At 72.7% G+C, this 115,343-nt stretch carries 101 protein-coding genes (2 of these 101 running past the window's edge); 36 read left to right on the forward strand and 65 right to left on the reverse strand.

Annotated features, from left to right (window positions below):
- The 3 genes in view from BJ981_RS00530 to BJ981_RS00540 are tightly spaced (at most 55 nt apart) and all read right to left on the reverse strand, a layout consistent with a single transcriptional unit that may run on beyond the window.
- On the reverse strand, positions 1-133 hold the 5' end (the start) of the coding sequence (locus tag BJ981_RS00530; protein ID WP_184607782.1) for an alpha/beta hydrolase. Its footprint begins 572 nt before the window's first position; 133 of the gene's 705 nt are visible here — the first part of the coding sequence; its start codon is at positions 131-133; its stop codon lies off the left edge, out of view.
- A 55-nt stretch (positions 134-188) separates the two neighbouring features.
- The gene (locus BJ981_RS00535; protein WP_184607783.1) at positions 189-509 is read right to left on the reverse strand and encodes an Rv1322 family protein; all 321 of its coding nucleotides are present in this window, start codon (positions 507-509) and stop codon (positions 189-191) included.
- A 36-nt stretch (positions 510-545) separates the two neighbouring features.
- The gene (locus BJ981_RS00540; protein ID WP_184607784.1) at positions 546-2,021 is read right to left on the reverse strand and encodes a 3-hydroxyacyl-CoA dehydrogenase family protein; all 1,476 of its coding nucleotides are present in this window, start codon (positions 2,019-2,021) and stop codon (positions 546-548) included.
- 231 nt (positions 2,022-2,252) lie between these two features.
- Here BJ981_RS00540 and nucS point away from each other — a divergent pair, with 231 nt between their 5' ends.
- The 8 genes from nucS (at position 2,253) to BJ981_RS00580 (ending at position 10,662) form a co-directional block, all read left to right on the forward strand.
- Positions 2,253-2,912 (forward strand): endonuclease NucS, encoded by a 660-nt coding sequence (gene nucS / locus BJ981_RS00545; RefSeq protein WP_184607785.1) that lies wholly within the window; start codon positions 2,253-2,255, stop codon positions 2,910-2,912.
- A 397-nt stretch (positions 2,913-3,309) separates the two neighbouring features.
- Positions 3,310-4,665, forward strand: a complete 1,356-nt coding sequence (locus tag BJ981_RS00550) for a glycosyltransferase family 4 protein (protein ID WP_239139174.1) — start codon at positions 3,310-3,312, stop codon at positions 4,663-4,665.
- Between the two features lie 94 nt (positions 4,666-4,759).
- The gene (locus tag BJ981_RS00555; protein ID WP_184607786.1) at positions 4,760-5,602 is read left to right on the forward strand and encodes an ABC transporter ATP-binding protein; all 843 of its coding nucleotides are present in this window, start codon (positions 4,760-4,762) and stop codon (positions 5,600-5,602) included.
- A 55-nt stretch (positions 5,603-5,657) separates the two neighbouring features.
- Positions 5,658-6,503: an ABC transporter permease gene (locus BJ981_RS00560; protein ID WP_184607787.1), complete on the forward strand. Its 846-nt coding sequence runs from the start codon at positions 5,658-5,660 to the stop codon at positions 6,501-6,503.
- The gene (locus tag BJ981_RS38940; protein WP_184607788.1) at positions 6,461-7,747 is read left to right on the forward strand and encodes a sensor histidine kinase; all 1,287 of its coding nucleotides are present in this window, start codon (positions 6,461-6,463) and stop codon (positions 7,745-7,747) included. Before BJ981_RS00560 ends, BJ981_RS38940 begins: the two co-directional genes overlap by 43 nt.
- Positions 7,744-8,361: a response regulator gene (locus BJ981_RS00570; RefSeq protein ID WP_184607789.1), complete on the forward strand. Its 618-nt coding sequence runs from the start codon at positions 7,744-7,746 to the stop codon at positions 8,359-8,361. Before BJ981_RS38940 ends, BJ981_RS00570 begins: the two co-directional genes overlap by 4 nt.
- A gap of 128 nt (positions 8,362-8,489) precedes the next feature.
- Complete coding sequence (locus tag BJ981_RS00575; protein ID WP_184607790.1) at positions 8,490-9,977, forward strand: aldehyde dehydrogenase family protein; 1,488 nt, start codon at positions 8,490-8,492, stop codon at positions 9,975-9,977.
- Positions 9,978-10,125: 148 nt separating this feature from the next.
- Positions 10,126-10,662 (forward strand): TetR/AcrR family transcriptional regulator, encoded by a 537-nt coding sequence (locus BJ981_RS00580; protein WP_239139173.1) that lies wholly within the window; start codon positions 10,126-10,128, stop codon positions 10,660-10,662.
- A 30-nt stretch (positions 10,663-10,692) separates the two neighbouring features.
- Here the strand turns inward: BJ981_RS00580 and BJ981_RS00585 are convergent, their stop codons facing one another.
- The gene (locus BJ981_RS00585; RefSeq protein WP_184607791.1) at positions 10,693-11,010 is read right to left on the reverse strand and encodes an STAS domain-containing protein; all 318 of its coding nucleotides are present in this window, start codon (positions 11,008-11,010) and stop codon (positions 10,693-10,695) included.
- A 163-nt stretch (positions 11,011-11,173) separates the two neighbouring features.
- Here BJ981_RS00585 and BJ981_RS00590 point away from each other — a divergent pair, with 163 nt between their 5' ends.
- On the forward strand, positions 11,174-11,764 hold the full coding sequence (locus tag BJ981_RS00590) for a cob(I)yrinic acid a,c-diamide adenosyltransferase (protein ID WP_184607792.1): 591 nt from the start codon (positions 11,174-11,176) through the stop codon (positions 11,762-11,764).
- Here BJ981_RS00590 and BJ981_RS00595 read toward each other — a convergent pair.
- From BJ981_RS00595 to thrC, 23 genes are all read right to left on the reverse strand, one after another.
- Positions 11,761-12,147: a DUF2550 domain-containing protein gene (locus tag BJ981_RS00595; protein ID WP_184607793.1), complete on the reverse strand. Its 387-nt coding sequence runs from the start codon at positions 12,145-12,147 to the stop codon at positions 11,761-11,763. The two genes, BJ981_RS00590 and BJ981_RS00595, sit on opposite strands and share 4 nt — an antisense overlap.
- Positions 12,148-12,180: 33 nt before the next feature.
- Complete coding sequence (locus BJ981_RS00600; RefSeq protein ID WP_184607794.1) at positions 12,181-12,582, reverse strand: F0F1 ATP synthase subunit epsilon; 402 nt, start codon at positions 12,580-12,582, stop codon at positions 12,181-12,183.
- Between the two features lie 52 nt (positions 12,583-12,634).
- On the reverse strand, positions 12,635-14,062 hold the full coding sequence (gene atpD / locus BJ981_RS00605) for a F0F1 ATP synthase subunit beta (protein WP_184607795.1): 1,428 nt from the start codon (positions 14,060-14,062) through the stop codon (positions 12,635-12,637).
- 9 nt (positions 14,063-14,071) lie between these two features.
- On the reverse strand, positions 14,072-14,974 hold the full coding sequence (locus BJ981_RS00610) for a F0F1 ATP synthase subunit gamma (protein ID WP_184607796.1): 903 nt from the start codon (positions 14,972-14,974) through the stop codon (positions 14,072-14,074).
- A gap of 3 nt (positions 14,975-14,977) precedes the next feature.
- Positions 14,978-16,630: a F0F1 ATP synthase subunit alpha gene (atpA, locus tag BJ981_RS00615; protein ID WP_184607797.1), complete on the reverse strand. Its 1,653-nt coding sequence runs from the start codon at positions 16,628-16,630 to the stop codon at positions 14,978-14,980.
- Between the two features lie 40 nt (positions 16,631-16,670).
- Entirely contained in the window at positions 16,671-17,480 is an 810-nt protein-coding gene (locus BJ981_RS00620) for a F0F1 ATP synthase subunit delta (RefSeq protein ID WP_184607798.1), read from the reverse strand.
- Complete coding sequence (locus BJ981_RS00625) at positions 17,480-18,019, reverse strand: F0F1 ATP synthase subunit B (RefSeq protein ID WP_204070187.1); 540 nt, start codon at positions 18,017-18,019, stop codon at positions 17,480-17,482. The genes BJ981_RS00620 and BJ981_RS00625 overlap by 1 nt, the downstream gene beginning before the upstream one ends.
- A 30-nt stretch (positions 18,020-18,049) precedes the next feature.
- Positions 18,050-18,277, reverse strand: a complete 228-nt coding sequence (gene atpE, locus BJ981_RS00630; protein WP_184607800.1) for an ATP synthase F0 subunit C — start codon at positions 18,275-18,277, stop codon at positions 18,050-18,052.
- A gap of 64 nt (positions 18,278-18,341) precedes the next feature.
- A complete protein-coding gene (gene atpB, locus BJ981_RS00635; RefSeq protein ID WP_184607801.1) occupies positions 18,342-19,133 on the reverse strand; it encodes a F0F1 ATP synthase subunit A in 792 nt (263 codons plus the stop codon).
- Between the two features lie 283 nt (positions 19,134-19,416).
- A complete protein-coding gene (locus BJ981_RS00640; protein ID WP_184607802.1) occupies positions 19,417-19,848 on the reverse strand; it encodes a Cg1360 family ATP-synthase-associated protein in 432 nt (143 codons plus the stop codon).
- 138 nt (positions 19,849-19,986) lie between these two features.
- Entirely contained in the window at positions 19,987-21,213 is a 1,227-nt protein-coding gene (locus tag BJ981_RS00645; protein WP_184607803.1) for a glycosyltransferase family 4 protein, read from the reverse strand.
- Between the two features lie 60 nt (positions 21,214-21,273).
- Complete coding sequence (gene glyA / locus BJ981_RS00650; protein WP_184607804.1) at positions 21,274-22,590, reverse strand: serine hydroxymethyltransferase; 1,317 nt, start codon at positions 22,588-22,590, stop codon at positions 21,274-21,276.
- A 102-nt stretch (positions 22,591-22,692) separates the two neighbouring features.
- Positions 22,693-23,073 (reverse strand): hypothetical protein, encoded by a 381-nt coding sequence (locus BJ981_RS00655; RefSeq protein ID WP_184607805.1) that lies wholly within the window; start codon positions 23,071-23,073, stop codon positions 22,693-22,695.
- Between the two features lie 15 nt (positions 23,074-23,088).
- Positions 23,089-24,585, reverse strand: a complete 1,497-nt coding sequence (locus tag BJ981_RS00660) for a chromosomal replication initiator protein DnaA (RefSeq protein ID WP_184607806.1) — start codon at positions 24,583-24,585, stop codon at positions 23,089-23,091.
- A 147-nt stretch (positions 24,586-24,732) separates the two neighbouring features.
- Positions 24,733-25,527, reverse strand: coding sequence for an L-threonylcarbamoyladenylate synthase (locus tag BJ981_RS00665; RefSeq protein WP_184607807.1), 795 nt, complete (start codon positions 25,525-25,527; stop codon positions 24,733-24,735).
- A gap of 78 nt (positions 25,528-25,605) precedes the next feature.
- The gene (gene prmC, locus BJ981_RS00670) at positions 25,606-26,460 is read right to left on the reverse strand and encodes a peptide chain release factor N(5)-glutamine methyltransferase (RefSeq protein ID WP_184607808.1); all 855 of its coding nucleotides are present in this window, start codon (positions 26,458-26,460) and stop codon (positions 25,606-25,608) included.
- 64 nt (positions 26,461-26,524) lie between these two features.
- A complete protein-coding gene (prfA, locus tag BJ981_RS00675) occupies positions 26,525-27,577 on the reverse strand; it encodes a peptide chain release factor 1 (protein WP_184607809.1) in 1,053 nt (350 codons plus the stop codon).
- 123 nt (positions 27,578-27,700) lie between these two features.
- The gene (gene rpmE / locus BJ981_RS00680) at positions 27,701-27,919 is read right to left on the reverse strand and encodes a 50S ribosomal protein L31 (protein WP_184607810.1); all 219 of its coding nucleotides are present in this window, start codon (positions 27,917-27,919) and stop codon (positions 27,701-27,703) included.
- Between the two features lie 304 nt (positions 27,920-28,223).
- Positions 28,224-28,865, reverse strand: a complete 642-nt coding sequence (locus BJ981_RS00685) for a response regulator transcription factor (protein WP_184615419.1) — start codon at positions 28,863-28,865, stop codon at positions 28,224-28,226.
- A gap of 14 nt (positions 28,866-28,879) precedes the next feature.
- Positions 28,880-30,172, reverse strand: coding sequence for a sensor histidine kinase (locus BJ981_RS00690; RefSeq protein WP_204070186.1), 1,293 nt, complete (start codon positions 30,170-30,172; stop codon positions 28,880-28,882).
- Between the two features lie 278 nt (positions 30,173-30,450).
- Positions 30,451-32,475: a transcription termination factor Rho gene (gene rho, locus BJ981_RS00695; RefSeq protein WP_184607811.1), complete on the reverse strand. Its 2,025-nt coding sequence runs from the start codon at positions 32,473-32,475 to the stop codon at positions 30,451-30,453.
- A 451-nt stretch (positions 32,476-32,926) separates the two neighbouring features.
- A complete protein-coding gene (gene thrB, locus BJ981_RS00700; RefSeq protein WP_184607812.1) occupies positions 32,927-33,859 on the reverse strand; it encodes a homoserine kinase in 933 nt (310 codons plus the stop codon).
- Between the two features lie 402 nt (positions 33,860-34,261).
- On the reverse strand, positions 34,262-35,320 hold the full coding sequence (gene thrC, locus BJ981_RS00705; protein ID WP_184607813.1) for a threonine synthase: 1,059 nt from the start codon (positions 35,318-35,320) through the stop codon (positions 34,262-34,264).
- A 388-nt stretch (positions 35,321-35,708) separates the two neighbouring features.
- On the opposite strand from thrC, the gene BJ981_RS00710 reads away from it, so the two are divergent.
- Entirely contained in the window at positions 35,709-37,301 is a 1,593-nt protein-coding gene (locus tag BJ981_RS00710; RefSeq protein ID WP_184607814.1) for a glycosyltransferase family 2 protein, read from the forward strand.
- A 115-nt stretch (positions 37,302-37,416) separates the two neighbouring features.
- On the opposite strand, the gene BJ981_RS00715 is transcribed toward BJ981_RS00710, so the two are convergent.
- From BJ981_RS00715 to BJ981_RS00750, 7 genes are all read right to left on the reverse strand, one after another.
- A complete protein-coding gene (locus BJ981_RS00715) occupies positions 37,417-39,168 on the reverse strand; it encodes a glycosyltransferase family 2 protein (RefSeq protein WP_239139171.1) in 1,752 nt (583 codons plus the stop codon).
- Entirely contained in the window at positions 39,165-40,295 is a 1,131-nt protein-coding gene (locus BJ981_RS00720; protein ID WP_239139170.1) for a glycosyltransferase family 2 protein, read from the reverse strand. Before BJ981_RS00720 ends, BJ981_RS00715 begins: the two co-directional genes overlap by 4 nt.
- Positions 40,296-40,365: 70 nt before the next feature.
- A complete protein-coding gene (locus BJ981_RS00725; protein WP_184615425.1) occupies positions 40,366-41,652 on the reverse strand; it encodes a homoserine dehydrogenase in 1,287 nt (428 codons plus the stop codon).
- Between the two features lie 77 nt (positions 41,653-41,729).
- Complete coding sequence (gene lysA, locus BJ981_RS00730; RefSeq protein WP_184607816.1) at positions 41,730-43,112, reverse strand: diaminopimelate decarboxylase; 1,383 nt, start codon at positions 43,110-43,112, stop codon at positions 41,730-41,732.
- A 127-nt stretch (positions 43,113-43,239) separates the two neighbouring features.
- Complete coding sequence (locus BJ981_RS00735) at positions 43,240-44,010, reverse strand: DALR anticodon-binding domain-containing protein (RefSeq protein WP_184607817.1); 771 nt, start codon at positions 44,008-44,010, stop codon at positions 43,240-43,242.
- Positions 44,011-44,593: 583 nt separating this feature from the next.
- Complete coding sequence (locus BJ981_RS00745) at positions 44,594-45,502, reverse strand: helix-turn-helix domain-containing protein (protein WP_184607818.1); 909 nt, start codon at positions 45,500-45,502, stop codon at positions 44,594-44,596.
- Positions 45,503-45,531: 29 nt separating this feature from the next.
- A complete protein-coding gene (locus BJ981_RS00750) occupies positions 45,532-46,488 on the reverse strand; it encodes a GlxA family transcriptional regulator (protein ID WP_184607819.1) in 957 nt (318 codons plus the stop codon).
- 70 nt (positions 46,489-46,558) lie between these two features.
- On the opposite strand from BJ981_RS00750, the gene BJ981_RS00755 reads away from it, so the two are divergent.
- Positions 46,559-46,891, forward strand: coding sequence for a cupin domain-containing protein (locus BJ981_RS00755; protein WP_204070185.1), 333 nt, complete (start codon positions 46,559-46,561; stop codon positions 46,889-46,891).
- A 27-nt stretch (positions 46,892-46,918) separates the two neighbouring features.
- Here the strand turns inward: BJ981_RS00755 and BJ981_RS00760 are convergent, their stop codons facing one another.
- Both BJ981_RS00760 and BJ981_RS00765 read right to left on the reverse strand, forming a co-directional pair.
- Positions 46,919-47,455 carry an AAA family ATPase gene (locus BJ981_RS00760; protein ID WP_204070184.1) on the reverse strand — a complete coding sequence of 179 codons (537 nt, stop codon included), beginning with the start codon at positions 47,453-47,455 and terminating at the stop codon, positions 46,919-46,921.
- A 5-nt stretch (positions 47,456-47,460) separates the two neighbouring features.
- On the reverse strand, positions 47,461-49,467 hold the full coding sequence (locus tag BJ981_RS00765; RefSeq protein ID WP_184607821.1) for a glycosyltransferase family protein: 2,007 nt from the start codon (positions 49,465-49,467) through the stop codon (positions 47,461-47,463).
- A 236-nt stretch (positions 49,468-49,703) separates the two neighbouring features.
- Between BJ981_RS00765 and BJ981_RS00770 the strand changes: the two genes are divergently transcribed.
- The gene (locus BJ981_RS00770; protein WP_184607822.1) at positions 49,704-51,554 is read left to right on the forward strand and encodes an asparagine synthetase B family protein; all 1,851 of its coding nucleotides are present in this window, start codon (positions 49,704-49,706) and stop codon (positions 51,552-51,554) included.
- Positions 51,555-51,892: 338 nt separating this feature from the next.
- Positions 51,893-53,581 (forward strand): maltose alpha-D-glucosyltransferase, encoded by a 1,689-nt coding sequence (treS, locus tag BJ981_RS00775; protein WP_184607823.1) that lies wholly within the window; start codon positions 51,893-51,895, stop codon positions 53,579-53,581.
- 56 nt (positions 53,582-53,637) lie between these two features.
- Here treS and BJ981_RS00780 read toward each other — a convergent pair whose 3' ends face one another.
- From BJ981_RS00780 to BJ981_RS00790, 3 genes are all read right to left on the reverse strand, one after another.
- The gene (locus BJ981_RS00780) at positions 53,638-55,896 is read right to left on the reverse strand and encodes an FtsX-like permease family protein (RefSeq protein WP_184607824.1); all 2,259 of its coding nucleotides are present in this window, start codon (positions 55,894-55,896) and stop codon (positions 53,638-53,640) included.
- 71 nt (positions 55,897-55,967) lie between these two features.
- The gene (locus tag BJ981_RS00785; RefSeq protein WP_239139169.1) at positions 55,968-56,756 is read right to left on the reverse strand and encodes an ABC transporter ATP-binding protein; all 789 of its coding nucleotides are present in this window, start codon (positions 56,754-56,756) and stop codon (positions 55,968-55,970) included.
- Between the two features lie 14 nt (positions 56,757-56,770).
- Complete coding sequence (locus BJ981_RS00790; RefSeq protein WP_184607825.1) at positions 56,771-57,277, reverse strand: PadR family transcriptional regulator; 507 nt, start codon at positions 57,275-57,277, stop codon at positions 56,771-56,773.
- A 132-nt stretch (positions 57,278-57,409) separates the two neighbouring features.
- On the opposite strand from BJ981_RS00790, the gene BJ981_RS00795 reads away from it, so the two are divergent.
- From BJ981_RS00795 to BJ981_RS00815, 5 genes are all read left to right on the forward strand, one after another.
- Positions 57,410-58,669 carry an ABC transporter substrate-binding protein gene (locus BJ981_RS00795; RefSeq protein WP_184607826.1) on the forward strand — a complete coding sequence of 420 codons (1,260 nt, stop codon included), beginning with the start codon at positions 57,410-57,412 and terminating at the stop codon, positions 58,667-58,669.
- A gap of 99 nt (positions 58,670-58,768) precedes the next feature.
- Complete coding sequence (locus tag BJ981_RS00800) at positions 58,769-60,100, forward strand: ABC transporter substrate-binding protein (protein WP_184607827.1); 1,332 nt, start codon at positions 58,769-58,771, stop codon at positions 60,098-60,100.
- Between the two features lie 11 nt (positions 60,101-60,111).
- Positions 60,112-61,620, forward strand: a complete 1,509-nt coding sequence (locus BJ981_RS00805) for a carbohydrate ABC transporter permease (protein WP_184607828.1) — start codon at positions 60,112-60,114, stop codon at positions 61,618-61,620.
- Complete coding sequence (locus tag BJ981_RS00810) at positions 61,617-62,522, forward strand: carbohydrate ABC transporter permease (RefSeq protein ID WP_184607829.1); 906 nt, start codon at positions 61,617-61,619, stop codon at positions 62,520-62,522. Before BJ981_RS00805 ends, BJ981_RS00810 begins: the two co-directional genes overlap by 4 nt.
- A gap of 122 nt (positions 62,523-62,644) precedes the next feature.
- On the forward strand, positions 62,645-63,322 hold the full coding sequence (locus BJ981_RS00815; RefSeq protein ID WP_184607830.1) for a uracil-DNA glycosylase: 678 nt from the start codon (positions 62,645-62,647) through the stop codon (positions 63,320-63,322).
- Positions 63,323-63,373: 51 nt separating this feature from the next.
- Here the strand turns inward: BJ981_RS00815 and pgm are convergent, their stop codons facing one another.
- A complete protein-coding gene (pgm, locus tag BJ981_RS00820; protein WP_184607831.1) occupies positions 63,374-65,023 on the reverse strand; it encodes a phosphoglucomutase (alpha-D-glucose-1,6-bisphosphate-dependent) in 1,650 nt (549 codons plus the stop codon).
- A 230-nt stretch (positions 65,024-65,253) separates the two neighbouring features.
- Here pgm and BJ981_RS00825 point away from each other — a divergent pair, with 230 nt between their 5' ends.
- A complete protein-coding gene (locus BJ981_RS00825; RefSeq protein WP_260324596.1) occupies positions 65,254-66,027 on the forward strand; it encodes an SAM-dependent methyltransferase in 774 nt (257 codons plus the stop codon).
- A 36-nt stretch (positions 66,028-66,063) separates the two neighbouring features.
- Here the strand turns inward: BJ981_RS00825 and BJ981_RS00830 are convergent, their stop codons facing one another.
- A complete protein-coding gene (locus BJ981_RS00830) occupies positions 66,064-66,357 on the reverse strand; it encodes an MTH1187 family thiamine-binding protein (RefSeq protein ID WP_184607833.1) in 294 nt (97 codons plus the stop codon).
- Entirely contained in the window at positions 66,358-67,656 is a 1,299-nt protein-coding gene (locus tag BJ981_RS00835; protein ID WP_184607834.1) for a cryptochrome/photolyase family protein, read from the reverse strand. It abuts the gene before it with no gap.
- A 201-nt stretch (positions 67,657-67,857) separates the two neighbouring features.
- On the opposite strand from BJ981_RS00835, the gene BJ981_RS00840 reads away from it, so the two are divergent.
- Entirely contained in the window at positions 67,858-68,817 is a 960-nt protein-coding gene (locus BJ981_RS00840; RefSeq protein ID WP_260324597.1) for a MerR family transcriptional regulator, read from the forward strand.
- Positions 68,818-68,872: 55 nt separating this feature from the next.
- Here the strand turns inward: BJ981_RS00840 and BJ981_RS00845 are convergent, their stop codons facing one another.
- The 6 genes from BJ981_RS00845 to BJ981_RS00870 form a co-directional block, all read right to left on the reverse strand.
- Complete coding sequence (locus BJ981_RS00845; protein WP_184607836.1) at positions 68,873-69,397, reverse strand: RNA polymerase sigma factor; 525 nt, start codon at positions 69,395-69,397, stop codon at positions 68,873-68,875.
- A 217-nt stretch (positions 69,398-69,614) separates the two neighbouring features.
- Positions 69,615-71,348, reverse strand: a complete 1,734-nt coding sequence (gene treZ, locus BJ981_RS00850) for a malto-oligosyltrehalose trehalohydrolase (protein WP_184607837.1) — start codon at positions 71,346-71,348, stop codon at positions 69,615-69,617.
- Between the two features lie 54 nt (positions 71,349-71,402).
- Positions 71,403-73,628 (reverse strand): malto-oligosyltrehalose synthase, encoded by a 2,226-nt coding sequence (treY, locus tag BJ981_RS00855; protein WP_239139165.1) that lies wholly within the window; start codon positions 73,626-73,628, stop codon positions 71,403-71,405.
- Positions 73,629-73,707: 79 nt separating this feature from the next.
- Positions 73,708-75,813 carry a glycogen debranching protein GlgX gene (glgX, locus tag BJ981_RS00860; protein ID WP_184607838.1) on the reverse strand — a complete coding sequence of 702 codons (2,106 nt, stop codon included), beginning with the start codon at positions 75,811-75,813 and terminating at the stop codon, positions 73,708-73,710.
- A 133-nt stretch (positions 75,814-75,946) separates the two neighbouring features.
- Positions 75,947-77,254, reverse strand: a complete 1,308-nt coding sequence (locus tag BJ981_RS00865; RefSeq protein WP_239139164.1) for a family 8 glycosyl hydrolase — start codon at positions 77,252-77,254, stop codon at positions 75,947-75,949.
- 239 nt (positions 77,255-77,493) lie between these two features.
- Complete coding sequence (locus BJ981_RS00870) at positions 77,494-77,802, reverse strand: hypothetical protein (protein WP_184607840.1); 309 nt, start codon at positions 77,800-77,802, stop codon at positions 77,494-77,496.
- A 392-nt stretch (positions 77,803-78,194) separates the two neighbouring features.
- On the opposite strand from BJ981_RS00870, the gene BJ981_RS00875 reads away from it, so the two are divergent.
- The 7 genes from BJ981_RS00875 (at position 78,195) to BJ981_RS00905 (ending at position 86,206) form a co-directional block, all read left to right on the forward strand.
- Positions 78,195-79,037 carry a helix-turn-helix domain-containing protein gene (locus BJ981_RS00875; protein WP_184607841.1) on the forward strand — a complete coding sequence of 281 codons (843 nt, stop codon included), beginning with the start codon at positions 78,195-78,197 and terminating at the stop codon, positions 79,035-79,037.
- Positions 79,038-79,178: 141 nt separating this feature from the next.
- A complete protein-coding gene (locus tag BJ981_RS00880) occupies positions 79,179-79,418 on the forward strand; it encodes a DUF397 domain-containing protein (RefSeq protein WP_184607842.1) in 240 nt (79 codons plus the stop codon).
- Positions 79,419-79,621: 203 nt separating this feature from the next.
- Complete coding sequence (gene mscL, locus BJ981_RS00885) at positions 79,622-80,053, forward strand: large conductance mechanosensitive channel protein MscL (protein WP_184607843.1); 432 nt, start codon at positions 79,622-79,624, stop codon at positions 80,051-80,053.
- Positions 80,054-80,314: 261 nt separating this feature from the next.
- Positions 80,315-82,357, forward strand: a complete 2,043-nt coding sequence (locus tag BJ981_RS00890) for a PQQ-dependent sugar dehydrogenase (protein ID WP_184607844.1) — start codon at positions 80,315-80,317, stop codon at positions 82,355-82,357.
- Positions 82,358-82,435: 78 nt separating this feature from the next.
- Positions 82,436-83,500 (forward strand): LLM class flavin-dependent oxidoreductase, encoded by a 1,065-nt coding sequence (locus BJ981_RS00895; RefSeq protein ID WP_184607845.1) that lies wholly within the window; start codon positions 82,436-82,438, stop codon positions 83,498-83,500.
- Positions 83,501-83,661: 161 nt separating this feature from the next.
- A complete protein-coding gene (locus tag BJ981_RS00900) occupies positions 83,662-84,531 on the forward strand; it encodes a serine/threonine-protein kinase (RefSeq protein ID WP_184607846.1) in 870 nt (289 codons plus the stop codon).
- Positions 84,532-84,841: 310 nt separating this feature from the next.
- Entirely contained in the window at positions 84,842-86,206 is a 1,365-nt protein-coding gene (locus tag BJ981_RS00905) for an ice-binding family protein (RefSeq protein ID WP_184607847.1), read from the forward strand.
- 123 nt (positions 86,207-86,329) lie between these two features.
- On the opposite strand, the gene BJ981_RS00910 is transcribed toward BJ981_RS00905, so the two are convergent.
- Both BJ981_RS00910 and BJ981_RS00915 read right to left on the reverse strand, forming a co-directional pair.
- Complete coding sequence (locus BJ981_RS00910; RefSeq protein WP_184607848.1) at positions 86,330-86,611, reverse strand: DUF6158 family protein; 282 nt, start codon at positions 86,609-86,611, stop codon at positions 86,330-86,332.
- A gap of 80 nt (positions 86,612-86,691) precedes the next feature.
- Positions 86,692-88,176: a hypothetical protein gene (locus BJ981_RS00915; protein WP_184607849.1), complete on the reverse strand. Its 1,485-nt coding sequence runs from the start codon at positions 88,174-88,176 to the stop codon at positions 86,692-86,694.
- Between the two features lie 239 nt (positions 88,177-88,415).
- Here BJ981_RS00915 and BJ981_RS00920 point away from each other — a divergent pair, with 239 nt between their 5' ends.
- On the forward strand, positions 88,416-88,982 hold the full coding sequence (locus tag BJ981_RS00920; RefSeq protein ID WP_184607850.1) for a C40 family peptidase: 567 nt from the start codon (positions 88,416-88,418) through the stop codon (positions 88,980-88,982).
- A 6-nt stretch (positions 88,983-88,988) separates the two neighbouring features.
- Here the strand turns inward: BJ981_RS00920 and BJ981_RS00925 are convergent, their stop codons facing one another.
- Complete coding sequence (locus BJ981_RS00925) at positions 88,989-93,347, reverse strand: HAD-IC family P-type ATPase (protein WP_184607851.1); 4,359 nt, start codon at positions 93,345-93,347, stop codon at positions 88,989-88,991.
- Between the two features lie 317 nt (positions 93,348-93,664).
- Between BJ981_RS00925 and BJ981_RS00930 the strand changes: the two genes are divergently transcribed.
- Positions 93,665-95,338, forward strand: a complete 1,674-nt coding sequence (locus BJ981_RS00930) for a RecQ family ATP-dependent DNA helicase (RefSeq protein WP_184607852.1) — start codon at positions 93,665-93,667, stop codon at positions 95,336-95,338.
- Between the two features lie 42 nt (positions 95,339-95,380).
- On the opposite strand, the gene BJ981_RS00935 is transcribed toward BJ981_RS00930, so the two are convergent.
- From BJ981_RS00935 to BJ981_RS00955, 5 genes are all read right to left on the reverse strand, one after another.
- Positions 95,381-96,049 carry a response regulator gene (locus tag BJ981_RS00935; protein WP_184607853.1) on the reverse strand — a complete coding sequence of 223 codons (669 nt, stop codon included), beginning with the start codon at positions 96,047-96,049 and terminating at the stop codon, positions 95,381-95,383.
- Between the two features lie 144 nt (positions 96,050-96,193).
- A complete protein-coding gene (locus BJ981_RS00940) occupies positions 96,194-96,922 on the reverse strand; it encodes a phosphatase PAP2 family protein (RefSeq protein ID WP_184607854.1) in 729 nt (242 codons plus the stop codon).
- Positions 96,906-97,811, reverse strand: coding sequence for a phosphatase PAP2 family protein (locus tag BJ981_RS00945; RefSeq protein ID WP_184607855.1), 906 nt, complete (start codon positions 97,809-97,811; stop codon positions 96,906-96,908). Before BJ981_RS00945 ends, BJ981_RS00940 begins: the two co-directional genes overlap by 17 nt.
- Positions 97,812-97,814: 3 nt before the next feature.
- The gene (locus BJ981_RS00950; RefSeq protein WP_184607856.1) at positions 97,815-98,846 is read right to left on the reverse strand and encodes a YihY/virulence factor BrkB family protein; all 1,032 of its coding nucleotides are present in this window, start codon (positions 98,844-98,846) and stop codon (positions 97,815-97,817) included.
- A gap of 142 nt (positions 98,847-98,988) precedes the next feature.
- Complete coding sequence (locus BJ981_RS00955; protein ID WP_184607857.1) at positions 98,989-99,726, reverse strand: PP2C family protein-serine/threonine phosphatase; 738 nt, start codon at positions 99,724-99,726, stop codon at positions 98,989-98,991.
- Positions 99,727-99,854: 128 nt separating this feature from the next.
- Here BJ981_RS00955 and BJ981_RS00960 point away from each other — a divergent pair, with 128 nt between their 5' ends.
- The 3 genes from BJ981_RS00960 to BJ981_RS00970 all read left to right on the forward strand — a co-directional run bounded on the left by BJ981_RS00960 (position 99,855) and on the right by BJ981_RS00970 (position 103,497).
- Positions 99,855-101,969: an HsdM family class I SAM-dependent methyltransferase gene (locus tag BJ981_RS00960; RefSeq protein ID WP_239139162.1), complete on the forward strand. Its 2,115-nt coding sequence runs from the start codon at positions 99,855-99,857 to the stop codon at positions 101,967-101,969.
- Between the two features lie 39 nt (positions 101,970-102,008).
- Positions 102,009-102,902 (forward strand): serine/threonine-protein kinase, encoded by an 894-nt coding sequence (locus BJ981_RS00965; RefSeq protein WP_184607858.1) that lies wholly within the window; start codon positions 102,009-102,011, stop codon positions 102,900-102,902.
- 178 nt (positions 102,903-103,080) lie between these two features.
- Positions 103,081-103,497, forward strand: coding sequence for a hypothetical protein (locus tag BJ981_RS00970; protein ID WP_204070177.1), 417 nt, complete (start codon positions 103,081-103,083; stop codon positions 103,495-103,497).
- Between the two features lie 9 nt (positions 103,498-103,506).
- Here BJ981_RS00970 and BJ981_RS00975 read toward each other — a convergent pair whose 3' ends face one another.
- Together BJ981_RS00975 and BJ981_RS00980 are read right to left on the reverse strand one after the other, a co-directional pair.
- Positions 103,507-103,995 (reverse strand): MarR family winged helix-turn-helix transcriptional regulator, encoded by a 489-nt coding sequence (locus BJ981_RS00975; RefSeq protein ID WP_184607860.1) that lies wholly within the window; start codon positions 103,993-103,995, stop codon positions 103,507-103,509.
- A gap of 29 nt (positions 103,996-104,024) precedes the next feature.
- Positions 104,025-104,606, reverse strand: a complete 582-nt coding sequence (locus BJ981_RS00980; protein ID WP_184607861.1) for an NADPH-dependent FMN reductase — start codon at positions 104,604-104,606, stop codon at positions 104,025-104,027.
- Between the two features lie 237 nt (positions 104,607-104,843).
- On the opposite strand from BJ981_RS00980, the gene BJ981_RS00985 reads away from it, so the two are divergent.
- Complete coding sequence (locus tag BJ981_RS00985; RefSeq protein ID WP_239139161.1) at positions 104,844-105,926, forward strand: FUSC family protein; 1,083 nt, start codon at positions 104,844-104,846, stop codon at positions 105,924-105,926.
- 13 nt (positions 105,927-105,939) lie between these two features.
- Here the strand turns inward: BJ981_RS00985 and BJ981_RS00990 are convergent, their stop codons facing one another.
- Together BJ981_RS00990 and BJ981_RS00995 are read right to left on the reverse strand one after the other, a co-directional pair.
- Entirely contained in the window at positions 105,940-107,526 is a 1,587-nt protein-coding gene (locus BJ981_RS00990; RefSeq protein ID WP_184615437.1) for an N-acyl-D-amino-acid deacylase family protein, read from the reverse strand.
- Between the two features lie 90 nt (positions 107,527-107,616).
- Positions 107,617-108,879: an alanine racemase gene (locus tag BJ981_RS00995; RefSeq protein ID WP_184607863.1), complete on the reverse strand. Its 1,263-nt coding sequence runs from the start codon at positions 108,877-108,879 to the stop codon at positions 107,617-107,619.
- A 115-nt stretch (positions 108,880-108,994) separates the two neighbouring features.
- Here BJ981_RS00995 and BJ981_RS01000 point away from each other — a divergent pair, with 115 nt between their 5' ends.
- Entirely contained in the window at positions 108,995-109,396 is a 402-nt protein-coding gene (locus tag BJ981_RS01000) for a RidA family protein (RefSeq protein ID WP_184607864.1), read from the forward strand.
- A 79-nt stretch (positions 109,397-109,475) separates the two neighbouring features.
- Positions 109,476-110,429 (forward strand): LLM class F420-dependent oxidoreductase, encoded by a 954-nt coding sequence (locus BJ981_RS01005; protein ID WP_184607865.1) that lies wholly within the window; start codon positions 109,476-109,478, stop codon positions 110,427-110,429.
- A 233-nt stretch (positions 110,430-110,662) separates the two neighbouring features.
- Here the strand turns inward: BJ981_RS01005 and BJ981_RS01010 are convergent, their stop codons facing one another.
- From BJ981_RS01010 to BJ981_RS01030, 5 genes are all read right to left on the reverse strand, one after another.
- Entirely contained in the window at positions 110,663-111,178 is a 516-nt protein-coding gene (locus tag BJ981_RS01010; RefSeq protein WP_184607866.1) for a GNAT family N-acetyltransferase, read from the reverse strand.
- A 45-nt stretch (positions 111,179-111,223) separates the two neighbouring features.
- The gene (locus BJ981_RS01015; protein ID WP_204070176.1) at positions 111,224-112,285 is read right to left on the reverse strand and encodes a hypothetical protein; all 1,062 of its coding nucleotides are present in this window, start codon (positions 112,283-112,285) and stop codon (positions 111,224-111,226) included.
- A gap of 58 nt (positions 112,286-112,343) precedes the next feature.
- A complete protein-coding gene (locus tag BJ981_RS01020; protein WP_184607867.1) occupies positions 112,344-113,000 on the reverse strand; it encodes a response regulator in 657 nt (218 codons plus the stop codon).
- The gene (locus tag BJ981_RS01025) at positions 112,988-114,250 is read right to left on the reverse strand and encodes a sensor histidine kinase (RefSeq protein ID WP_184607868.1); all 1,263 of its coding nucleotides are present in this window, start codon (positions 114,248-114,250) and stop codon (positions 112,988-112,990) included. Before BJ981_RS01025 ends, BJ981_RS01020 begins: the two co-directional genes overlap by 13 nt.
- Before the next feature lie 64 nt (positions 114,251-114,314).
- Positions 114,315-114,920 carry a helix-turn-helix domain-containing protein gene (locus BJ981_RS01030; RefSeq protein ID WP_184607869.1) on the reverse strand — a complete coding sequence of 202 codons (606 nt, stop codon included), beginning with the start codon at positions 114,918-114,920 and terminating at the stop codon, positions 114,315-114,317.
- An 80-nt stretch (positions 114,921-115,000) separates the two neighbouring features.
- Here BJ981_RS01030 and BJ981_RS01035 point away from each other — a divergent pair, with 80 nt between their 5' ends.
- Positions 115,001-115,343, forward strand: partial view of an NAD(P)/FAD-dependent oxidoreductase gene (locus BJ981_RS01035; RefSeq protein WP_184607870.1) — the 5' portion only. It continues 632 nt past the right edge of the window; the window shows 343 of its 975 coding nt (coding positions 1-343); its start codon is at positions 115,001-115,003; its stop codon lies off the right edge, out of view.

Consider the following 115,343-nt stretch of genomic DNA (forward strand, 5'->3'; position numbering starts at 1 on the left):
GGCAGATCAGCGTGGCGGCGGGACGGCCCTCGGGCGGCGTGGCCAGCTCGCCCACCAGCGTGAGCCCGTCGGCCGTGTGCAGTTCGATGTCCTCCCGTACGGCGGGCAGGACCGTCGACGCGCGAATGTCCAAGACGACTACTCCTCGTAGAACCCCGGCGGGCGCCGGGCGTGCGTGCGGGCGGGGCTCAGTACCGCGTGCGCCCGGGGCCGCGGTCGGCGCGCTTGTGCCAGCAGCCGGTGTGCCAGTGACGCCGCTCCCCCTCGCCGCCCGTCCAGTTGGGCCAGCTCACGATGTGCGGGAGACCCGGCCTGATCTCCTGGTCGCACCCCGGGCAGCGGTAGGTCTTGTCCGAGCCGGCGCCGGAGACCAGGCGGACCTTCCACTCTCCGTCCGGCCCCTCCTCCACCCGGTCCATGCCGCGCAGAGCGCCGTCCAGAGGCCGCGCGGGCGCGGCACGGCCACCCCTGTCCCAGGGGTCCATGCGGCGGGCGCGCCGGGGGCTCATATCGACACGAACGCCGAATCGCCGGATCTTCTTCCGTCACCTGTCCTCGACACGGGAGATCCCGGCGGTGACGAGCCGGTCCAGTAGCGGCGCGGGGGCGAACGAGGGCTCGCGGTACTCGGCGTACAGGGCGCGCAGGCCGTCGCGCACGGCCGCCGGGCCGATCGCGGCGAGCGTCTCGAAGGGCCCGGCGGGATAGCCGCAGCCGAGCCGCATCGCGGTGTCGATGTCGGCGGCCGAGGCGTAGCCGGAGTCGTACATGCGGACGGCGTCGTTCAGGTACGGGTACAGCAGCGCGTCGACCACGAATCCGGCGCGGTCGGCGGTGGCGACCGGGGCGCGGCCGAGCGCGCGGACCAGGCGGGCCGCCGCCTCGGCCGCCGCGGGCGCGGTGAGCACGGTGGAGACGACCTCGGCGACCCGCTCGCCCACCAGGTGCAGGCCCACCAGGCGCTCGGGGTGGGACAGCCGGGCGGCGTGCTCGACGACCGGAGTGCTGGACAGGGCGAGCACCAGGTCGGCGTGCCCGGCCTCCGCGGTCTTGTACCCGGCCGCCGACACCTCCGCGGCCAGCGCGCCGGCGTCGTCGCCGATCACGGCCACCGTGACCTCGCCGGGCGCCGGCTCGGCCCGCTCGGACGGGCTCTCGCCGCCGCCGTCGTGGGTGTGGAAGCCGCGTCCGCTCTTGCGGCCGAGCAGCCCGGCGGTCACCAGCTCGCGCAGGATCGGCGCGGGCGCGTGCACGCGGTCGCGGCTCTCCTGGAAGAGCACCTCGCAGACCTCGTGCGAGACGTCCAGGCCGATCAGGTCGAGCAGCGCGAACGGGCCCATGGGGAACCCGGCGCCGAGCCGCATCGCCGTGTCGATGTCGTCGCGGGTGGCGACGCCGAGCTCCAGCAGGGTCGCGGCGTGGTTGAGGTAGCCGAGCAGCAGGCGGTTGACGACGAACCCGGCGCGGTCGCCCACGGCCACCGGGGTCTTGCCGATGCGCCGGGCCAGTTCGGCGACGTCCTCGGCCACGCCCTCGCCGGTGACGACGGTGCGCACGACCTCGACGAGCTTCATGACGGGCGCGGGGTTGAAGAAGTGCATGCCGACGACCCGGCCGGGGCGCTCGGTGGCGGCGGCGACGGCCGTGACCGACAGGGAGGAGGTGTTGGTGGCGAGGACCGCGTCCGGCCGGCAGACCCGGTCCAGGTCGGTGAACAGGGCGTGCTTGTACTCCATGACCTCGGGGATCGCCTCGACCACCAGGTCGGCGTCGCGCAGGTCGTCCAGCGAGCCGGTGAAGGCGATCCGGCCGAGGATGGCCTGGCGGCCCGCCTCGTCGAGTCTGCCCCGGCTCACCGCGCGCCCGGTGGAGCGCTCGACGTGCCCGCGGCCGCGTTCGAGCGCCTGGGCGTCGACCTCGACGCCGACGACGCGCAGCCCCGCGCGGGCGAACACCTCGGCGATACCGGCTCCCATCGTCCCAAGCCCGACGACGCCCACCGTCTCAAACGTCCGTGACATCCGGCCCTCCTCTCGCCCGTCAGTCTCCCAGAGCCCCGCACGCCTCTCAAAACGCCCTGCCTATGGCCTCGCTCCACCCGCACGGTTCGGGGCGCGGCGGTGGTCTGGAGCCGTCAGGCGTGAGGGTGAGGAACGATCCCTCACGCCTGACGGCGGAAGACCGCCGCCTAAAAGGCGCCCCGAACCCGCCGTGCCGGAGGCACGGCCATAAACACAGTAGGGTTGACCGTCATGCGGCTGGTCATCGCGCGGTGCAGCGTGGATTACGTGGGTCGGCTGACGGCGCACCTCCCGATGGCGCCCCGGCTGATCCTGATCAAGGCGGACGGCTCGGTGTCCATTCACTCCGACGACCGCGCGTTCAAGCCGCTCAACTGGATGAACCCCCCGTGCAGGCTGCGCGAGGAGGACGGCGGCTGGACGGTCACCCACGGCAAGACCGGCGAGCAGCTCATCGTCACCATCGAGGAGATCCTGCACGACTCCAGCCACGAGCTGGGCGTCGACCCGGGGCTGCGCAAGGACGGCGTCGAGGCCCATCTGCAGGAGTTGCTGGCCGAGCACATCGAGACGCTGGGCGAGGGGTGGACCCTCATCCGCCGGGAGTACCCGACCGCGATCGGCCCGGTGGACATCCTGTGCCGTGACGACCTCGGCGGCACGGTCGCCGTCGAGATCAAGAGGCGCGGCGAGATCGACGGGGTCGAGCAGCTCACGCGCTACCTCGAACTGCTCAACCGCGACCCGCTGATCGCCCCGGTCAAGGGAGTGTTCGCCGCGCAGGAGATCAGGCCCCAGGCCCGCGTGCTGGCCGCCGACCGCGGCATCGGCTGCGTCACGCTCGACTACGACGCCCTGCGCGGCATCGAGCGCACCGACACCCTCTTCTGAGCTCCGGACTTCCTGCTTCCGGCTCCGGCCTTCCGATCTCCGGTCCGCGGACCGCTCGCCGGGCTGCGGCGTCCTCGCGGGCTCGTTCCCTGTGCCCGCCATCGCCGGACATTCTCCCGCGAACGTGCGGATAACACGCAATCCAGCGAGCCCGAATATCGTTCAGAGCCGTGACGGCATAACGCCACCGGTGATCGGGGCGCGCCGTTTCCCCGGCGAATCGCCTCTCCCTCGCGTGCGACGACTCCCACGAGCCCCGGCATGGTCCCGCCGCACCATCTGCCCGACATTGAGGCCGATACACCGCAATATTCGTCGTAAAGCGTAACGATCCAAGTACACAGTGAATTTTTCTGAAAAAATTGCAACTTCTCCGGTACTCAGTGGCGTCTAGACCATGAACAAGGGGAGTTGGCACGGGGAACGCTCGCCGAACTTCCACGGCATGGACGACTTCACGACACAGGGGGCGCTCAGCGTGATCAGGAGGGTGATCAGGAAGGCACGCCGGATCCCGGCGCAGGCGGCGGTGGGGCTGCTGGAACTGATCAACCGCAGGCGCGCGCGCAAGACGCCGGCCCGCGACGCGGGCACGGTGCGCATCCTGCTGCTCCACGCCTACGGCATGGGCGGGACGATCAGGACCGTGCTCAACCTCGCCGGCCACCTCGCCCAGGACCGCGAGGTCGAGATCGTCAGCCTGGTGCGCACGAACGAGGACCCGTTCTTCCCCTGGCCGCCGGGCGTGCGGGTGCGCTTCCTCGACGACAGGACGGTCCCGCGCGGCCGGGTCGCCGAGTTCCTCGCCCGCAGGCCGACCAGGCTGGTGCCGAAGGAGGAGAAGGCGTACCACACCATGAACCTGCTCACCGACCTGCGGCTCGTCCGCTTCCTGCGGTCGCTGCGCGGCGGCGTGCTCATCGGGACGCGGCCCTCCTTCAACCTGGTCATGAGCCTGTTCGCCCCGCCGGAGGTCATCACCGTCGGCCAGGAGCACGTCACCCACGAGTCGCACGGCCCGGAGATCCAGGCCCTGATCAAGCGGCGCTACGGCAGGCTCGACGCCTTCGCCACCCTCACCGAGGCCGACAGGAAGGCGTACGCCAAGGCGCTGAAGGCGAACCCGCCCGGGCGGCTCCTCCGCGTCCCCAACGCGATCCCCGACCTGGCGGGGGACGTCTCCACGCTGTCGGAGAAGGTCGTGGTCGCCATCGGCCGCATCGTGTGGGTGAAGGGCTTCGACCGCCTGGTCAACGCCTGGAAGACGGTCGCCGAGGCGCACCCGGACTGGGTGCTGCGCATCTACGGCGCCGGGACCCCCGAGCGCGAGGAGCGGCTCCGCGCCCGCATCGACGAGGCGGGCCTGTCGGACAAGGTCTTCCTCATGGGCAGCACCCCCGACATCGGCGTCGAGCTGTCCAAGTCGTCGATCTACGCCGTCAGCTCCCGCTACGAGGGATTCGGGATGACCATCCTGGAGGCCATGAGCAAGGGCGTGCCGGTGGTCAGCTTCAACTGCCCGCACGGGCCCAAGGAGATCATCACCGACGGGCACGACGGGCTGCTCATCCGCTCCAAGAAGGCCGTGGCGCTGGGCGACGGCATCTGCCGTCTCATCGAGGACGAGACCCTGCGGCGGGAGCTCGGCGCCAATGCGCTGCACACCGCCGCGAACTACCACCTGGACGTGATCGGCCCGCGCTGGACCGCCCTGCTGGACGAGCTCGCGGGAACCGCGCCCCGGTCCTCCTGAAGGCCCTGTTCCACGGGTGTCCACCGAACGGTGGACACCCGATTCGACCTGCCGGTGGTGCCGGAGAAGAGCCCGCCGCCACGATGATTGCCGCATGAATCGGACAGCGGTGAGCGTACGCGGCCTCACCAAGCGGTACGGAGACGTCCGCGCGGTCGACGGCATCGATCTGGAGATAGGCGTGGGCGAGGTGTTCGCGATTCTCGGCCCGAACGGCGCGGGCAAGTCGACGACCGTGGAGATCCTGGAGGGCTACCGGCGGCGGGACGCCGGGGAGGTCAGCGTGCTCGGCGCCGACCCCGGGCGCCCCACCCGGCTCTGGCGCAGCAGGATCGGCATCGTCCTGCAGACGGCGAACGACGTGGCCGAGCTGACGGTCCGCGAGACCGTGCGCCACTTCGCCTCCCTGTACCCCGCCCCGAGGGACCCCGACGAGGTCATCGCGCACGTCGGGCTGGCCGAGAAGGCGGGGACGCGGCTGCGGCAGCTCTCCGGCGGCCAGCGGCGGCGGGTCGACGTCGCGCTCGGCGTGATCGGCGACCCCGAGCTGCTGTTCCTGGACGAGCCGACCACCGGCTTCGACCCCGAGGCGCGCCGGCAGTTCTGGGAGCTGATCCAGGGCCTGGCCGACGAGGGCACGACCATCGTCCTCACGACGCACTACCTCGACGAGGCCGAGGCGCTCGCCGACCGGGTCGCCGTCATCGCCGCGGGCCGCATCGTGGCCGAGGGCGAGCCCGCCACGCTCGGCGGGCGCGCGACGGCCAAGGCCAAGGTCACCTGGCTGGAGGACGGCGAGCGCCGGCGCGTCGAGACCGCCACCCCGACCGCGACGGTCAGGGAGCTCACCGCGCGCTTCGACGGCGAGGTGCCCGAGCTGACCGTGACGCGGCCCTCGCTGGAGGACGTCTACCTGGGCCTCATCGGCTCCGCCTGACGCCACCACCGGCCCGTCCTCCCCCGAACCCTCCTCCCACACGTCAGAGGTTCCCATGAGCGACACCGTCGCGCCCGCCGCGGCCACGGCGCGCACGCGCCACCCCCTGCCCTCGGTCCTCGCGACCGGGTGGTCCAGGGCCGCCGCCGAGACCAGGATGTTCTTCCGCGAGAAGGACGCGGTGATCTTCACCTTCGCCTTCCCGATCATCCTGCTCGTGATCTTCGGTTCCATCTTCCAGGGCCGCGTGAACAGCCAGATCACCGTCGCCCAGCTCTACGCCGCCGGGCTGATCGGCGCGGGCGTCATGAGCACGAGCTTCCAGTCCCTCGGCGTGGGCATCGCCGTCGACCGGGAGGACGGCACGCTCAAACGCCTCGCCGGCACTCCCATGCCGCGGGCCGCCTACTTCCTCGGCAAGATCATCAACGTCCTGCTGCTGTCGCTGCTGGAGGTGGCGATCCTGCTGGCCGTCGGCGTCGCGCTGTACGACCTGGAACCGCCGTCCGCGGCCGGGAGCTGGGTCACCTTCGCCTGGGTGTTCGTGCTCGGCATCACGGCCTCCTCGCTGCTCGGCATCGCGGTCAGCAGCCTGCCGAGGTCGGCCAAGAGCGCGACCGCGGTGATCAGCCTGCCGTTCGTGGTGCTCCAGTTCATCTCCGGGGTGTTCATCCCGTTCAACCAGCTTCCCGACTGGCTGATCAGGGTGGCCTCGTTCCTCCCGCTCAAGTGGATGTGCCAGGGTTTCCGTTCGGTGTTCCTGGGAGACGCGGGGGCGTCCCTGGAACCGGCGAAGTCCTATGAACTGGGCCGTGTCGCGCTCATCCTGGGCGCGTGGGTCATCGGAGGTCTGGTGCTGTGCCTGATGACGTTCCGCTGGAAGGGCCGCCGCGACGGCTGACGCCGCGCATGGCGCGCGGGGACGCCTGGGTCGTGCTGCCCGGCTGGGAGTTCATGTTCCTGGTCGCGCTGTCGGTGACGGTCACGTTCGTGGTGTGGGACGGCGGGCCCACCTCCTCGAAGGCGGCGGCGGTCCTCCTGCTCATGGTGTGCGCCATCGCGTACCTGCTGTTCGGGCGGCGGGCGATCCGCGCCGACCGCAGCGCCTCGCGGGATGGCCTGCTCTACCTCGGCATCGCCTTCGCCACCTTCGTCCCCGCCGCCGTCATCGTCCCCTCCTCCGCGTTCGCGTTGTTCGGGCTCTGCCCGCAGATGTTCATGCTGCTGCGCTCGGGGTGGGCGCTGGTGGCGGTGGTGGGCCTGAACCTGTGCCCGGCCATCCGGTTCCTGCTCCAGCCGGGCGTGACCCGGCATGAGATCGCCGGGTTCGCCACCACAAGCGCGATCGCGATCACGTTCTCGCTGGTGTTCGGCCCGTGGGTCATGCGGATCATCGACCAGAGCGCCGAGCGGGCCGAGCTGATCGAGGAGCTGCGCGCCAGCCGGGCGGAGGTGGTGCGGCTGTCGCGGGAGCGGGGCGCCCTGGCCGAGCGGCAGCGGCTGGCCGGGGAGATCCACGACACGCTGGCCCAGGGGTTCACCAGCATCATCATGCTGATCCAGGCGGCGGAGGCGCAGGCCGACCCCTCCCGCCACCTGGCGCTGGCCGTGCGCACCGCGCGGGAGAACCTGGAGGAGGCCCGGGGGTTGATCGCCGCGCTCACCCCCGGCCCGCTGGACGGCTCCACGCTGGAGGAGGCGCTCGGCAGGATCGCCGCGCGGCTCGGCGAGGAGCTCGGCGTGCCGGTCACCTTCACCGCCGAGGGGGCCTCGCGCCCGATCGCCCCCGGCCTGGAGGTCGTCCTCATCCGGGCCGCGCAGGAGGCGCTGGCCAACGTGCGCAAGCACGCGGCGGCCTCCTGCGCGCGTGTGACGCTGCAGTACGGTGAGCGCGAGGTCGTCCTGCGCGTCCGCGACGACGGGACGGGCTTCGACGGCGCCGCCCTGGACGCCGCGCCCGCGGACCCGGCGGACGCCGCCGAGGGACGCGGGTACGGCCTGCGGGCCATGCGGTCCCGCGTGGAGCAGGCCGGCGGCACGCTGCGCGTGCGGACGGCCCCCGGGGACGGCACGGAGCTGACCGTCCGGCTTCCCCAGGACCCCCAGGGGCCGGAGGAGCCGCGGAAGGAGGAATCCCCCACGTGATACGCGTGCTGATCGTCGACGACCACCCCGTGGTCCGTGAGGGCCTGCGCGGCATGCTGGAGGCCGATCCCGGCATCGGCGTGGCCGGGGAGGCCGGATCCGGCGAGGAGTCCGTCGCGATGGCGCGCGAGCTGGACCCCGACGTGATCCTGATGGACCTGCGCATGCCCGGGGGCGACGGCGTCGCGGCCATCGAGCGCATCCTCGCCGGCGAGCCGCGCAGCCGCGTGATCGTCCTGACCACCTACGAGACCGACCAGGACATCGTGCGCGCCGTCGAGGCCGGCGCGGCGGGCTACCTGCTGAAGGACACCGCGCGCGCCGACCTGGTCGCGGCCGTGTTCGCCGCCGCGCGCGGCGAGACCGTGCTGTCGCCGTCGGTCGCCACGCGGCTGGTCACGCGGATGCGCGCGCCCGCGGCCGAGTCGCTGTCCCGGCGCGAGACCGAGGTGCTGGCGCTGGTCGCGCGCGGGCTGACCAACGCCGAGATCGGCAGGAGCCTGTTCATCAGCGAGGCGACGGTGAAGACGCACCTGCTGCGCGTCTTCGGCAAGCTCGGCGTCTCCGACCGCACCGCCGCCGTCACCACCGCGCTGGCCCGCGGCCTGCTGTGACGCGCGCGGGCGCTCGCCACCGTCCCGACGGGGCTAGGGTTGCGGCAGACCCCGCGGAGGTGGACGATCGAGGTCGCGGAGCCCGGCTCCGGTACCGGCCGCCGCCGCGAGCGCCGAGAGGAACCAGCATGTCAACGGCCACCGAGCATCGGACCTTCGACTCCCTGAACCCCGCCACCGGCGCGGTCGTCGGAACCCACCCCGTCCACGACGCCGCGGCCGTGCGCGCCGCCGTCCGGGACGCGGGAGACGCGGCGCGCTGGTGGGCGCGGCTCGGCCACGCCGAGCGCCGGCGCCGGCTGCTGGACTTCAAGGCCGTCCTCACCCGCGAGCTGGGCCGCGTCGCGGACCTCATCCACGAGGAGACGGGCAAGCCCGTCGGCGACGCGACGCTGGAGACGGTGCTCGCGATCGTCCACCTCGACTGGGCGGCGCGCAACGCGCGCAAGGTGCTCGGGCCGCGCCGGGTCTCCCCCGGCCTGATCTCCGTCAACATGGCGGCCACGCTGGAGTACCTGCCGCTCGGCGTGGTCGGGGTGATCGGCCCGTGGAACTACCCGCTCTTCACGCCCATGGGGTCGATCGGGTACGCGCTGGCGGCCGGGAACGCCGTGGTGTTCAAGCCCAGCGAGCTGACGCCGGGCGTGGGCGCGCTGCTGGCGGAGCTGTTCGCCGAGAGCGTCCCCGAACACCGGGTGCTCCAGGTCGTCACCGGCCTCGGCGAGACCGGCGCCGCGCTCGCCGCGGACCCCGGCGTCGGCAAGATCGCCTTCACCGGCTCTACCGCGACGGCCAAGCGGGTCATGGCGGCGTGCGCGGCGAACCTCACCCCGCTCGTCGCCGAGTGCGGCGGCAAGGACGCCCTGATCGTCGACGCCGGCGCCGACCTGGCCGCCGCGGCCGACGCCGCGCTGTGGGGGGCGATGTCCAACGCCGGGCAGACCTGTGTGGGCGTGGAGCGCGTGTACGTCGTGGACGCCGTGTACGACGCGTTCATGGGCGAGCTCACCACCCGGGCCGAGGGGCTGCGCGCCGGCGAGCACTACGGGCCGGTCACCATGCCGTCCCAGACCGAGGTCATCCGGCGGCACGTCGACGACGCCCTCGCCCGGGGCGGCACGGCCGTGGTCGGCGGCGCCGGGTCCGTGCGGCCCCCGTACGTCGATCCCGTCGTGCTGACCGGGGTGCCCGAGGATTCGAGCGCCGTCCGGGAGGAGACCTTCGGGCCCACCATCACCGTGACCAGGGTGGCGACCGCCGAGGAGGCGCTGGAGAAGGCCAACGCCGCCGCCTACGGCCTGGGCGGCGCCGTCTACTCCGGCGACTCGCGCCGCGCGATGGAGCTGGCCCGCGCGATGCTCACCGGCATGACGGCCGTCAATTCCGTCATCTCGTTCGCGGGCGTGCCCGCGCTGCCGTTCGGCGGCGTCGGCGACTCGGGGTTCGGGCGCATCCACGGGGCCGACGGGCTGCGTGAGTTCACCCGCGCCAAGGCGATCACGCGGCAGCGATTCCCCCTGCCGGGGATGAAAATCACGTCGTTCTCCAGGACACCCGCGGAGCTGCAGCGACTTGTGAAAATGGTCACTATTCTGCATGGGCGACGCAAGAGCTAGTTGTCCTGATACTTCCACAAAAACGATCTTGCGTCCATAATGATGGGTTCACTACGGCCAGCAGGACGCGAGGTGGGACTTGGCGACCGGACGTGACTACCGCGGGATGACGGCGGAGCAGCGATTAGCCGACCGCAAAGAACGCTTGATGAGCGCGGCGTACACATTGTTCGCCGGAGCGGGATTCAACGCCACCACGATCGAACGGTTGTGCGCCGCGGCCCGCATCTCCAACCGGGCGTTCTACGAGTGTTTCACCGGGCGCGAGGACCTGATGCGGGCGGTCTACGACCGGTGCGTCGAGGAGACGCTGCAGGCGGTGGCCAAGGCCATCGGCGAGGCCCCTCCCGACACCGACAGCCGGATCCTGGCGGGCATCGCCACCTACATCACCTTCGTCACCCGGGACCGGCGCCGTGCGAAGATCATGCATCTGGAGGTGCGGCGGGCCGGGGACATCCTCACCCCGCACCGCCGGCGCGCGGTCGCCGGCTACACCCAGATGATCGAGAAGACCTTGGGCGAACTGCCCGGCGCTCCGCCCGAACGGCTTCACCTGCTCTCCCTCGCCTTGGTCGGCGCGATCCAGGAACTGCTAGTCGAATGGGTGCTCGCCGACGTCAAGCCCCCGCTCGAGGACCTGATCGACACGGCCGTCCACATCTTCCGCAGTTCCTTCGGCTGAGCGCTCCCCCGCTCCCGGCGCCCGCCGGCCTCACGCCACGGCGGCCGGGGACAGCTCGACCTTCAGGACGCGGTGCAGGCGAGTGATCGCGAGCACGCGCATGACCCGCGGCGGCACGCCGCGAAGGACCAGGCGGCGCTCCGCGCGCAGCGCCCGGCGGTGGGTCCCGACCAGTACCCCGAGGCCCGCCGAGTCGATCATCTCAAGGCCGGAGAGATCGACGATCATGTCGCCCTCGCCCGTCTCGACCGCCGCGTGCAGACGCGGCCGCAGCGTGGCCACCGTGCTCCCGTCGAGACGCGACCCCACGTCCACCACCTGGCACCTCTGACCGCACCGGCTCGGCATGCCGCCTCCTCCTGTCAGACGGCCCTCACGGGCCGCAGCGGTACCCTGCCCACCAGATCCCGGCCCATGCCTGCCCGCCGGCCTCAGAATGGCGCAGAGGACCGCCCGCGGCCGCTCTCCCCGGCCCTCGGGCGCCCGCGGGGCCGAGGGTTACGCTGGCCGCATGACGCGCGCTGACAACGACAAGCCCGTAGTGCTCTCGACCATCTACACCCGTGCGGGAGACGACGGCACCACGACGCTCGGCGACATGAGCCGCACCCGCAAGACCGACCCCCGGCTCGCCGCCTACGCCGACGTGGAGGAGGCCAACGCGGCGATCGGCGTGGCGATCTCGATGGGCGACCTGGCCCCGGAGATCGCCGAGGTGCTGACCCTGGTGCAGAACGAGATGTTCGACCTCGGCGCCGACCTGTGCGCCCCGGTGCGGGAGGCCCCGGAGTTCCCGCCGCTGCGCGTGGAGCAGTCCTACATCGACCGGCTGGAAGCCCAGTGCGACCGCTTCAACGCCGAGTTGCGCCCGCTGCGCAGCTTCATCCTCCCCGGCGGCGCGCCCGGCACCGCCCTGCTGCACGTCGCCCGCACGGTGGTCCGCCGCGCCGAACGCACGACCTGGGCCGCCCTCGAGGCCCACGAGGACGTCAACCCCCTCACGGCCAAGTACCTCAACCGCCTCAGCGACCTGCTCTTCATCCTCTGCCGCGCCGCCGCCCGCGGCGAAGAACTCCTCTGGAAGCCCGGCGGCACCCGCTAGGCCGCGTCCAGGTGGGCGCTCGGGGGGGCGGATTCGACCCAGGCGAGGAAGCCGGTGAGGGCGTCCTCGCTCATGGCGAGGGACACTCCGGCGCAGTCGACCGTCCAGTAGCCGGCCGGGCCGTCACCGCCGGCGAGGGGACGACGGGTGGAAACAGTGAGGCCGCGCCTCGCTATCGCGTGGCGCGGCCTCAGTCGCAGTCCGAGGAAGGGAATCCAGTGGAGCTCCCCGCCCGCATAGCGGGCGACTCCGCTCCGCCAGGCCCGGTTGCCCGTCCGGAGGCTGCATACGACATTGCCCCGGGAGCGGGCGAGTAGCACGCCCCGGAGGACGAGCAGGGCGGCGATCACCGCAACGCTTATCAAGATGTCCAGCGCCGCCATGGTCGCCCCCCAAAGCTCATTTTCGTCTGTCTATCAAACCTCTTCGCCGGCCGCACGCAGACGGGCCCGGGCACGCTTGGCCTCGACCTGCGCCTCGGTGTCCTCACCGTCGGCGCCGACCGACGCGAGCGCGCGCTGGAGCGCGTCGCGGGCCGCCGCCACGTCCACCTCGGAGCCGAGCTCGGCCGTCTCGGCCAGGACCGAGACGTCATTGTTGGCGACGGAGATGAACCCGCCGTGAACGGCCGCGTTCACGTCCCCGCCGTCGCTGCGCTTGATGCGAAGGACGCCGCCGTCCACGAGGACGCCGAGAACAGGGGCGTGGTTCGGCATAATACCGATCTCACCCTCCACGGTCTTGGCAATCACCATGTCGGCCTCGCCGGACCAGATCTCACGTTCCGGCGACACGACGCCGATGCGGAGCTTTGCCATCACACACCTTCCTCGGACGCCGGCACGGCCGCGCCGTGCCGGCATCCCGTCGTCAGCGGCCCAGTTCCTTCGCCTTGGCGATGGCCTGGTCGATGCCGCCGACCATGAAGAACGCCTGCTCGGGCAGGTGGTCGTACTCGCCCTCGCACAGGCCCTTGAAGGAGCGGATCGTGTCCTCCACGTCGACGAACTCACCCGGCTGGCCGGTGAACGCCTCGGCGGCGTACATCGGGTGCGACAGGAAGCGCTCGATGCGGCGGGCCCGCTGGACGACGACCTTGTCCTCTTCGGAGAGCTCGTCGATACCCAGGATCGCGATGATGTCCTGGAGCTCGCGGTACTTCTGCAGGATCCGCTTGGTCTCCTGGGCGACCCGGTAGTGCTCCTCGCCCACGATCGTGGGGTCGAGGATGCGGGAGCTGGAGTCGAGCGGGTCCACCGCGGGGTAGATGCCCTTCTCCGAGATCGGCCGGGACAGAACGGTCTGCGCGTCGAGGTGCGCGAACGCGTTGTGCGGCGCCGGGTCGGTGATGTCGTCCGCGGGCACGTAGATCGCCTGCATGGAGGTGATCGAGTGACCGCGGGTGGAGGTGATGCGCTCCTGCAGGACGCCCATCTCGTCGGCCAGGGTCGGCTGGTAACCCACCGCGGACGGCATGCGGCCGAGCAGGGTGGACACCTCGGAACCGGCCTGGGTGAACCGGAAGATGTTGTCGATGAACAGCAGAACGTCCTGCTTCTCGACGTCGCGGAAGTACTCGGCCATGGTCAGCGCGGACAGCGCGACCCGCAGACGGGTGCCCGGGGGCTCGTCCATCTGGCCGAACACCAGCGCGGTGTCCTTGAGAACGTTGGCCTCCTCCATCTCCAGCCAGAGGTCGTTGCCCTCACGGGTGCGCTCGCCGACGCCGGCGAACACCGACGTGCCGGAGAACTTCAGCGCGACCCGGCGGATCATCTCCTGGATGAGGACGGTCTTGCCGACGCCCGCGCCGCCGAACAGGCCGATCTTGCCACCCTTGACGTACGGGGTGAGCAGGTCGATGACCTTGATGCCGGTGGGCAGCATCTCGGTGCGGGACTCGAGCTGGTCGAACGCCGGCGACGGGCGGTGGATGCCCCACCGCTCGTTGACCTGCAGTGACGCCTTGTCGATGTCCAGCGGCTCGCCCAGGGCGTTCCACACGTGGCCCTTGACGACCTCGCCGACCGGCACCGAGATGGGGCTGCCGCTGTCGTTGACGGCGACGCCGCGCACGAGGCCGTCGGTGGGCTGCATGGAGATGGCGCGGACCAGGTTGTCGCCGAGGTGCTGGGCGACCTCCAGCGTCAGCGTCTTGGTCTCGCCCGCGATGGTGACTTCGGTGGTGAGGGCGTTGTAGATGTCCGGCATCGCCTCCACGGGGAACTCCACGTCGACGACGGGGCCCGTGACGCGCGCCACGCGACCTACGGCGGTCGCGACGGTCTCAGCGGTCATTGTGGTTTCTCACTCTTTCCCCGCGGAGGCGTCGGCCAGCGCGTTCGCGCCACCGACGATCTCGCTGATTTCCTGGGTGATCTCGGCCTGGCGCGCCTGGTTCATCCGCTGGGTGAACACGCGGATGAGCTCGTTGGCGTTGTCGGTCGCCGACTTCATCGCGCGGCGACGCGCGGCGTGCTCGGAGGCGGCCGACTGGAGCAGCGCGTTGAAGATGCGCGACTCGATGTAGCGCGGCAGGAGCTGGTTCAGCACCTCGCCCGCGGTCGGCTCGAACTCGTAGTACGGCAGTGGCCCGCCGGGAGGCTGTTCGGTGGTCTCCTCGACCTCCAGCGGGAGGACGCGCTTCACCTGGACCTGCTGCGTGAGCATCGAGACGAACTCGGTGTACACGATGTGGATCTCGTCGATGCCGTTCTGGTCCTCGAACGAGGAGACCAGGGCGTCGGCGATCTCCTTGGCGTGGGCGTAGAGCGGGTTGTCGGAGAAGCCCGACCACTCCCCGCTCATGCTCCGGTCGCGGAAGCGATGCCAGGTGATGCCCTTGCGGCCAACGACGAACGGCTTGACCTGCAGGCCGCGTCCCCGCAGGTGACCGGCCAGCGCCTCGGCCTCGCGCAGGATGTTCGCGTTGAAGCCGCCGGCGAAGCCGCGGTCGCTGGTGACGATCAGGACCCCGGCGCTGGAGGGCTGCTCCTTGGCCACGGTCAGCGGGTGGTCGATGTCGGCGGAGTTGCTGAGCACCGCCGACACCGCGCGCGTGATCTCGCGCTCGTAGGGGACCGCGGCCTCCATGCGCTGCTGCGCCTTCACGATGCGCGAGGAGGCGATCAGCTCCTGCGCACGCGTGATCTTCGCCGTGGACTTGACCGAGCGGATGCGCCGCCGCAGCAGTCTTAGCTGGGCACCCATGGGCTACTGCTTCTCGGCCGTCGGACGGACGTGCCGGACGACCTTCTCCTGGCCGACCTCGTCGGCCTCGAGCGGAGTCACCGGCTCGTCCTTGACGAGCAGCTCGCCGGAGGAGGTCTGGAACGTCTTCTTGAATTCCGTGATCGCCTCCTTGAGCGTGGTGACGGTGTCGTCGTTGATCTCACCGGTCTCGCGGAGGCCGTCGAGCAGGCCCTTGTACTTCGTCGCGACGTAGTCGAGGAACTCGGCCTCGAAGCGGGCGATGTCCTCGAGCGGGACGTCGTCCAGCTCACCGCTGGTGCCGGCCCACACCGAGACGACCTCGCGCTCCACCGGGTACGGCGAGTACTGCGGCTGCTTGAGCAGCTCGACCAGGCGGGCGCCGCGCTCCAGCTGGGCGCGGGAGGCCGCGTCCAGGTCGGAGGCGAACGCCGCGAAGGCCTCCAGGTCGCGGTACTGCGACAGCGACAGGCGCAGCGTGCCGGCGACCTTGCGCATCGCCTTGATCTGCGCCGAGCCGCCGACCCGGGAGACCGAGACACCGACGTTGATCGCCGGGCGGACGCCGGCGTTGAACAGGTCGGTCTCCAGGAAGCACTGGCCGTCGGTGATGGAGATGACGTTGGTCGGGATGAACGCCGACACGTCGTTGCCCTTGGTCTCGATGATCGGCAGGCCGGTCATCGATCCGGCGCCCATGTCGTTCGACAGCTTGGCGCAGCGCTCCAGCAGGCGGGAGTGCAAGTAGAACACGTCGCCGGGGAACGCCTCGCGGCCCGGCGGGCGGCGCAGCAGCAGGGACACGGCGCGGTAGGCGTCGGCCTGCTTGCTCAGGTCGTCGAAGACGATGAGCACGTGCTTGCCCTGGTACATCCAGTGCTGGCCGATGGCCGAACCGGTGTAGGGGGCGATGTACTTGAAGCCGGCCGCGTCGGAGGCGGGCGCGGCGACGATGGTGGTGTACTCCAGGGCGCCGGCCTCCTCGAGGCGGGCGCGCACCTGCGCGATCGTGGAGCCCTTCTGGCCGATCGCGACGTAGACGCAGCGGACCTGCTTGGTGGGGTCGCCGCTGGCCCAGTTCTCGCGCTGGTTGAGGATCGTGTCCACGGCGATCGCGGTCTTGCCGGTGCCGCGGTCGCCGATGATGAGCTGGCGCTGGCCGCGGCCGATCGGCGTCATGGCGTCGATCGCCTTGATGCCGGTCTGCAGGGGCTCCTTCACCGGCTGGCGCTGGACCACCGAGGGGGCCTGCAGCTCCAGCGGACGGCGGGTCTCGGCCTCGATCGGGCCCTTGCCGTCCAGCGGGTTGCCCAGCGCGTCGACGACGCGGCCGAGGAAGGCGTCGCCGACCGGCGCGGACAGGACCTCGCCCGTCCGGCGGACCGACTGGCCCTCTTCGATGCCGCTGAAGTCGCCCAGGATAACGGCACCGATCTCCCGGACGTCCAGGTTCAGTGCCAGGCCACGCGTGCCGTCCTCGAACTCAAGCAGCTCGTTCGCCATCGCCGAGGGAAGGCCGGAGATGTGGGCGATGCCGTCGCCGGCATCGACGACGGTCCCGATCTCCTCTCGGGCAGCCCCTTCCGGCTCGTACGCCTGGACGAAGCGCTCAAGCGCGTTCCGGATCTCGTCCGGCCGGATCGTCAGCTCCGCCATCTCTCTTCAGTCTCCCTAATCATCGGCCGCCCTGACTCTGCTAGCCGGCCAACCGGCGGCGGACTTCTTCAATACGTCCTGCGATCGTGGTGTCGATCAACTCATCGCCCAGACGGACGGAGAATCCACCGATCACCTTTGGGTCCACCTCGACGTTCAGGTGGACGTCGCGACCGTACGTGGTGCGCAACCAGGCGGCGAGACGCTGCCGCTGCGCGTCGGTCAGCGGAACCGCGCTGCGCACCACGGCGACAAATTGCTGTCGCTGCTCCGCCACGAGCTGGATGTACTCATCCAGCCCCCGTTCCAAGCTACGTCCTCTGGGGTAGAGCGCAAGCTGCGTGACCAGCCGCAACGTGGACGGGGCCACCTTGTCGCCGAGCAGGTCGGCCAGCAGGCCGCGCTTGGCCTCGGCGGGGACCGCCGGGTCGGCAAGCGCGTGGCGCAGCTCGGGGTTGGCCTCGACGATGCGGCCGAAGCGGAAGAGCTCGTCCTCCACATCGTCGAGCCTGCCCTGGGACTCGGCCTCGGCGACCGAGGCGATGACGCTGAGCCGCTCCAGCGCGTCGGCGAGGTCGACGGACTTCGACCACTTGACGGAGACGGCCGCGACGACCGTCTCCAGGGCGGCGTCGCTGATCCTGCCGGACAGCAGGGACCGCACGACCTCGTCCTTCCGCTCCGCGGTGCGGGCGGGGTCGGCGAGGTTGCGGCGGAGCCCGTGCTCGCGGTCGAGCAGCACGGAGACCGCCAGCAGGTCCTCGGCCACGCGGCCGAGGTCGGCCGTGCCGGCGACCGCGTTGAAGCGCTCCTCGACCTCGGCGAGCGAGCTACGGCTCAGGCCTCTCATCAGCGCACCGCCGCCCCGTCCGCGGACTCCAGCTCCGTGAGGAAGCGGTCCACGACCCGGCTCTGACGCGCCTCGTCCTCGAGGGACTCGCCGACGATGCGGCCGGCCAGATCGGTGGCCAGACGGCCGAGCTCGGCCTGCAGCTGGGCGAACGCCTGCCGGCGGTCGGCCTCGATCTGCGCGTGCGCGGACTCGATCAGGCGCCGGGCCTCGGCCTGGGCCTCCTCGCGCAGCTCCGCCTTGATCTGCGCGGCCTGCTCGCGGGCCTCTTCCCGCAGCCGGGCCGCGTCGTGGCGGGCCTCGTCGAGCTTGGCGCGGTACTCCTCCAGCGTGCGCTGGGCCGCGGCCTGTGCCTCCTCGGCCCGCTTGAGACCGCCCTCGATGGCGTCGGCCCGCATCTCCAGGGTCTTCTGGAGGCGGGGCACCAAGAGACGGCCGACGAAGAACAGGACCAGCAGGAACGCGAACCCGCCGACCACCATCTCCGCCACGCCGGGCAGGAGAGGGTTGGGAGCTTCTTCTGCCGCTACCAGATACACAATTGCCACCTTCCGCCAGGGAGGGTCGCGTCAGGCCCGGAAGGCGAACGCGAGCGCGATACCGATGAGGGCGAGCGCCTCGGCGAACACGAAGCCCAGGATCATGTTCTGGCGGATCAGGCCGTAGGCCTCCGGCTGGCGGGCGATGGCCTGCACGCCCTGGCCGAAGATGATGCCGATGCCGATGCCGGGGCCGATCGCGGCGAGGCCGTAGCCGATGGAGCCGAGGTTGCCGGTCACGTCAGCGAGGACAGACATGCGTGTTTCCTTTTCTATCGACCAGTGGAACGTCCACCGGGGTTAGGACGGACTGTGGAATCTCTCAGTGCGCGGCGTGGAGCGCGTCGTTGATGTACATCGCCGCCAGCAGCGCGAAGACGTAGGCCTGCAGCGCCTGGATGAAGAGCTCGAAGGCGGTGAGCAGGATCGTCATGAGAACCCCGAGCACGCCGAGCGGGGCGCCGAGCGGCGTCAGCTTGACGAACAGGAAGTGCCAGCCGACCTCGGAGAACAGGGCCACGATCAGGTGCCCGGCCATCATGGTGGCGAAGAGTCGCACCGCGTGGGTGATGTGGCGCAGGAAGAACGTCGAGACCAGCTCGATCGGGGCGACCAGGACGTAGATCCAGCCGGGGAGGCCCGGGGGGAACATCACGTTCTTGAAGAAGCCGATGGGGCCCTGGTGCTTGATGCCCAGGTACATCACCAGCAGCCAGATGCCGATGGACAGGATCGCCGGATAGCCGATGCGCGACATGACCGGGAACTGGATGAAGATGACCGAGCCGAACAGGTTCATGATCCACACGAACAGGAACAGGCTGAACAGCAGCGGCATCCACCGGTCGCTGTTCTTGCCCAGGTTCGGCCTGGCGATCTGGTCGCGGACGAACTCGTAGGCGAGTTCGCCGACGTTCTGCACGCCGCGCGGCACGAGCTTCGGCCGGGAGAAGGCGAAGAAGGAGAAGACCACGACCACGAGCACGGCGATCAGCGCGTAGAGCGCGGGCTTGTTGAACCAGGCCTGACCGTCGACGATCGGCGGCCAGTCGAAAAGGCCCAACCCCGGAGCATGGAACTCATCGGAGGCGAGAGGCGTCAGCGTGGCGCTCACTCGTCGTTCCCTTCGTCGTGATGATCGGTCAAGAGGCCCTCCGGTGGCCGCGGGTAGGAGAGGCCCGCCGGAGAAGAAGTGTGAAGAGGGCGAGGAGGCCAGGACTCGATGGCACAGGCGAACGTTCCCCTGCCGCGCACGCGACAATAGCAGGCGTGGCCGTGACTAGTCATATCGAGCCAGCCTCGCGAGGCCATGGCCTCAGGCGCTCGGCGATGATCGGTCCCGCCCCGTCTGCCAAGGCGAGTGTAGGGCAAGTTCGCGGAGGTCAGAACGCGACGCGTCACGTCCGCTTCTCCTCGACCACGCCCGGGACCTTCACAGTGGGGTCGACATAGAGGATCTTGAGTTTGAGGAAGCCGCGCGCCTCGCCGATGGTCCAGCAGATCGTGCACGCGATGACGGTGAGGGTGAAGGCTCCCGGGTGCCACACGGTGGCGTCCGCGAAGTACTCCAGCGTCACGGCCAGCAGCAGGATCTTCGTCAGGAAGGTGCCGAGGGCCGCGGCCATCATCATGGTGGGCGAGACGCGCGCCGCGTAGGTCACCGCGATGAGACTGATGGTGAAGAAGGCCGCCACGACCAGCACCCCGATGCCCGCGCCGAGCGCTCCCTTGGCGCCCTCGGCGAACGCCGCGGCGACGACGGCTATCAGCCCGGCCAGCGCCGCCGGCATCGCGGCCGCCCGGAGAATCTGGAGGTCGTTGGCCTGCATCGGTGCTCCAAAGAACAGTTGTCAAGCGAGCGATTGCTACCTCGCGGGGCGGGTCGTACCCGCCCCTGCTAGTGAAAGGTATCACAAGCTCATGAAGGAGCGCCTTTACCTGGGCTTTCGAGGGGGTGAACGGACGTTTCAGCCGGTCGCGGCGGTGGCGCGCGAGGTGCCCTCGGCGACGGGCGGGTCCGCCGGGGCCGGGCCGGAGCCGGGACCGGGGCCGCGCCGCGAGGAGTGCGCCCCTCCTTTGCCGCGCCCCGACCGCCACCGCGGCAGGCCCATGAGCAGCAGCACGACTATGGCGAACAACACGACGAGGGGGAACACGATCAGCGGCACGCCGCCCACCGAGAAGCCGACGACCGTGGCGGCGAACAGGAACGACCACGCGTACATGATCAGCACGGTGCGGCGGTGGGAGTGCCCGATCTGCAGCAGGCGGTGGTGCAGGTGGCCGCGGTCGGGCGCGAGCGGCGACTTGCCGCGCGAGGTGCGCCGGACCACCGCCATGACCAGGTCGGCCAGCGGGAGCACCATCACCGCGAGCGGCAGCAGGATCGGCAGCACGACGGGGAACCGGTTGATGTCCTCGGAGGCTCCCCGGTAGTCGACGGTGCCGGTCACCGTGACGACCGAGGTGGCGAGCACGAGGCCGATGAGCATGGCGCCGGTGTCGCCCATGAAGATCTTGGACGGGTGGAAGTTGTGCGGCAGGAAGCCCAGGCACATGCCGATGAGGATCGCCGTGATCGCCGCCGTGACGCTCAGCCGGCCCTGTTCCAGGCTGTCGGTCAGCGCGATCGTCCACACGAACGTCGCCATCGCGGCGATGCCGACGATGCCCGCCGCGAGGCCGTCCAGGCCGTCCACGAAGTTCACGGCGTTGATGGCGACCACCACGACGAGGATCGTGATGACGGTCTGCAGCGTGCTGTCGAGGCTCACGGTGTTGCCGTTGGGCAGCGGCACCCACAGGAGCGTCAGCTTGAACGCCACCAGCAGACCGGCGGCGGCGATCTGCCCGCCCAGTTTGACCAGGGCGTCCATGCCCCACCAGTCGTCGAGGAAGCCGGTGAGCACGATGACGCCGCCCGCGAGGGCCAGCGCGATGACGGTCTGGCCCTCACCCACCGTGGGGTCGGCCAGAGTGGCCCCGATATGGTCCAGGCGGCTCGCGACGAAGAGCCCGGCCAGCATGCCGGCGTACATCGCCAGGCCGCCGAGGCGCGGGGTCCGGACGGTGTGCACGTCGCGCTCGCGGATCTCCGGCGCGGCGCCGATGCGGAGCGCGAACACCCTGACCAGGGGGACCAGCAGGTAAGTGACCGCCGCCGCCACCAGCGCTATGAGTGTGTATTCGCGCACGTACCTAGTTTCCCGGATTGTCCGGTCACCTGGGACCGGAAAACTGCACAGAACCGCACATTAACCTCGTGGATACGCCGGATGACTCCGTGTGAGCCGCGTCACCCGCTCGGCCACCGACGTTATCGCACCCGGATCGCCCACCGCGTGCGCCACCATCGACGCGATCTCCTTCATCTCCGTCACCCCCATGCCCTGCGTGGTCACGCACGGCGTGCCGAGCCGGACGCCCGACGTCACCGCCGGAGGCAGCGGATCGTAGGGGATCGCGTTGCGGTTGAGAGTGATCTTCGCACGGGCGCAGGCCCGTTCCGCGTCGGCCCCCGTCACCCCGAGCGGGCGCAGGTCCACGAGGGCCAGATGGGTGTCGGTGCCGCCCGAGACCGGGCGCATCCCCTCCTCCTCGAGCGCCCCCGCCAGCGCCCGGGCGTTGGCGACCACCCGCCCGGCGTACGCGCGGAACTCCGGCCGGGCGGCCTCGCCGAAGGCCACGGCCTTCGCCGCGATCGCGTGCATCAGCGGCCCTCCCTGGGTGAACGGGAACACCGCGCGGTCGACGCGGGAGGCCAGCTCCTCGGTGCACAGGATCGCCCCGCCCCGCGGCCCCCGCAGCGCCTTGTGCGTGGTGAACGTCACGACGTCGGCGTGCGGGACCGGTGAGGGCACCACGCCGCCCGCCACCAGGCCGATCGTGTGCGCGACGTCCGCGAGCAGCCACGCCCCCACCTCGTCGGCGACGCCGCGGAACACCGCGAAGTCGATCAGCCTGGGGTAGGCGGTGGCCCCGCAGACGATCAGCTTGGGCCGGTGGCGCAGCGCCAGGTCGCGCACCTCGTCGTAGTCGATCGTCTCGGTGTCGCGCCGCACGCCGTACGCCACCACGTCGAACCAGCGGCCCGAGAAGTTGACCTTCGAGCCGTGCGTCAGGTGACCGCCGTGGGACAGCGCCATGGCCAGCATCGTGTCGCCCGGCCGCAGCAGCGCGGCGTACGCGGCGAGGTTGGCGGACGCGCCCGAATGGGGCTGCACGTTGGCGTGGTCGGCGCCGAACAGGTCCTTCGCCCGGTCGACGGCCAGCCGCTCCGCCCGGTCCACGACCTCGCAGCCGCCGTAGTAGCGCCTGCCCGGATAGCCCTCGGCGTACTTGTTGGTCAGCGTGGAGCCGAGCGCAGCCATCACCGCGGGTGAGGTGAAGTTCTCGCTGGCGATGAGCTGCAGGCCGCCCCTGAGCCGCTCGACCTCGTCCAGCAGGATGCGCGCGACCTCGGGATCCTCCTGCCACAGCTCCGCGAAGTCGGCGCCGTAGAAGACGTCCCCGGCGCACTCGGGCCCGCCGCCGGGCCGGCGTGGTTCGTGGCCGGGTCCTTTCGCCGCCATGGCTCGATCACCGTCCCCTTCCTCGCGCGGAAGCGCACGAGGACCACCGATCTCCCCACTGTATGTCCCGGTGTGCCGCGGCGCGCCGCCGCGGGCGGCGGGTCAGTTGTAGGCGTGCGGGGCCGACGAGGCGACCGGCACCCAGCGGGGGGTGTCCGCGGCCTGGTCGCTGATCGCGGTGAGCACGGCCTGGCGGTACATGCCGAGACGGGTGCGCCACTCCCCCATGTCCTGGACGTACCGCTCGGCGACGGGCGCGTCCCAGACGTCGCGGCTGCGTGCCATCTGGTACGCCTTGTCCAGCGAGCCGGTGAGCCCCTCCAGCAACGGCAGGGCCTGCTGCCACAGGTCCACGAGCTTCTGGTACTCGGGGTTGAAGCGCCAGCTCGTCGCCTGCCCGTCCAGGCCGAGCGGGTCGGAGGTGGACGCGGGCGGCGTCTCGCCGGGCTGGAGGGGCTTGGGCGCGGGCGGGTCTGCGTACATGTCGGACACCCCTCCTTACGAACCGGACGACGAGGGCCGGTACCCGTCCGGACCCGGACCATGCCCCGGGGGCGGCGGCGGCCCCTCGGACGGGTCGTCGCCGTAGGGGCCGGCGGGGTGCGCGCCGGGGCCGCTGAGATCACCGGGACGGGGCGGAGGGTCCGAGGCCATGTGGACGCCCGAGTGGATCTGTGCCGAAGGTCCTGCGGCGCTCTCAGGGGCCGCTGGAGCCTGGTAAGCGGCGGCGGCGCCTCCGTCGGGCGGCAGCGGGGCCGACGGCTTCGCCGATCCGGACGGATCGCCGGGCGGGAGGGAGCCGATCGGGCCGTCGGCTCGCGGGTGGCCGGGCTGCGCGCCGTCGGGCGGGACGACGACCGGCTGCTCCATGGGCGGGATCTTGTCCATGTTCCGCGACAGCCAGTCCAGATGCTCCTGGCTCGGCGGGTCCATGGTCACCTCGACCACCCGGACGCCGTCCACGTCGATCACGCGCGTGCGCTCGCCCGAGGTGTCGACGTCGTGGGAGTTGTCCGGCGCCGGCGTGTCGAGCCCGCCGCCGTCTCCCCCGCCCTGCGGCGCGCCCGCGTACGGCTCCACGTACTGCGGCTCGCCGCCCTTGGGCGAGTCATCCTGCTTGGGCGCCGGATCACCCTTGGGCTCGGGATCCGCCTTGGGAGCGGAGTGCCCCTTGGGCTCCGGATCCACCTTGGGCGCCGAGTCATGCTTCGGAGCCTCGTGCTTGGGCGCCTCGTGCTTGGGCGCGTCATGCTTGGGCGTCTCGTGCTTCGGGGCCTCGTGCTTCGGAGTGTTGTCGTGCTTGGGGGCGTCCTGCTTCTCCCGGGGGGCGTTGTCGCCGTGGGGGGTTTGCCGGGTGTCCGGCTTGTCCGCCTGAGGCGGGTCGACCTTGTGCGTGTTGTCGCTCTTCGGCGGGTCGGACTTCTCGTGCTTCTCCGGCTTGTGCTCCTTGGGAGCGTCGTGCTTGTCGGTCTTGTCCGACGTCGGCGGCGGGGTCTGCTTCTCGGGCTTGTCGTGCTTCTCGGGCTTGTCCTTGGTCTGGGAGTCCGAGGTGGGAGCGCCGTGCTTGTCGCCCTTATCGCTCTTGTCCTTCTTGGGCGCGTCGTCCTTGTCGCCCTTGTCGCCCTTGGGAGGGTCCTGCTTCTCGGGGGCCTTCTGCTTCATGGTCTTCGGGCCGGCGTCCGGCTCCTTCTGCTTCTCTTTCTTCTCCAGAAGGACCAGGCGGGCGGTGACGTCCTTGACCAGCGTGTCCCCGGCGTCGGCCACCTGGGCCGGGCGGTGCGTCGCGGGAACGGACAGGCCCGCCGCGCCGGTGAGCTGGGCGATGCGCGACTCGACCGTCCGCATCTGGTGCCCCGCGCGCCCGACCTCGGCCAGCAGATCGCGGACCAGCTTGGGGTCCATGCCGTCCAGCTTGCCCATCGGCGTCTCCCCTTGCTCGTGGTCGCGCTCCGCCGGCCGCTCGTCAGAGAAGGGCCGCGCCCTGCCCGCAGCCATGCTCCCTCGCCACGGCCCGTCGCTCAAGAGCGCGGACGCGCTTCACGGTAACGTCGGCGCCCGCCCGCAGGGCCCGGCGATAGCCACACGGCATGATTCGCGGTCACCCCGGCGGGAGGGACGCGGCGCCCGCCGGGGCGGGCCGGCTCAGGCCTCGCCGTCCGCCTTCTGAGCGCGCGCGGCCGTCTCCGGCTTCTCGGAGCTTCCGTCCTTGTCCCGCTTCTCCTCGGTCGCGGCCTTCTCGTCGGCCGCGGCCTTCTCGTCCGCCGGGGCGTTCTCGAGCTCGGGCTCCGGGTCGGCGTCGGTGGCGAGGTAGCCGACGATCGCCCGCAGCTTGTCGACCGGGATCGCGCCCTTGCGCAGCACGCGGGGCACCGGCGTGGTGAGGTCGAGGATCGTGGAGGGGACGTTCTCCGTGAGGGGCCCGGCCTCCAGGTAGACGCCGACCGCCTCCCCGAGCATCGCCTCGGCCTCGGCCGCGGTCCTGGCGGGTGGGGCGCCGGAGATGTTGGCGCTGCTCACCGCCATGGGACCGGTGTCTTTCAGCAGTTCGAGCGCGACGGCGTGCAGCGGCATGCGGACCGCGACGGTGCCCTTCGTCTCGCCGAGGTCCCAGGTCAGGGACCGGCCGGCCTTGCAGACCAGGGTGAGCGGGCCGGGCCAGAAGGCGTCGATGAGGTCCTGCCCGTAGGCGCCGAGGTCCTCGATCAGGGCGGTGGCGGCGCGCACGGTGCCGACCAGGACCGGCACGGGCATGTCCCTGCCGCGGCCCTTGGTCTCCAGCAGTTTGCCCACGGAGTAGTGCGTGAAGGCGTCGGCGCCGAGGCCGTAGACCGTGTCGGTCGGGAGCACGACCAGCTCGCCCGCGCGGATCGCGGCGGCCGCGTCGGCGAGCCCGACCGCGCGCTCCTCGCTGTTGGAAAGGTCATAACGTCGGATCACGACTTGTCATCCTCCCATGTCGGACGGGCCGTCCCGCCAGGGGCGTCGCGCATGGACCGCGTCCCTGTCATCGTGGCCTCATTCCTGGCCGAAACGGGCGGTGACGTAGCGGTCGCGCCCGGCGAGATCGGTGTGGTCGCGGGTGTCGCGCCACCCGCGCTCCTCGGAGAACTCAAGGTAGACCGACGAGCCCTGCTGGTCGGCGTGCTCGACCGCGACGAGCCCGCCCGGGCGCAACAGCCGCCGTGCCGTCCGCTCCACGGCGCGCACCTCGTCCAGGCCGTCCTCGCCCGAGCCGTACAGGGCGCGGGAGGGGTCGTAGTCGCGCACCTCGGGGTCACGGGGGATGGCGCCGGGCGGAATGTAGGGCGGGTTGGAGATCACCAGGTCCACGCGGCCGTCGAGTTCGGGCAGGCAGTCGGCGAGGTCCTCGGGGTGGAGGGACACCCGGCCCTGGCCGTGCTCGACGATGTTGCGCTTGGCCCAGCCGTAGGCGACCGGATCGACCTCGACGGCATGGACCTGGGCGAGCGCGACCTCCTGGGCGATCGACAGCGCGATGGCCCCGGAGCCGGTGCCGAGGTCGACGACGACGGGCGAGGCGACGTCCATCTCGCGGAGGCGGTCGATCGCCCAGCCCGCGACGACCTCGGTCTCGGGTCTCGGGACGAAGACGCCGGGGCCGACGTCCAGGGACAGGTACCGGAAGTAGGCGCGCCCGGTGATGTGCTGGAGCGGCTCACGGGCCTCGCGCCGGGCGACGCCCTCCCAGAACAGGGCGTCGAACTCCGCGTCGGGCACGGTGTGGAGCTGGCCACGCCGGACGCCGTGGACGAACGCCGCGATCTCCTCGGCGTCGGTCCGCGGTGAGGGAACCCCCGCCTCGGCCAGCCGGGCGGTGGCGAGCGCTATCTCGTCCATCAGCAAGGTCATGGCAGTTTTCGCGATTTTCGTGACTTGTCTCGTTCTGGGTGGGCGGCGTGTCGGCGGGCGGAGGTCACGCGTGGGCGGCCAGCTTCTCCGCCATCTCGGCGTCGATGAGCGCTTGGATGACCGCCGAGAGATCGCCGTCGAGCACCTGGTCGAGGTTGTACGCCTTGAACCCCACCCGGTGGTCGGAGATGCGGTTCTCCGGGAAATTGTAGGTGCGGACGCGCTCGGAACGGTCGACCGTGCGAACCTGGGACTTGCGCTCGGCCGAGGCGGCGGCGTCGGCCTGCTCCTGGGCGATGGCCAGCAGCCGGGCGCGCAGGATGCGCAGCGCCGACTCCTTGTTCTGGAGCTGGCTCTTCTCGTTCTGGCAGGACACCACGACGCCGGTGGGCACGTGCGTGATGCGCACCGCCGAGTCGGTGGTGTTGACGCTCTGGCCGCCGGGCCCGGAGCTGCGGAACACGTCGATGCGCAGGTCGTTGGGGTCGATCTGGACGTCGACCTCCTCGGCCTCGGGGTACACCAGCACGCCGGCGGCGGAGGTGTGGATGCGGCCCTGGGACTCGGTGACCGGCACGCGCTGCACGCGGTGGACGCCGCCCTCGAACTTCAGCCGCGACCAGACGCCGTCGGCGCCCTTGCCCTTCATCGCGACCGTCACGTCCTTGTAGCCGCCGAGGTCGGACTGCTGGGAGTCGATGATCTCGGTCTTCCAGCCCTCGCGCTCGGCGTAGCGCAGGTACATGCGCAGAAGGTCGCCGGCGAACAGCGCGGACTCCTCGCCGCCCTCGCCCGCCTTGATCTCCATGATGATGTCCTTGTCATCGTTGGGATCGCGCGGGATGAGCAGGTGCTTGAGGCGCTCCTCCAGCTGGGGCGCGCGGGCCTCCAGCTCGGCCATCTCGTCGGCGAAGGCGGCGTCCTCGGCGGCGAGCTCCCTGGCGGCCTCCAGATCGTCGCGCACGGCCTCCAGCTCGCGGTAGGCGGCGACGATGGGCGTGAGCTGGGCGTAGCGCCTGCCGAGGGTGCGGGCCCGGTTCTGGTCGGCGTGCACGGCGGGATCGGCGAGCTTGACCTCCAGCTCGGCGTGCTCCGCGAGCAACTCGTCCAGGTTCACCGTGCGACCTTCTTCCTACGTGACGTGCTTCGTGGCGAGAAACCGGGCCTTCATCAAGAACGCCGACCCGGGCACGCCCCCGCCGCATGGGGGGACGCTTCCGGGCCGGCGCTGCTTGCCGGGCTACTTGCTCGCGGGCTTCTTGCCGAAACGCTTCTCGAAGCGGGCCACCCGGCCGCCGGTGTCCAGGATCTTCTGCTTGCCCGTGTAGAACGGGTGGCAGGCGGAGCAGACGTCGGCGTGGATCACGCCGTTCTTCGCGGTGCTCCGGGTGGTGAAGCTGCTGCCGCAGCTGCAGGTCACCTGCGTGGTGCCGTACTGCGGGTGGATGTCGGGCTTCATCTCAGTCCTCTCTGGGCGCGGCCGCCGGGTCGCCTTGGTCGCTCACGTCGGGGTGACGCGCGGACGGGCGGGAACCGGAACCGCCATGGGTCGGCTACCAGTGTGCCAGATCCTGTAACCGCGCCAGGCCATCGTCCATTCCCGCGGCCGCTCGCGGCCGACCCCGGACACCGGCCGTCGACGCAAGAGTCGGCGTACGGTCACCACGATGTTACGGAGTTAACCAATTAAAGCCCCACATTCGGGGAAAAGCCGGGCTGTGACCGTGATTCCCGGAAGGAACACGCCGTGGGGACGCCGCGGCCTAGGAGCGGCCGAGGTAGGCGAGGACGGCGAGAACCCGTCGGTGGTCGTCGGGCGTGGGGTCGAGCCCCAGTTTGCCGAAGATCCCCGAGATGTGCTTCTCGACCGCCCCCTCGGTGACCCCGAGACGCCCGGCGATCGCGTTGTTGGACCGCCCCTCGGCCATGAGCCCGAGGACCTCTGACTCCCGGCCGGTCAGCGACCCGACCGGCTCGCGGCGGCGGCTCAGCAACTGGACGACGACCTCCGGGTCGATCACGGTGCCCCCGGCCGCGACCCTGCGCACGGCGTCGAGGAACTCGGCCACGTCGGCCACGCGCTCCTTGAGCAGGTAGCCGACGGCCGCGGCGCCGCGCCCGATCAGCTCGGTGGCGTACCGCTCCTCGACGTACTGCGACAGCACCAGCACCGGCAGGCCCGGCACCAGGGCGCGGGCGGACAGCGCGGCCCGCAGCCCCTCGTCGGTGTGGCTCGGCGGCATGCGGACGTCGACGACGGCGAGGTCCGGCCGGTGCTCGCGCACCGCGTCGACGAGCCCGGGGCCGTCGCCGACCGCGGCGACCGTGTCGATGCCCCCGTCGGCGAGGAGCCGGGCGAGGCCCTCGCGCAGCAGCACCGAGTCCTCGGCGATCACGACCCGCATCCCGCGCGCTCCCGTCACCACTCGTACGGTAGCCGGGCCCGGACGACCGTGGGGCCGCCCGGCGGGCTCTCGATGGTCAGCGTGCCGTCGATGGTCGCCGCGCGGTCCTCCAGCCCCGCCAGGCCGCCGCCCGGGACCGCCTCGGCCCCGCCGATCCCGTTGTCGCGCACCTCCACCACCACCCGGTCTCCCTCCCGTCCCACCAGCACCGACGCCTCGGTGGCGACCGAGTGCTTGGCGACATTGGCCAGCGACTCGGCGACGATGAAGTACGCGATGCTCTCGACCGCGGCGGGCGGGCGCTCGTCGAGCCCGACCACGACGTCCACGCGGTTCGGCGCCCGCGCGGCCAGCGCCGACAGGGCGGCGTCCAGGCCCCGGTCGGTCAGGATGGCCGGATAGATGCCCCGCGCGAGGTCGCGCAGCTCGGCGATCGCGGCCTTGGCGTCGGCGTGGGCGCGGGCGAGCAGCTCCCTGGCCTCCTCGGGCGCGGAGTCGAACTTCGCCTGGGCCCTGCCGAGCTCCATCGCCACCGACAGCAGCCGCTGCTGGGCCCCGTCGTGCAGGTCGCGCTCGATCCTGCGCCGCTCGGCCTCGGCGGCGTCCACTCCCCTGGCCCGGCTGGCCCGCAGATGCCTGACCCGTGCCTCGTCCCCGGCGCCGAGCAGGGCGACGGCGAGCAGGCCGTGCAGCCAGGCCATGCCCCGCGTGACGTACAGCGTGACCACCAGCGCCGCGACCCCGCAGAGCGCCCAGGGCAGCGACCCGGGCAGGGAGTCGATCACGAGACCGTCGCCGATCACCGTGGTGTCGCCGGACAGCACCACCACCGGCTGGGCGAGCAGCCCGATCGCGCACGACCACAGCGTCAGGGAGACCAGGAACTCGCTCAGGCCGAGCGGGAACAGCAGCAGCAGGTAGCCGAGGTCCTTCCAGGTGGCGGGGTCGCCGACCAGCCAGCCGAGATGCCGCACCACCCCCGCCTTCGGCCTCGGCCGGTACGGGTCGGGGATGACGACGCCGAACGCCAGGCGCAGCACCCGGCGCTCCAGCATGGCGCCGCCGCGCCACAGCAGCATCGCGAGCAACAGCATCGGCAGCCCGGCCCACACGATGACCAGCGCGAGCGCCGTGGAGAGCCCTACGGCGAGGAGCACGAACCAGGTGAGCCCCGTGGCGAAGGAGGCCACGAACAGGTACGGCACCGCGCGCCAGGTCATCGGGTCGATGAGCAGTCCCAGGGGGCCGTACGGCCCGAGCGGGACGCGCCGGCGCAGCGGCCGGCGCGTCGTCGCATCGGCGGTCATTCGCACGTCCTCCGGTCGAACGTCGGCCGCGTGGTGCGCGTCGGCCCTGACGTCACGAGCCTGCCAAGCCGCGGGGCGCCGCGCCATGGGCCGGGCGTCACCCCTTGGCGTAGGGCTGGCCCCACCTTACGGACGCCTTGCCGAGACCTTGTGGCCCCTGTGCGGCCCCTTGCCGACCCCTTCTGGACCCTTCTGGAGCCCTTGGGGACGCGGACATGGCAAGGGCGGCGGGCCGGTTACGGCCCGCCGCCCTGTCACACGCCTGCCGTGCGGGGAGGTCAGTCGCGGTCGGAGCTGACCGTGGTCTTCTGGACCTGGAGCAGGAACTCGGCGTTGGACTGCGTCTCGCGCATCTTCTCCAGCAGGAGCTCCAGCGCCTGCTGCATGTCGAGCGCGTGGAGCACCCGGCGCAGCTTCCAGACGATCTGCAGCTCGTCCCGGGACAGCAGGATCTCCTCCTTGCGGGTGCCGGACGCGTCGACGTCCACCGCGGGGAAGATCCGCTTGTCGGCCAGGGACCTGTTGAGCTTCAGCTCGGCGTTGCCGGTGCCCTTGAACTCCTCGAAGATGACCTCGTCCATCTTGGAGCCGGTCTCGACCAGCGCCGTGGCGAGGATCGTCAGCGAGCCGCCGTTCTCGATGTTGCGCGCCGCGCCGAAGAACCGCTTCGGCGGGTACAGCGCGGTCGAGTCGACACCACCGGACAGGATGCGCCCGGAGGCCGGGGCCGCCAGGTTGTAGGCCCGGCCGAGGCGGGTGATGGAGTCGAGCAGCACCACGACGTCGTGGCCGAGCTCCACCAGCCGCTTGGCGCGCTCGATGGCGAGCTCGGCGACCGTGGTGTGGTCCTCGGCGGGACGGTCGAAGGTCGAGTGGATGACCTCGCCCTTCACCGAGCGCTGCATGTCGGTGACCTCTTCCGGCCGCTCGTCGACGAGGACGACCATGAGGTGGCACTCGGGGTTGTTGCGCGTGATCGCGTTGGCGATCGCCTGGAGGACCATCGTCTTACCGGCCTTGGGCGGCGAGACGATCAGGCCGCGCTGGCCCTTGCCGATGGGGGCCACCAGGTCGATGATGCGCGTGGTGAGGATGTTGGGGTCGGTCTCCAGCCTCAGGCGCTCCTGCGGATAGAGCGGCGTCAGCTTGGTGAAGTCCGGCCGGTTGCGCGACTGCTCGGGGTCCATGCCGTTGACCGTGTCGAGCCGGACGAGCGCGTTGAACTTCTCGCGGCGCTCGCCGTCGCGGGGCTGGCGGACCGCTCCGGTGATCACGTCGCCCTTGCGCAGGCCGTTGCGGCGGATCTGCGCCAGCGAGACGTACACGTCGTTGGCGCCGGGCAGGTAGCCGCTGGTGCGCACGAACGCGTAGTTGTCGAGGATGTCGAGGATGCCCGCGATGGGGATCAGGACGTCGTCGTCGCCGATCACCGGCTCGTTGCCGTCGAAGCGGTCGCGGCCCCGGCGGTTGCGCTCCCTGAACCGGCCGCGGCGGCCACGGCGGTCGTCGTCGCCCTGCGGGTCGCCACCGCGCGGGTCGCCGCCGCGCGGGTCGCCGCCACGCTGGTCGCGGACCTGGTCGCGGTCGCGGTCGCGCCCCTGGGCCTGGTCGCGGTCACGGTCGCGGTCACGGCCCTGCGCCTGGTCACGGGACTGCTCGCGGCCCTGCTGGCGGCTGTCGCCCGCGTCGGCGGCCCGCTGCTCCGGACGGCTGTTGTCACCGCGGTTGTCGGGACGGTTGTCGCCGCGCTCGCGGCGGTCTCCGCGCTCGCCCCTGCTGCGGCGCTCGCGGCGGGACTCGGTGCGCTCGGGGCGCGCTTCCTGCGCGGCGGCCTGGACGGGCTCGGCGGTCACGGCGACGGGGGCGGCCTGCTCGGCGGGCTGCGCCTCGGGGGCCGGGGCACGCTCTTCGCGCACTTCGGCGACGGCCTCGGCGGGCGCCGGGCGGGAACGTTCCCGCCGGGTACGGGTGGGCCGCTCGGCCGGTGGCTCCGCCGTGACGGCGGGAGCGGCGGGAGCGGCGGGGGCCGTGGCGACGGCGGGTGCCTCGGCGATGGGAGAGGCACCGTCGGCGGAAACGCCCTGCTTCTCCTGGATGGCCGCGATGAGCTGGCTCTTGCGCATCCGCCCCGTCCCGCTGATGCCCAGGCTCGACGCGAGAGCCTGCAACTCGGGCAGCACCATGGCCGCGAGGCCGGTGCCGGAGCGACGGCGCGGCCGGGCCGCGGCGCGGGTGGGGGTGTCGCCGGCGACCGGCGGCACTGTGCCGGTGGCGTCGGAGAGGAGTTCGGTGGTGTCGCTCAACTAAAAGGTCCTTCCCAGGGGTCGGGCGTCGGCCACGATCAGCCAGGCGTCCCGGTGGTGCGACCCGGCGGGACAGACCGGGTCGGGCTGGACGAACTTCTACGGTGTCGGGAAGCCGGTGCGTCTAACCGGCACAGAGCCGTCACCGTCGAGATTCGCGAGCCGTTGGGGGCCCGGGGGTCGCCCCCCGGCTGGTTACCGCCGACCAGATGTCGATGCCAGTCGAACGCGCATGTCCCCGATTACGCCGCTTCTCGACACGCCAACCGGATGTGGACCAACCGGAGGCGATGAATTCGGGAAGCCCGCTGAGCGGCTCGCGTCTGACGACACGAGGCGCGATCCAGCGATGTATGGCTGACAAGCACGCACCCGCAACGGGGGCATCTGGTGCGGCTATCAGCCTAACATCACCAGCGCACACTGCTATTCCCTGAAGGTCGAAGATGCATCAGCGTGTCTCGGGAAAATGAACGGCCGCACCGGATCGGTCGACGTCCAAAGGCTGGATGTGCCAGTCATTACCCACTTCCGACGCGATCAAATCATGGGTATCCGGCGTTCCGAACACGAGAACCGTCGGACCGGCCCCCGATACGACCGCGGGAACCCCCGCCACGCGCAGACGTTGTACCAGATCGGCCGTGCCCGGCATGGCAGGCGCGCGGTAGGCCTGGTGCAGACGATCTTCCGTGGCGGCCAGCAGAACCTCACTCTCCGGACGCTGGGTCAGCGCCGCGATGAGCAGGGCGGCGCGTCCGGCGTTCGCGGCCGCGTCGGCATGCGGTACGTCCTTCGGCAGGAGCCCGCGCGCCGTCTCGGTGGAGAGCCGGGTTCTCGGCACGAAAACCACTGGTCGGACGCCCCCGTGCGGGCTCAGTTCCAGCTTACGCGGCCTTCCGGACAGCTCCGTCCACGCGATGGTGAGGCCACCGGAAAGGCACGGTGCGACGTTGTCCGGATGGCCCTCCATCTCGGTGGCCAGCGCGAACACCTCGTCGTCCGTCAGGGCGCCCGCGCCGAGCGCGCGGGCGGCGAGCAGCCCCGCGCAGATCGCCGCCGAGGACGACCCGAGGCCGCGCGCGTGGGGGATGCGGTTGTGGCAGCGCAGCCGGATGCCGCGCGGCTGCGGCGCGCCCGCCCGGTCGTAGGCGGCCCGCATCGCCCTGACGATCAGGTGGCCCTCGCCGAGGTCCAGCTCACCGGCGCCTTCGCCCTCGACGGAGACCTGGACCGAGCGCGCGGCGGCGGAACCGCCCACGTCGTCGTGGACGCTCGCCTCGATCTCGTCGTACAGCGCGAGGGCCAGCCCGAGCGAGTCGAAGCCGGGCCCGAGATTGGCACTGGTGGCGGGCACGCGGACGACGACGCTGCTCGATGCCATGCGGTTCCTCGGATTCGTGTGGGTGATGTGAGAAAAGTGATCTCGGTTGCGCCGAGACCCGTATTGAGCGATTCACGAGCGCCCGTGAGCGATTCACGCTCATGAACGATTCACGAACGCCGTTTCCCGGGGGTTTCCGGGCGCGCCCCAGGGGGCACCGGTCACGGGCCCGAGGGCGAACGCCGTTGTTCTCGGGGTGACGCCCGTGAGGACAGGGGTCACCGGGCGGGATCCTCGGGGGTCGTCGCGAAACCCGCGGCCGTCCTTGGCCGGCGCTCCCCCGGGTACCCCGTATCCGGCGCCAGGAGACCGGCGGCCCTGCCGGTCCTTCCCACGCTTTTCCGGGTGTCGCCGGACATGATGCCGGGTCGGCCGCGATTCGTCCAGGGGTGGACGGGGGTGTCAGGCCAGTTCGAGCGCGCCCGCGGCGGCGAAGGCGTCGACGGGGATCGTCAGCGGGGTCGGCGCCCCGGAGATGGCCCAGTCGGGGTCCTTGAGGCCGTTGCCGGTGACCGTGCAGACCACGCGCTCGCCGTGCCGCAGCATGCCCTGCTCGTGGGCCTGGAGCAGGCCGGCCACGCTCGCGGCGGAGGCCAGCTCGACGAACACGCCCTCTTCCTGCGCGAGGAGCTTGTACGCCGTGGCGATCTGGCGGTCGGTGACGGCCTGGATGTCGCCGCCGGACTCGTCGCGGGCCGCCTCGGCGAGCCGCCAGGACGCGGGGTTGCCGATGCGGATGGCCGTGGCGATCGTGTGCGGGTGGGTGACCGGGGCGCCCTGGACGATGGGCGCCGCGCCGCTGGCCTGGAAGCCGAGCATGCGCGGGGTGCGGGTGGCGACGCCGTCGCCGGCGTACTCGCGGTAGCCCATCCAGTAGGCGGAGATGTTGCCCGCGTTGCCGACGGGGATGCAGTGGACGTCGGGCGCGTCGCCGAGGGCGTCGACGATCTCGAACGCGGCGGTCTTCTGTCCCTGGAGCCGGTGGGGGTTCACCGAGTTGACCAGGGCGATCGGGAAGTTCTCCGCGAGCTTCCTGGTCATTTCGAGGCAGTCGTCGAAGGAGCCGTCGACCTGGAGGAGCTTGGCGCCGTGCACGAGGGCCTGGGCGAGCTTGCCCATGGCGATCTTGCCGCGCGGGACCAGGACCGCGCAGGTGAGCCCGGCGCGTACGGCGTAGGCCGCGGCCGAGGCGCTGGTGTTGCCGGTGGAGGCGCAGATGACCGCCTTGGCGCCCTCTTCGACCGCCTTGCTGATGGCCACGGTCATGCCCCGGTCCTTGAAGCTGCCGGTGGGGTTGAGGCCCTCGACCTTGAGGTGGACCTCGCAGCCGGTCAGGTCGGACAGGCGCCGCGCGGGGACGAGCGGCGTGCCCCCCTCCAGCAGGGTGACCACGGGCGTCGTCGCGGTCACGGGGAGCCTGTCACGGTATTCCTCGATGAGGCCACGCCATGCCCTGAACATCGTCGCTCCTCCCGCGCCCGGCCGGGCGATCGTCGCCCGGGCGGCGCGTAACCATGGGTCCGCTACCAGCGGTATCAGGACACCGAGTCTACGGGGACGCCCACGGCGCCGCGTCCGTTGTCCACAGGCTGGACGGGCGTTTCCCCTTCGCGCGCGGGTGCGGCGCCGCTCGGGGAATGTTCGGCGCTACCTGTCATGACCACGAAAAAGCAGTACAACTCACTCTTTACCGCCATTTACCAATAATTGGGAAAGGGTCGCATGATCAGCGAGATCGCGGGAACGCTGCGTCCCGCCACCGCTCTCCCGCGGCTCTTACGAAGCTCTCAGGATCCTTGGGTATGGTCGGCACCCGGCGGCGAAGCGAACCGACGAAGGAGCGACCACCGTGCCCGTCCCCCCGCGGACGGGACCGGCGACCACCGGTCTCGACCAGGGAAAGCCCACGACCGGTGGCCGAGGCGACCGGCCCAGAATCCGCCACAACGACTACTCCCCGCTCGTCCCGCCCCCGCTCGGCGGGTGGGAGCCCGAGCTGCCGGTGAGCGTGGTCATCCCGGCCCACGGCGGGCAGCACCGGCTCGACCTCACGCTCGCCGCCCTCGCCGCGCAGACCTACCCGGCCGGGCTGCTGGAGGTCATCGTCGTGGACGACGGCAGCGAGCCGCCCCTGCGCCTGCCGCACGACCGCCCCGAGAACACCCGGCTCGTGCCCGCCGCGCCCGGCGGCTGGGGGACGGCGCACGCCCTCAACACCGGCGCCGCCCAGGCCGAGGGCGCGGTGATCCAGCGCCTCGACTCCGACATGGTGATCTGCCGCGAGCACATCGAGGCGCTGGCGCGCTGGCACCACCTCACCGACTACGTCGTGACCATCGGCGCCAAGGTCTTCCTGGACGAGCCCCCGCTCACCGCCGCGCGGGTGCGCGCCGCCGTGGCCGCGGGCGAGCTGGACTCGCTCTTCGACATGGCGGCCGCGATCCCCAGCAGCACCGAGGCGACGATCCGCCGCCTGGACGGGCTGCGCACCAGCAAGAACCCCTACCACGTCTGCACCGGCCCCACCGTGTCGCTGCGCCGCGACCTGTTCCGCGCGGCCGGGGGCCTGGACCCCGCCGTGCTGCGCGGCGAGGACACCGAGTTCGCCTACCGCCTGGCGATGCGCGGGGCCGTCTTCGTCCCCGACATGGCGGCCCGGGCCGTTCACCTGGGCATCCCCGCCCAGCGCCTCGACCGCGACGCCACCGTGCGCGTGGTCGCGCCCTTCCTGGCCCAGCGGGTGCCGCTGCGACGCGACCTGCGCAAGGAGCGCGGCAGGCGCTGGCTGGTCCCCTACGTCGAGGTCGTGCTGGACGCCACCGGCCGCGCCGAGCCGGAGGTCCGCGCGGCCGTCGGCGCGGCGCTGAACGGCGGCCTGCCCGACGTCGCGGTCACGCTCCTCGGGCCGTGGGCGTCCCTCACCGACGGCCGTCACCCCGTGCTCGGCGACCCGCACTTCGAGGCGCGGCTGATCCGCGAGCAGTTCCGGCACGACCCCGCCGTCACGCTGGCCGCCGAGGCGCCGCGCGACCCCGCCCCCGTCCCGTTCCGCTACACCGGTCCCGTGGACGTCCCCCTGGCGCGGCGCACCCTGGAACAGATGATCAAGACGCTGTCCGAGACGCGGGCCGGGCTGCTGGTGGTCGAGTTCCCCGACGGCCGCACCGCCCGCCTCGAACGCACCGAGGCGGTGAACCGCGCCCGCCTGCTCGCCGCGGAGGGCGAGGACCTCGCCGAGGTCATCGAACTCACCCACGGCGTGCGGCACGCGGCGTCGGCGGAGTACTGGCCCTCCCCCGCCAAGGACGAGGGCGGGTCCCAGCAGGCTCCGCGACGGTCCGCCGGCGGTGACGGCCGCGCCACCCGGGACGGCGGCCCCGCGTCCCCCGGAGCCCCGGAGAAGCTGGTCAGAAGGCTCAGAACGGCCCTGCGCGGACGCTGAGGACCCGCCTGCCGCGCCACAAGGGTCTCCCGTCCGGCCCGCCGCCCCGGCCGACTCGCAGTCGCTGTCGGACCTCCCGCCCGACAGGCGCTCGCCCGGGCCTCCGGCGGGCTGCTCAGGTGTCCTGGGTGCCGGCGGGGCCGGCCGGGCCGGTGCGGCGGGCCGAGATGCGCTTGATCACCGTGCGCAGGCGGCTCGCCTTGAGCCGGGCGACCTCCTTGCGCAGCCCGCCCACCTCGCGCCGCAGGTCGACGGCCGACTTGCGCCACCGCCCCGCCTCCTCGCGCCACTTGGCGATCTGGCCGCGCAGGCGCTCGGCCTCCTTGGTGAGCCTGGCGATCTCCGCCTCGGCCTCCAGGCGCGCCCGGTAGGACATGCGGCGGCCCTTGATCTGCGGCGCCTCGCCGGCGGGCACGAACCCCAGGGTCTCGCCGTCGGTCCACAGCGCCCCGTACACCTCGTCCACGAGGTCGTCCAAGGCGTCCGGGATGTCCGAAGTCCCCCACCCCTCAACGGTGTCCGACGCCTGGGAAGCCGCCGAGGCGCCGGGGACATGAGTGGTCTCCGGGGTGCCGGACGCCGCGGCGGTGAGTTCGGCGCGCTCGAAGGCGGAGCGCCGTTCCAGGCGGGCCGTGACCAGGCCCTGCGGCCCCTCGGCGAGCAGCACGCCGACCAGCCCGTGGTCGCCCTCGACGGCCAGGTCGAGCAGCCGGGCGAGGGTGTCCTCGCCGGGCGCCCACCCCGCGGGCAGGCGCAGCCGGTACGGCGCGAGGCGCGTGGGCTCGGCGGAGGCGAACCGCACCCGCGCGTCGTGGGCGTAGTGCCCGTGCAGCAGCGTGAGGTCGAGCCGGGGATCGTTCAGCGGGGCCCTGCGGTCGGGCGTGAGCGTGTCCCAGGGCCCGGCGAGCACCACCGACACGTCGGGGACGGTGCCGGCGAGCACGGCGTCCACGGTCGCGCGCGTCTCGTCGTACCCCTCGGCCGCCACCACGACGTCGAGGTAGGGGACCTTCCACTGGCGGGTGGGGTGGCCGCGCAGCCAGCGGTAGTGGGGGACGCGGTCGCCGATGAGGGCGTGGCTGACCCGGTCGATGCGCTCCTTGTCGCGCATGCGCATGGACGGGCCGAGGTGGTAGCCCTTGGCCAGCGGCTCGGGGACGAACACCGCCCCGGCCTGGGCGAGCCGGTAGCCCATCTCGGTGTCCTGGCCGAGGGGCAGGTCGACGTCCATAGGGCCGGCCCGCTCGATCAGCCGCCTGTTGACCGAGGTCGCGCCGCCGACGTGCAGGCTGAAGGCCCGGCTGGGCGCCTGCGTGAGCCCGCGGGTGCGCCCGACCAGGTCCACGAGCCATTCGTGCGGCTCGGCGGGCTCGAACAGCTCGGCCAGGTCCTTGCCCGCCGCGACGACCTCGGGCGCGGGCAGGGCGGCCGTGGTGAAGCGCAAGTAGCTCGTGACGACGAGGTAGGGGGCGAGGTGGTGCCAGCGCATGTGGGCCTCGACCTCGCGGGGGTCGGCGACCACGTCGGAGTCGAGCCAGTGGACGACGTCGCCGGTCGCCGCGGCCAGCCCGGCGTTGCGCGCCTCCGCCCTGCCGGGCGTGTCGCAGACGATCAGCCGCGTGCCCGCGGGACGGATCGGCGGCAGGCGCAACGCGGGGCTGCTGCCGTTGTCGACGACGATGACGTCGAGCAGATCGGCGGGGTAGGTCTGGGCGGCGAGGGCGGCAAGGACCAGGTCGAGCTTGTCCTGCGCGCCGTGCGCGGGGACGACCACGCTGACCCGCAGCGAGGGGGTCCAGGCGCCGAGCGCGGGCGGGTCGAGCACGGTGTAGTCGTTGCCGCGCACGTGCCGCGACCTGGGGGTCACGGGGCTTCCAGGACCAGGCTCGGCCGGAACCCGCGCCACTGGTTGGTCGCCACGCGCAGGAAGTGCGCCAGGGGGAGCTGCCAGGTGTGGTCGGCGGCGATGGTGCGCCGCAGGACGTACCCCAGCCCCTGGGTGCGGTAGATGCGGGCCCCGGCGGCGTGGGCGGTCTTGAGGAACTGGGCGTCCACGCCCCGTGCCACCCCCTCGAAACCGCCGATCTCCTGAAACTTCGCCCGAGCGAGGAAGATCGTACCCCCGGCCACGTGATCCGACCAGATCTCGCTGGTGTAGTCCGTGCGGCGCACCGTGACGCCGAGCGGCTCCAGGTAGAAGAACTCCGCCGCCGTCCCCACGATGTCGGCGCCGCTGTAGGACCGCGCCATGATCAGGTCGGCCAGGTGCTCCGGGGAGTACCAGTCGTCGTCGTCCCACTTGGCGATCTCGTCGCCCGACGCCATGTCCGCCGCCCGGTCCAGCACCTCGCCGAACGGCGTGGCGGCGTCCGCCTCGCGCACCGTCACCGGCAGGGGGAACTCCTCCAGTGCCCGCCGCACGTCCGGGTGCGCGGCCGGGACGCCGTGCAGGCCGAGCACGACCTCGACGTCCACGTGCCGCTGCCGGGCGATCTGGCCGAGCGCCGAGCCGAGCAGCTCGGGGCGCTTGCTGGACATGACCACGCTGACCTTGGGCACGGGCCCGGCGGGCCCGCGCAGGGCGTGGCGGCGCAGGCGCAGGCTGTGCTCCTCGCGCCGCAGGTCGCTCACCGAGCGCACGGACGCGTCACGGGGACCGGGCGCCCACGAGGTGAGCGTCACCGCCAGGTCGGGGGCGGCCTCCTTGAACCAGGAGGGGACCTCGTCGGCGTACACCGGCACGCCGGCCGCCGCGAGGCCCAGCACCGTCCCCAGCACCGTTTCCGGCGCCGTTTCCCGCACCGTCTCCTGGGCCTCCGGCCAGCGGACGCGCAGCCCCTCCAGGGGGCGCAGGCCCGCGACGGAGGCGGCCGTCAGCGGGAGATCGGCCGCCTCGCCGCCGAGCACGGGACGCCCGTCCGGGAAGGCCAGGTCGGCGGGACCTTCCGTGGGCGTACGCGTGTAGCCGAGCGGTGTCGGGTCACCCTCTGCCACCGCACTCCCTTCGAACATCGCCCTCGACCGGGGGGCGGAGGGCCGTGCCGGGCGTGCGCCCGGCCGGTGATCAGGAGGATTCCTCGCCCTCGACGCGCATCACGCTCGTCACGTCGCGGACGATGTCCAGCTCGCGCAGCCCGGAGATCGTCGCCGACAGCGCCGCGTCGGTGGCCCGGTGGGTGACCAGCACGAGCTGGGCGTCGTCGCCGTGCCCCTCCTGCCGGACGATCCGGATGGACACGTCGTGCTTGGCGAAGATCTCGGCGACCGTGGCGAGCACGCCCGGCTTGTCCGCGACGTCCAGCGAGACGTGGTAGCGCGTCACGGTCTCGCCCATCGGGTGGACGGCCAGGTCGGCGTACGTCGACTCCTGCGGCCCGTGCACCCCGGCGATCCGGTTGCGCGCCACGGCGACGATGTCGCCCAGCACCGCGGACGCGGTGGGCGCGCCGCCGGCCCCCTTGCCGTAGAACATGAGCTGGCCCGCCGACTCGGCCTCCACGAACACCGCGTTGTAGGCCTCGCGCACGCCCGCCAGGGGGTGGGTCCTCGGGATCATCGCCGGGTGGACGCGCACGCCGACCGAGCGGCCGTCGTCGGAGCGGGCGCAGATCGCCAGCAGCTTGATGACGTAGCCCATGGCCTTGGCGCTGGCGACGTCGGTGGCGGTGATCTCGGTGATGCCCTCGCGGTGGACGTCGGCGGCGGTCACCCGCGTGTGGAAGGCGAGCCCGGCGAGGATGGCGGCCTTGGCCGCGGCGTCGAAGCCCTCGACGTCGGCGGTCGGATCGGCCTCGGCGTACCCCAGGGACTGGGCCTCCTCCAGGGCGTCGGTGAACGACGCGCCCGTGGTGTCCATCTTGTCCAGGATGTAGTTGGTGGTGCCGTTGACGATGCCGAGCACGCGGCGGACCCGGTCGCCGGCGAGCGACTCGCGCAGCGGGCGCAGCAGCGGGATCGCCCCCGCCACGCTGGCCTCGAAGTACAGGTCGCCGCCGTGCCGCTTGGCCGCGCCGTGGACGGTCGCGCCGTCCTCGGCGAGCAGCGCCTTGTTGGCCGTGACGATGGCCTTGCCGTCCTCCAGCGCCGCGAGCATGAGCGAGCGCGCGGGCTCGATGCCGCCGATCACCTCGACCACGATGTCGACGTCGTCCCGGGCCACCAGGGCCTCGGCGTCCGTGGTGAGCAGGGCGGGGTCCACCTCGCTGTCGCGCTTGCGCCCGAGGCGGCGCACGGCGACCCCGGCCAGCTCCAGCGGCGCGCCGATGCGGGCGGCCAGGTCGTCGGCCTGCTCGTTCAGCAGGCGCACGACCTGGGAGCCGACGACCCCGCAGCCGAGCAGCGCGACCCTCAGCGGACGGCCGGACTCGCCCGGCCGCTCGTGCCGTCCACGCTGCTCACGGCGCGCGTCCTCGGCGCCCTCGACCGGTTTCACACTTGCCCCCTCAGCAGGTCGTCCTCGTTCTCGCGGTGGACGATCACGCGGGACACGCCGTCCCGCACGGCCACCACGGCGGGCTTGGGCAGGTAGTTGTAATTGTTGGCCAGCGAACGGCAGTAGGCGCCGGTCGCCGGAAGCGCCAGAAGATCGCCGAGGGCGAGGTCCTCGGGCAGCCAGGCGTCGCGCACGACGATGTCGCCGCTCTCGCAGTGCTTGCCGACCACGCGGGACAGCACGCCGGGGGCGTCGCTGGCCCGGGAGGCCAGCACGCAGGTGTACTCCGCGCCGTACAGGGCGGTGCGCAGGTTGTCGCTCATGCCGCCGTCCACGCTGACGTAGGAGCGCAGGCCCTCGACGTCCTTGATCGTGCCGACCTCGTAGAGCGTGACGCCGGCGGGGCCGGCGATGGCGCGGCCGGGCTCGACCGTGAGGCTGGGGACGGGCAGGCCGGCGTCGTCGCACACACGGGCCACGATCTCACGCAGGCTGTCGGCCACGACCTTGATGTCCGGGGGGTCGTCGCCGCGGACGTAGGCGATGCCGTACCCGCCGCCGAGGTCCAGCTCGGGGAGCACGACGCCGTGCTCCTCCTTGACCTGCGTCAGCAGCATGGCCAGGCGGCGGGCGGCGACCTCGAAGCCCGCGGTGTCGAAGATCTGGGAACCGATGTGGGAGTGCAGGCCCACCAGTTCGAGCTGGGGCAGGGCCAGCACCCGGCGCACGGCCTCGGCGGCGGCCCCGCTGTTCAGCGACAGGCCGAACTTCTGGTCGTCGTGGGCCGTGGCGATGAACTCGTGGGTGTGCGCCTCGACCCCGGTGGTCACGCGGATCTGCACCTGGGCGCGGACGTCGAGCTTCTCGGCCAGGTAGCCGACGCGGGCGATCTCGTCGAAGGAGTCGACGACGACGCGGCCGACCCCGGCGCGCAGCGCCGCCTCCAGCTCGGCGTAGGACTTGTTGTTGCCGTGCAGGGCGATGCGCTCGGGCGGGAAGCCGACCGAGAGCGCCACGGCGAGCTCGCCGCTGCTGCAGACGTCCAGGCCGAGGCCCTCCTGGTCGACCCAGCGGGCGACCTCTCTGCACAGGAACGCCTTGCCCGCGTAGTAGACGTGACCGCCGTCGAAGGCGGCCTTGTAGTCGCGGCAGCGCGAACGGAAATCGTCCTCGTCGACGACGTAGAGCGGCGTACCGTAGTCGCGGGCGAGATCACGGACGTCCACGCCGGCGATCGTGACCGCCCCGTCCGTACGGCCGGACGTTCGCGGCCAGACGGCGGGGTCGAGCGTGTTGAGGTCGGCCGGGGGCCGCGGCGGGCGCTCCTCGTGCGGCACCTCGGCATGGCGGTCACCGGCGGGATGGGCGAATCGACTCACCCGAACGAGGCTATCCGACCTCGTGATCCTCCCGCGCCTTGTCCCAATCCGCGAGACGGCCCCCTAAAAGATCTCCGGGCCTTGAGGGCCTACGGCGTACCCCTTCCTGTGTTTTGCCCGCTTTTTTTCATATTTTGCCCGGAGGGGTGACCCCTAGCCCCGCCATCCCCTCACCCAAGATCTTCCGCACGGCCGCGGCCATCCACACCCGCGCCACATGAACCACTCCAGCGCTCTCGTCCCCCTTCGGAAGGGGCCCCGCCCCCTCGAAGGCATCGTGATACGCCTCGGCCAGCCGCACCAGATAAGCGACTCCGCCCTGCTCCGGCCTCCGCCCACCGCCCGCGGGCCTCTTCTCACCGGTCCTGCTGGCGACCTCGGCGAGGGTCCTCAGCACACGCCGGTCCCGCGGGTCGTCCAGCGCCTCGGGACGGAACGGGCCGCGCACTCCGAGGTCCCCGGCCCACCGGAGCACGTTGCCGGCTCGGACGTAGGCATATCTGATGACGAAACCGGGATTGCTCCAGTCCCTGGGCCGATCAGGCCAGGGCCGCCCTCCCTGGTCTCCATGAGGCGGCCCACCGATATCGGCCACCACGTCCACCCGCATCGGCACGTCCACATCGGCCGGTTCCTCACCCATCCCCGCACCGAGAACGTCCCGCACGACCTCCCCCGGCTCGGCGACCTCGATGACCAGCAACCCGTCGGGCCGTACGTCCACCGCGACGACTCCCGCCAGCGCCCGGACCCGCGCCGCGAGCTCCTCCCCCACCCTGGGCGCGGACGCACGCCCCCGGGTCAGCGCCGCCGCCGAAACGTAGGTGGCCTCTCTCTCCCAGCTCCCCCTGGGCACCGGCGGCGCCCCCAGCACCTCGCACAACGCCCACACGCCCACACCCGCAGACTAGCGTTCCGCCTTCCCTTCGCCGCGGGCCCGGCGCGGAAGGGTGGACTCACGTCGAGTAACCACGACGGACCCGTACGGGTGGGAGAACTCACCCAGCCAGAACAGATCACCAGGGTCTTGAGAATCCTGTGATGGTCGCGGTCGAGTAGCCCCGCGTACCAATCGGAAAACGGCTTCAGACGGCATACCCTAATACGAGGAAAATACGGCAGCACAGGGCACAAATCGGGTTTAAGTTCGGAGAATGGCGACTGCGTCGTCATGGACATCCAGGCCGACCGCGCGCTCATCCGAGACCTCAAAGATCCAGAGAAGCCGGGGCTCTCGTTCACTTTCTAGGAGTACGTCGCCCTCTGGATGGGCATCCTGAATCGCGAGTTCGCCCCACCCGCAGAGCGGCTCCACGGCTGTAGGACGGAATCGCCCGCCATATCGGTTCAGATTCTTATGGCCGTAGTGGTCTGTTTCGGCTGGGGTGATTTCTCCCACCCATGCAGGCCTGTCCTGGTCACTCACTGTGAGCCCACCCGTCAACGCCGGGCCTGCGGCGAGAAGGTGGTCATCCAGCCTTTCAGCCGTGGGCGCGCAGGGCGGTGGTCAGCCAGTGGAAGGCCGGGATGGCCGTTGGGGAGGACGTGCCGCCGTTGAGGATCTCCAGGAGTTGCCAGTAGCGTTCCACGCGCGCGTCCGCGAGGAGTTCCAGCCGTTCGCGCAGTTCCGCGCGTTCCGAGGGCGGGAGGCTCGGGCTGACGATCTCGTCGAGGACCGTCTTGCCCTGGAGCGACTCGGGGGCGATCCCGTCGGCCACCGCGCGGCCGGCGAGGGTCACCACGGCCGGGTACAGGCCGGGCCGCCACTCCGGCGCCCAGCCGTCGCCGGATCCGGTGACCACCAACTGGCGGACCTTGCGCTGGAAGTCCTCGTCGGCGACCAGCCCGGCCAGTTCGATCCACGCGTCCACCCTCTCGGGCGACGGATCGTCGGGCATCTCGCGCATCCAGTCGGCGATGACGATCGCGTCGGGGCTCAGCCCCACCCCCTCGGTCACGCGCGCCACGAAGTCGTCGATGATCTGCCTGCGCTCGCGCACGGACAGGCGTGCCAGTTCGTTCATGAGAACCATCTCCTTCTCGGTCCCGCCGCGCGCGGCCACCGTGCTCAGCACGGCGCGGCGCAGCCGCAGGGCCCTGATCTCGGCGTCCAGTGCCTCGACGTGGGCTTCGGCGACCTCCGCGACCGTCGCCCGGCGCGCGAGCACGTCACGGACGGCGTCCAGGCCGAGCCCGAGATCGCGCAGGGTCCTCACCAGGTCGCACCGGGCCACCGCCTGGGAGTCGTACAGCCGGTACCCGCCGGCGGACCGCCCGCTCGGCGGCACCACCCCCGCGTCCGACCAGAACCGCACCGTCCGCGCCGGCACGCCGACCCGCCGCGCCAACTCCCCGACCGTGTAGAGCCGCTCGTCGTCGCCCACGGGCATCCACCCTGCACCTTCCACCCGCTGTAACCTCAAGCCGGTCGTGGTTCGGCCCGGAACGCCCGGCGGTACGCGCCCGGGGTCGTGCCGAGGGTGTTGAGGAAGCGCCTGCGCAGGTTGGTGGCCGAGGAGAGGCCGGCGCGGCGGGCGACGGCCTCCAAGGGCAGGTCCGAGGACTCCAGCAGGTCCCGTGCCGTGGCGATCCGCTGGGCGAGCAGCCACTGCCCCGGGCTGGTGCCGAGCTGATCGGCGAACCGCCGGGCGAGGGTACGCGCCGAGACGCCCGCGTGTGCGGCCAGGGTCTCGATGGTCAGCGGTTCGCCGAGCCGCCTGGTGGCCCACTCCAGCAGCGGCGCGAGCGTGCCGTCGATCTGTGCGGGGTGTGGCGGCGCCGAGTACTGCAACTGGCCGCCTTCGCGGTGGGGCGGCATGACCATGGTCCGTGCGACGTGCGCGGCGTACCCCGCGCCCTGGTCGCCGCGGAGCAGGTGCACGCACAGGTCGAACCCGGCCCCGGCGCCGGCGCTGGTGGCCACGTCACCGTGGTCCACGTACAGCACGCCCGGATCGACCCGGACGCGTGGGAAGCGCGCGGCGAGGTCGTCCGCCAGCGCCCAGTGGGTGGTCGCCTCCCGTCCGTCCAGCAGGCCGGCGTGCGCCAGCGCGAAGGCGCCGGAACAGATGCTGACCACCCGCGCCCCGCGGGCGTGCGCGCGGCGCAGTGCCCGGACCACGGCGGGCGAGGGTGGATCCTCGGCGGGCAGCCAGCCCGGGACGACGACGGTGTCCGCCCGGTCGAGCGCGTCCAAGCCGTCGGTCACGAGCATGTCGTACCCGGCGTGCGTCGCGACCGGGCCGGGGCGCTCCGCGCACACGCCGAAGGCGTACCGCGTCGGAAGTCCTGGCCGCTCGATCCCGAACACCTGGGCCACGCAGGCGAGTTCGAAGGTCGATTGCGGTGGGCGGACGAGCGCCGCTATGCGGTGCATGGCAGGAAAGTACCGCAGGATGTCTTTCCTGACACTCGGCGGTGCGGCGGCCGGCCGCCAGGCTGGCCCCATGACGAGAGAGCAGAACGCGCCCGCCTATGAGTGGTCCGCCGTCCAGGACGCCCCGGTCCGCGAGGTCTTCCCTGGCATCCGCCTGCGCCCGCTGTGGAAAGGGGACAACGGCGCGAGCGCCCATGTGCTGGAGATGGACGCGAACACGTGCTGGCAGGGGATCGACGTCCACGAACCGGGGCCCGAGGAGGTCTTCGTGGTCTCCGGTGTCTTCAACGACGGGAACCGCGACTACCCGGCCGGTTCCTTCATCCACGCCTCCGCGGGCACCTCCCACGTCCCGCAGACGACGACGGGCTGCACGCTGTTCCTCTTCTACCCGGAGGGTTAGATCACCGCCGGTCACCCGGCGTCACGCTCACGGGCCGGGGCGCAGGGAGCGCAGCCAGTCGTCGGCTTCTCGCGGCGAGGTGAAGTGGACGACGTGGAGGTGCGCGAAGCGCGGGTCCCGGACGCGGCTCGCGATCTCGGAGTGGCGGGTGGCGTGCTGGGTCCACGCCCACCAGGCCGGGTGGTGGCGGCTGAACCACTCGCGCCAGGTCTCCACGTTGCCGCCGAAGACGCGCTCGCGGAGCAGGGTCCTGCGCAGGGACCGGCGGAGGACGCGGGGCATGATCACGGATCTGGGGTAGTCGAGCCAGATCACGGTGTCGGCGCGCGTCCAGAGGAGGTCGCGTACCTCGGGGTATCCGAACGAGTCGAACACCCAGCCGGGGGCGGCCGCGATCTCGGCCATGCGCCCGGCGAAGCCGGGGTCGATCGCCCAGTTAGGACCGGTGAACCGCAGGGCGTCCAGTTCGTGGCACGAGAGCCGGAGCCGGGACGCGACGGCCCGCGCCATGGTGGTCTTCCCGGCTCCGCTGATACCGGCGACGAGGACACGCCGCATGCGCATGGCCCTCAGATCATCGCCAGGGGTTCCGCCGGGGTGTGGCCCGCGACGCGGGACGAGGAAAGGAGCCGTTCGGTCGCGGCGGGGCGGACGCGGACGTAGGAGTAGCGGTCGGCGGAGTAGACCCGGACGCCGTCCGTGCGGCACTGGCGCATGAGGGTCTCGTCCCATTCGTCGGAGAGATCGGCGATGCCGAGCGCCGTGAGGGCCGGGCGGCGGGCGAGGATGCTGCCTCCGGCCACTTCGGGGAGGAAGCGGTGTTCGGTGCCGGGGGCGTGGAGCAGGGTGGTCCCGGCGCCGAGAATGTGGGCGTAGTGGGACGACTTCCCGATGATCTCGGCGTCCACGGCCGCGAAGTGGCGGACGAGGTCGGCGAGATAGTGCTCGCCGTACAGGTCGCGAGGGTCCAGGACGGCGACCAGGTCGCCGTCGGCGAGGCCGAGCGCCCGGTCCAGGGCCGCGCCCCTGGTGAGCGCCCCGCCCGTCTCCCGTACGATCACCTCGCCGCCGTGCACGGCCGCCGCGGCCTTCTGGACGGTGACGGCGTCCATGCCCTCGGCGACGATCACGAGCTGGCCGGGGGCGTGGGCCTGGTGCCGGAGCCGGGCGAGTACGTGATCGAGTTCGGCCGGGTCCGAGACGGCGGTGATCGCGGTGATGGCCCCGGCGTTCCGCAGCGAGGGCAGGCCGGCGGCGGTGAGGATCGGGTCGAGCAGCGGGGTCACGGGCACGGTGGCCCGCCAGGCGAGGTGCGCCTCGGCCGCCGACTGGTCTTCGGCCGCGAGGTACTCCCGCACCGAGGTCAGCGCGCGCCGCAGGGCTTCCTCGCCGGTGGCCACAGGAGCGGTGAGCTGCATGAGCGGGGTGCCGCAGGCGGACAGCTCCTCCACGGTGCGCGCCTCGGCGTCCGGCCCGGCGAGCACCAGCGACACCGAGCGGTAGGCCGTCAGCAGGTCGTCATAGGTGGTCTTGTCATCCCACAACGGCCGCCACGGGGCGTCCGGGGATTCCGGGAAGCCGGCGGGAAGCTCGCCCTGGAGGGCCGTGCCGAGCAGGCCGACGCCTGTGCGGCCGGTGGCCGAGGGGATCTGGTTGTGGACGCGGGGCTGGACGGACAGGGGGAGGACGGCCACGCGGTCGTGGCGGAGGGCGGCTCGCCATTCGCGGGCGCGGGCCTCCGAGGTGGCGAGGACCTGGTCGAAGTAGGAGGCCACGGGAACGCTGTGGGCGAGCGGGCCGCCGGAGTGCCAGAAGATCGTGCGGATGCCGCGCCGGGCGCACTCCTCGGTCAGGTCGCGCAGGCCGCGCGTGCGCCCGGCGAGCTCCTCCAGCCAGCGGCCGCCGTTGCCCTGCAGGGGGCCGGGCTGGACGGACTCCACGAACAGCAGGTGGGGACGGTGCTGGTCGAGCATGGCGCGCCAGTTGTCGGGGCCGAAGTTGGTGACCTGGCGCCATTCGTAGCGGAACAGCGCCTCTGAGCGGCGGTCGACGATGGCCGCGACGGTGAGGTGCGGCCGGGCGAGCGGCCCCTTGGGGACGACGAAGCCCTCGGCCATGGGCGCGGACACGGCGGGCCCCTCCGTGGCGGGGGCCACGGGCTGGACGGCGGGGGGCTGGGCGAGCGGGGTGGGAGGGAAGTCGGAGCGCTTGGGCGCCGGGCGCTTCCTGACGGGCGCCCGCAGCGTCTTCGCGACCTCGCCGGGCTTCTTGGTGTGGATGGCGTCGCCGAGCTTGGACCACCGGCTCTCCTGCACCGACTCCAGGCGCCACAGGGCCACCTCGGTCTGGTACTTCTGCTCGGCGAGGTTCTTGGCGAGCTGGGCCGCCTGCCGCTCGGTGGTCTTGAGCCGGGCCTCGGCCTCCTTCAGCCGGGTGAGCGCCTCGGCCTCCGAGGTCGCGGCGGCGGCGAGACGTGCCTGGTAGTCGGCCAGCAGCCGGGCGAGTTCCGCGGCGTCCCGCGCCGCCGACACGGCCGCCTCCAGTGCCCGCCGGGTGGTCTCCAACTCATCGCTCAATGCCATCACCGTGTCCCCAGAGCCGTCGAGGAAGAATAATCGCAGATCTCCACCGACCATCTCGAACCAGAAGCAACCGGTGCGTGCGACGTCCGCCGCTCCACCACCCTCATGACCCCCGAGCGCCCTCTCAGACGCCCGGCCGGTGATCGACCGTGCCGGACCACGACCCTTCGGACATGTGCGACTCCGTACACTCGGCAGGTACTCGCTGCGGTGCTGAGGGGAGACGACCGGTGCGCAAGGGGAAGTGGCCGGAGTACGTGGCCCGGCCCTACGTCTGCGGCGCCATCGGCGCCTATGACGCCGACAGGCTGGCGGTGCTGGCGAACGCGGGCCCCTCGGTGCGGGAGGCGCACCGCTCCCCCGGCGCCGCGCTGTTCGCCTCCGCGCCGCTGGCGCCGTACGCGGGCGCCGCGTCGTACCGCGACGGGGACCCGGCGGGTGGTTCCGCGCTGACCTCGGTCCCGTTCCGCGAGGACCTCGTCCCGGCCACGGGCGCCGACGTCGGCGCGCACGCCGGCGCGAACGGGAGCCGGACGGCCCCGGACACGCCGGAGGGGCGCGCAAGGACCGGGACCGGCCGGGACGCGGGGGCCGATGTCCGGTTCGCGTGGGGTGAGCGGCGGCCGGACGGGGTCATGCCCTGGCTCGCGGTGGCGGAGACGTACGAGGCGCCGGGGCTGATCGACGAGCGGGACGCCGTCACGCTGCACACCGGGGCGTTCGGGCTGGTGGACGTGTACTACCTGGCCGACGGGGACGCCGTCTACTTCGCCGGGAACATCGAGCCGCTGCTGGCGCTGGCCAGGCGGCCGTACGAGGTGGACTGGGACGCCTGGGCGGCGATCATCAAGCTGACCTACCCCCTGCTGGAGGCGACGCCGTACCGGGAGGTCAGGCGGCTGCCCGGCGCCACGGCCCTGGTCTGGTCGCGCGCCGCCCAGAGGATCACCGTGGAGCGGCACGCCCCCCGCTGGGTGCGCCAGGAGCCCTTCGACCGGGGCGTCACGGCCGGCGACATGGTGGCGCTGCTGCACGAGGCGCTCAAGCCGTACGACGACCGGGCGCTGCTCGTGCCGGTGAGCGGCGGGTACGACTCGCGGCTGCTCGCCTCGATCGTCAAGGCGCGCGGGATCGACGTCGAGTCGTGGACGACGAGCCCGGACGACGGCCTGGACAACGACATCGACTTCGCCCGCATCGTGACCCGCGAGCTCGGCATCTCGCACCGGATCGTCCCGCAGGACCCGGCGGCCTACCCGGACGAGGCGCGCTGGGCGGCGCGCAGGCTGGAGTACCTGACCAGCCACCACGCCTGGTACTCCCCGTTCGCCCGCGAGGTGCACGCCGCCGGACGCCCGATCGTGGACGGGCTGGCGGGCGGCCCGCTGATGAAGAACTTCCTGATCACCGCGGACGCCGTGGGCGCGGGGACCACCGCGGACCGGCAGGCGGCCCTGCTCGCCGCGCTGGCCACGGGCGAGCCGCACATGCCGGTGCTGTCCGAGCGCGCGCTGGCGTTCGTCGACGACCGGGTGGGGGCGGCGTTCGCGCAGGCCACCTCGATGCTGCGCGGCCACAGGTCGGAGCTGCCGCTGAGCGTGCTGCACACCCGCACGGCCCGGGGCATCGCGCGCTCCCCGGTCAACCTGGTCGGCCCGGAGGTGACGCCGGTCTTCCCGTTCCTGCACCCGGAGTTCTTCGACGCGGCCCTGTCGGTGCCCGTGGAGCGCAAGGAGGGCGGCCGGTTCTACCGGGAGATCCTCCAGGCGGCGAACCCGCGCGTGGCGTCGCTGCCGTCCACCAACGGGGCGCTGCCGCACCGGCGGGTGCCGCTGCGCTCGGCGGGGCCCGTCGCCCGGGAGTGGAACCACCGGATGCTGGTCAGGGCGGCCGAGGCCGTCCCGAGCCTCATGTCGGGCCCGATGCTGGACGCGATCGCGAAGGGCCCGGACGCGCTGACGGCGTTCGGCTCGTGGAACTCGCGGTTCTGGCTGCGCGGACTGGTGCTTTTCGGCTCCTGGCTCACCGACTACGCCGATGTGCTCGGCGACCTCACGCCGCCGTGGGAGGGGCGGCCGTGAAACCGTCTCACAATTCGGACGGCGGCGCCCTGGTCGGCGACACACTGCGTGCTTGTCTCATTACGTGAGACTTCGCGGGAAGAATGGGGTTTTACGCGGTTGCGACGCCGGGTTTCCCTTGCGCGCAAAGGATTACGTGGTTGCCACGCTGAGCGACGATTGCTGATCTACCCCGGACGTCCCTAATGGCCTGCTAGTCTTCCGCGAAACAGCGCCGAAACACACGCCGCGCACCAAGTCCCCTGAGGTGGCGGCGTCTGCCCGGTAGCCGCGGGGACCACGGCTCCAGCGGCGCTTTCCCACGTTTGCATGCCCACTCTCCCAATGCGAGCGAACATATGAGCGCTTCACCCTGCCCGGAATCTGTTTCCGAGGACTTCGTGTCGTCCGACCCGCTCTGGTACAAGCGGGCGGTGTTCTACGAGGTGCTGGTCCGGGGCTTCCGTGATTCCAACGGGGACGGCACCGGTGACCTGCGCGGCCTGATCGAGAAGCTCGACTACCTGCAATGGCTCGGCGTCGACTGCCTGTGGCTGCTGCCGCTGTACGAGTCGCCGCTGCGCGACGGCGGGTACGACATCGCCGACTACATGAAGATCCTCCGCGAGTTCGGCGACCTGGCGGACTTCGTGGAGCTCATCGAGGAGGCGCACAAGCGGGGCATCCGGATCATCACCGACCTGGTGATGAACCACACCAGCGACCGCCACCCGTGGTTCCAGGCGTCCCGGCACGACCCGTCCGGCCCGTTCGGGGACTTCTACGTGTGGTCGGACGACCCGACCCGGTACCCCGACGCGCCGATCATCTTCATCGGCGCCGAGGACTCCAACTGGACCTACGACCCGATCAGGGGCCAGTACTACTGGCACCGGTTCTTCCACCACCAGCCGGACCTGAACTACGAGAACCCGGCCGTCCAGGACGCCATGCTGGAGGTCCTGCGGTTCTGGCTCGACCTCGGCATCGACGGCTTCCGCCTCGACGCGGTCCCCTACCTGTTCGAACGGGACGGCACCGCGTGCTCGGGCCTGCCCGAGACGCACGCCTACCTCAAGCGGGTCAGGGCCGAGGTGGACCGCCTGTACCCGGACCGGGTGCTGCTCGCGGAGGCCAACGGCTGGCCCGAGGACGTCGTGGAGTACTTCGGAGACCCCGCGGTCGGCGGCGACGAGTGCCACATGGCGTTCCACTTCCCGCTCATGCCGCGCATCTTCATGGCCGTGCGCCGCGAGTCGCGCGAGCCGATCTCCGAGATCATGTCCCGCACGCCGAAGATCCCGGAAACCGCCCAGTGGGGCATCTTCCTCCGCAACCACGACGAGCTCACCCTGGAGACCGTCACCGAGGAAGAGCGCGACTACATGCACGCCGAGTACGCCAAGGACCCGCGCATGCGGGCCTACCTGGGCATCCGGCGCCGGCTCGCCCCGCTGCTCGAGAACCAGCGCGACCAGATCGAGCTGTTCACCGCGCTGCTGCTGTCCATGCCGGGCTCCCCGGTCATGTACTACGGCGACGAGATCGGCATGGGCGACAACATCTGGCTGGAGGACCGGGACTCGGTCCGCACGCCGATGCAGTGGAGCCCGGACCGCAACGCCGGGTTCTCCGGCGGCGACCCCGGCCGCCTGTACCTGCCCGTCGTCATGGACCCGATCTACGGCTACCAGGCCGTCAACGTCGAGGCCCAGATGAAGAACACCGGATCGCTGCTGCACTTCACGCGGCAGATGCTGGAGATACGGCGGCGGCACCCGGTGTTCGGCACCGGCGCCTACACCGAGCTGTGGTCGCCGAACTACAGCGTCCTGGCGTTCGTCAGGGAGGAGGGGGACGACCGCATGCTGTGCGTCAACAACCTCTCCAAGCACCCGCAGCCGGTGGAGCTGGACCTGCGCAGATTCGCCGGGATGACCCCGGTGGAGTGCCGGGGCGAGGTGTCCTTCCCGGCGATCGGCGAACTGCCGTACCTGCTCACGCTGCCGGGGCACGGCTTCTACTGGTTCTCGCTCACCGAGCGCTGACCGCTCACCGAGCAGTGCCGGCCGCGCGGCAGGAACCGGCCGCGCGGCCGGCCGCCTCAGCGCGGCGTGACCGGCACGCGGGCGCGCGCGGCGCCGCGGGCGGGGATGACCGCCACCAGCAGCGACGCGCCGATGGCCGCCAGCGCCGTGACCAGCAGCGTCACGGCGCCCGGCGGGCTCCCGATGCCGGCGCCGATGCCGCTCGCGGAGCCCTGAAGGTCGATCAGGCCGGGTGACACGGCGGCCCCCGCCAGCGCGCCCGCGGCGACGCCGAGCACCGCGGGCAGCCCGATTCCCGTCACGAGGGTGGCCATCACCTGACGCGGGGTCAGGCCCATCGCCTTGAGCACCGCGAGGTCGAGGGCGTGGTCGCGCAGCCCGATCGCGCTGGCCGTGAGCATCGTGGCCAGGCCGAGCAGCGCCAGCACGGCCACCAGCGCGATGATGATGACGCGGATCACCGCCAGACGGTCCGCCAGGTTCACGGCCTGGGCCACCTCCAGGCCCTGCCCCTGCAGGCGGGCGCGGACGGCCGCGGCGTCGGCCCCCGGGCGCAGCACCACGCCGTAGAACTGCGGCGGCAGGGCGTCCTTGGGGGCGAGGCTGTCCAGCGCGACCGACAGCACCTCGCCGTCCTGCTCCGGCTCCAGCACCCGCCCGACGATCCGCACGTTCAGCGGGGTGCCGCCGATCGTCAGCCGCGTGCGGTCGCCGATGCGCACGTTCAGCAGGTCGAGCAGGCCCTGCCCGGCCACGGCCTCGCCGCGCGCCCGGAACGGGCGGCCCTCGACCACCGCGAACGGGTACGGCTCGCTCGCCATGCCGAGGGCGCGGGTGCGTACGGTGCGCGTCTGCCCGGGGACCAGCGCGTCCACCTCCGTGCCCGGATAGGACGCGACCACGTCCGGGTCGGCCAGCGCCAGGCGGTCGGCGGCCTCGGAGGACAGGCCGCCCGGCCGCACCGTCAGCGCGGCGGCCTGGCCCACCCGCTCGGGATGGGCCTCGAACGCGTCCAGCGTCGCCCAGCAGCCGAGGCCGATGGTGATCATCATCATCGGGATCGCCAGGCCGAACGTCGTCAGCAGCGCCGGGAGCCTGCGCGTGAAGGCGTCCCTCGCGCCGAGCACCAGCGCGGGCGGCAGGCGTACCAGCAGGGCGAGGCGGGCCATCCGCGACAGGTGGCCGCGCGGCGGCGACGCGGGGGCCGCCGGGATCGGCGGGGTACGGCCGCCGCGCCAGGCCGGCAGCCACACCGCCACCAGCACCACCAGCGCGGCGCCACAGGTGATCGCCACCAGCGGCGCGGAGGAGAGCGGCACCACCGTCGCCTGCGTGGACACCGTGATCAGCCGGCCGCACAGCACGCCGAGCGCCACCCCGGCCAGCCCGAGCGCGCCGTGCTCGGCGACGAGCATGCGGACCACCTGGCGCCGGGTGAAACCCAGGGACTTCAGCGTCGCGATGTCGCGCTGCTGGGTCAGCACGCGGCCGCCGGTCGCGTTGGCGATGGCCAGCGCCGCCGCCACCAGCCCCACCACGCCGAACAGGCCGAGCAGCACGCCGAGCAGCCGGTTGTCCAGCTCCATCGACGCCCGCACCTCACGCCAGGTCGTCGCCCGCTGCACCTGCCCCGCCAGGACGGTGGTCGTGCGCTGGACGACCAGGGAACTGGCGTCCGGGTCGGCCAGCCGCAGCCCCGTGACGGTCTCGCTGCGGCCCACGGCGGGCTCCACCTGGTCGAGCGTGCCCGGCAGCGTCCACGCCAGGCCGGGGGTCCACTCGGGGTAGAAGCCCTGGTCGCCGCTCTCGGCCAGGCCGGTCACCGTGAGCGCGTGGTCGGCGCCGTTCAGGCCGACCACGGGGAACGGCGAGCCGGGGCGCAGGCCGAGCGCCAGCGCGAACGAGCGCTCGACGACCACGCCCGCCGGGACGCCCGGGTCGAGCCAGTGGCCCTCGCGGACGATCGGGCGTCCGACCGGCGGCAGCACCGCGGGCATCTCCTGGAGCGCGACGGGGGTCTTCTTGCCGCCCTGGCTCAGGGTGGCGGGGGCGCTGCGGTAGGGGCCCGCGACGTCGGTCACGCCGTCGATCGCCTTGAGCGCGTCCGGGTCGGGCGCGTCCTTGGTGTGAATCCAGACATGCGCGCCGTTGCCCTTGGTGAACAGGCCACGCCAGGGATTGGTGCCGTCCTCCAGCAGCGTCGCCCCGGTGACCAGCGCCGCGACGATCCCCGCCACCGCCAGCACCGTCAGCGCCGCCTGCCCCCGCCGCGCCCGCAGATCAGCCCGAATCCACCGACGTTGAGCTGTGTTCATGGCGCTGTGCCTATGGCGCTCTCTTCGTTCGCGCGGCGTGAGGGCGGCCTGGTGAGAGGGTGGGGCATTTGTCAGCCTCTCAGTTCTATGACCTTGCCGGGGCCGTGGTCGGGGTCGGGCTTGGGGCGGCGGGGTGAGGCTATGGCGCCGTCGTCGGCGATCTCGCCGTCCAGGAGGGTTATGAGGCGGTCGGCGAGGGCGGCGACGCGGGCGTCGTGGGTGACCATGACGATGGTCTGGCCCTGGCGGTGGACCTCGCCGAGCAGGCGGAGGACGTCGCGGGTGTTGCGGCTGTCGAGGTTGCCGGTGGGCTCGTCGGCCAGCAGCAGCCGGGGCTGGTTGGCGAGCGCGCGGGCCAGCGCCACGCGCTGTTGTTCACCGCCGGAGAGCTGGGCGGGCGAGGCGTCCGCCTTGCCGGACAGGCCCAGCTCGCCGAGCAGGTACTCGCGGCGCTCGCGGGCGTGCCGGGGCGAGGAGCCGCCGAGCAGGGCGGGCAGCTCGACGTTGTCGGCGACGGTCATGTTGGCGACCAGGTTGAAGAACTGGAACACGAAGCCGATCTTGCGGCGGCGCAGGATCGCCCAGCCGCTCTCGGTGAGGGTGTCGGCCCGCTCGCCGTCCACCCAGATCTCGCCGCTGGTGCGGGTGTCGAGGCCGCCGAGCATGTGGACCAGCGTGGACTTTCCAGACCCGGAGGGGCCCATGACGGCGACGAACTCGCCGGGCTCCACCCGCAGGTCCACCCCGCGCACGGCCGGCACCGGCAGGCCCCCGGTCTGGTAGATCTTCACCAGGTTGACGGCCCGGACGACCGGGACCGCCGCACTCGGCTCTTCGGCGGGGCTCACGGGTTCGATCACCACTCCTCGTACGTCTACGCGAGCTCTTCCTGGCAGCGTTCCAGCCAGTCGAGGTCGGCCTGGAGGTGCAGCATGGCGCCTTCGATCAGCAGGTGCGCCGCGCGGTTGTCCTGGTCGGTCCGCTCGGCGAGTTCTACCAGATCGCGCATGATAGCGAGGTAGTGGCGGCGCTGCCGGTTGATCAGGGCCATGCGGTCGGCCATGCCGGTCATGGGGGCGAGCACGAGCTTCATGAAGAACTCGTCCCTGACCCTCGGCCCCTCGGACGGCGACTCGACCCACTCGTCGAGGGCCTCGCGGCCGGCGGCGGTGCAGTAGTAGACCTTCTTGTTCGGGCGGTTGGACTGCTCCACGTCCACGCTGCGGACCAGGCCGTCCTTCTCCAGGCGGCCGAGCGTCACGTAGATCTGCCCGATGTTGGGAGAGGGATAGGCGCTGCCGAATATCTGCTCAAGCGCCTGTTTGAGTTCGTACCCGTGGGCAGGTTCCTTCGCCAGGAGCGCCAGCAGCGGAAGCCGCACGCCCCACCTCCCTCGGGCTTTGACGTTACCTGAGCGTTACGAGGTAATCCGTTGACGGTCACCTTACCGCTATGCATAACATGCATGCATCTACATAACACGCATGTAACCTGATCAAAACCCGGAGGACACGTGCGGCCTCTCGCTCCCCTGCTGCTGGCGGCGCTGCTGCTCGCCGGCTGCGTGGGGGGCGGCGAACGCGAGGAGGGCCGGGCCGGGAACGCGGACGGCACCGGGCCCATCACCTTCGCGACCGGCCGCGACACCACCGCCTACCTGCGGCCGCTGATCGCCGAGTGGAACCGCCGCCGCCCCAAGGAGCCGGTCACCCTGCTGGAGCTCCCGGAGGCGGCCGACGAGCAGCGCGCGCAGATGGTGGCCAACCTCCAGGCGAAGAGCGACCGCTACGACGTGCTCGGCCTGGACGTCGTGTGGACCGCCGAGTTCGCCGACGCCGGGTGGATCGTTCCGCTCGACAGCGGCATGTTCTCCCTCGACCGCTTCCTGCGGCCCGTGGTCGACACGGCGGTCTACAACGACAAGCTCTACGCGGTGCCGTACACCAGCAACGCGGGGCTGCTCTACTACCGCAAGGACATCCTGGACCGCGAACATCTCAAGCCGCCCAAGACCTGGGCCGAGCTGCGCGACCAGGCCATGCGCCTCGGGAAGAAGTACAGGCTGGACGGGTACGCGGGCCAGTTCCTGCCGTACGAGGGGCTGACCGTCAACTTCGCCGAGGCCGTGCAGTCGGCGGGCGGCGAGATCCTCAGCCGGGACGGCGCCAAGGTGACCCTGGACCTCGGCACCGCCAAGACGGGCCTGGACTTCCTGGTCGGGGGCCTGCGCGAGGGGTGGATCCCCCAGGAGGCGCTGACCTACAAGGAGGAGGAGTCCCGACTGGCGTTCCAGGAGGGCAGGCTGCTCTTCGCCCGCAACTGGCCGCACGCCTACGGGCCCGCCACGCGTTCCGCCATCGGCGGGAAGTTCGGCGTGACGCGGCTGCCCGGCCTCGACGGCCCAGGGGTCGGCTCGCTGGGCGGCCTCAACCTCGCCATCAGCGCCTACTCCCGGCACCAGAAGTCGGCGCTGGACTTCATCCAGTACTTCACGGGGCTCACCAACGAGCGCAGCGTGCTCACCGAAGGCTCCTTCCCCCCGGTGTGGTCGGAGCTGTACGACGACCCCGCGCTGATCAAGCGGTATCCATATCTGCCCGTGCTCAAGGACAGCATCATGTCCGCGCGGCCGAGACCGGCGACCTCCGACTACGACCAGGTCAGCCTGGCCATCTCGAGCGCCGTCTCCGACGCGCTCGACTTCCGCAAACCCAGCGACGAGACCGTCGCCGCGCTGAAGCAGGAACTCGGCGAGATCATCCGCACCCCATAGACCCCCGGGGGCCGATCCCCCGGTCATCATTCCGCACCACTTTTCATCCTTCACTAACTCATCCGCATATTTCGGGGGCTTCACCAGGAGGTAAGCACCATGCGTGTCAGAACGACTGCGGTGGTGGCAGGGCTCATGCTCGCGGCGGCCGCGTGTGGCGGCGGATCGGACGGCGCCGGCGCGTCGCCGTCGGCGTCCGCGGGCGGCGGCAGCGCGCCCGCGGCCCTGCCGCTGCAGGGCGTCACCATCGAGGTCGCGGCCAAGTGGACCGGCGAGGAGCAGGAGAACTTCCAGAAGGTGATCGACGCCTTCCAGGCCAAGACCGGCGCCAAGGTCACCTACGCCTCGACGGGGGAGGACACCGGCGCCTACCTCGGCCCGCGCATCCAGGGCGGCAACCCGCCGGACGTCGCGATCCTGCCGCAGCCGGGCCTCGTGCAGCAGTACGCCGACCAGAAGGCGCTCAAGCCGCTGTCCACCGAGGTCCAGAAGCAGATCGACCAGAACTACACCCCGTACTGGAAGGAGCTGGGCTCGGCCGGCGGCCAGGTGTACGGCGTGCTGGTGAAGGCGGCGCACAAGTCCCTGGTCTGGTACCGCCAGCCGGCCTTCGACGACGCGGGCGCGCAGCCGGCGACCACGTGGGACGACCTGATCGGCAAGACGGCCCAGTCGCTCGCCGACTCCGGGACCGCCCCGTTCGCGCTGTGCGGCGCCTCGGGCTGGACGCTGACCGACCTGTTCGAGAACATCTACCTGTCCAGCGCGGGGCCGGAGAACTACGACAAGCTCTCCAAGCACGAGATCCCCTGGACCGACGCCACGGTGAAGACCGCGCTGGAGAAGATGGCCCAGATCTTCTCCAAGAAGGACTTCATGGCCGGCGGCGCCTCGGGCGCGCTGCAGACCGACTTCCCCACCTGTGTCACGCAGGTCTACGGCGAGAAGAAGGCCGCCATGGTGATCGAGGCGGACTTCGTCGCGGTCTCGGTCGGCCAGTCCGGCGCCAAGGTGGGCGAGGACGCCAAGATCATGCCGTTCCCGCCGGCGGGCGCCACGCCTCCGGTCGTGCTCGGCGGTGACGTCGCCGTCGCGCTCAAGGACGGCAAGGGCGCGATGGCCCTGCTGGAGTACCTGGCGTCGGCGGAGGGAGGCTCGGTCTGGGCCAAGCAGCCCGGCTACCTGTCCCCCAACCGCAACGTCTCCCCCGACAACTACCCCGACGCGCTGACCAAGCAGCTCGCGCAGACGATCATCTCCGCGGGCGAGGCGGTCAGGTATGACATGTCGGACCTGGCGCCCAGCGCCTTCGGCGGCACCGACGGCAAGGGCGAGTGGAAGCACCTCCAGGACTTCGTGCGCAACCCCTCCGATGTGAAGGGCACCCAGGAGAAGCTCGAGGCCGACGCCGCGAAGGCCTGGAAGAAGTAGGGACGGCGGCCGTGACCGAACGGTTGGACGGCCCGCAGACCCCGCGCGGCGACGGCGACGTCGCCCGCGGGGCCTCCCCCGGACCGGACGAGCCCCCTCAGCCCCCGCCCTCCTCGGGCACCGGCGGGGACGAGGCTGCGAACACCCCCACGAACACCCCCACGGACACCACCGGGAACACCGCCGCGAACACCGTCCCGGCCGCCGCGCCCGCGGCGCGGACGACCAGGTCGGGCAATCTCGGGCCCTCTCCCAAGGTGGCCCTGCTCTTCCTGGTGCCGGCGTTCGTCATCCTCGGCGCGTGGGTGGTCTACCCGATCATCTACTCGATCGTCCGCAGCCTGTACGACGCCAACGGCGACGGGTTCGTCGGCCTCGGCAACTACGCGTCCATCTTCAGCGACTCCGGCACGCTCACCACGATCAGGAACAACCTGATCTGGGTGGTCGTGGCGCCCAGCCTGGTCACCGCGCTCGGCCTGCTGTTCGCGGTGCTCACCGAGCGCGTCCGCTGGGCGACGGCGTTCAAGCTGGTCGTGTTCATGCCCATGGCGGTGTCGTTGCTGGCCTCCGGCGTCATCTTCCGGCTCGTCTACGAGCAGGACCCCGACAGGGGCGTGGCCAACGCGATCATCACCTCGGTACACGACGTGTTCGCCTCCAGCAGCGGCTACCCGGGGGCGCGCCCGCGCGAGAACGACCAGGCGCCCGCCGTCCTGGACAAGGGCGCGGTGGTCACCCGCCGGCAGGCCCAGCCCGGCGTCCAGGTGGCGATCCCGCTGGTCGGCCTGAAGACCGAGGCCCTGCCCGAGCAGGCCGCCGCCGCCAAGCCCGCCACCACGGCGCCGGGCGAGCTGGCGGGAACGGTCTGGCTGGACTTCACCCCGGGCGGCGGCACGGCGAACCAGATCGACGGCAACGAGAAGGGGATGCCGGACGTCACCGTGGAGGCCGTCTCCGGCGGCCAGGTCAAGGCGACGACGACCACGGCGGCCGACGGCACCTTCCACTTCTCCGGCCTGCCCGCCGGGTCCTACCAGCTGCGGCTGCCCCAGGAGAACTTCGCCCAGCCGTTCGCGGGCGCGACCTGGCTCGGGCCCGCGCTGATCACGCCGGCCATCATCGGCGCGTTCATCTGGGTGTGGGCCGGGTTCGCCATGGTGCTGATCGCGGCGGGCCTGTCGGCCATCCCGCGCGACGCGCTGGAGGCCGCCCGCATCGACGGCGCGACCGAGTGGCAGGTGTTCCGCCGCATCACCGTCCCGCTGCTGTCCCCGGTGCTGCTCGTCGTGCTGGTGACGATGATCATCAACACGCTGAAGGTCTTCGACCTGGTGTTCGTCATCGCCCCCGGGTCCGCCCAGCCGCAGGCCAACGTGATCGCGCTGGAGATGTGGCGCGTCTCGTTCGGCGGCGGCGGAAACCAGGGACTCGGCAGCGCGCTCGCGATCTTCCTGCTCGTGCTCGTCCTGCCCTTCATGGCCATCAACATCCGGCGGTTCCGGAGGGAGCAGGCATGACGACGCTCACGGCGTCCCCCACCTCGCCCACGAACCCGGGGCCGGGGACGCTCCGCCGCGGGGCGCTGTCCCGGGTGGCCGACCGGGTCGGGGGCGGGCTGGTCCAGGTCGTCCTCATCGTGCTCGGCCTGTTCTGGCTGGTCCCCACGCTGGGGCTGCTGGTGGTGTCGCTGCGCGCGGACGCCGACAACAACTCCAGCGGCTGGTGGACGGTCTTCACCAAGCCGGCGCAGATCACGTTCGACAACTACTCCCACCTGCTGTCCACCGGGTTCACCTCGTCGTTCTGGAACACCGTGGCGATCACGGTGCCCGCGACGGTCCTCGTCATCGGCTTCGCCGCCATGGCGGCCTACGCCTTCGCCTGGATCGAGTTCCCCGGGCGCGACCTGCTGTTCCTCGTGGTCGTGGCGCTGCTGGTGGTGCCGGTCCAGATCGCGCTGATCCCGATCGCCAAGATGTACGGCGCGCTCGGCGTCTTCGGCACGATCCCCGGCGTGGTGCTGTTCCACACGGCGTTCGGGCTCCCGTTCGCGATCTTCCTGTTGCGCAACTTCTTCGTCGGCATCCCCAAGGAGCTGCTGGAGGCCGCGCGCATGGACGGCGCCGGGGAGTGGAAGATCTTCGCGACCGTGGTGTTCCCGCTGGCCAAGCCCGCGGTCGCCTCGCTCGGCATCTTCCAGTTCCTGTGGGTGTGGAACGACCTGCTGGTGGCGCTGGTCTTCGCCGACACCAACGCGCAGCCGATGACCAAGGCGCTGCAGTCCCAGATGCGCCAGTTCGGTACCAACGTGGACATCCTCGCGCCGGGAGCCTTCCTGTCGCTGATCATCCCCCTGGTGCTCTTCTTCTCGTTCCAGCGCTACTTCGTGCAGGGCCTGCTCGCGGGCTCGGTCAAGTAGCGGACTCGGGTGCCCGTCTCGCGGGGGCAGGCGGGCACCCGGCGTCCCGGACGGCCGCGAAAAGCCGGGGCGGCGCCGCCGGTCTGCGTCCGGTTGTCGGTCGTCACGGCTAGGATCCCGGCATGACCGGTCGTCCATTAAACGAAGTCGTCGAATCCGGGTGGGCCACCGCCCTGGAGCCGGTCGCCGAGCGCATCGCCGCGCTGGGCGACTTCCTCAGGCAAGAGATCGCCGAGGGCCGGCAATATCTCCCCGCGGGCCCCAACGTCCTGCGGGCGTTCCAGCAGCCGTTCGACCAGGTGCGCGTGCTCATCGTCGGGCAGGATCCCTATCCCACCCCCGGTCACGCCATCGGCCTGAGCTTCGCCGTCGCGCCGGACGTCCGCCCGCTGCCGGGCAGCCTGGTCAACATCTTCAAGGAGTACGCCGCCGACCTCGGCTACCCTCCCCCGTCCAACGGCGACCTGACTCCGTGGACCGACCAGGGGGTGCTGCTGCTCAACAGGGCGCTCACCGTCGCGCCCGGCAAGCCCGCCTCCCACCGGGGCAAGGGCTGGGAAGAGGTCACCGAGCAGGCCATCCGCGCGCTCGTCGCCCGCGGCGGCCCGCTGGTGGCCATCCTGTGGGGCCGTGACGCCCGGTCGCTCAAGCCCCTGCTCGGCGCGGTGCCGGCCATCGAGTCGGCCCACCCGAGCCCGCTGTCGGCGCGCAGCGGCTTCTTCGGCAGCCGCCCGTTCAGCCGCGCCAACGACCTGCTCACCAAGCAGGGGGCCGGCCCTGTGGAGTGGAAGCTCCCCTGACCGAACGCCTCCGACGCGCCCGCCGATCAGGGCGGGCGCGTCACGGGGCGTTCAGGCCCCGGCGCGCTTCAGCGCCGCGGCGACCAGCGTGCGGGCCTCGTCCTGCACGAGGGCCAGGTGGTCCGGGCCCCGGAACGACTCGGCGTAGATCTTGTAGACGTCCTCGGTGCCCGACGGGCGCGCGGCGAACCAGGCGTTCCCGGTCGACACCTTGAGCCCGCCGAGCGGGGCGCCGTTGCCGGGCGCCGCCGTCTGCACGTTCGTGACCGGGTCTCCGGCGAGCGTCCCCGCGGTGACGTCCTCGGCGGACAGCCGCGCCAGCGCCGCCTTCTGCTCGCGGGTGGCGGGCGCGTCGACGCGGGCGTAGGCGGGGTCGCCGAACCGGCGCACGAGCCCGGCGTACAACTCGCTCGGGGTCTCGCCGGTCACCGCGACGATCTCGGAGGCCAGCAGGGCGAGGATGATGCCGTCCTTGTCGGTGGTCCACACCGAGCCGTCGCGCCGCAGGAACGACGCGCCCGCGCTCTCCTCGCCGCCGAAGCCGAGCGAGCCGTCGAGCAGCCCGCCGACGAACCACTTGAACCCGACCGGCACCTCGTACAGCTCACGGCCGAGGTCGGCGACCACCCGGTCGATCATGCCGCTGCTCACCATGGTCTTGCCCACCCGGGCGCCGGCCGGCCAGCCGGGGCGGTGGTTCCACAGGTAGGAGATGGCGACGGCGAGGTAGTGGTTGGGGTTCAGCAGCCCGCCGTCGGGGGTGACGATGCCGTGCCGGTCGGCGTCGGCGTCGTTGCCCGTCGCCACCTGGTAGGCCGAGCGGCCGGCGATCAGGGACGCCATCGCGTGCGGCGACGAGCAGTCCATGCGGATCTTGCCGTCCCAGTCCAGCGTCATGAACCGCCAGGTCGGGTCGACGGCGGGGTTGACCACGGTGAGGTCCAGGCGGTGCCGTTCCGCGATCTCGCCCCAGTAGGCCACGCTGGCGCCGCCGAGGGGGTCGGCCCCGATGCGCACGGACGCGCCGCGGATCGCGTCCAGGTCCACGACGGCGGGGAGGTCGTCGACGTAGGCGCCGAGGAAGTCGTAGCGGCCGGTGGTCTCGGCCGCGAGCGCCCGCTCGTAGGGGACGCGCCTGACCTCCTTGAGTCCTCCGGCGATCAGCGTGTTCGCGCGGTCCTGGATCCAGGAGGTGGCGTCGGTGTCGGCGGGGCCGCCGTTCGGCGGGTTGTACTTGTAGCCGCCGTCGGAGGGCGGGTTGTGGGAGGGGGTCACCACGACGCCGTCCGCCAGGCCCGAGGCGCGGCCCCGGTTGTGGGTGAGGATCGCGTGGGACACCGCGGGGGTCGGGGTGTAGCCGTCCCGGGAGTCGACGAGCACGGTGACGCCGTTGGCGGCGAAGACCTCCAGCGCGGTGACCCGGGCGGGCTCCGACAGCGCGTGGGTGTCCACGCCGAGGAACAGCGGCCCGTCCACTCCCTGCCGGGCGCGGTACTCGCAGATGGCCTGGCTGGTTGCCGCGATGTGGTCCTCGTTGAAGGCCGTGTCGAGCGAGGAGCCGCGATGGCCCGAGGTGCCGAAGGACACCCGCTGTTCCGGGCGGCCGGGGTCGGGGTGCAGGGCGTAGTACGCCGTCACGAGACGGGGCACATCGACCAGGTCGGACGCCTGCGCCGGCTTGCCGGCGCGCTCGTGCACCATGAGAACTCCCTTGTCACACGCTTGTTCCGCTGCGGTGGCACTACCCTCGGCCGGTCCGGTTCATACGGATATCGGAACCCGGGCCGGGGCCGATGCTACTCAGCCGGAGGGGTCGCCTCGAACCCCCACCTAACGGCACGCCGAAAATTCGGGACTGATCCGACCTGCGGCGTCGCACTAGATTAGGGAAATTCCCGCTTCAGGCCTCCGGCCGGAACCGTGAGGAGGAGATGCGCGTGACCACGGCACTCGACGCCATCGACGTCCGCACGCCCAACCCGGCCCGCGTCTACGACTACATGCTCGGCGGCAAGGACAACTTCGCGGCCGACCGCGAGGCGGCCGAGCAGGTCGCCCGGCTGTTCCCCGAGTCCAGCGACGGCGTCCGCTACAACCGCCTGTTCCTCGGCAACGCCGTCCGCCACCTCGCCGGGGAGTGCGGGATCCGCCAGTTCGTCGACATCGGCGCGGGCCTGCCCACCCAGGACAACGTGCACCAGGTCGCCCACGCGGTCGCGCGGGACGCGCGCGTCGTGTACGTGGACAACGACCCGGTGGTGTGCGTGCACGGCCGCGCGCTGCTGGCCAACACCGACACCGTCGCCATGATCGACGGGGACGTCCGCAGGCCCGGCGACATCCGCGACAAGGTCGCCGGGACCGGCCTCATCGACTGGAACCGGCCGGTGGGGCTGCTCATGGTGGCGGTCCTGCACTTCGTCGAGGACCCCGGCGAGCACGTGGCCATGCTGCGCGACCTGCTCGCCCCGGGCAGCCACCTGGTGATCACCCACCTGAGCACGACGCCGGAGCGCGCCGCCGACATGGCGCGGCTGCGGGAGCTCTACGCGCGTTCCGGCATCACGCTGGTGCCGCGCGGGGTCGCGGAGATCGAGCGCCTGTTCGGCGACTTCGAGCCCCTGGACCAGCGGCGCTTCATCTTCCCCGACCTCGCCGAGCGCATCGCCCGGCTCGGCTGGGGCGGCGTGGCCCGCAAGCACTGACCCGGCCCCGGGGCTCAGGCGGAGCGCCGGGCGGGCTCAGGCGTCGAGGTGGCGTTCGAGGGACTCCAGTTTCCCGGTCATCGCGTCGGAGACGCCGGGGCGGACGTCGGCCTTCAGGACCAGGCTGACGCGCGGGGCGACCTCGGCGACGGCCTCCACGGCCCGTTTGACGACGTCCATCACCTCGTCCCACTCGCCCTCGACGGTGGTGAACATGGCGTCGGTCCTGTTGGGCAGGCCGCTGTCGCGGACGACCCGCACGGCGCGGGCCACGGGTTCGGCGACGGCCTCGCCGACGCCGAGCGGGGTCACGGAGAATGCGATGATCATCTATCCATTGTCGGGGGTCGGCAGCGGCGCGGGGTATCCGGGGACCTTGGGCGCCGCCTTCCACGGCTCGTGGATCAGCGAGGCGGGGAGCGCGGCGAGCTCGGGGACGTGGCGGCGGACGTAGTCGCCGTCCGGGTCGAACCTCCTCGCCTGGCGCAGGGGGTTGAGCACCCGGTTCGGCCGAGTGTCGTTGCCGGTGCCCGCGACCCACTGCCAGTTGCCCCAGTTGTCGGCGACGTCCCCGTCCAGGAGCAGGTCGGCGAAGTGCTCGCCGCCCACCCGCCAGTGGATCCTGAGCCGCTTGGTGAGGTAGGAGCCGACGATCAGGCGGGCGCGGTTGTGCATCCATCCCTCCGCCTGGAGCTGGCGCATGCCCGCGTCCACGATGGGCACTCCGGTCATGCCCGCGCGCCAGGCGTCGGCGGCGTGCCCGTCCTCGTTCCAGTCCACCCGGCGCGGGCGGTAGTCGCGGCGCGGCAGCTCGGGGAAGGCCAGGGCCACCTGGTGGTAGAAGTCGCGCCAGCAGAGCTGCCTGACGAACGCCTCGGCGCCGGGGTAGCCGGTCGCCCGCGCGGCGACCTCCGACGGCGAGACGCACCCGAACCGCAGGTAGGGGCTGAGCATGGACGTCCGGTCCTCGGCGAGGTCGTCGTGGCCGTCCTCGTAGTCGGCGAGGCAGAGCTTCAGCCACAGGTCCAGCCGCCTGCGCGCGACGGTCTCGCCGCCGCGCAGGTGCCCGTACGGGGCGCGCGGCCGCCGCGGGAGCCTGCCGGGCTCGACGCCCGGCGGCAGCCGCACCAGCGGGGGCGGGCCCGTCACCTGCCGGTGCCCGGCGTCGCGCCAGGCCCGCCAGTACGGCGTGAACACCCGGTAGTGGTCGCCACCCGCGGGCCGCAGCAGGCCGGGCGGGACGACGGTGACGCCCGGGAAGAGCCGGAAGTCCAGGCGGTGCGCGGCGCATTCGCGCTCCAGCCGCCGCTCGCGCGCCCGGGCGTACGCGCTCACGTCCGCCGAGGCCCAGATCGCGGACGCCCCCGTGTCCGCGGCCACGCGGAGGGCCTCGGCCACCGGGTCGCCGTGCCGGACGACCAGGTCGCCGCCGAGGTCGCGCAGGGAGGCGCGCAGGTCCTCCAGCGCCTCGGCGAGGAAGCCGCCCCGGTGGCGCGGGCGGATGGCCGGGTCGGCGACGAACAGCGGCACGACGTGCCGGGCCCGCGCGCACGCCTCCGCCAGCGCCGGGTGGTCGTGCACCCGGAGGTCCCGGTTGTAGAGAATGATCGCTGTGTCCGGATGGTCCACGTCCTGTACTTCGGCGGCGCCGCGGGAAACGGTTGCGTCCGGCGCGTGGTTCCTCGCCGAAGTACCCGGTGAAGGGTCCGGACGGCGCCTGGCGCCTGGCAGGCTGGTAGCGCCGGACGACGCCGGCGTTCCCCGGCACGGACGGGGAGGCGGGACGGCCACGGGACCGTGCGGTGACGGACGAGCGGACAGGACGCGATGATGACCGGGGAGCGTGCGGAGGAGGGGCCGAGCTACGGCATCGGGGCCGTGGCCCGGCGGCTCGGCGTGCCCGCGCCCACCTTGCGCACCTGGAACGCGCGCTACGGCATCGGCCCGAGCCGCCGCAGCGCGGGGGGCCACCGCCGCTACGACGCGGGCGACCTGCTGCGCCTTGAGGAGATGAACCGGCTGGTCAAAGCCGGTATGCCGCCCGCCGAGGCCGCCCAGGCGGCACTCGGCGCGCGGCCCGAGGCGGCGGCGTCCGCCGTGGCCGCCCCCTTACGCACGGACCGTGACCTTGAGCCGGCGGTGCTCGACCGGCCTCCTCGGGACCGGCCGGGGCCTCGGGAGGCGGCGCCGAGTGCCGTCACGCTGGCCAGGGCCGCGCTCAACCTGGACGTCCAGGCCGTGACCCAGGGCCTGGAGGCGGCCCTGGACGGGCACGGAGTGGCCTGGACGTGGGAGCGGCTGGCACTGCCGGTCTTCGAGGCGATCACGCGCAGGCAGGCCGGCACCGGGGCGGGCGTCGAGATCGAGCACATGTTCTCCGAGCGGCTCCTCAGCGCCCTCAGCCACCGCACCGGCAGGCCCGCCGGCCCGGCGCATCCCCGCCCGATCCTGCTGGCCTGCGCGCAGGACGAGCAGCACAGCCTGCCGCTGTACGCGCTGGCGGCCACGTTGACCACGACGCTCGCCCTGGAGACCCGGGTCCTCGGCCCGCGGACCCCGCACGCGGCGCTCGGGGACGCCATGCGGCGCCTCGGGCCGCTCGCCGTGTTCGTCTGGTCGCAGTTGCGCGAGACGGGGAACCCCGCGCCGCTCGGAGCGCTGCCCGCGCTGCGGCCCGCGTCCCGGGTGATCGTCGGCGGCCCCGGCTGGTGGCCAGGGCTGCCCGCGGGGGTCACCCATGTGAGGTCCCTGCGCGAGGCCGTCGCGGAGGTCGGCGCCACCCTCGGCTGACCGGCGTCCGGCCGGACACGGCGGCACTCGTCCGGGAGGCCGGACACCGGGCCGGTCAGGCGGCGAGGGTGGACAGGACCGAGGACAGGCGGTGCAGGCCGCGCGCCGTGCGGGCCTTGACGGTGCCCAGAGGGATGTGGAGCCGTTCGGCGATCTCGCGCTGGGTCAGGTCGCCGTAGTAGGCCAGCTCGATGGCCTCGCGCTGCGGGCCGGGGAGCACGGCGAGCGCCCGCAGGACCTGGTCGCGCCGCCCGAGCGCGTCGGCCGTCTCGCGCCCGTCGGCGCCGCCCGGTTCGCCGACGCTGTCCAGGGGTACGGTGACCGGCACGCGGGCCCGCAGGTGGTCGATGGCGCGCTTGCGGGTGATGCCGAGGATCCACGCCTCCAGGCTGCGCGCGGGGTCGTAGCGGCGCCGTGACCGCCACACCTCGGAGAACACGACCTGCCGCACGTCCTCGACGTCCTGGGCGGGCACGAGCCTGCGCAGGTAGCCGCTGATCAGGGCCGCGTGGGCGCGCAGGCACTCCGCGAGGGCCTCGTCGTCGCCGCCCGCGAGCCGCTCCCCCAGTGTGCCGGTCATACGCCGCTCCCCGTCGCTGAAAACTTACTCAAAACCTATTCATACTCGGGGTGGCGACGTGAAAGCAACCCGGAACGGCCAAAACCGAGGCACGCGACGGCCAAGTCTCGTCCGGCGACGCCGGCACCCGGCCACGACGCGCAAACGCGAACGATCCGGCCCGGGGAAACCCGGCGGCCGGATCGTGAAGGGCCCACGGCCACCCGTGGGCGCGGGGTCAGGAGGGGTCGAGGACCACGAGCGAGCGCGGCGGCAGCGTGGTCGCCTCGGAGGTCACCGTGACGGCGTCGTCGGAGGCGAGCAGCACCCGCCCGGTCACCGGGACGGTCGCGGGGGCCGCACCAAGGTTGGCGGCCACGCGGAGCGGCCCGCGGTGGACGACGATCCAGCGGCCCTCCTCGCTGAACTCGGCCGAGACACGGTCCAGACGGGGATCGGCCAGGGCGGGGTGGGCCCTGCGCAGCGCGATGAGGTCGCAGTACCAGGCGAGGACCTCGCGGTGGCCCGGCTCGGCGGGCTCGGTCCAGTCGAGCTTCGAACGGTGGAAGGTCGCCTCGTCCTGCGGGTCGGGGGCCGTGCCGCCCCAGTCGTCGTAGCCGAAGCCCACGAACTCCGCCTCACGCCGCTCGCCCTCGCCCTGCGCCAGGTGCGGCTCGACATGGTCGGTGAAGAACAGGAACGGCGTGCTCGCCGCCCACTCCTCCCCCATGAACAGCATGGGCGTGAACGGCGAGGTGAGCAGCAGCCCGGCGCCGAGCTTCAGCGCCTCGGGCGGCAGGCGGTCGCCGGCCGCGCGGTTGCCGATCTGGTCGTGGTTCTGCACGCAGCACACGAAACGGTGGCCGGGGACGCGCAGCCGGTCCACCGGACGCCCGTGCGTGCGCCCCCGGAAGCTCGAATAGGTGCCGTCGTGGAAGTAGGCGTGGGTCAGCACCTTGGCCAGCGCCCCCATCGAGCCGAAGTCGCCGTAGTAGCCGTGGCGCTCGCCGCTGACCGCCGCGTGCAGGGCGTGGTGCACGTCGTCGTTCCACGCGGCGGCCAGGCCGTGCCCGCCGGCCTCGCGCGGGGTGACCAGCCGGGGATCGTTCATGTCGGCCTCGGCGATCAGTGTGAGCGGCCGGCCGAGCGTCGCCGACAGCGCGTCCACCTCGGTGGCGAGCTCCTCCAGGAAGTGCACGGCCCGGTTGTCGTGCAGGGCGTGCACGGCGTCCAGCCGCAGGCCGTCGATGTGGTAGTCGCGCAGCCACTGCACCGCGTTGCCGATGAAGTAGCGGCGCACCTCGTCGGAGTGCTTGCCGTCGAGGTTGACGGCCTGCCCCCAGAAGGAGGACGCCGTCTCGTGGAAGTAGGGCCCGAACGGGGCCAGGAAGTTCCCCGACGGCCCGAGGTGGTTGTAGACGACGTCGAGCAGCACGCCGAGGCCCGCGCGGTGGCAGGCGTCCACGAACCGCTTCAGGCCGTCAGGGCCGCCGTACTCCTCGTGGACGGCGTACAGGTCCACGCCGTCGTACCCCCAGTTGTGGCGGCCCGGCACCGGCGGGACCGGCATCAGCTCGACGAAGTCGACGCCGAGGTCGACCAGGTGGCCGATGCGGCCCGCCGCCGCGTCGAAGGTGCCCTCCGGGGTGAACGCGCCGACGTGCACCTCGTAGATCACCGAGCCGGGCAGGGCCCGCCCGCGCCAGCCCTGGTCGTTCCACGCGAAGCGGTCGTGGTCGTAGACGCGGCTCGGCCCGAACACGCCGGACGGCTGGCGGCGCGTCCTCGGGTCGGGGAACGCCTCACCGCCGTCCACGCTGAAGGCGTAGTCGGTGTCGTGCCCGGCACCGGCCACGCGCGCCGTCCACCAGCCGTCCCGGCCGCGAGTCATCGCGTGCCGCTCGGTCTTGCCGGTGTCGATGTGGATCTCGACCTCGACCCGGTCCGCCGTGGGCGCCCAGACCTCGAACATGTTCCTCCCGCCTTCGTGGAAGCGTGCCGTCAGCCGTGCGGACGGCCCGAGGACCTACCCTCTTTCCAGCAGCGCCACGGGATAACGCGCCAGCAGGTGAGCGTACGGGACCCGGCCGGTGTGCGGGACACCGGTGAGGACGTCGCGCCAGCGTCCCTGCGGCAGCCCGATGGGCGCGCAGCCCCAGCCGCCGCGGCGTTCCAGCCCGGCGGGCAGGCGGGTGACCACGACCACCGCGCGCTCGCCCCGCGCGAAGGCCACCGAGTGGTCCCTGCCGATGCCCTCGGTCTCCAGCGGGACGTAGGGCAGGTCCGCGCCGACGCGGGCGCGCAGCCGCAGCGCCGAGGCGGTGACCAGCAGCTTGGCGGCGTCCCAGCTGTCGCCGCCCGGCGCCCGGAGCAGCGAGCGGCGGTAGGCGAAGTCGACCGGACGCCGGTTGTCGGGGTCCACCAGCGAGAAGTCCGTGGTCTCGCAGCCCTGGTAGACGTCGGGGACGCCCGGCATCATGAGCTGCACCAGCTTCTGGCCGAGGGAGTTGGCGCGGGCGTACCGGTCGACGCGCTCGGTGAACGCCGCCACCGAGGGGCCGCACACCTCGATCGCCCGCGCCGCGAACGCGCGGACGCCCTCCTCGTAGGACGGGTCGGGGTCGGCCCACGACATCGAGGTCTTGGCCTCGCGGGCGGCCTTGGCCAGGAAGTCGGCGAACCGGTCGGCGCCGATGGGCCAGGCGGCCATGAGGTTCTGCCAGGCCAGGTAGTCCAGCTTGGGGTCGAAGGAGACCTGGGCGGACCATTCGGCGACGGCCTCGGCCCACTCGGCGGGCAGCTCCGACAGCACGGCGAGCCGGGCGCGGACGTCCTCCGAGCGCTTGGTGTCGTGGGTCGAGAGCGTGGTCATCGTGTGCGGCGCCATGCCCTGGCAGTAGCGGTGGAACCGGTCGGGCGACACCCAGAAGTGGTCCGGCTCGCCGCCGACCTCGTTGAGGCAGGCCAGCGGGTACCAGCGGTACAGCGCGGTGTCCTCCACGCCCTTGGCCATCACCGGCCCGCAGGTCTGCTGGAAGCGCACGACCGTCTCCGGCGGGCCGTACAGGGCCAGGTCGGCGGCCTTGGCGACCGCCTCGGGGTTGGTCCGCGCGGACGCGGCCTCGGCGGCGGCGCGGACGATGCGCAGCGTCTCCTCGGGGTGCTCCTCCCCGGGCACGGCGTAGGCGCGGTAGACCGGCATGTCCGCGAGCAGCTCGACGAACGCCTCGCGCAGCTCGGGCACCTCGCGGGTGAGGCGGTCGACCTCGCCGGTGAAGAACTCCTCCAGCACCTGCTTCTTCGCCTCGTAGCGGACGGCGTCGTAGTCGGGCGGGAAACCGGTGTGCCGGACGAAGACGTCCAGCAGCGGCTCCTCACCGCCGGGGTCGACGAACAGGCGGGTCACCATGTTCAGCGCGTCGTAGCCGGTCGTGCCCTCGCACGCCCAGTCGCCGGGCAGGCGTTCGTCCTCGACCAGGATCTTCTCGGCGACCGTCCACACCGGGGCGCGCTCGCGCAGCCGGGCGAGGTAGCCGCGCGGGTCGGCGAGCCCGTCGGGATGGTCCACGCGAAGCCCCGTGACCAGTCCCTCGGCCACCAGCCGCAGGATGACCTCGTGGGTGGCCTCGAACACCTCCGGGTCCTCGGCGCGCAGGCCGATCAGCGACGAGACGTCGAAGAAGCGGCGGTAGCCGGGGGCGTCCCGCCAGGGGACCAGGCGGTAGAACTGGCCGGCGGGCCGCCCGTCGCCGCGCAGCGGGTACTCGTGGTCGTGGTAGCGCAGGACGTCGCCGTCCGCCACGACCTCCGCCTCGGGGTCGGCCCCGGGACCGAGGACGGGCAGCGCCACCTGGCCGCCGATCCAGTCCAGGTCGAACCACCGGGCGGAGGCGGCGCCGGGCCCGTGCCGCAGCACGTCCCACAACCGGGCGTTGCGGGACTCCGGGACCGGGACCGTCATGTGGTTCGGCACGATGTCCACCACGATCGGGAGCCCCCGCGCGGCCAGCCGGCGCAGCCCGGCCATGCCGCCGAACTCCTCGCGGACGCGGGAGTGGTCGGTGACGTCGTAGCCGTGCCGGGACTCCGGCGACGCCTGGAGGATCGGCGAGAGGTACAGGTGGCTCACGCCGAGCTCGGCCAGGTAGGAGGTGAGCTCGGCCGCCTCGGCGAAGCCGAAGTCCGGGGTGAGCTGCAGCCGGTAGGTCGCCGTGGGCCGCGGCGGCGCCTGGGGCTTCACGGGGTCGGTCACGTCGTTCCTTCCGGGAGAGTCGGGTCCGCGGCGAGGCGGCCGCGCGGTCGTGCCGTGGGGCGGGTCGTGCGGTCGGGGATCAGGCGCGGCGCAGCACGCGGACCGAGCGGCCCGCCACCGGCACCTCGTCGCCCGCCCGGTAGAGCGCGGAGTCGACGCTGATGGGCACCGCCGTGTCGATCTCGGGCATCCACGCCTCGCCGAAGTCCTTCGGGATCGTGAACTCGATGGTGTCGTGGTAGGCGTTGAACATCAGCAGGAACGAGTCGTCCACGATGCGGCGCCCGCGCCGGTCCGGCTCGGTGATGGCCTCGCCGTTCAGGAAGACGCACAGCGACTTGGCGTAGCCGTTGTGCCAGTCGGCGTCGGTCATCTCGACGCCCGCGGGCGTGAGCCAGGCGATGTCGGTCAGCTCGTCGCCGGACCCGCGCACCGCGCGGCCGTAGAAGAACCGCCTGCGCCGGAACACCGGGTGGTCGCGCCGCAGCCGGGCCAGCCGCTGGCTGAACTCCAGCAGCAGCCAGTTCTCGCGGACGTCGGACCAGTCCACCCAGCTGATCTCGTTGTCCTGGCAGTAGGCGTTGTTGTTGCCGCCCTGGGTGCGCCCGAGCTCGTCGCCGTGCGAGAGCATGGGCACGCCCTGCGACAGGAACAGCGTGGCCAGGAAGTTGCGCTTCTGCTGCTCGCGCAGCGCCTCGACCGCGCCCCCGGCCGGGCCCTCCTCGCCGCAGTTCCAGGACCGGTTGTCGTCGGTGCCGTCGCGGTTGCCCTCGCCGTTGGCCTCGTTGTGCTTGGAGTTGTACGACACCAGGTCGCGCAGGGTGAAGCCGTCGTGGCAGGTCACGAAGTTGATCGACGCGGCGGGCCGGCGGCTGTCGTCCTGGTAGAGGTCGCTGGAGCCGGTGAGGCGCGAGGCGAACTCCGGCAGGGCGGCGGGCTCGCCGCGCCACATGTCGCGGATCGTGTCGCGGTAGCGGCCGTTCCACTCCGTCCACCGGGGCGGGAAGTTGCCGACCTGGTAGCCGCCGGGGCCGACGTCCCACGGCTCGGCGATGAGCTTGACCTGGCTGAGCACCGGGTCCTGCTGGACGAGGTCGAAGAACGCCGACAGCCGGTCCACCTCGTGCAGCTCGCGGGCCAGGGTGGCCGCGAGGTCGAAGCGGAAGCCGTCGACGTGCATCTCGATGACCCAGTACCGCAGGGAGTCCATGATGAGCTGCAGCGTGTGCGGCGAGCGCATCAGCAGGCTGTTGCCGGTGCCGGTCGTGTCCATGTAGTAGCGCTGGTCGTCGTCCACGAGCCGGTAGTACGACTTGTTGTCGATGCCGCGCATGCTGAGCGTCGGCCCGAGGTGGTTGCCCTCGGCGGTGTGGTTGTAGACGACGTCGAGGATGACCTCGATGTTGGCCTCGTGCAGGGCCTTGACCATCGCCTTGAACTCCAGCACCTGCCCGCCCAGCTCGCCGGAGCTGGAATAGGCGTTGTGCGGGGCGAAGAAGCCGATGGTGTTGTAACCCCAGTAGTTGGTCAGGCCGCGCTGCTGGAGCGTGTCGTCGGTGACGAACTGGTGCACGGGCATCAGCTCGACCGCGGTGACGCCGAGACCGGTCAGATGGTCGATGATCTCGGGGTGCCCGAGCGCGGCGTAGGTGCCGCGGATGCGCTCGGGGATGCGGGGATGCTGGATGGTCAGCCCGCGGACGTGCGCCTCGTAGATGACCGTGTCGTGGTACGGCGTCGCGGGCGGACGGTCGTGTCCCCAGCCGAAGAACGGGTTGACCACGACGGACTTCGGCACGTAGGCCGCGGAGTCGCTGTCGTCACGGCTGTCGGGCTCGCCGAAGCGGTAGCCGTATGCGGCCTGGTCCCAGTTCACCCCGCCCTCGATGGCCTTGGCGTACGGGTCCAGCAGGAGCTTGTTGGGGTTGCAGCGGTGCCCGCGCGCCGGGTCGTAGGGCCCGTGGACGCGGTAGCCGTACCGCTGCCCCGGGCCTATGCCCGGAAGGTAGCCGTGCCAGACGAAGCCCTCGGTCTCGGTGAGCTCGACACGTCTCTCCTTTCCTGCGTCGTCGAACAGGCAGAGCTCCACGCGCTCGCCTACCTCGGTATAGAGCGCGAAGTTCGTCCCCGCGCCGTCATATGTAGCCCCGAGCGGATAGGGATCGCCGGGCCAAATTTCGATCATGTCACCACCCGGATAGGGGTTTGCCCCCATGTTCCCCGACCATGCACGCCGACGCGGCCGTGTGTGCCAGGTTACTCGACCGGACGCGCCGGAACCGGGCCGGACACTCGGCCGGAAACACGACCGTCACACGTCAGGGCGTCCACGAGTTGCCGCTGACCACGATCATCACCTGGAGCTGGACGGTGGCCGCGTAGTAGTCGGACGGCACGACGGGCGTGCGGATCATCTTCGCCCACAGGGCGTCGAGCCATGCCTGGGCGCCGGGGTCGGACATGGCGGCGACGGCGAAGGGGGCGAAGAACGCCGGCTCCTGCCCCTCGTCGATGGGGGCGCCCTTGAGCGTGTAGCCGGCCGCGATCCTGTCCGGGTCCCCGCCGGTCGCGCGCCGGATCCAGGCGCTCATCGTCCGGGCGGCGGCGCGCGAGGCCGGGTCGCCGGCGGTGACGGCGTCGGCGCCGATCCGCCACGGGTCCCGGCAGGCGTTCCAGTAGTAGGCGCCGTCGTGGGCGTCCTCCAGCACCTCGCCCGGCGCGGGCCTCGGGGCGGTGTCGGTGGCGACGACGAAGTCGGCGAGCAGCCCGGTCTCCGGGGCGTACCTGGACTGCTGGGCGGCGATCAGGCGCTGGTGCGCGGCCCTGATCTCCTCCCAGTCCGGGTCGCCGGTCGCCTTCGCGAACGCGCGGAAGCGGTCGAGGAGCCAGTCGGAGGAGCGGGTGACGTAGTAGGTCGGATCTTCGGGCGTGCTCCAGTCGCCGAGGCGGGTCAGGCGCGTGCGCGGGTTGATCTCGCTCGCCTTGATCGCGTCGATGTGCCGGATCGCGAGGCTCCGGTAGTCGTGGACGCCGGCGCTCCCCCACTGGCGGTCGGCCAGCAGCAGGGCGTAGGCCACGTCGAGGTCGCCGTCGGTCGCCGAGTCCGAGCCGTTGACGCTGCGGCACCGGGAGTCCTGCTCGGCCGCGAGGAGGTCGTGGTCGTTCACCGACGGATGGGCGAGCATGTAGGCGACCATGCCGTCGAAGGCCGTCCTGGCCTCCGGGTCGGCCCCGGCCATCGTCGCCAGGATCACCATGCCGTAGCCCTGTGCCTCGGCGACGTACGGGTGGTCGGCGTCGGGCGAGATCACCTGGTACCAGCCGTGGCCGCAGTTCCGCTTGAGGAACGCCTTCTTCCACCGGGTGTAGGAGGCGAGGACCGCGCGGTCGAGGGTCTCGCGCGGCGCCGAGGGGGTCAGCGTCCCGGCCGCGTACGGGAACCGGTGGCCGCCGAACGGGACGGCCGGGCCCGGCCGCGGGGTCACGGCGCCGCCCTGGCGGGAGGGCGCGGCGTCCGGGGAGGGCGTGGCGCGGGCGGGGGCCTGCGCGCAGCCGGCCACCGCGGCCAGGACGGCGGCGAGCAGGGCGGCGCGGACCTGGCGGCGGGGACCGGTGAAACCCAGCACCTCGGGCGTCCTCTCCTCAAGCGGCGTGTTCGGGCGAGATATGGGCGGGTCCTGGGAGTCGAGAAAGGTTCTTAAGGTCCCGTGACCATAGCGGCATTCTCCCGTGGGCGTGCCCGGGCCCCCGCGGCCCCGCCGTTCGGCCAGACTGGTCCGCGCAGTTCGAAGCGGCGACCAACCCCCGGTACGGCCAGGCCGTACCGGGCCGTCGCCTGCGTGTCCCCCATGCCGGCGCTCCGCCGTCAGGCGCCCGCCCCGCGCCGCGGGGGCTCGAAGAAGTTGAGCAGCCCGTCCCCCTTGCAGGTGCGGCACGCCCGGCCGCCCTCCCCCTTGCCGTCGCCCCCGCAGGTGCAGCAGAGGACCACCCGGTCGAACCGGGGGTCGCGGTAGACGTGCCGGCTGCGGTGGCGGCTGATCGCCCAGCCCTGCACCAGCGCGAACCCGTCGATCTCGGCGAACATCGCGTCGCTGAGCTCCCAGTGCCGGGCCAGCGCCTGCGCGCGGATGAGCGCCCACAGGTTCGCCGTGAGCCCGGCCGGACCGACATTCATACCAGGATCGTCCTCTCGCTCCCCGAATGATCGAGTGGTCTCCAGGGACGGCTCGGCGCCCTGCACCGCTCCGTCACGACACGCGCCCTGGGGCGCCCGGCCCCCGCGCCCCCGCCGGCGCGGTATCCCCCCGCCCCGCCGATCGGCGTCCTTCGCGCGAGGGTCCGGCTCGGCCGGGGACGTCCGCTCGATCAGGGGCTAACCTTCTGTTTACCCTGCTTCGTGCGGAAGGCAACCGCCAATGGCAATTGCCAGAGAAGTCTCTCCCCGTGGACAGCCTCGGTGATTCGCGCGTGCCAATACGGTGGCCAATACGCTGGACTGTGACCACGCGGGCGCCGCCGGCGCGGTGTCGCGTCCCCGCGCACGACGACAGGAAGAGGTGAGCGCCGATGGCCAACCCCACCCTGCGGCGCCGCCAGCTCGCCACGAGGCTGCGCGAGCTCCGCAAGGACGCCGGGCTCAGCATCGAGGACGCCGCCCAGCGCCTGGAGTGCTCGCCCGCCAAGATCAGCAGGATCGAGACGGGCCGGCGCGGCGTGATCCCGCGGGACGTGCGCGACCTGTGCCAGATCTACGGCGCGGACCAGGCCGAGACCGAGAGCCTGATGCGCATGGCCCGCGAGGCCAGGCAGCCGGGGTGGTGGCAGACCTACGACGACCCCGACTTCCGCCTCTACATAGGGCTGGAGACCGAGGCGTCCGCCATCACGATCTACGACACCTGCGCGGTGCCGGGAATCCTGCAGACCGCCGAATACGCGGGCGCGATAATCAGGGCGGTGCTGCCGGAGATCGAGGAAGACGTTCTCAGGGAACGCGTCGAGACGCGCATGAAAAGGCAGGGAATCCTGGTGCGGGAGTCGCCGCCGCGCCATCTCGTCATTCTCGACGAATCGGTGCTGCACCGCTCCGTCGGCGGCGCCGCGGTCATGCGCGCCCAGTTGGAACGGGTCGTGGAGTGGACGCGGCTGCCGCACATCAGCGTGCGGGTGATCCCGTTCTCCGTGGGCGCGCACATGGGATTCAACAGCGCGTTCACGCTGCTGGAGATGGGCGACCCCGGGCTCTCCGACATCGCCTACGTCGAGTCGATCACGCGTGCCGAATACCTGGAGAAGCCCTCGGAGCTCGCCATCTGCAGGGAGGCCGCGCACCGCCTGACGGCCCTCGCGCTCGGGCCCGAGGCGTCCGCCGCGCGCATCGCCGAGATCACCGGCACCTACGACGGCTGACCGGCCGTTCCGGGCCGGCGGCCGGGCGCGCCCACGCGGCGGTCCGGCGCGGTCCCGTTGGCGATCATGGGATGGGATACTGCGGATGATGGATCGCCATCGCGGTGAGCCATGTCATGCCCGGCACCGTCAGGGGAACCAATGAGGTTTTCTTCAACCGCGTATTTTCCCGCGGTCGAGTGGCGCACGGCCGCTCGCTGTACCACCAAGAATTGTGTCGAGGTCGCGGTCGTGGACGGGTTGATAGCCGTACGCGACTCGAAGGACCCCGCGAATCCTGCGCTGCTCTACACCGAGAGTGAATGGCAGGTCTTCATCGACGGCGCCAAGAACGGCGAGTTCGATGTGCAGAGCCTCAAGAGGCCGTCGGGCGAGAACTGACGCACGCCGGGGCGGGCCGATCCCGCCCGTCCCGGTCCTTCGGCGGCGGGCCCTCCCCACGGCTCCCGCCGGGAGAACACCAAGGGGTCTCACGCGGGTATATCGTCGGCGCCGGGGAAGTCGTGCGCACCGGCCGGTTCGCCCCGAACCTCGGGGGAAGCCGGACGCTTTCGCAGATCGCAAATTCTCCGGAGGACTCGGCAATGGGCGGATTCAGGAAGTTCCTGATGCGCGGCAATCTCGTGGAACTGGCCGTCGCGGTCGTGGTCGGCGCCACGTTCAGCGGGCTGGTGCAGGCGCTGGTCGCCGACCTGATCACACCGTTGATCGCGGCCGTCACCGGCGGCCGCAAGCCCGACTTCTCGCAGTACAGCTTCACGATCAACGGCGCGGTGTTCAAGTACGGCGACTTCGTCAACCACCTGCTGACGTTCCTCATCATCGCCGCCGTCATCTACTGGCTGGTCGTGCTGCCCATGACGCGGGTGATCGCCTTCTTCGACCGGGACAAGAAGAGCACCGAGAAGCAGTGCCCCGAGTGCCTCAGCGACATCCCGGTGGAGGCCCGCCGCTGCGCCTTCTGCACCGTTGTGCTGAGCGCCGCCGTCCCGGCGAACGACCGCCCGCCGGCCTGACGTCCGGGCGCCGGGCCCGGCCCGCGCACGGTCGCGAAGGTGCCGCCGAGGGGACCGGACATCGTTATCCGGATTTTCCTCGCGGCACCTTTCGCATGTCAGATCCCCGATGTATTTTCCGGCAAGAACCACCTAAAACAGGCCCCGCACCCCACAGGCCGCCATAGCCCCTAAATAGCCGCAAACAGCTATGCATTCCGCTCTGACCGCGAGATTGACCAGGAGATAACCCCACCTTTTCCCGAGGCCCAGGAGGTTCCCATGCGCACCCCCCACCCCTGGCCGCGCGCCCTCGGCTGCGTCGCCGTCACCCTCGCCGCCCTGCTGGTGGCCGCGCCCCCGGCGAGCGCCGCCGAGGACTACCAGGCCGAGGACGGCGCCGTCTCCCAGGGCGGCGTCTTCGCCGACCACGCCGGCTACACCGGCAGGGGCTACGTCGACTACCTCGACGTGGCCGGCGGCTTCGTCCAGCTCTACGTCACCGCCGCCACCGCCGGGACCGTCAGCCTGACCTACCGCTACGCCAACGGCACCACCGGTGACCGCTCGCTGGACATCACCGTCAACGGCGCCCCGGTGGCCTCCGGCCTGTCGTTCCCGCCGACCGGCGGCTGGGACACCTGGAAGACCACGACGGTCAACGCCACGCTGAAGGCCGGCACCAACAAGGTGCGCGCCACCGCCGCCACCGCGGGGGGCGGCCCCAACCTGGACCGGCTCACCGTCGCCGAGCCCATCGACACCCAGCCGCCCACCACACCCGGCGCGCCGACCTGCTCCGGCGTCACCGCCAACTCCCTCACCCTGACGTGGGGCGCCGCCACCGACGACACCGGAGTCGTCGCCTACGACATCCTCCACGACACCGGCAAGCTCGCGGAGGCTCCGGGGAACACCACCTCCAAGCAGCTCACCGGGCTCTCACCCGCCACCGAGTACCGCCTGTCGGTGCGCGCCCGGGACGCGGCCGGCAACGTGTCGACCCGCAGCCCGCAGGTCGTCTGCACGACCGAGCCCGGCTCCGACAGCGAGCCTCCCACCGCGCCCTCCGGCCTCGCGGTCTCCCAGGTCGGCACGACCAGCGCGCGGCTGAGCTGGAACGCCTCCACCGACAACGTGGGCGTGACCGCGTACGAGGTCAGGAGCGGCTCCAACGTCTACGCCACCGTGACCGGCGCGCCGCCCCCGACCGGTACCACCGTCACCGGCCTGGCCTGCGACAGCTCCTACTCGCTGACCGTGGTCGCCAGGGACGCGGCGCAGAACACCTCGCCGCCGAGCACCGGCGTGTCGTTCCGGACGTCGCCCTGCTCCACCGACGGCGGCATCCCCTCCGGCATCACCACGATCTCCACCGGCTGGTCGATCCCGTGGGGCACCGCCTTCCTGCCGGACGGGCAGTCGGCCCTGGTGACCGAGCGCGACACCTTCCGCGTCTACAAGGTGGCGCTCGACGGGACGCGCACGCAGGTCGGCACCGTGCCGAACGCGGTGAGCACCGGCGGCGAGGGCGGCCTCATGGGCGTGGCCGTGGACCCCGCGTGGGCGGCCAACCACTACGTGTACTTCATGCACACCGCCTCGGAGGGCAACCGGATCGCCCGGATGACCTACGACGGCACCGGCCTGTCCGCCTACACCGTCCTGGTGCAGGGCATCACCAAGAACACCTACCACGACGGCGGGCGCCTCGCCTTCGGGCCGGACGGCTACCTGTACGCGACCACCGGCGACGCGCTGAACGGCAACAACGCCCAGGACAGGAACTCGCTGAACGGCAAGATCCTCAGGATGACCACGAGCGGCGCCCCGGCCCCGGGCAACCCGTGGGGCACGCTGGTCTACTCCATGGGGCACCGCAACCCGCAGGGCCTGGCCTTCGACCGCAACGGCCGGCTGTGGGAGGCGGAGTTCGGCAACAACCTCCAGGACGAGCTGAACCTCATCACGCCCGGCGCCAACTACGGCTGGCCGACCTGTGAGGGCGCCTGCGACGTCGCGGGCATGACCAACCCGAAGGCGACGTGGCCGACGTCGCAGGCGTCACCGAGCGGCATCGCGATCGTCCGCAACGTGATCTACATGGCCGCGCAGCGGGGCGAGCGGCTGTGGCGGATCCCGATCAACGGCGATGCCGATACGGTCGGCACCCCGGCCGCCTACTACGTCGGCACCTACGGCCGCCTGCGGACCGTCACCAAGGTGCCCGGCGCCGACCAGCTCTGGCTGTCCACCACCAACGCCGACAACGCCGGACGCCAGCCGGCGGGCTCGGACCAGATCTTCCGGGTCACGATCAGCTAGCCCCGGCCCGGCCCCGGGCGCGGCGCCGGCCGTGCCCGGGGCCGGAATAGCCGTCACATGGGCAGGGTTGTCCGGAAAATGACCGATGACATCCGTGGTGTGGCCCGTGGCGAGTCGACCGTCCCGCTCTCGATCCTGGACCTGGCGACCGTCGGCGCGGGTGACACGCCGTCCGACGCGCTGCGGACGACGACGGAGCTGGCGCGGCGCGCGGAGGATTGGGGGTACCACCGGTTCTGGGTGGCCGAGCACCACGGCATGCCGAGCGTGGCCAGTTCCTCCCCCGCCGTGATCCTCGCCCACCTCGGCGCCAACACGCGGAGCATCCGTCTCGGCTCGGGCGGGGTGATGCTCCCGAACCACGCGCCGCTCATCGTGGCCGAGCAGTTCGGCACCCTGCACGCGCTGCACCCCGGGCGCATCGACCTCGGGCTCGGCCGCGCCCCCGGCACCGACCAGGCGACCGCCCGCGCGCTGCGCCGCAGGGCCACCCCGGACGCCGACGACTTCCCCGAGCAGCTCGCCGAGCTCGTCGCCTTCCTCGACGACACCTACGAGACCGGCCACCCGACCCTGCTCATCCGCGCCGTGCCCGGCGAGGCGAGCGCGCCCGGGTCCGGGCGTCCGCCGATCTGGCTGCTCGGATCCAGCGGGTTCAGCGCGCAGCTCGCCGCGCTGCTCGGCCTGCCGTTCGCCTTCGCCCACCACTTCAGCTCGGCCAACACGATCCCCGCCCTGGAGCTGTACCGCTCGCGGTTCGAGCCGTCCGCGGTGCTGGACAAGCCGTACGCGATGATCGGCGTGGGCGCGGTGGCGGCGGACACCGGCGCGGAGGCGCTGCGGCGGGCGCGCACCGGGGCGCTCGGCATGCTGCGCCTGCGGCGGGGCACGCCCGCGCCGCTGCCCACGCCCGAGGAGGCCGAGGCGTACCCCTACAGCCCCGCCGAGGAGCAGTTCGTCCGCGAGTGGCTCGGCAACGTCGTGCACGGCGACCCGGCGACGGTGCGGGCGGGCCTGGACGCGCTGCGCGAGCGCACCGGGGCGGACGAGCTGATGATCACCACGGGCGTGCACGGGGGCGAGGCCAGGATCCGCTCCTACCGGCTGATCGCCGAGGCGTACGGGATGACCAAGGAGCTCTGACAGAGACCTTTCTTCGCATGGATTATGTCCGTAATATCGGACCCAATCCGCGAGATCATTCACGCGAAGCATCCGCCGACCCGGAAGTAACGCCGAACAATGTGCTGGGAGCGCTCCCAACGTCGTCCCGCCCCGCCCGCCCCCCGCGGGGCCGGTGGCCGGTGAACTCCCATGACTCGGGGGCCGTGCGTGAGGGCGACGTGCTCACGCGCCGGTACCGGCTCGTCGAGCGGATAGCCTCCGGCGGGACGTCCGCGATCTGGCGGGCCTTCGACCAGTCACTGCACCGCACCGTCGCGATCAAGGTCCTGGACGGCGACCACGGCGCGATCCGCAGGGAGGCGCGGGCGACCGCCCGGCTGCTCCACCACGACGCGATCGAGGTGTACGACTACGGCGAGACGACCACCGCGGCGGGACGTCCCGCCGCCTACGTCGTGATGCGGCTGCTGGACGGACGGGCCCTGTCCGAGCGGATCGCCGAGGGACCGCTGCCGTGGCGCGAGGCCGCGGCCGTCGGCGTCAGGGTCGCGCGGGTGCTGGAGGCCGCCCACCGGCGCGGCATCGTCCACCGCGACGTCACCGCCGAGAACGTCCTGCTCACGCCGGAGGGCGCCAAGCTGCTCGACTTCGGGCTCGCGGCGTTCGTCGGCGAGCTCGCCGGCTCCGGGGTCCCCGGCACGCCGCCGTACGCCGCGCCCGAACGGCTCACCGCGGGCGGCGTCCACCCCGCCGTGGACGTGTACGCCCTCGGCGTGCTGCTCTGCGAGATGCTCACCGGGGCGCCCGAGGTGCCGCCCGAGCTGGCCGCCCTGTGCGCGGCGTGCGTGGCGGGGAACCCCGCCGAGCGACCGGCCGCCGGGCACGCGGCCGAGGTGCTCACGCGGGCGCTCGACGCGCCGCCGATCGCGGCCGGTGACACGGCCATCTGGATCCGGCGCGTCCGGACGGCCGCCGCCGGGTCGGCGCTGCTGTCGGCCTCGGCCGCCGCGCTCCTCTGGCTGGTCAACGCGCTCGGCTCGTTCGCCTGAGAACCATTTCCCGGAATCACCGGACCGGTACGCCTTTTCGGCGCCCGATGTCCGCATAATGTCGCCGGAACAAGATATCCCCGCAGGGCGACAATCCGATCGTACGGACATTTGCCATTTGTCCGCACATGGCGCTTGATTCAAAGTTTCCGCATGTCGGATAACGATCAGAACGGCGGCGATCAGTACCGTTGGATGTCGGGACGCATTATCGGCAATGCGTTTTCACATGGCAATACCAACAGCAAAGGATCGCTTCATGAATCATGCCAGTCGGCCTCGCGTCCGGGCGCGACATATCGTTCGTTCCTTGCTGACGGCGGCTCTCACGGCGACCGTCGCGGCGTGGGTCGTCGCCGTGGCGCCCGGTTCCGCCGGCGCGGCGGCACAGCCGGTCCCGGTGCCGCTCGGCGCCGCCGCGGGCTTCGCCGTTCTGGCGGGGACGTCCGTGACCAACACCGGAACCTCGACCATCACCGGGGACGTCGGCGTCGCCCCCGGGAGCACGGTCACGGGCTTCACGCCCCCGAGCATCGTGAACGGGATCATCCACATCAACGACACGGCCGCGACCCAGGCGCAGACGGCCCTGGCCACGGCGTTCGCCGACGTCACCTCCCGCCCTTCGACCGGGACGATCGCCCCGGCGCTCGGCGGCCAGACGCTGCCCCCGGGCGTCTACACGTCCACGGGCGGCCCGTTCACGCTGAGCGGCGACCTCACCCTGGACGCGAAGGGGGACCCGAACGCGGTCTTCGTCATCCGGGGATCCAGCCTGACCGTGGCGGCGCAGGGCACGGTCACCCTGGCCGGCGGGGCGCGGGCCTGCAACGTTTTCCTGGCCCTCACCAGGACCGCGACCCTGTACGCGGGATCCAGACTGCGCGGCAACGTGCTGGTCGTGCCCGGGACCGCGGGCGGCATCGTGGTGGGCGCCGACGTCACCGTGGAAGGCAGGCTGCTGGCCGGCCCGCTCGCCGCCGTGACCCTCGCCGGGGACACCGTCACGGCTCCGCGCGGATGCGCGACCGGCAGGAACACGACCGTCACCGTGACGTTCTCCTGCAGCGGGACCGGGCCCGGCCGGCCGCTGAGCCTGAACGCGATCGTGCGCTCGGCCAACGGCCCCGTCACCTCCGGCCAGGTCCGGTTCACCAGTGACGGCGCCACGCTCGGCACGGCCCCGCTCGACTCCTCCGGCCGGGCGACGCTCGCCAACCCGAACCTGACCGAGGGCATCCACAGGATCGTGGCCACGTTCGAGGGCACGCCCGAGTTCGACCCGGCCACCTCGCAACCCCTGGAGCTGCCGGTCGGCCCCGACGGCAAGTGCCCGGAGGAGTGCGAACACGAGCACGGGAGGCACGACCACGGGGTGAAGGGCGAGGCCGAGGACGCCGACAAGCAGAACCCGCGGACGGTCCGCAAGGATCGCCACGACCGGCGCCATCACCACCAGAAGGACCACGGCAAGCTGGTGACGTTGCAGACGCTGCACACGCTCGCCGGGGTGTTCGGCGAGGACGGCCACCACGGCCACCACAGCCACCACGATTCGGGGTCCCACCACGGCCAGGGGCCGAAGGGCCACCAGAACTACCAGAAGCCGTACCAGAAGCCGCGCTACCACAAGTACTACAAGGCGCCACGCCCGCGCGTCGCCGTCACCGGCTGACCTGAGGCGTCGACGGGGCCCGTCCGATCGCGTCGGACGGGCCCCTCGCGTGACGGATGAACGCGTCCGGGCGCTCCCCGGCCGCCGGGCGGCTGTTCCACGCCCGCGGGCCCTGCTTCGCGCCTATTCCGCGACCGCCTCGGGCCCGCTCCGCGCCTGCGGCGCCTGCTCCGCGTCTCCCTCGGATCCGCTCGGCGCCTGCTCCGCGGCCGCGTCCCCCTGCGGCGGCGCGTCGCCCCTCGCGCGCCGGTCGAACTCCTCCTCCAGCTCCCGGGTGCGCACGGCGTGGTCGTCCAGGTCGTTGTCGGAACCGCGCAGCAGCGTCTCCATCCAGGACTCCTCAAGCTCACGGAGCTCGTCGCGCAGATCTCGCACGCTCAGGTTTCTCGGATCGACTCTGTTCATGACTCCACCATGTACCCGGTCAGTCGAATCCGTCACCCCATATCAAAGCGGGATATCTCACACTCCCTTTATGTCGATCTTTATGGCGATCCGGCGTCTTCGCGCAGGTCAGCAGCGGCGTCCCGCGCCGTGTCCGGCCCCGTACGGTGCCGCGCGGCCCGTCCCGGCGCGCCGCCCCGGGCGAGGGTCAGCCCCGCCGCCAGCGCGGCGAACGGCACCGCCGCGAGCACGTACCGGTGGTCGAAGTCGGCCGTCATCGCGGGCGCCAGCAGCAGCCCGGCGCCCATCGCCCACGCCGTCAGCACGCCGAGGCGTGCCCCGCGCCGCCGCAGGACCACGCCGGCCAGTCCGGCGCCCAGCAGCGCCGCGAGCAGCGGGCCCGGCACCCGCGCCCACCGCTGGTAGGCGACCATCGCCCCGGCGTACGGCCGGACGACCCGCGTCCCCGCCCGCCCTTCCTCGTAGTCGCGGGCGATCGTGTCCGCCCGCAGGTCGCCCTTGACGCGGTAGGTCGGGAGCGTGGTGCGGGTGGCGGCGAACTCGTACGCCCGCGACTGCGCGGCCGAGGGGTGGGGCAGCCGGGTCCAGGCGAACGCCTTGACGGTGTCGCCGAGCACCGTCGCGAGGTAGTCCAAGGGCTGGGCGGCGATGGCCCGCAGCGCGAAGGCGCGCGTGAGCGCGTTGGCCTGGTCGGTGAACATGGGCCGGTCGCGCACCGGCGAGCCGGGCGACCAGATGTAGCGGGAGGCGGCGATCCTGCGGTCCACCGGCTCCGCGGGGCACAGCCAGGACTCCGCGGGCGGAGGCCGGACCTTGGCGCAGTCGGCGAAGCTCATCGTCCTGGCCCAGAGGAACGTGCCGTCGGCGCTGCTCAGCGCGAAGCTCCCCTGCTCGGCCCTGTACCACGTCGCGTACGCGCCGAGCGGCAGCGCCATGGCGGCCGCGGCCGCCGCCACGCCGCGCCACCCCACCCGGCGCAGCAGCAGGCACACCACGGCGACCGCCAGCAGCGGCACCCCGACCGTCCGCAGCACCGCCGCGCAGCCGAGCAGCAGCCCGGCGGCGAGGCCCCACGGGACCGTGAGCACCGGGCGCCACAGCAGGATCGCGGCCGCGGCCACCAGCAGCGCGGTGAACAGCGTGTCCGCCATGATCATGTGTTCGAGCTGGATCTGGTAGGCGTCGAAGAGCACGGGCGCGGCCAGCAGGGTGGCGCCCCAGCCGGGCAGGCCGTAACGCCGCAGGACCGCGTAGACCAGGACGGCCGACAGCAGGCCGAGCAGGTGCTGCACGGCGACGACGAGCGCGGTGCTGTGCAACGGCTCCAGCAGCCACAGGAACAGCGAGTACCCCGAGCTGCGGGAACGGCTCGGCCAGAGCTGGAGCGCCCCGGCGACGTAGCTGTAGGAGTCGCCGTCGAACCAGATCGCCGGCCGGTACCCGAGCATCGCGACCAGCCGGAGCAGGGCCGCGGCGAGCACCGCGCCGCCGAACACCAGGTGCCCTCGCACGGCGGAGAGCAAGGGCGGCGCGGAAGACGGGCGCGGGGCGCGGAGGTTGATCACCGGCCTTCTCCAGGATCGGCGGCACCAGCGTCTCCGAGGCTACCGACGCATGACCGATGCGTACCGCTTTCTCATGATTCCCCCAGCAAGTCCGTTCCGGCACGGTAGGTGATCGCCACAGCTCAGCGGACCGCAATTTCCGTACAATGCGTGACATTTCGCTAGATCCACGCACCTGCCGGTAACGCGATGAGAATCGTAAGAGCGGACACCGAACCGACAGGAACGGGGGTTTCCACGTGCGGCGTGCGGTCCGGCTGACGCTCGCGGGCGGCGTCCTCGTCCTCGCGGCGGGATCGGCGCCCCTCGTCGTCGCCAAGGAGCCGAACCGGCTGGTGGCGATCGCCGGCGCCATCGAGGACGGGCAGCGGCAGAGCCGGTGGGCGGGCGGGGCGATCCCCTACGTCTGGGGCGGCGGGCACGACAAGCTGCCAGGACCCTCGCGCGGCACCTGCCTCGGCTACCACGGCTCCATCAAGCCCTGCCCCGCCGCCACCACCACGGGCCTGGACTGCTCGGGGCTGGCCCGCTGGGTGTACCACCTGGCGTTCAAGGAGGACGTGCTCGGCCCAGGGAACACCGACGACCACCTGCGCCGCCTGCGCAAGGTGCCGGCCAGGGCGGCCAGGCCCGGCGACCTGGTGTTCTACGGCAAGGTGCGCAAACGGTCGGTCAGGACCCACCACGTGGGCATCTACATCGGCGACGGCAAGATGATCAACGCGCTGCGGACCGGCACCACCATCAGGACCGACCCCGTGGACATCCTCCCCGATCTTGCGGGCTACTACCGCTACGAGCGGTGAGGCGGCTCACGCCGGCGCCGGCGCCGGCGCGGCGGCACGGGCCCGCCTGACCACGTCCTGCGCGGCCGGGCCCAGGTAGGTGGCGGCGGCGGCGCAGCCGAGCGCGATGGACCAGCCGACCGGTCCGAGCGGGCGGCTGCCGAAGAACGTGCTCACCCCCGGCACCGACACGACCACGACCAGCATGACCAGGGACGCCAGCGTCGCGGCCACCACGACCCGGTCGCGCCCGCCCTGGGCCACGGTCTGGAAGAGCTGGGCCGCCACCAGCGCGACCAGCCCGATCGTGTTGGCCCGCGCCTGCGTGCCGGTCAGCCGTCCCGCGGCCCACGCCGCGATCGCGGCGCTCGCGGTCACGGCCGAGCGCAGGTAGATGTCGCGGGTCAGCGACTCACCGAGCGACGCCTCCGGTCCCTCGGCGAGCAGCTTGTCGGGGTCGGTCGAGGCGGGCGGGCGCACGGCCACCGCCAGGGCCGGCGCCATGTCGGTGAGCAGGTTCACCAGCAGGAGCTGGCGGGCGTTCAGCGCGCTGCCGCCGGCCAGCAGGCCGGTGCCCACCGTGAAGACGATCTCGCCGACGTTGCCGCCGAGCAGGATGCTGAGCGCGTCGCGCACCGAGCTCCACATGGCCCGGCCCTCGACGATCGCGTCCACGATGGTCTCGATGCGGTCGTCGGTCACGACCAGGTCGGCGGCGGCGCGGGCGGCCGGCGTGGCGCGGGAGCCGAGCGCGATGCCGACGTCGGCCATGCGGATCGCGGGGGCGTCGTTGGCGCCGTCGCCGGTGACCGCCACGACCTCCCCGGCCTTGCGCAGGCAGGTGACGATCCGCGCCTTGTGCGCGGGGGTGGCGCGGGCGAAGACGGCCACCTCGGGCAGCACCTTGGTCAGCGACTCGTCGTCCATCTCCTCCAGCTCGGGGCCGGTCATCACGCGCCTGCCGTCCAGCGCGTCCAGCTCCACCGCGATGGCCTCGGCGGTGCTCGGATGGTCGCCGGTCACCATGACGACGCGCACGCCGGCGCGGGCGAGACGGCGCACGCTCTCGGCGGCGGTCGGGCGCACCGGGTCGGCCAGGCCGAGGAACCCGAGGAAGCACAGCTCGTCCACGCGCGACTCGTCCAGGTCGCCGCGGTCGGAGGCGCGGCGCTCGGCCACCGCGAGCACCCGGTAGCCCTGGCGTGCCAGCCGGTCCACCTCGTCCTCCAGCGCCCGCCGCGCGGCCTCGTCCAGCGGCGCGGGCGTGCCGTCCCGCAGCACCCGGTCGCAGCGGGTGAGCAGGATCTCCGGAGCGCCCTTCACGGTGAGGAGCTGCCCCTCGCCCGTGGCGCCGAGCACGGCGTGATAGCCGCGGCCGGGCTCGAAGGGCATCACGTCGACCCGCTCCCAGCGGTCCAGCCCGTCCCCCGGCGTCACGCCGATCCTCTCGGCGCCGTCGAGGACCGCGCGGTCGGTGGGGTGGGCGATCACGCGGCCTCCGCCGGTGCGCGGGCTGGCCCGCACGGCCGCGGCCAGCACGCGCCGCAGCCGGTCGCCGGCCTTCTCGACCGCGGCGCCGTGCCGGCCGTCGGAGATGTACCTGAGCCGGATGCGGCCCTCGGTCAGCGTGCCGGTCTTGTCGAAGCACAGCACGTTGACCCGGCCGAGGGCCTCGATCGTGGAGGGATTGCGCACCAGCGCGGCCCGCTTGGACAGCCGCCGCGCCGCCGCCAGCTCGGCGAGGGTCGCGACGAACGGCAACCCCTCGGGCACCGCGGCCACGGTCAGGCTGACCGCCGGGGTGAGCGCCGCGGCCAGGGGGCGCCCGCGCAGCAGGTCGGTGAGCAGCAGGACGACGCCCGCGGCGATCGAGACGGGCAGGGTGCGGCGGCTCAGCTCGCGCAGCCGCAGCTCGACGCCCGTGGGCGGGCTGGGCTCGGCGGCCAGCCGCGCGCTGCGCCCGGCCTCGGTCAGCTCGCCGGTCGCGACGATGACCGCACGCGCGCTGCCCGCCGCGACCGTGGTGCCCTGGTAGACCATCGAGGCGCGGTCGGCGACCGCCGCGGCGACCGTCGGCGCGGCGGTCTTGGTGACGAGCTGTGACTCCCCGGTGAGCGTCGACTCGTCCACCTCCAGGCCGTCCGCCTTGATCACCCGCGCGTCGGCGGGCACGGCGTCCCCGGCGCGCAGCTCCACCACGTCGCCGGGGGCGAGGTCGTCCTTGGTGGCGGACACCACGCCATCGGGGCGGCGCAGGCGGACGCGGACCTCGGTGGCCTCGGTGAGACGGTGCAGCGCCCGGTCGGCGCGGAAGCGCTGCACGCCGCCGAGCAGCGCGTTCGTCAGCATCACCGCGCTGATCATCACCGCGTCGAGCACCGAGCCGACCAGGGCCGAGATCACCGCCCCGGCCGCGAGCGCGGGGGTGAGCGGGTTGGCCAGCTCCTCCGCGGTCGTGCGCGCGAGCGAGCGGGGCCGCGCCTCCGGGGCCCCGGCCGCGGTCCTGCGCCGTTCGGCGTCGTCGCCGGAGATGCCGTCGGCGGAGGACCCGAGCAGCGCCAGCACCTCCTTGACGGACATGGCGTGCCACGGGGTGACGTCGGCGGGCGGCGGCACGGGCACGCGGGCGGCGACGCGGCCCGCCCATTCCCCGAGGGCGACGGCGGTCAGCGAGGCGACCGCGTCCAGCACGTACGCCCGGCGCAGCGCCGTGGCCTCCGGCCCGGCGATGGCCAGCAGGCCTCCGACGACCGCCGCGACGGCGCCGAGCCGCACGCCGTTGGTGCTCGCCCGCACCGCGCGGGGCAGGCAGCTCAGGATCAGGTGGACGCCGGACGGCCCGGTGACGACGTCGGCGTCCCACGGCAGGGCTCCGGCCGCGCCGGGCACGCCGACGCCGATGTCGGCCATGGCCAGCGCCGGTCCGGCGTCCCGCGACACCACCACCACGCCGTGGCCGCGCGCCTGCAGGCGCGCCACGTGCGCGGCCAGGTCCTCGGCCGGGATGACCTCGCCGACGGCGAAGCGCCGGGCGACGGCCGCCTCCCCCGCCAGCAGGACCGTCCCCGCGGCCTTCGCGGCGGCGACGACGGCCTCGGCCAGCGGCTCGGCCTCGCGGGCGAGCCCGGCGACCGCGACCGGCGTGCCGTCCCTGCGCACCTCGAAGGCGCGCAGCCCGCGTTCCCGCCACACGGCGGCGTCGCCGGAGGGCAGGCGGTCCAGGTCGGCGAGCGGGGTGACCGACCACCCCTGTCCGTCCCCCGCCGCGCCGGGATCGGAGAGGTCGATCAGCGAGTGGAGCCGGGCGTACAGCTCGCCGGTCTTCGGTCCCTCGGCGAGGGGCTCCACGCGGTCGATCGTCCATCCGCCGGTGGTGAGCACGGCCGCGTCCAGGATCACGGTGTCGGCCCGGTCCATGAGGCGCAGCGCCGTGGCGTCCAGGACGAGCGCGTCGCGGGCGGCCAGCGCGCGGCCGGCCACCCCGGCGAACGCGTCGCGGGTCAGGCCGGCGATCTTCGGCGTGGCGGCGACGAGGAGGGACAGGGCCCGGCGCCCGTGCGGGGTGAGCAGCCGGGTCCCGCCGTAGACGGCGAGGATGGCCGGGCCCGCCACCTGCCCGTACTTCTCCGCCGGGCCGTGCCGCAGGCTTCCGGGGCGCGGCCCGGTCCCGGCCTCGACGTGGTGGTAGGCGCCCGGCGTGGCGGCCAGCCGCTCCTGCGCCCGCGACCAGGAGGCCCGGACGGCCCTGGCCTCCACGTACCGGCACAGCGACGAGGCCGCCTGCGCCACCAGCCCGAGCGGGCGCGCGGTGAGCGCCTGGGTGGTCAGCGTGAACGCCATGAACAGGGCCTCGGCGGGGGCGCGGCCGAGGCGGTCCTCGACGGCCTCGCGCGTGAAAGGGGTGGAGGCGGCCAGGTTCCCCAGGGCCGGCACGAGCGGGTCCACGGGGTGGATCCTCGCGACCTGCCCGGCGACGGCGAGCCCGGCGGCGGCCACGCTCGCCGCGAGGCGGACCGCCGCGCGCGCGTGCCGCTCGACGGGCCCGGCGGGAGGCCGCGGCGCGTCCTCCGGGCGGGGGTCCATCTCCTCGACGACCGCCGTCAGCGTCTCGAGGTCCGCGCCCCCGTCCGCCACGGTGACGAGGACCCGGCCGAGACGGCCGTTGACCTCGGCCCGCTCGACGCCGGGCACCGCGCGCAACCGCCGCTCCAGGGCTTGCGCCGCCTTCTCGGTGCCCGGCCCGCCGATGCCGTACAGGTCGACGTGGACACCGCCGGGGCACGGGACGGCTACGCGGGGGTGCGGCGGGAGGAGAGCGCCCAGGGGGCCGGGCAGCGCGGCCCGCAGCAGGGAGGCGGAGGAGGCCAGCACGTGCCTCAGCGCCATACGGCTCTCCAGCGGGCGCACCCCATCACCCCTCCACGCGGCAGGGGGGCACCTGGAAGCGGAGCCGCGTACGACCAGGTCGGGCGCGGCCTGCGGCGGCCGGACGGCCGTCCCCGACACTGTTCCTCCCCGTGCGACCGCATAAACCCGGACGGTCGTACAACGCCTGAAACGCCCGGTCGGCCGGGCGCGGCGCAGGTGCGCGGCCGGGCAGGCGTAAGGGGCCGGTCCACGGGCACGGGGACGGGGCGGCAGGCCACGGCCGCTCGCCGACGCCCGGACAGGACGGCGGCACATGAGGCGCGGAGCGGGGTGTCATGGGTCTTCGGAAGACGGCCGGCGAGTGGGTCGGCAAGGTGCGCGCGGGGCGGCGGCTGAGCACGGTCGCCCGCCGGACGTTCGGCTGGCGCGAGCTGCGGCCCGGGCAGCGGGAGGCCATGGAGTACCTGCTGGACGGGCACGACGTGCTGGTGGTGATGCCGACGGGCGGCGGGAAGTCGGCGGTGTACCAGGTGCCCGCGCTGCTCATCGACGGCCCGACGGTGGTGGTGTCGCCCCTGATCGCCCTGCAGCGCGACCAGGTCGCCGGCCTCGCCGCGGCCGACGCGGGCGGCGCGGTCGCGGTGAACTCGGCCCAGCCCGACCGCGGGAGCGGCGCCTCGCTGGACCGGGTGCGCGCCGGAGACGCCGAGTTCGTCTTCCTGTCCCCCGAGCAGCTCGCCAAGCCGGAGGTGATCGACCGGCTGCGCGCCGCGCGCCCCTCGCTGATCGCCATCGACGAGGCGCACTGCGTGTCGGCGTGGGGGCACGACTTCCGTCCCGACTACCTGCGGCTCGGCCAGGCGATCGAACGGCTCGGGCACCCGCCGGTGGTCGCGCTGACCGCGACGGCCGCGCCGCTGGTGCGCGACGACATCCTCGATGCGCTCGGGCTGTCCGGCGCGAAGGTGATCGTCCGCGGCTTCGACCGGCCGAACATCCACCTGGAGGTGCGCAGGTTCGTCACCAAGGAGGACAAGCGCCGCGCGCTCGTCGAGGACGCCGCCGCCCGCACCGGCCTCGGCCTGGTGTACGTCGCGACGCGGCGCGCGGCCGAGGAGTACGCGGGCGCGCTGCGCGAGGCCGGGCGGCGCGCCGAGGCCTACCACGCGGGGATGAAGCCCGCCGACCGGCACCGGGTGCACGGGATGTTCCGCGACGGCGCTGTGGACGTCGTCGTCGCCACCTCGGCGTTCGGGATGGGCATCGACAAGCCCGACGTCCGGTACGTGCTGCACTCCGATCCGCCGGACTCGCCGGACTCCTACTACCAGGAGATCGGCCGGGCGGGCCGGGACGGGAAGCCCGCGGAAGCCGTCCTGTTCTACCGGCCCGAGGACCTCGGCGTGCGCCGGTTCTTCGCCGGAGGGCGGGCCGACGAGGAGCTGCTGCTGCGCGTGGCGACGCTGGTGGGCGAGCACGGCGGCGCCGTCCCCGCCCGGGAGCTGCGCGAGCTGCTGGACATCGGGCCCTCGCGCCTGACCGGCGTGGTCAACCTGCTGGAGCGGGTGGGGGCCGTCACGCTCACCGACCGCGGCGACCTGCGGCCCCTGCCGGGCGGGCCGCCGCCGGAGCGCGCGGCGGCCGAGGCGGTGGAGCTGGACGACACGCGGCGGCGGGTCGACGAGTCCAGGATCGAGATGATGCGCGGCTACGCCGAGACGACGGGGTGCCGCAGGCGGGCGCTGCTGGAGTACTTCGGCGAGCCGTACGAGCGGGCGTGCGGCAACTGCGACACCTGCCAGGCGGGCGCGGCGTCCACGCCGGCGGCCGGGCGGGCGGAGGAGGGGCCGTTCCCGATGCACGCCAAGGTGGTCCACAAGGAGTGGGGCGCGGGTGTGGTGATGAGCCGCGATCCCGACCGGATCACGGTGCTGTTCGAGGAGGTCGGGTACAAGACCCTCTCGCTGCCGGCGGTGCGGCGCGACGACCTGCTGGTCCTGGCGTCCTGAGCCCGGCGGAGGCCGGTCCCCCGATGACCGGCACGGCCCCGTCTACGGCTGGAAGCGGTAGCCCATTCCCGGCTCGGTGAGCAGGTGGCACGGGTGGGCGGGGTCGGCCTCCAGCTTGCGCCGGAGCTGCACCATGTACTGCCGCAGGTAGTGCGTCTCCTTCACGTAGTTGCTCCCCCAGACCTCGGTGAGCAGGCGGCGCTGGCTGATCAGCTTGCCCGGGTTGCGCAGCAGGATCGTCAGCAGGTGCCACTCGGTGGGCGTGAGCCGTACGCCGCCCGAGACCGTCTTGGCGACCAGGTCGACGACGTGGTCGCCGACGGGGATCTCGGCCAGTTCCTCCTCCTGTGTGGCCGCGCGCCGGGTGACGGCGCGGATCCTGGCGAGGAGCTCGTCGATCCCGAACGGTTTGGTCACGTAGTCATCGGCGCCCGCGTCCAGCGCGTCCACCTTGTCGGCGCTGCCGGACCTGCCGGACAGCACGATGATCGGCACCTTGGTCCAGCCCCGCAGCCCGTGGATCACGTCCACGCCGTCGATGTCGGGAAGGCCCAGGTCCAGCACGACCAGGTCGGGGTGCCACCCGGCGGCCTGGCGCAGCGCGGTGCCGCCGTCCCTGGCCACCTCGACCTCGTAGTGCCGCGCGAGGAGGTTGATACGCAGGGCCCGCAGTAGCTGGGGTTCGTCGTCAACGACGAGAATCTTGGTCATACGCCGCCCGCTCTGAAGTAATTCGGCAGAGTGAGGATCATAGTCAAGCCGCTCCCCCGAAGTCTCCTCTGGGTGGAGGGTGCGGCGTTCCCCCTCAGCCAATCGTGCCCGAGCGGGCGGCGTGCGCCGCGCGGAGCCCCCGGCCTACCGGGTGTCCACCGCGCGTCCTCGCCCGCCGGGGAACAGCGGCGTGCCGAGGATCGCGTAGCCGACGACGGCCAGGCAGGCGAACCCGAGCACCAGGCCCCACGTCACGTCCGTGAGGTGGTGCATGCCCCGGTACAGGCGCGAGACGGCGACGATGAGCGGGCCCGCGAGCCCGAGGCCCCACCACAGCGCCTTGAGCAGGGCGTGACGGTGGGCGTGCAGGGCCAGGACCAGCGCCATGCCGCAGTAGAAGCCGACGGCGGCGCTGGTGTGGCCGGAGGGGAAGCTGGAGGTCGGCGGCGCGGGGTCCAGGTGGTGGACCTGGGGGCGCGGCCGCTGGATGAACACGGTGGCCTGCAGGAACACCAGCGACTGCGACCACACGGCGAGGATGATGAAGATCGATTCACGCCAGCGGTGGAAGACCAGCCGGAAGGCGATCGCGGCGATCGCGGTGAGCACCACGATCACCGGCGTGTCCGACAGCATGGACCCGTAGTGCGTGAGGGTGTTGAACAGCGATGTGCGGTCCTGCTCCAGGCCCTGGTTGACCGCGAGCTCGCCCGCCACCTCGCTGTGCAGCGGCCTGGTGATCAGCCACCCGACGCCGTCGGTGACGAGCGCGATCAGCACGACCGGGAGTAAGAGAAGGCGCGCGGCCCATGCCGCGGTGGAGGACCACCGGGAGCCGTCCGCCGTCCTGACCTGACTAGCCTCCGTGACCATGCTCTCTTCCCTTCGGGGATATCTCTTCCTTGGCCTCCGGTTCCACGCCCTCGCGGTGCGGCGCGGCGGGGCGGCGGCCGATCTCACGACGCCATGTCTCGAAGGCCGCGGTCGTGGCGGCGATCACCGCCACGCCGAGCACGATGCCCGCCGTCACGTCGCTGACCCAGTGCACGCCGAGGGCGACCCGCGTGTAGGCGACGCCGGCGACGATCACCCCGGCGACGGCCCAGGCGATCGTCCGCTGCCTGCCGCGCAGCATGGGCAGGATCAGCAGGACCATCACCCCCGCGCCCAGGGTGGCGTTGAGGGCGTGGCCGGACGGGAACGACGCGCCCGGCGCGATCGCCACGGGGTCGGGCAGGTGCGGACGGGCGCGCGCGACGATCACCTTCAGCGCCAGCCCGAGCAGCCCGCCGACGGTGATCGTGGTGACCGCCCACGCGGCGAGCCGCGGCGCGCGCCGCCACACCAGGTAGATCGCGGCCAGGCCGACGACCACGCGCCAGACCTCGGGGGCGAAGACGTGCGTCCAGATCTGCAGGGCCGTCACCCAGCCGGGCCGGCCGACCGCGAAGGCGTGCAGGTCGCGGGCGACGCTCTCGTCCAGGTCGTTCAGCGGGCCGAAGGAGGTCTGGACCAGGACGAGCAGCAGCGTGAACGGCACCAGGGCCAGGAACACCGCGCCGGAGGCCAGCGTGAGCCGGAGCCCGAGCCGTCTCTCGCGGTCGAACCGCCTGCCGAACCAGCCGCCCGTTCCGCCCGGCCTCTCCACCGTGTCAGGCCCGGCCTTGTTGCCGTCGATGCCCTTGATCCCTTTGTTCCGCCGGTCCGCCCCGCGCGTCAGGCCGTCACGCCGCGAACCGAGATGATCACCGTACGTACTCATCGCTCACCCTACCTCCGCGGCCTGCCTGACCTCGGACATCTCCACGCCGCGCGGACGCGGCCCGCCGTGGGCCGGGCCGCCCGCCGGCCCCGGGTCCGGAGTGGCCGGCCGTCCCACGCCGCCGCGGCACGCCTCCAGCTGCGCGGCGAAGGACAGGCCGAGGAACAACGCCACCGAGCTGAGCAGGGACCACAGCATGAGCGCCATCACGGCGGTCAGCGGGCCGTAGGTCTGGCCGAACGAGCCGGACCTCTCCACGTACAGGGACAGGCCCCAGCTGAAGACCGTCCACAGCCCCAGCGCGACGATGGCGCCGCCCGCGAGCCAGGTGTGCCCGGGCTGCCTGCGGCGGGGCGCGGCGCGGAACAGGACGGAGGCCGACAGCACGGCCAGCAGGAATCCGGCCGGCCAGCGCAGCAGCGTCCACGCGGTGAGGGCCGTGTCGCTCCAGTGGTACACCTCGGCGAACGCGCGGCCGAGACCCGTGCCGCCGACCAGGATGATGAAGCCCACCGTCATGAACGACCCGGCGGTGACCGCCATGACCAGCGCCTTCAGGTACTTGCGGCGGAAGGGGCTGTCGCGTTCGACGCCGTAGATGCGGTTGGCGCCCCGCTCGACCTGGGCCATGGCCGTGGTCAGCCCGGACAGCGCGGTCAGCAGGCCGAGCCACAGGGCGATGGCGCCTCCGTCGCCGGCGTGGCGGCGGCCGACCTCCAGGGCGTCCCTGACCACCTGCGCCCCGGACACGGGCGCGAACCGGTGGATGGCCAGTTCGAGGGCGCGGCCGAGGCTCTCCTGATGGAGGACGGAGCTGAGCCCCACGACGGCGATGACGCCGGGGATCACCGACAGGCAGATCTGGAAGGCCAGCGCCCGCGAGTGGCTGAAGCCGTCCCCGTAGCGGAAGCGCACGATCGAGTCGCGGACGAGGTGCCATCCGCCGTAGCGGCGCAGCGTGGCCCACGCGTCGTCGGCGTCGAGCTCCTCGCCGGTCATCGACCGGGTCTCGGGCACCGTGTTGGCGGTTCCCACCGGTCAGCCCTCCGCCCCGCGCGGGACGCGCGGCTCGGCGGGCGCGCCGTTCGGCGCGGTAGCGATCACTCCGGACATGGCAGTGCGTGCTACCCGGAAAGTTGGGATTTGAACGGTTTTTGCGGACGTAAGCCGCTGCGCCCTAGGCGCCGGCCATGACCTCGGCGACCACGCAACTGATGTTGTCCGGCCCGCCGCCCTCCTTGGCGAGGTCGATCAGCCGCTGGGCCGTCACGCCGAGGTCGTCGCCCGCGCTCAGCGTCTCGTGCAGGACCCCCGCGCCGACGACGCCGCTCAGGCCGTCCGAGCAGATGAGGTACCGGTCGCCCGCGTAGGCGTCGCGCATCGACAGGTCGGGCTCGACCGAGCCGCTGCCGCCGAGCGCGCGCATGAGCAGCGACCTGCGCGGATGCGCCGCCGCCTGCTCGGCGGTCATCTGCCCGTCGTCCACGAGGGACTGGACGAGGGTGTGATCGCGGGTGATCTGGTAAAGGTAACCGTCGCGCAGCATGTAGCCACGGGAGTCGCCGATGTGGGCGAGCGCGAACCGCCTGCCGTCCCAGAGCATGGCCGTGAGGGTGGTGCCCATGCCGGTGAGTTTGGGGTCGCGGTCCGCCATGTCCCTGAGCCTGCGGTCCGCCTCCGCGATGGTGGCGCCCAGGGCGCCGAGCACGTCGGAGCCGGGCGGGTCGCCGTCGAGGACGGACAGGGCGGCGATGACGGTCGCGCTCGCCACCTCGCCGTGGCTGTGCCCGCCCATGCCGTCGGCGACGGCGAGCAGCCGGGGCCCGGCGTACACCGAGTCCTCGTTGCGCTGGCGGCGGAGGCCGACGTCGGTGCGAGCCGCGTAACGCAGCGTGAGCGTCGCGTTGTTCGACATGGCCTCAGTAAATCATTGGTTGAATCACTTCACAAGCATCTAATTTGTGGATCGCGACGGCATGGTGGACTAATCTGGCCGTGGGGAGCCGCGGTGACCCCTTGGGTGAGCAGGGAGATGTGCGATAGATGGGACACGACGCCATGGTGAACGCGGGCGACATCGCCCGGCTCGCCGACGTCGGCCGCGCCGCCGTGAGCAACTGGCGACGCCGCCACGACGACTTCCCGCAGCCCGTGGGCGGCACGGCGGCGAGCCCGCTGTTCTCCCTTCCCGAGGTCGAGGACTGGCTCCGCCGTAACGGCAAATCGTACGAGATGTCGCTCGGAGACCGGGTGTGGCAGCGGGTGCGTGCCTCCGGCGACGACCTGCGCCTCGGCGACCGGGTCGGCTCCGCGGGCGCCTTCCTGCTCTACCTCCACCGCGACCCCGGCGGCTGGAAGCGGCTCTCCGCCGCCCCCGACCCCGTCGCGCTGCTGCCCGAGGCCGCCGCCACCGCCACCGCCGACCTCCCCGTGCCCCCCGCATGGGACCTCATCGACGCCCCCCTGTACCACCTGCTCGCCGACCTCGCCGCCGGAGAGGGCCCCGCGCCCGCGTTCGAGCTGCTCTGCGAGCGGTACGCCGAGGCCCACTCGCGGCAGCTCGCGGTGACCCGCCCCGAGATCGCCGGCCTGCTCACCGCCCTCGTCCGGCACGACCTGGAGGACCTGGACGACGGCCCGCCCCCCCGCGACGCCCCCGAGGACCGTCCGATTCCCGGCGGCGCCCCCGAGAAGGGTCCGCCTCCCCGCGACGCCGCCGAGGACGGCGAACCGGCCGCGGCCAGTGTCCTCGACCCGGCCTGCGGCATCGGCGCGCTGCTGCTGCCCCTCGCCGGCGCGCGCGTGCTCGGGCAGGAGATCGGCGACACGGCGGCCCTGCTCACGGCCGTGCGCCTGCTGCTGCGCGACACCCACGCCGAGATCGTCGCCGGAGACTCGCTCCGGCTGGACGGCTTCCCCCACCTGCGCGCCGACGCCGTCGTCTGCGACCCGCCGTTCAACGAGCGCGCCTGGGGCTACGAGGACCTCACCGCCGACCCCCGCTGGGAGTACGGGCTGCCGCCGCGCGGCGAGCCCGAGCTGGCCTGGGTGCAGCACTGCCTGGCCCACGTGCGCCCCGGCGGGCTGGTGGCGATCCTCATGCCCCCGGCCGCCGCGAGCCGCCGCCCCGGCAAGCGGATCCGTGGCAACCTGCTGCGCGCGGGCGCGCTGCGGGCCGTGGTCACGCTGCAGGCGGGCGGGCCCGACCTGTGGCTGCTGCGCCGCCCCCGGCTCGGCGACGCACCCCCGTCGCAGGTCCTGCTGATGGACGCCGCTCCCGCCGCGCGGGAGGCGTCCGTGCCGGGGCTCCCGGCGCCGCCGTCCCCGCCCGGGGAGGCGGACGGCCCCGCCGCCGTGGAGACCGCCTGGCGCGCCTTCACGGCCGACCCCGACAAGCCGCCCCCCGGCCGCTGCCGGGCCGTCCGCATCATCGACCTGCTGGACGACGAGGTGGACCTCGCCCCGGCGCGCCACCTGCCGCTGCCCGCCGACGAGGAGGACCCGGCCGCCGTGTTCGTCACGACCGCCGGCCGTTTCCGCGCCCTGGCCGCCGCGCTGCCGGACGCGCCGCCCGCGCTCGACGCCCTTCCCCGCCCGCTGGACCTGCCGAGCACGACCATCGGCGAGCTGGTGAAGGCCGGGCTGCTCACCGTCCACCAGGGACCGCCCCGGATGCCCGCGGGCACAGGCCGGACGCCCGTGCTGACCGCCGCCGACCTGACCGCGGGCGGCGTCCCGACCGGGCGAGGCTCCCCCGGGCCCGGCGCGGTCACGATCCAGGCCGGGGACGTGGTCGCCGCCGGCGTCACCGGCGACGGCGCGGCCCGCACGATCACCGAGGGGGGCGCGGTGCTCGGCCCCCAGCTGTACCTCTACCGGGTGGACCCGGGCCGCCTCGACGCCGACTTCCTGGCCGGCTGCCTGCGGTACGCGGGCGTGTGGGCGACCTCCCGCTCCCATCCGGGGGCGAGCCGCGTCGACGCGCGCCGGGTGCGCATCCCGAGGCTCTCCCTGCCCGAGCAGCGGGTGTACGGCGCGGCGTTCCGCCGGCTCGTCGAGCTGGAGGACCGGCTGCGCGAGACGGCCGCGCTGGGCGAGGCGCTCATCCGGTTAGGCTTTGACGGACTGGTCGGCGGACATCTGCGGCCCAGCGGCTGAGGGTGTATTTTTCCCCCGATAGATCATTAGGAGGGGCGAATGGTCATCGGCGACCGCTATGTCCTTGACGACCTGCCCCTCGGCCAGGGCGGCATGGGCGCGGTCTACGCCGGGCACGACAAGCACCTCGACCGTCGTGTCGCGGTGAAGTTCCTGCGGTTCCCCGGCGGGCACGACGCCGAGCTGGAACAGCGCTTCATGCGCGAGGCCCGCATCCTCGCCCGGCTCGAACACCCCGGCGCGCCCGTCCTGTACGACTTCGGCACCTTCGACCAGCGTCTCTTCCAGATCCTGCAGTTCATCGACGGCGTCACCGTCGCCGACCTGGTCAGCGAGCACGGCCCGCTGCCCGTCCCCTGGGCCGCCGCCATCGCCGCCCAGGCCTGCGCCGTGCTCTCCGCCGCCCACTCCCTGTCGATCTGCCACCGCGACCTCAAGCCGACCAACCTGATGCTGTGCCCCGACGGCAGCGTCAAGGTGCTCGACTTCGGCCTCGCGATGGTGCGCGAGGCGGACGTCACCCAGTTCACCCGCATCGGCCAGATCCTCGGCACCCCCGCCTACATGGCGCCCGAGCAGATCCAGCGCGGCCTGGCGAGCCCGCGCAGCGACCTTTACGCCCTCGGCTGCGTGCTGCACGAGATGCTCACCGGCCGCCAGCTCTTCGTCGGCCCCACCGAATACGCCGTCTTCGAGAAACAGGTCAACGAACGCCCACCCGCCGTCCCCGGCGTCCCCGCCCCCCTGAACCGCCTGATCGCCGCCCTCCTGGAAAAGGACCCCGACGCCCGCCCCCCCGACGCCGTCACCCTGTACGACCGCCTCACCCCGTTCGCCGCCGACCTCCCCATGCTCCCCGGCTTCCTCACCCCACCCTCCATCTCCAGCCCCGGCCGCATGTACGCCCGCATCCTCGGCCGCGTCCTCCCCTGACCCGCCGCCTGGGCATGGCAGTCCTAGGGCCTGTGCCGGAAGTGGGTCACGGAGTGTCTGGGCATCTGTGGCAGCGAGTACGCCGCGAGATCGGCAGCGGCCGGTGGGGAGGTGCTGGTAGTAGTCGGCCATGGCGGTAGATCTGTGGACTCCGGTGGTTTCTATGGGCGGTGTGGTCGTGGGTGGTGCGTTGACCTATCTGACCCAGCGCGCGACGCAGCGGGCGGGCGAGCGGGCTGAGGAGCGGAGGCGGGCCGCGACGCTGGCGGAGGAGCGACGTGCCGAGCAGATCAGGACGCTGCTGGAGTTCATCCGGTGCGCGTTGGAAGCCGAGGGGGTGGCGCACGCGCGGCCGCCGCGATGGGAGGTCGGCGATGAGTGGTACGCGACGGCCAGGCCGGCGATGGACGGCCTGCGCATAGCCGAGAAGGGCGTCGAGCTGCTGTGCGCCCCCGGCCTTCACGCACCGGCGACCGCCTACGCCCGCGCCCTCAACCAGGCGGTCTGGCAGGAACGCGGACAAGGGAGCCTGGCCGAGCCCCTGGAACCGTTCAAGGCGGAGTTCCTCACCGTCGCGCGCCGCAGCCTGACCTGACCACGTGGGTCACGGCCAGGGTCGCGGCGTCTGATCGGCGTCCGGGGAGGTGAGGGTGGTCAGCACGTTCTCGAAGATGTTCTGGAGTTGTCGCACCTGGTCGGGGGCGAGGTGGTCGAAGAGGACCCGGCGGACCTCCTCGACGTGGCCGGGGGCCGCGTCCGCCAGTGCGGCGAAGCCCTCGGGGGTCAGGGTGGCGACGTTGGTACGGGCGTCGCCGGGGCGTTTGCGGCGGGTGACCCAGCCCTGGGCCTCCAGCTTGGTGACCGCGTGGGAGAGTCTGCTCGGCGAGGAGCGGACCAGGCGGGCGAGGTCGGTCATCGTCATCGAGCGGCCGGGGGCCTCGGAGAGCATGGCGAGGATCATGTAGTAGGTGTGGGGCATGCCGGCGTCGTGCTGGAGCTGGCGGTCCAGTGACTCGTGCAGCAGGCGCGACGCCCACAGGAAGGTGCGCCACGCCCGCTGCTCGTCCTCGTCCAGCCACCGTGTCTCGCCCACGGGCCAAGTCTAGCGATTTGGTTGAGCGTTCAATTGAGTTGTGGTGAGGAGACCGTGAGCGGGGAGACGCGCAGCCGGCCCAGCGCCGCGCGGAGGGACTCGCGGGAGGCCGGGTGGACGATCCGGCCGCCGGCGTCGAACACGGGCGCCCCGGCGGGCACCACGAGCTCGGCGGAGTGGACCGAGGCGCCGGCGGCGCCGAGCGCCCGGTGCAGGACGGTCTGGGTCCACATCGACTCGTAGGGGCGCGCGCCGCACGTCACCACCACGACCGGCTTGCCGAGCAGCGGCCAGGCGCCGTGCGCGGACGACGTCCACTCCAGGGCGTCCTCGAGCTGCCGCGGCAGCACGCTGTGGGCGGGGGCGGCGATGATCGCGCCGTCCGCCGCCGTGAGGGCCTGGCACAGGTCGCGCACCGGCGGCGGGATCTCCCCCTCCGCGACGGGCGGCACCCGTTCCAGCCCCTCCCAGATCCACAGGTCCGCGGGCCCGGGCAGTTCCGCGCCCGCGGCCTCCAGCAGCCCGCGGACGTACGCCCGGGAAAGCAGGCTGCCCGCGATGCCGACGATCTTCATGGTCCCCCCAGCGTCCCGCGCGTCATTGCGCGTCACCGATCGAGTCGATCACTCACAGGGCCGCTGCCCGCGAGAACTCCGGTCGAACATGGCCGGGGGAACGCGTCCGATCCGTTATCCGGGAAATGTGCGCCCGGCCACGGGACGGTCATCGCACGGTCATCGGTCACCCGGCGCATCCGGGCGCACACAACGGGCGAATGGTGACCAGCCCCAGTAAGATGCCTGCGCTGAGGAATGGCGGGGAGTTCGGAGGGGAACGTGCGGCGCCGAGTGCGGAGGCTCGCATCGAGGGCGCCGTCGATCTTCCAGTGCGCGGCCGCGGCCGCCGTGGCATGGGTCGTGGCCAAGGAGCTTCTCGGACATCCACGGCCGTTCTTCGCGCCGATCGCGGTCGTGATCTGCATCGGGGTCGCGCTCGGCCGGCGGGTGCGCCGCATGCTGGAGATGGTCGTCGGCGTCGGGCTCGGCATCGGCGTCGGTGACCTGATCATCGCGCGGATCGGCTCGGGGGCGTGGCAGATCGCGCTGGTCGTCGCGTTCGCGATGGCGGTGGCCGTGCTGCTGGACGAGGGGCCGGTGATCGCCCTGCAGGCCGGGTCGTCGGCCGTGCTGGTCGCCACGCTGCTCCCTCCGTCGGGCAGCGGCGGCGCAGACCGCATGGTGGACGCGTTCGTGGGCGGGTTCGTGGCGATGGCGGCCGTGGCGCTGCTCCCCGCCGACCCGGTCGCGCTGGTGCACCGGCACGGGCGCGTGGTCCTGGACGAGCTGGCCGACGCCCTGGAGGGCGCTGCCGAGGCGATCGCCGGGCGGGACGTCGCGCTCGCCGCCGACGCGCTGGACAAGGCGCGCGGATCGCAGGCCGCCGTCGAACGGCTGCGCGACGCGCTCCAGACCGGGCGTGAGACGGCCGTGCTGAGCCCCCTGCGCTGGCACACGCGCGGCAGGCTGGCCCGCTACCAGGAGGCCGGCGTCCACATCGACCACGCCCTGCGCAACACCCGCGTGCTCCTGCGCCGCACGCTCGCGGCGCTGCGGGACGGCGAGCCGATGCCCGGCGAGCTGACCGCCCATCTGCACGGCCTGGCCGGCGCGGCACGGCTGCTGGGCGAGGAGCTGGCCGCCGGGGCGCCGCCCGAGGGCGCGCGGCGCGCGGCGCTGGCCGTGGCCGCGCACGAGGACACCGCCCCCGCGTCCGGCGGCTTCTCCACCGGCGTCGTCACGGCCCAGCTCCGGTCCATCACCGTGGACCTGCTCGTCGCGACCGGCCTGGACCGCGACACGGCGATGGCGTCCCTGCCCGCGGCGCGCGGGACCGCCGAGGAGCGCGCGCGGGACGCCCACCGCCCCGACTGACCCCGCCGGGCGGTCAGCGGGCGCGGGTGCCGTCGGGGGTGCGGCGGAGGGCGCGGCCGGGGAGGGCGCCCGTGGGGCGGCCGTCGGAGATGACGGACACGCCGCCGACGAAGACGTGCGGGATGCCGTCGGGCGTGCGGCGGGGGTCCTCGAAGGTGGCGGTGTCGGCGACGGTCGCGGGGTCGAAGAGGACCAGGTCGGCGTGGTAGCCGGCGCGCACGAAGCCGCGCCCGTCCAGCTTCAGCCGCCGGGCGGCGCGCCCGCTGAGGTGGGCGACGCATTCCTCCAGGGTCAGGACGCCCTCGTCGCGGGCGTAGTGGCCGAGGTAGCGGGCGAACGTGCCCCAGGCGCGCGGGTGCGGGCGGGCGCCGGTGAGCAGGCCGTCGCTGCCCGCGGTGTGCGCCGGGTGCCGCATGATGGCCCGCACGTTCTCCTCGTTGCCGACCAGTTGCAGGATCGTGGTGCCGAGCTCGTCGTCGAGGAGCTGGTCGCGGAACACCTCGAACGGCGCGCGGCCGGACTCCGCGGCGAGGTCGGCGATCGTGCGCCCGGCGCGGACGGCGAGGGCGGGCGACCGGGTGCCGGCGATCTGGATGGTGGCCCAGTCCACCGGCACGCCGTGGCAGCCGTCCGAGCCGGTCTCCTCCAGGTCGTGGCGCACGCGGGCGGCGGCGCCCGGGTCGCGCAGCCGGGCCAGCGTGGCGGCGGGGCCGCCCTCGGAGGCCCAGCTCGGCAGCAGCGCGGCCAGCGTCGTGGAGCCGGGCAGGTAGGGGTAGGTGTCGAGGGTGATGTCGCAGCCCCGGGCGATGGCCGCGTCCAGCAGGTCCAGCAGGTCCTGGGCGCGCCCGGCGTTGACGCCGAAGTTCATGGTCGCGTGGGCGAGGTGCAGCGGGCAGCCGGACTCGCGCGACACCTCCACCATCTCGGCGTACGCGTCGAGGGCCCCGGCGCCATAGGAACGGTGGTGCGGCGAGTAGTAGCCGCCGTACCGGGCGACGACCGCGCACAGCTCGGTCAGCTCGCGGGTGTCGGCGTACATGCCGGGCGTGTAGGTGAGCCCGCTCGACAGGCCGGCCGCGCCCTCCTCCATCGCGGTGGCGACCAGCTCCTTCTGGCACCGCAGCTCGTCCTCGGTGGCAGGGCGGGCGTCCCAGCCCATGACGAGCGCGCGCACCGTCCCCTGGGGCACCAGGTAGCAGGCGTTGACGGCGATGCCCTGGTCGAGCCGGTCGAGGTATTCGCCGACGGTCCGCCAGTTCCAGTCGAAGCCGTCCGGGTCGCCGTTCCACCCGGCGATCTGGCGGCGCAGCTGGGCGAGCGTGCCGTCGTCCACGGGCGCGTAGGACAGGCCGTCCTGGCCGAGGACCTCGCAGGTGACGCCCTGCGCGACCTTGGCGAGGTGGGCGGGCTCGGTGAGCAGGGCGAGGTCGGAGTGGGCGTGCATGTCGACGAAGCCGGGCGCGAGGACCAGCCCGTCGGCGGGCAGGACGCGGCGCCCGCCGGCGACGGCCCCGCCCGGCGGGTCGACGGCGGTGATCCGGCCGCCGGTGACCGTGACGTCCGCGGCGTGGGCGGGGGCGCCGGTGCCGTCGGCGACCATGGCTCCGCGCACGACCAGGCCGGTGGTGCCCGGCCGCCGTCCGGCTGCGTCGCTCACGGCTCACATCCCTTCGGGGAGGGCGCCCCGGTTTCAGAAGAAGGTTCTCACGAGATCCACGACCATGGGCTCGGCCGCGTCCACGTCGTCGACCACGGGGATCAGGGTCCACTTGTCCAGGGCGGTGCAGGGGTGGGACAGGCCGAGGCGGACGACGTCGCCGCAGTCCAGCTCGGAGGCCGGGTCGAGCTCCAGGAAGGTGTGCTGGTCCTTGAGCGAGGTGACCCTGGCGCCGCGCAGGGCCGCCGTGCCGGGCAGGCCGCGCGCCGCCTGCGGGACCGGCAGGTCCTCGTCGAACGGCAGGTCGCGCTTGCCCGCGTCGAGCAGCGCCAGCCCGAGTTCCGGGCGTGAGATCACCCGGGCCCAGCCGTGCATGGCCGACCGCAGCGGCCCGGGTCCCGCGCCGCGCGAGAACGGCGAGATGCGGCGGTAGAAGCCGTCGTCGTGGACGACGTAGGCCCCCGAGCGCAGCACCACACGGCCGTGCAGCCCGCCGAGGACGTCCACCACCTGGTCGAAGTAGGCGCTGCCGCCCGCGGTGAGCACCGGCTCGTCCACCTCGTAGGGCAGCTCGCCGTGCAGGGCCGCCATGCGCTTGAGGAACGCCTCGACCGCGCCCGTGCTGGACGGGGACGCGTCGTGGCCGATCGCGCCCTCGTACCCGGCGAGGCCGGCGAGCCGCAGCGTGGGCGCGGCGCGGACCGCCGCGGCGACGGCCCTCGCCTCCTCCTCGTCCCTGACCCCGGTACGGCCGCCGGGCGCGCCGAGCTCCACGCAGACGTCCACGGGCCGCGCGGCGCCCGCCTCGCGCAGCGCGGCGTCCATGATCTCGACGGTGCGCCGGGAGTCGGCCCAGCACAGGAACGAGAAGGCCGGATCGCCGTCGAGCTGGTCGGCGACCCAGACGGTGCCGAGCGGGTCGAGCAGTCCCGCGGCCAGCATGAGCCGGCCGACGCCGAAGGCGCGAGCGACGCGGAGCTGCGGCAGGTTCGCCAGCGTCAGGCCCCAGGCCCCCGTGGCGAACTGGCGCTCCCACAGCGCCGGGGCCATCGTGGTCTTGCCGTGCGGGGCCAGCGACACCCCTGCCTCGGAGGTCCAGGCCGCCATCGTGGCGAGGTTGTGCTCGATCGCGCGCCGTTCGAGGGTGAGCAGGGGCGTGCCGAACTCGGTGAGCGCCGGGCGGCCGGCGAGGAACTCCCCGGCCGTGACGCCGGAGAGCCCCGGCGGCGCCGCCTTGAAGCGCCAGTCGAGCGGCTCGTCGCGCAGCGCGGCGACGGCGGCGGTGTCGATGGGCACGGGGGCCTCCTCGAAGGGCGGCGGCGGGCGGGCGGCGGTTCGTAGCCCGCCACGTGATCTGCGCTATTTTCTACCCGCCATGCCTAAGCGTGGGAAGCCGATCTTGGGAGACGTCATGAGCGACAAGACCGCGATCCGCACCGACGGCGCGCCCGCGCCCGCGTGGGTGTTCTCACAGGGGGTGCGCAAGGGCCCGCTCCTGCAGGTCTCCGGCCAGGGCCCGCAGGACCCGGCGACCGGCGAGTACGTCCACCCGGGCGACGTGGTCGCCCAGACCCGCAGGACGCTGGAGAACGTCAAGGCCATCCTGGAGGCCGGGGGCGCGAGCGTCGAGGACGTCGTGATGTTCCGCGTGTACCTCACCAAGCGCGAGGACTTCCCGCTGATGAACGAGGCCTACTCGGCGTTCGTGCAGGAGAACTGCCCGAGCGGCGTGCTGCCGTGCCGTACGACGGTCTTCGTCGGCCTGCCGCACGAGGCGATGCTGGTGGAGATCGACGCGCTGGCGTCCGTCTGACCCACGCCGCGGCGCCGGCCGTTTGCCCAGGGGTCTCGGGGTATGGCAGCCATATACCCGAGCACCCCAGGAGGCGACGATGACCACCTTCGGCTACTTCCTCTCCAGCGAGGAGCACGGCCCGCGTGAGCTCGTCCGCCAGGCCAGGCTCGCCGAACGGGCCGGGTTCGAGGCATTGTGGATCTCCGACCACTACCACCCGTGGGTGGACGAGCAGGGGCAGAGCCCGTTCGTCTGGACGGTGATCGGAGCGCTCGCCGAGGCGACCTCGCTGCCGATCACGACCGCCGTCACCTGCCCGCTGGTCCGCGTGCACCCGGCCGTCATCGCGCAGGCCGCCGCGACCAGCGCGGTGATCACCGAGGGCCGCTTCCGGCTCGGCGTCGGCACGGGCGAGGCGCTCAACGAGCACATCACCGACTCGCGGTGGCCTCCGGCGGCCGAGCGCCTGGAGATGCTGGAGGAGGCGATCGGGCTGATGCGCGAGCTGTGGAGCGGGGAGCTGGTCACCCACCGCGGCCGGCACTACTCCGTGGACACCGCCCGCGTCTACACGCGGCCCGACACGCCGCCGCCGGTGTACGTCTCCGGCTTCGGCCCGAAGGCGGTGGACCTGGCCGGCCGGCTCGGCGACGGCTACATCCTCACGGGCCCGAGCGCCGAGCTGATCGAGAAGTTCCACGAGGCCGGCGGGCGCGGCAAGCCCGTCCAGGGCGGCCTGAAGGTCTGCTACGACGAGGACGCCGGCCGGGCGCGCAAGACCGTGCACCGGTTGTGGCCGAACCAGGGGATCACGGGTGAGGCGTCGCAGCTCCTGCCGCTGCCCCGGCACTTCGAGCAGCTCGCCGAGCTCGTCACCGAGGAGCAGGCCACCGCGGCCAGCCCGTGCGGCCCGGACCCCGAGGAGCACGCCGAGGCCATCGGGAAGTACGTGGACGCGGGCTTCGACGAGGTCTACGTGAACCAGATCGGCCCCAACCAGGAGGCGTTCTTCGACTTCTACGCCCGCGAGGTGCTTCCCCGCCTGCGCTAGTCGGGCACGCCCGCGGGCCCGCGCCGGACTCCCGGGTTTATCCGTCCTCGGAGGGGCAGACGGCTCTCACCCGATCGGGCGAGCCGACGGGCGCCCCAGAAGGGGGAGGGAGACCCGTGACCCACCCGGAGACCAATCCCGACGAGCGCGACGACGCTCAGGACGATCCGATGAGCCCGCTGTGGTCCCGGCTCGGCTGGGAGTGACGCCGCACCCGGCCTGAGCCGTCGCCGCTAGTCCGGCGGCTCGCGCCACTCGGCGTCCAGGAGGCTCATGTTGATCGTCGACCACCACTGGTCACCGGCCAGCGTGGTCTCGCGGAGCACGCCCTCGCGGCGGAAGCCGAACCGCTCGTACAGGCGGATCGCGCCGGAGTTGTGCGGGTAGACGCCGAGGTCCACGCGGTGGACCTTCAGGTCCTCGAACGCCAGCCGCAGGGCGGCGCGGATGATCGCCGCGCCGTGGCCGCGGCCCCGGCCCGCCGGCGCGACCAGGACCAGGCCGATCCTGGCCGACCAGCCCCGCCGGTCCGGGAGCACGATGAGGTGCGCGACCGGCGTGCCGTCCGCCTCGGTGCCGATGATGACGTGCCGGGAACGGTCGGCGGCGTGGGCCGCGACCAGTTGGTCCGGCGTGAAGGGCCAGGTGAAGCCGGAGTTGCCCGACCAGGTGGCCAGGGCGTGCGGCCCGTCCACCCAGGAGGCGATGACGGCCGCGTCCCCGGCCTCGAAGCCACGAAAAGCGATCACTCCGTCATATCTACCAAATCGCCGCGGCGGCGTCCGGCCGGGGCGTCACCGTAGCGTGGAGGCGACGATCTTCGGCCGGCCCGCGCCGAGGAAGAAGACGCCCGGGAACCCCTTGGTCTCGAACCCGGCGCTGCGGTTGCGGCGCAGCCGGGACCCCTCGATCGCCAGCGTGCCGGTGCGGTCGTTGCTGACGAAGAACACCGCACCGCCGCCCTCCCGTGCGGAGTTGTCCTCGATCACCGACCCGGCGATGCGCACGCTGAAGCGGTTGCCGTCGGTGTAGATCGCCCCGCCGCTGCCGCCGCCGGGGGTGCCGGAGCGGGCCGGGTTGGCGCCGCGGCCGACCGCTCTGTTGCGGGTCATGACGCTGTTGAGGATCACCCACGACACGCCGATGCTGCTCAGCGCGCCGCCGTTGGAGCAGGTCCCGCCCTCGAAGGTGCTGCCCGTCACGAAGACGGGCAGGTCGCGGTACTGGTCGAGCACGCGGACGGCCGCGCCGCCGACGTCCGGGCCCGTGGCGTCGCAGCGGTTGCGGGCGAACCGGGTGTTGACGATCTTCAGGCGCCCGCCCCGGACGAACAGCGCGCCGCCGCCTCCTCCGTCGGTCCGCAGCCCGGTCGCGTTCCCGTCGGCCAGCGTGATGTTCTGGACGGTGAGCCGGGGCCGCGCCTGGTCGTCACAGTGCGAGGTGGTCCACCCCTGGGCCTTGTCGCAGGTGTTCATGTAGAGGACGCGGCGCGTGCCGCCGCCGCTGAGCGTGACGGTGCCGCCGCCGTCCAGCACGACGTCGGGGCGGGCGTTGACCACCTTGGCGGTGTCCCGCATCGTGATCGTGACCGGGCGCGGCCCGCAGCGGAAGACGATGACCCCGCCCGCCGCCACGGCCCGGACCACGGCCTGGGAGGTGCAGCTCGCGGGCGTGCCGTCGCCGATCACCCGGTCAGGGCGCGAGACGTCGGCGGCGCGCGCCTCGGCGGGCACGGGCGCGCGGCCGTCCGGGTTGCCGGGCCTCGGTGCGGCGGCCGACGCGCCGACCGGCATGGGAACCGACACGGCCACCGACGTGATCGTGGCCACGAGAGGGACCGCCCACCTGATGCGCACGCGGCCGATGCTACTGCGCCGCATGTGGCTGGATTTCCGGAATCGAGGTATTCGCCGGTCAGGTCCGGCGGCCGTCCTCCAGGTAGTGCAGGACGGCGGCCACCCGGCGGTCGGTACGGTCGGTCGGGGCCAGGTCGAGCTTGGCGAAGATGTTGCGGATGTGCTTGTGCACGGCGCCCTCGCTGACGAACAGCTTCTCGGCGATGGCCGTGTTGCCGAGCCCCTCGGCCATCAGCGCCAGCACGTCCAGCTCGCGCGGGCTGAGCCGGTCCAGCCGGTTGTCCGGCCGGGTGCGGGACAGCAACTGCGCGACGACCTCCGGGTCGATGGCCGTGCCCCCGCCGGCCACGCGGTGCAGCGCGGTGAGGAACTCCGCGACCCGCCCGACCCGCTCCTTGAGCAGGTAGCCCAGCCGCGCGCTGCCGTGCGCGAGCAGATCGGTGGCGAACGCCTGCTCCACGTACGCCGACAGCACCAGCACGGCCAGGTCGGGACGGCGGCGCCTGGCCTCGACGGCGGCGACGATGCCCTCGTCGGTGTGGGTCGGCGGCATGCGCACGTCGACGATGGCGACGTCCGGCGCGTGGGCGTCCACGGCGGCCAGGAACCCGCCGGCGTCGGAGGCGGTGGCCACGACGTCGAGCGACTCGGCGCGCAGCAGCAGGGCCAGCCCCTCGCGCAGCAGGGGGTCGTCCTCGGCGATCACGATCCGCATGGCAGGCTCACCTTCAAGATGGTCGGTCCCCCCGGGGGGCTGGTCAGCGTGAACGTCCCGTCGTGCGCCTCGGCCCGGCGGCGGATCCCGCCGAGCCCGGATCCGGCCTGCTCGTCGGCCCCGCCGTGGCCGTCGTCGGTGACCCGCAGCCGCAGCCGCTCCCCGTCGCCGTGGACGGCGACGGACACGTGCCGGGCCCCGCTGTGCTTGGCGACGTTGGTGAGGGCCTCGGCCACCACGAAGTAGGCGGTGGCCTCCACCGAGACGGCGCACCTGCCCGGCAGGTCGGCGGTGACCGTGCAGGGCACCGGGCAGGCGGCGGCCAGCCCGGTGAGCGCGTCGGCCAGGCTCCGGTCCTCCAGCACCGGGGGAAGGATCGTGCGCACCACCGCGCGCAGCTCGGCCAGCGCCTGCTCCGCGGCCCCTTGGGCGCGGTCGAGGATCTCCCCCGCGGCGGCCGGGTCACGCGCGACCGCGCGCCGGGCCGCGCCGAGCAGGACGGTGACCGCCACCAGCCGGTTCTGGGTGCCGTCGTGCAGCGACCGCTCGATGCGCCGCAGCTCGGCGGCGTGCGCGTCCAGCGCCGCCGCCCGCGTCGCGGTCAGGTGCGCCACCCGCAGCGCCAGGTCGGCGCCGGCGTCCGCGGACAGCAGCCGGCGTCCCGGCCACGCCTGCAGCCGGGCCAGGCCGGGCATGGTGACCACGCAGACCACGAGCCAGCCCAGCCCGAGCACGCAGACCGCGGTGGCGCCGAGCTGGTCGTCCACCACCCAGATGTCCATCGCGGCGCCGGCCGACTCCCCCGGCGGCAGCAGGCGCCACCACAGCGGGAAGCTCAGGTCGCGCAGGGCGCTGAACGGCAACGTGAAGCCGATCAGGCCGAGCAGGAGGCCGAGGCTCGCGTGGATCGCCACCCAGCCCAGTTCCCCGCGAACGGCGCGGCTCGCCAGGGCGGCGCGCAGGCCGCGCGGCTCGGGCGGCGGGCCGATCACCTCCGGGCCCCAGCGGGAGAGCCGCGCCCGCTCGCGGTCGGCGACGACGCGCAGGCCCCGCAGCACGGCGGGCGCCATGAGCAGCCCCACCCCGGCGAGACAGAGCACCGCGGTGGCCACCACCACGAGCAGCATGAGCAGCGCCAGCGTCGCGGTGCCCACTCCTCCGAGAAGATGTTCGAGCGCGTCCAGCGTGGCATGGGAGAGGGCGCGCGCACTCAGACGTCGGGCGCGCCCGCCCCGCGCGTGGGTCCGCATCCTCAGATCCTGCCTCAGGCGGGGCGGCGCGCGGGGCGTGAAACGGCACCCGGTAAGTGCGGGCTCACCGCGGGTGGTCCGGCTCGCGGCCCGCCCTCGTGCGCGCGCGCAGGTGGGCGCGCTCGCCCTGCCTGCCGAAGAGGCTGAGGAACTCGACCGGCGCGTCGTCGGCGGCGCCGAACCAGTGCGGCAGGCGGGTGTCGAACTCGGCGGCCTCGCCGGGCGAGAGCACGAGGTCCTGCTCGCCGAGCACGAGCCGCAGCCGCCCGTTGAGCACGTAGAGCCATTCGTAGCCCTCGTGGGTCTGCGGCTCGGGTTCCGCGCCGCCGCGGCCGGCCGGGATCACCAGCTTGTACGCCTGGATGCCGCCCGCCCTTCGGGTCAGGGGCAGCATGGTCATGCCGTGCCGGGTGATCGGGCGCAGGTGGACGCGCGGGTCGCCGGTCGGCGGGGCGTCGACCAGTTCGTCCAGGGTGACGCCGTGCGCCTTGGCCAGCGGGAGCAGCAGTTCGAGCGTCGGCTTCCGCGCGCCGGACTCCAGCCGCGACAGGGTGCTGACCGAGATGCCCGTCGTGGCGGACAGGGCGGCCAGCGTGGTCTCGCGCTGCCGTCGCAACGCCCGCAGCCGGGGACCGACCGCGCCGAGCGCGCGCCCCAGGTCGTCCTCCATACGCGACATATTGCCATAGCGGCAACAACGCTTGCCACTATGCGACCCCGGAGCGCAGAGTCGTCGTGGAGGTGGTCACGATGACCGATCTGCGGAGAGACGGCTACGACGTGGTGGTGGCGGGCGGCGGAGCCGCCGGGCTGAACGGGGCGCTGATGCTCGCACGGGCGCGGCGCTCGGTGGTGGTGATCGACGCGGGCGCGCCGCGCAACGCCCCCGCCGAGGGCGTGCACGGCCTGCTGGGCAGGGAGGGCATGCCGCCGGCCGAGCTGCTGGAGCGCGGGCGGGAGGAGGTGCGCCGCTACGGCGGCCAGGTCGTGTCCGGCGAGATCCGGGCCGTGACCCGCGACGGCGACGGCCTCGCGGTCACGCTGGCCGACGGCCGGGTCACCCGGGCGCGCCGCTTGCTGGTGGCGACGGGGC

Source organism: Sphaerisporangium krabiense (assembly GCF_014200435.1).
GTDB lineage: Bacteria > Actinomycetota > Actinomycetes > Streptosporangiales > Streptosporangiaceae > Sphaerisporangium > Sphaerisporangium krabiense.

What these genes read in the sequence shown, in the direction of transcription:
- BJ981_RS01005 (WP_184607865.1), top strand. Translation starts at nt 109,476, where the DNA reads ATGACCACCTTCGGCTACTTCCTCTCCAGCGAGGAGCACGGCCCGCGT.
- BJ981_RS00600 (WP_184607794.1), bottom strand. Translation starts at nt 12,582, where the DNA reads ATGGCAAAGCTCCGCATCGGCGTCGTGTCGCCGGAACGTGAGATCTGG.
- glyA (WP_184607804.1), bottom strand. Translation starts at nt 22,590, where the DNA reads ATGGCGGCGAAAGGACCCGGCCACGAACCACGCCGGCCCGGCGGCGGG.
- BJ981_RS00620 (WP_184607798.1), bottom strand. Translation starts at nt 17,480, where the DNA reads ATGAGAGGCCTGAGCCGTAGCTCGCTCGCCGAGGTCGAGGAGCGCTTC.
- BJ981_RS00870 (WP_184607840.1), bottom strand. Translation starts at nt 77,802, where the DNA reads ATGAATGTCGGTCCGGCCGGGCTCACGGCGAACCTGTGGGCGCTCATC.
- BJ981_RS00940 (WP_184607854.1), bottom strand. Translation starts at nt 96,922, where the DNA reads ATGGTCACGGAGGCTAGTCAGGTCAGGACGGCGGACGGCTCCCGGTGG.
- prmC (WP_184607808.1), bottom strand. Translation starts at nt 26,460, where the DNA reads ATGACCTTGCTGATGGACGAGATAGCGCTCGCCACCGCCCGGCTGGCC.
- BJ981_RS00755 (WP_204070185.1), top strand. Translation starts at nt 46,559, where the DNA reads ATGACGAGAGAGCAGAACGCGCCCGCCTATGAGTGGTCCGCCGTCCAG.
- BJ981_RS00840 (WP_260324597.1), top strand. Translation starts at nt 67,858, where the DNA reads ATGACCGGGGAGCGTGCGGAGGAGGGGCCGAGCTACGGCATCGGGGCC.
- atpD (WP_184607795.1), bottom strand. Translation starts at nt 14,062, where the DNA reads ATGACCGCTGAGACCGTCGCGACCGCCGTAGGTCGCGTGGCGCGCGTC.
- treS (WP_184607823.1), top strand. Translation starts at nt 51,893, where the DNA reads ATGAGCGCTTCACCCTGCCCGGAATCTGTTTCCGAGGACTTCGTGTCG.
- BJ981_RS00880 (WP_184607842.1), top strand. Translation starts at nt 79,179, where the DNA reads ATGAGGTTTTCTTCAACCGCGTATTTTCCCGCGGTCGAGTGGCGCACG.
- nucS (WP_184607785.1), top strand. Translation starts at nt 2,253, where the DNA reads ATGCGGCTGGTCATCGCGCGGTGCAGCGTGGATTACGTGGGTCGGCTG.
- BJ981_RS01025 (WP_184607868.1), bottom strand. Translation starts at nt 114,250, where the DNA reads ATGCGGACCCACGCGCGGGGCGGGCGCGCCCGACGTCTGAGTGCGCGC.
- BJ981_RS00800 (WP_184607827.1), top strand. Translation starts at nt 58,769, where the DNA reads ATGCGTGTCAGAACGACTGCGGTGGTGGCAGGGCTCATGCTCGCGGCG.
- treZ (WP_184607837.1), bottom strand. Translation starts at nt 71,348, where the DNA reads ATGTTCGAGGTCTGGGCGCCCACGGCGGACCGGGTCGAGGTCGAGATC.
- BJ981_RS00690 (WP_204070186.1), bottom strand. Translation starts at nt 30,172, where the DNA reads ATGACCGCCGATGCGACGACGCGCCGGCCGCTGCGCCGGCGCGTCCCG.
- BJ981_RS00960 (WP_239139162.1), top strand. Translation starts at nt 99,855, where the DNA reads ATGGGACACGACGCCATGGTGAACGCGGGCGACATCGCCCGGCTCGCC.
- BJ981_RS00610 (WP_184607796.1), bottom strand. Translation starts at nt 14,974, where the DNA reads ATGGGTGCCCAGCTAAGACTGCTGCGGCGGCGCATCCGCTCGGTCAAG.
- BJ981_RS00895 (WP_184607845.1), top strand. Translation starts at nt 82,436, where the DNA reads ATGACCGATGACATCCGTGGTGTGGCCCGTGGCGAGTCGACCGTCCCG.
- BJ981_RS00935 (WP_184607853.1), bottom strand. Translation starts at nt 96,049, where the DNA reads ATGACCAAGATTCTCGTCGTTGACGACGAACCCCAGCTACTGCGGGCC.
- BJ981_RS00760 (WP_204070184.1), bottom strand. Translation starts at nt 47,455, where the DNA reads ATGCGCATGCGGCGTGTCCTCGTCGCCGGTATCAGCGGAGCCGGGAAG.
- BJ981_RS00925 (WP_184607851.1), bottom strand. Translation starts at nt 93,347, where the DNA reads ATGGCGCTGAGGCACGTGCTGGCCTCCTCCGCCTCCCTGCTGCGGGCC.
- BJ981_RS00780 (WP_184607824.1), bottom strand. Translation starts at nt 55,896, where the DNA reads ATGAACACAGCTCAACGTCGGTGGATTCGGGCTGATCTGCGGGCGCGG.
- BJ981_RS00830 (WP_184607833.1), bottom strand. Translation starts at nt 66,357, where the DNA reads ATGATCATCGCATTCTCCGTGACCCCGCTCGGCGTCGGCGAGGCCGTC.
- thrC (WP_184607813.1), bottom strand. Translation starts at nt 35,320, where the DNA reads ATGTTCAGGGCATGGCGTGGCCTCATCGAGGAATACCGTGACAGGCTC.
- BJ981_RS00660 (WP_184607806.1), bottom strand. Translation starts at nt 24,585, where the DNA reads ATGGCTGCGGGCAGGGCGCGGCCCTTCTCTGACGAGCGGCCGGCGGAG.
- BJ981_RS00825 (WP_260324596.1), top strand. Translation starts at nt 65,254, where the DNA reads ATGCGCGTGACCACGGCACTCGACGCCATCGACGTCCGCACGCCCAAC.
- BJ981_RS00815 (WP_184607830.1), top strand. Translation starts at nt 62,645, where the DNA reads ATGACCGGTCGTCCATTAAACGAAGTCGTCGAATCCGGGTGGGCCACC.
- BJ981_RS00535 (WP_184607783.1), bottom strand. Translation starts at nt 509, where the DNA reads ATGAGCCCCCGGCGCGCCCGCCGCATGGACCCCTGGGACAGGGGTGGC.
- BJ981_RS00595 (WP_184607793.1), bottom strand. Translation starts at nt 12,147, where the DNA reads ATGGCGGCGCTGGACATCTTGATAAGCGTTGCGGTGATCGCCGCCCTG.
- BJ981_RS00750 (WP_184607819.1), bottom strand. Translation starts at nt 46,488, where the DNA reads ATGCACCGCATAGCGGCGCTCGTCCGCCCACCGCAATCGACCTTCGAA.
- pgm (WP_184607831.1), bottom strand. Translation starts at nt 65,023, where the DNA reads ATGGTGCACGAGCGCGCCGGCAAGCCGGCGCAGGCGTCCGACCTGGTC.
- BJ981_RS00585 (WP_184607791.1), bottom strand. Translation starts at nt 11,010, where the DNA reads ATGCCGAGCCGGTGCGGTCAGAGGTGCCAGGTGGTGGACGTGGGGTCG.
- BJ981_RS00810 (WP_184607829.1), top strand. Translation starts at nt 61,617, where the DNA reads ATGACGACGCTCACGGCGTCCCCCACCTCGCCCACGAACCCGGGGCCG.
- BJ981_RS00590 (WP_184607792.1), top strand. Translation starts at nt 11,174, where the DNA reads ATGACGCGCGCTGACAACGACAAGCCCGTAGTGCTCTCGACCATCTAC.
- BJ981_RS00875 (WP_184607841.1), top strand. Translation starts at nt 78,195, where the DNA reads ATGGCCAACCCCACCCTGCGGCGCCGCCAGCTCGCCACGAGGCTGCGC.
- atpA (WP_184607797.1), bottom strand. Translation starts at nt 16,630, where the DNA reads ATGGCGGAGCTGACGATCCGGCCGGACGAGATCCGGAACGCGCTTGAG.
- BJ981_RS00560 (WP_184607787.1), top strand. Translation starts at nt 5,658, where the DNA reads ATGAGCGACACCGTCGCGCCCGCCGCGGCCACGGCGCGCACGCGCCAC.
- BJ981_RS00745 (WP_184607818.1), bottom strand. Translation starts at nt 45,502, where the DNA reads ATGCCCGTGGGCGACGACGAGCGGCTCTACACGGTCGGGGAGTTGGCG.
- BJ981_RS00540 (WP_184607784.1), bottom strand. Translation starts at nt 2,021, where the DNA reads ATGTCACGGACGTTTGAGACGGTGGGCGTCGTCGGGCTTGGGACGATG.
- BJ981_RS00555 (WP_184607786.1), top strand. Translation starts at nt 4,760, where the DNA reads ATGAATCGGACAGCGGTGAGCGTACGCGGCCTCACCAAGCGGTACGGA.
- BJ981_RS00930 (WP_184607852.1), top strand. Translation starts at nt 93,665, where the DNA reads ATGGGTCTTCGGAAGACGGCCGGCGAGTGGGTCGGCAAGGTGCGCGCG.
- atpE (WP_184607800.1), bottom strand. Translation starts at nt 18,277, where the DNA reads ATGTCTGTCCTCGCTGACGTGACCGGCAACCTCGGCTCCATCGGCTAC.
- BJ981_RS00575 (WP_184607790.1), top strand. Translation starts at nt 8,490, where the DNA reads ATGTCAACGGCCACCGAGCATCGGACCTTCGACTCCCTGAACCCCGCC.
- BJ981_RS00990 (WP_184615437.1), bottom strand. Translation starts at nt 107,526, where the DNA reads ATGGTCGCCGACGGCACCGGCGCCCCCGCCCACGCCGCGGACGTCACG.
- BJ981_RS00945 (WP_184607855.1), bottom strand. Translation starts at nt 97,811, where the DNA reads ATGAGTACGTACGGTGATCATCTCGGTTCGCGGCGTGACGGCCTGACG.
- BJ981_RS01000 (WP_184607864.1), top strand. Translation starts at nt 108,995, where the DNA reads ATGAGCGACAAGACCGCGATCCGCACCGACGGCGCGCCCGCGCCCGCG.
- BJ981_RS00890 (WP_184607844.1), top strand. Translation starts at nt 80,315, where the DNA reads ATGCGCACCCCCCACCCCTGGCCGCGCGCCCTCGGCTGCGTCGCCGTC.
- mscL (WP_184607843.1), top strand. Translation starts at nt 79,622, where the DNA reads ATGGGCGGATTCAGGAAGTTCCTGATGCGCGGCAATCTCGTGGAACTG.
- glgX (WP_184607838.1), bottom strand. Translation starts at nt 75,813, where the DNA reads ATGATCGAAATTTGGCCCGGCGATCCCTATCCGCTCGGGGCTACATAT.
- rpmE (WP_184607810.1), bottom strand. Translation starts at nt 27,919, where the DNA reads ATGAAGCCCGACATCCACCCGCAGTACGGCACCACGCAGGTGACCTGC.
- BJ981_RS00640 (WP_184607802.1), bottom strand. Translation starts at nt 19,848, where the DNA reads ATGCAGGCCAACGACCTCCAGATTCTCCGGGCGGCCGCGATGCCGGCG.
- BJ981_RS00550 (WP_239139174.1), top strand. Translation starts at nt 3,310, where the DNA reads ATGAACAAGGGGAGTTGGCACGGGGAACGCTCGCCGAACTTCCACGGC.
- BJ981_RS00845 (WP_184607836.1), bottom strand. Translation starts at nt 69,397, where the DNA reads ATGACCGGCACACTGGGGGAGCGGCTCGCGGGCGGCGACGACGAGGCC.
- BJ981_RS00655 (WP_184607805.1), bottom strand. Translation starts at nt 23,073, where the DNA reads ATGTACGCAGACCCGCCCGCGCCCAAGCCCCTCCAGCCCGGCGAGACG.
- BJ981_RS00965 (WP_184607858.1), top strand. Translation starts at nt 102,009, where the DNA reads ATGGTCATCGGCGACCGCTATGTCCTTGACGACCTGCCCCTCGGCCAG.
- BJ981_RS00685 (WP_184615419.1), bottom strand. Translation starts at nt 28,865, where the DNA reads ATGCGGGTCGTGATCGCCGAGGACTCGGTGCTGCTGCGCGAGGGCCTC.
- BJ981_RS00910 (WP_184607848.1), bottom strand. Translation starts at nt 86,611, where the DNA reads ATGAACAGAGTCGATCCGAGAAACCTGAGCGTGCGAGATCTGCGCGAC.
- BJ981_RS01020 (WP_184607867.1), bottom strand. Translation starts at nt 113,000, where the DNA reads ATGCGGATCGTGATCGCCGAGGACGACCCCCTGCTGCGCGAGGGGCTG.
- BJ981_RS00580 (WP_239139173.1), top strand. Translation starts at nt 10,126, where the DNA reads ATGAGCGCGGCGTACACATTGTTCGCCGGAGCGGGATTCAACGCCACC.
- BJ981_RS00955 (WP_184607857.1), bottom strand. Translation starts at nt 99,726, where the DNA reads ATGTCGAACAACGCGACGCTCACGCTGCGTTACGCGGCTCGCACCGAC.
- thrB (WP_184607812.1), bottom strand. Translation starts at nt 33,859, where the DNA reads ATGGCATCGAGCAGCGTCGTCGTCCGCGTGCCCGCCACCAGTGCCAAT.
- BJ981_RS01030 (WP_184607869.1), bottom strand. Translation starts at nt 114,920, where the DNA reads ATGGAGGACGACCTGGGGCGCGCGCTCGGCGCGGTCGGTCCCCGGCTG.